General features: G+C 57.6%; 97 protein-coding genes, 1 tRNA gene and 1 pseudogene (1 of these 99 running past the window's edge). 49 read left to right on the plus strand and 50 right to left on the minus strand.

All coding sequences use genetic code 11. From position 1 onward, the window contains the following. Both RGAI101_RS08930 and RGAI101_RS08935 read right to left on the minus strand, forming a co-directional pair. Positions 1-563 carry the 5' end (the start) of a cytochrome ubiquinol oxidase subunit I gene (locus RGAI101_RS08930; protein WP_008227440.1) on the minus strand. The gene continues 847 nt to the left of window position 1, outside the view, so 563 of the gene's 1,410 nt are visible here — the first part of the coding sequence; its start codon is at positions 561-563; its stop codon lies beyond the left edge, outside the window. 62 nt (positions 564-625) lie between these two features. After that, the gene (locus tag RGAI101_RS08935; RefSeq protein ID WP_157044664.1) at positions 626-1,060 is read right to left on the minus strand and encodes an EF-hand domain-containing protein; all 435 of its coding nucleotides are present in this window, start codon (positions 1,058-1,060) and stop codon (positions 626-628) included. 189 nt (positions 1,061-1,249) lie between these two features. Here RGAI101_RS08935 and RGAI101_RS08940 point away from each other — a divergent pair, with 189 nt between their 5' ends. The 9 genes from RGAI101_RS08940 to RGAI101_RS08980 all read left to right on the plus strand — a co-directional run bounded on the left by RGAI101_RS08940 (position 1,250) and on the right by RGAI101_RS08980 (position 9,723). Then, a complete protein-coding gene (locus RGAI101_RS08940) occupies positions 1,250-1,708 on the plus strand; it encodes an RrF2 family transcriptional regulator (protein WP_008224896.1) in 459 nt (152 codons plus the stop codon). 194 nt (positions 1,709-1,902) lie between these two features. Continuing rightward, complete coding sequence (locus tag RGAI101_RS08945) at positions 1,903-2,118, plus strand: helix-turn-helix domain-containing protein (RefSeq protein ID WP_008226493.1); 216 nt, start codon at positions 1,903-1,905, stop codon at positions 2,116-2,118. A 391-nt stretch (positions 2,119-2,509) separates the two neighbouring features. Beyond that, positions 2,510-2,713, plus strand: a complete 204-nt coding sequence (locus RGAI101_RS08950) for a Flp family type IVb pilin (RefSeq protein ID WP_008229215.1) — start codon at positions 2,510-2,512, stop codon at positions 2,711-2,713. A gap of 78 nt (positions 2,714-2,791) precedes the next feature. Continuing rightward, positions 2,792-4,003, plus strand: a complete 1,212-nt coding sequence (locus tag RGAI101_RS08955; protein WP_037227821.1) for an AAA family ATPase — start codon at positions 2,792-2,794, stop codon at positions 4,001-4,003. Beyond that, positions 4,000-5,592, plus strand: coding sequence for a CpaF family protein (locus tag RGAI101_RS08960; protein WP_254655259.1), 1,593 nt, complete (start codon positions 4,000-4,002; stop codon positions 5,590-5,592). Before RGAI101_RS08955 ends, RGAI101_RS08960 begins: the two co-directional genes overlap by 4 nt. A gap of 2 nt (positions 5,593-5,594) precedes the next feature. Next, on the plus strand, positions 5,595-6,548 hold the full coding sequence (locus RGAI101_RS08965) for a type II secretion system F family protein (protein ID WP_008226352.1): 954 nt from the start codon (positions 5,595-5,597) through the stop codon (positions 6,546-6,548). Next, positions 6,541-7,503, plus strand: coding sequence for a type II secretion system F family protein (locus tag RGAI101_RS08970; RefSeq protein ID WP_008226121.1), 963 nt, complete (start codon positions 6,541-6,543; stop codon positions 7,501-7,503). Before RGAI101_RS08965 ends, RGAI101_RS08970 begins: the two co-directional genes overlap by 8 nt. 14 nt (positions 7,504-7,517) lie before the next feature. Next, the gene (locus RGAI101_RS08975; RefSeq protein ID WP_008225358.1) at positions 7,518-7,949 is read left to right on the plus strand and encodes a TadE/TadG family type IV pilus assembly protein; all 432 of its coding nucleotides are present in this window, start codon (positions 7,518-7,520) and stop codon (positions 7,947-7,949) included. Next, on the plus strand, positions 7,939-9,723 hold the full coding sequence (locus tag RGAI101_RS08980; protein WP_037227823.1) for a TadG family pilus assembly protein: 1,785 nt from the start codon (positions 7,939-7,941) through the stop codon (positions 9,721-9,723). The genes RGAI101_RS08975 and RGAI101_RS08980 overlap by 11 nt, the downstream gene beginning before the upstream one ends. Positions 9,724-9,804: 81 nt before the next feature. Here RGAI101_RS08980 and RGAI101_RS21255 read toward each other — a convergent pair whose 3' ends face one another. From RGAI101_RS21255 to RGAI101_RS09000, 4 genes are all read right to left on the minus strand, one after another. Then, positions 9,805-10,386, minus strand: a complete 582-nt coding sequence (locus RGAI101_RS21255; protein WP_050763194.1) for a helix-turn-helix transcriptional regulator — start codon at positions 10,384-10,386, stop codon at positions 9,805-9,807. A 280-nt stretch (positions 10,387-10,666) separates the two neighbouring features. After that, positions 10,667-12,127 (minus strand): peptidoglycan-binding domain-containing protein, encoded by a 1,461-nt coding sequence (locus RGAI101_RS08990; protein WP_008225376.1) that lies wholly within the window; start codon positions 12,125-12,127, stop codon positions 10,667-10,669. Positions 12,128-12,632: 505 nt separating this feature from the next. Then, positions 12,633-14,255, minus strand: coding sequence for a thiamine pyrophosphate-binding protein (locus tag RGAI101_RS08995; protein ID WP_037227825.1), 1,623 nt, complete (start codon positions 14,253-14,255; stop codon positions 12,633-12,635). A gap of 396 nt (positions 14,256-14,651) precedes the next feature. Then, positions 14,652-15,398: an acyl-homoserine-lactone synthase gene (locus RGAI101_RS09000; RefSeq protein ID WP_008226098.1), complete on the minus strand. Its 747-nt coding sequence runs from the start codon at positions 15,396-15,398 to the stop codon at positions 14,652-14,654. A 292-nt stretch (positions 15,399-15,690) separates the two neighbouring features. Between RGAI101_RS09000 and RGAI101_RS09005 the strand changes: the two genes are divergently transcribed. Next, positions 15,691-17,049 carry a sensor histidine kinase gene (locus RGAI101_RS09005; RefSeq protein ID WP_008228283.1) on the plus strand — a complete coding sequence of 453 codons (1,359 nt, stop codon included), beginning with the start codon at positions 15,691-15,693 and terminating at the stop codon, positions 17,047-17,049. Continuing rightward, the gene (locus RGAI101_RS09010; RefSeq protein WP_037227827.1) at positions 17,043-17,654 is read left to right on the plus strand and encodes a hypothetical protein; all 612 of its coding nucleotides are present in this window, start codon (positions 17,043-17,045) and stop codon (positions 17,652-17,654) included. Before RGAI101_RS09005 ends, RGAI101_RS09010 begins: the two co-directional genes overlap by 7 nt. Positions 17,655-18,155: 501 nt before the next feature. Here RGAI101_RS09010 and RGAI101_RS09015 read toward each other — a convergent pair. The 5 genes from RGAI101_RS09015 to RGAI101_RS09035 form a co-directional block, all read right to left on the minus strand. Then, positions 18,156-19,460 (minus strand): TRAP transporter large permease, encoded by a 1,305-nt coding sequence (locus tag RGAI101_RS09015; RefSeq protein WP_008227041.1) that lies wholly within the window; start codon positions 19,458-19,460, stop codon positions 18,156-18,158. Further along, on the minus strand, positions 19,457-20,005 hold the full coding sequence (locus RGAI101_RS09020; RefSeq protein ID WP_008227782.1) for a TRAP transporter small permease subunit: 549 nt from the start codon (positions 20,003-20,005) through the stop codon (positions 19,457-19,459). The genes RGAI101_RS09015 and RGAI101_RS09020 overlap by 4 nt, the downstream gene beginning before the upstream one ends. Before the next feature lie 90 nt (positions 20,006-20,095). Further along, positions 20,096-21,208 (minus strand): C4-dicarboxylate TRAP transporter substrate-binding protein, encoded by a 1,113-nt coding sequence (locus RGAI101_RS09025; RefSeq protein ID WP_008226730.1) that lies wholly within the window; start codon positions 21,206-21,208, stop codon positions 20,096-20,098. An 80-nt stretch (positions 21,209-21,288) separates the two neighbouring features. Then, positions 21,289-22,998: an AMP-binding protein gene (locus tag RGAI101_RS09030; protein WP_008229252.1), complete on the minus strand. Its 1,710-nt coding sequence runs from the start codon at positions 22,996-22,998 to the stop codon at positions 21,289-21,291. Between the two features lie 37 nt (positions 22,999-23,035). Then, on the minus strand, positions 23,036-26,263 hold the full coding sequence (locus RGAI101_RS09035; protein ID WP_008225653.1) for an acetyl-CoA carboxylase family protein: 3,228 nt from the start codon (positions 26,261-26,263) through the stop codon (positions 23,036-23,038). A 185-nt stretch (positions 26,264-26,448) separates the two neighbouring features. On the opposite strand from RGAI101_RS09035, the gene RGAI101_RS09040 reads away from it, so the two are divergent. Further along, complete coding sequence (locus RGAI101_RS09040) at positions 26,449-27,057, plus strand: TetR/AcrR family transcriptional regulator (RefSeq protein ID WP_008227006.1); 609 nt, start codon at positions 26,449-26,451, stop codon at positions 27,055-27,057. A 31-nt stretch (positions 27,058-27,088) separates the two neighbouring features. Here RGAI101_RS09040 and RGAI101_RS09045 read toward each other — a convergent pair whose 3' ends face one another. Next, a complete protein-coding gene (locus RGAI101_RS09045; RefSeq protein ID WP_008228327.1) occupies positions 27,089-27,769 on the minus strand; it encodes a MarC family protein in 681 nt (226 codons plus the stop codon). Positions 27,770-28,046: 277 nt separating this feature from the next. On the opposite strand from RGAI101_RS09045, the gene RGAI101_RS09050 reads away from it, so the two are divergent. Further along, a complete protein-coding gene (locus tag RGAI101_RS09050; RefSeq protein ID WP_037227830.1) occupies positions 28,047-28,442 on the plus strand; it encodes a RidA family protein in 396 nt (131 codons plus the stop codon). Positions 28,443-28,669: 227 nt separating this feature from the next. Here the strand turns inward: RGAI101_RS09050 and RGAI101_RS09055 are convergent, their stop codons facing one another. From RGAI101_RS09055 to RGAI101_RS09070, 4 genes are read right to left on the minus strand one after another with little or no spacing between them, the layout of a single operon-like run. Continuing rightward, positions 28,670-30,262, minus strand: a complete 1,593-nt coding sequence (locus RGAI101_RS09055; RefSeq protein ID WP_008227716.1) for a tripartite tricarboxylate transporter permease — start codon at positions 30,260-30,262, stop codon at positions 28,670-28,672. A 10-nt stretch (positions 30,263-30,272) separates the two neighbouring features. Next, a complete protein-coding gene (locus RGAI101_RS09060; RefSeq protein ID WP_008227373.1) occupies positions 30,273-30,893 on the minus strand; it encodes a hypothetical protein in 621 nt (206 codons plus the stop codon). Next, positions 30,890-31,828 (minus strand): tripartite tricarboxylate transporter substrate binding protein, encoded by a 939-nt coding sequence (locus RGAI101_RS09065; protein ID WP_050763196.1) that lies wholly within the window; start codon positions 31,826-31,828, stop codon positions 30,890-30,892. Before RGAI101_RS09065 ends, RGAI101_RS09060 begins: the two co-directional genes overlap by 4 nt. 34 nt (positions 31,829-31,862) lie before the next feature. Beyond that, positions 31,863-32,660 (minus strand): GntR family transcriptional regulator, encoded by a 798-nt coding sequence (locus RGAI101_RS09070; protein ID WP_008226107.1) that lies wholly within the window; start codon positions 32,658-32,660, stop codon positions 31,863-31,865. Positions 32,661-32,751: 91 nt separating this feature from the next. Here RGAI101_RS09070 and RGAI101_RS09075 point away from each other — a divergent pair, with 91 nt between their 5' ends. The 3 genes from RGAI101_RS09075 to RGAI101_RS09085 all read left to right on the plus strand — a co-directional run bounded on the left by RGAI101_RS09075 (position 32,752) and on the right by RGAI101_RS09085 (position 37,653). Continuing rightward, a complete protein-coding gene (locus RGAI101_RS09075; protein ID WP_157044665.1) occupies positions 32,752-34,428 on the plus strand; it encodes a gamma-glutamyltransferase family protein in 1,677 nt (558 codons plus the stop codon). Next, complete coding sequence (locus RGAI101_RS09080) at positions 34,425-34,877, plus strand: GAF domain-containing protein (RefSeq protein WP_008227642.1); 453 nt, start codon at positions 34,425-34,427, stop codon at positions 34,875-34,877. Before RGAI101_RS09075 ends, RGAI101_RS09080 begins: the two co-directional genes overlap by 4 nt. Before the next feature lie 469 nt (positions 34,878-35,346). After that, on the plus strand, positions 35,347-37,653 hold the full coding sequence (locus RGAI101_RS09085) for a mechanosensitive ion channel family protein (RefSeq protein ID WP_008225741.1): 2,307 nt from the start codon (positions 35,347-35,349) through the stop codon (positions 37,651-37,653). A 346-nt stretch (positions 37,654-37,999) separates the two neighbouring features. Here RGAI101_RS09085 and RGAI101_RS09090 read toward each other — a convergent pair whose 3' ends face one another. Continuing rightward, a complete protein-coding gene (locus RGAI101_RS09090) occupies positions 38,000-39,142 on the minus strand; it encodes a hypothetical protein (protein WP_008227668.1) in 1,143 nt (380 codons plus the stop codon). 398 nt (positions 39,143-39,540) lie between these two features. On the opposite strand from RGAI101_RS09090, the gene RGAI101_RS09095 reads away from it, so the two are divergent. Further along, the gene (locus RGAI101_RS09095) at positions 39,541-40,554 is read left to right on the plus strand and encodes an alpha/beta fold hydrolase (RefSeq protein ID WP_008226692.1); all 1,014 of its coding nucleotides are present in this window, start codon (positions 39,541-39,543) and stop codon (positions 40,552-40,554) included. A gap of 186 nt (positions 40,555-40,740) precedes the next feature. Here the strand turns inward: RGAI101_RS09095 and RGAI101_RS09100 are convergent, their stop codons facing one another. Beyond that, positions 40,741-41,673 carry a MurR/RpiR family transcriptional regulator gene (locus RGAI101_RS09100; protein WP_254655260.1) on the minus strand — a complete coding sequence of 311 codons (933 nt, stop codon included), beginning with the start codon at positions 41,671-41,673 and terminating at the stop codon, positions 40,741-40,743. Between the two features lie 191 nt (positions 41,674-41,864). Between RGAI101_RS09100 and RGAI101_RS09105 the strand changes: the two genes are divergently transcribed. The 7 genes from RGAI101_RS09105 to RGAI101_RS09135 all read left to right on the plus strand — a co-directional run bounded on the left by RGAI101_RS09105 (position 41,865) and on the right by RGAI101_RS09135 (position 48,689). Further along, complete coding sequence (locus RGAI101_RS09105; RefSeq protein ID WP_008228739.1) at positions 41,865-42,386, plus strand: TRAP transporter small permease; 522 nt, start codon at positions 41,865-41,867, stop codon at positions 42,384-42,386. After that, the gene (locus RGAI101_RS09110) at positions 42,383-43,666 is read left to right on the plus strand and encodes a TRAP transporter large permease (protein WP_008225830.1); all 1,284 of its coding nucleotides are present in this window, start codon (positions 42,383-42,385) and stop codon (positions 43,664-43,666) included. Before RGAI101_RS09105 ends, RGAI101_RS09110 begins: the two co-directional genes overlap by 4 nt. 53 nt (positions 43,667-43,719) lie before the next feature. Further along, entirely contained in the window at positions 43,720-44,760 is a 1,041-nt protein-coding gene (locus RGAI101_RS09115) for a TRAP transporter substrate-binding protein (protein WP_008226199.1), read from the plus strand. A 93-nt stretch (positions 44,761-44,853) separates the two neighbouring features. Next, positions 44,854-46,320, plus strand: coding sequence for a M81 family metallopeptidase (locus RGAI101_RS09120; RefSeq protein WP_008228867.1), 1,467 nt, complete (start codon positions 44,854-44,856; stop codon positions 46,318-46,320). Next, positions 46,317-47,372: a D-TA family PLP-dependent enzyme gene (locus RGAI101_RS09125; RefSeq protein ID WP_008228991.1), complete on the plus strand. Its 1,056-nt coding sequence runs from the start codon at positions 46,317-46,319 to the stop codon at positions 47,370-47,372. The genes RGAI101_RS09120 and RGAI101_RS09125 overlap by 4 nt, the downstream gene beginning before the upstream one ends. Positions 47,373-47,379: 7 nt before the next feature. Further along, positions 47,380-48,294, plus strand: a complete 915-nt coding sequence (locus RGAI101_RS09130) for a sugar kinase (RefSeq protein WP_008227759.1) — start codon at positions 47,380-47,382, stop codon at positions 48,292-48,294. Continuing rightward, entirely contained in the window at positions 48,291-48,689 is a 399-nt protein-coding gene (locus tag RGAI101_RS09135; RefSeq protein WP_008226102.1) for a RidA family protein, read from the plus strand. The genes RGAI101_RS09130 and RGAI101_RS09135 overlap by 4 nt, the downstream gene beginning before the upstream one ends. A gap of 409 nt (positions 48,690-49,098) precedes the next feature. Here the strand turns inward: RGAI101_RS09135 and RGAI101_RS09140 are convergent, their stop codons facing one another. Beyond that, on the minus strand, positions 49,099-49,314 hold the full coding sequence (locus RGAI101_RS09140) for a DUF2805 domain-containing protein (protein WP_037227834.1): 216 nt from the start codon (positions 49,312-49,314) through the stop codon (positions 49,099-49,101). A 266-nt stretch (positions 49,315-49,580) separates the two neighbouring features. Continuing rightward, a complete protein-coding gene (locus RGAI101_RS21545; protein WP_368072197.1) occupies positions 49,581-49,952 on the minus strand; it encodes a M20/M25/M40 family metallo-hydrolase in 372 nt (123 codons plus the stop codon). 651 nt (positions 49,953-50,603) lie between these two features. Between RGAI101_RS21545 and RGAI101_RS09155 the strand changes: the two genes are divergently transcribed. After that, the gene (locus RGAI101_RS09155; protein WP_083792038.1) at positions 50,604-51,431 is read left to right on the plus strand and encodes a DUF2971 domain-containing protein; all 828 of its coding nucleotides are present in this window, start codon (positions 50,604-50,606) and stop codon (positions 51,429-51,431) included. 165 nt (positions 51,432-51,596) lie between these two features. Further along, positions 51,597-51,782 (plus strand): annotated as a pseudogene (locus RGAI101_RS21900) (IS5/IS1182 family transposase); the annotation flags it as partial. 17 nt (positions 51,783-51,799) lie between these two features. On the opposite strand, the gene RGAI101_RS09160 reads toward RGAI101_RS21900, so the two are convergent. Continuing rightward, a protein-coding gene (locus tag RGAI101_RS09160) for an IS3 family transposase (protein WP_085980059.1) occupies positions 51,800-52,887 on the minus strand; the annotation gives its coding sequence in 2 pieces (ribosomal slippage) (positions 51,800-52,626 and positions 52,626-52,887; 1,089 coding nt in all). A gap of 293 nt (positions 52,888-53,180) precedes the next feature. Here RGAI101_RS09160 and RGAI101_RS21905 point away from each other — a divergent pair. From RGAI101_RS21905 to RGAI101_RS21810, 8 genes are all read left to right on the plus strand, one after another. Then, the gene (locus RGAI101_RS21905; protein ID WP_157044667.1) at positions 53,181-53,576 is read left to right on the plus strand and encodes a hypothetical protein; all 396 of its coding nucleotides are present in this window, start codon (positions 53,181-53,183) and stop codon (positions 53,574-53,576) included. A 249-nt stretch (positions 53,577-53,825) separates the two neighbouring features. Then, the gene (locus RGAI101_RS09170) at positions 53,826-54,074 is read left to right on the plus strand and encodes an FkbM family methyltransferase (RefSeq protein WP_037227840.1); all 249 of its coding nucleotides are present in this window, start codon (positions 53,826-53,828) and stop codon (positions 54,072-54,074) included. 270 nt (positions 54,075-54,344) lie between these two features. Next, the gene (locus RGAI101_RS09175) at positions 54,345-55,730 is read left to right on the plus strand and encodes an IS1182 family transposase (protein ID WP_008225512.1); all 1,386 of its coding nucleotides are present in this window, start codon (positions 54,345-54,347) and stop codon (positions 55,728-55,730) included. Positions 55,731-56,009: 279 nt separating this feature from the next. Beyond that, entirely contained in the window at positions 56,010-57,026 is a 1,017-nt protein-coding gene (locus tag RGAI101_RS09180) for an AAA family ATPase (RefSeq protein ID WP_037229334.1), read from the plus strand. A gap of 94 nt (positions 57,027-57,120) precedes the next feature. Continuing rightward, positions 57,121-59,451, plus strand: a complete 2,331-nt coding sequence (locus RGAI101_RS09185; protein ID WP_254655261.1) for a S8 family peptidase — start codon at positions 57,121-57,123, stop codon at positions 59,449-59,451. Between the two features lie 488 nt (positions 59,452-59,939). After that, entirely contained in the window at positions 59,940-60,404 is a 465-nt protein-coding gene (locus RGAI101_RS09190; protein ID WP_037227842.1) for a hypothetical protein, read from the plus strand. A 325-nt stretch (positions 60,405-60,729) separates the two neighbouring features. Continuing rightward, positions 60,730-63,633: a UvrD-helicase domain-containing protein gene (locus RGAI101_RS09195; RefSeq protein WP_254655262.1), complete on the plus strand. Its 2,904-nt coding sequence runs from the start codon at positions 60,730-60,732 to the stop codon at positions 63,631-63,633. Between the two features lie 16 nt (positions 63,634-63,649). Beyond that, positions 63,650-63,898 carry a hypothetical protein gene (locus RGAI101_RS21810; RefSeq protein ID WP_198133690.1) on the plus strand — a complete coding sequence of 83 codons (249 nt, stop codon included), beginning with the start codon at positions 63,650-63,652 and terminating at the stop codon, positions 63,896-63,898. A 264-nt stretch (positions 63,899-64,162) separates the two neighbouring features. On the opposite strand, the gene RGAI101_RS09200 is transcribed toward RGAI101_RS21810, so the two are convergent. The 7 genes from RGAI101_RS09200 to RGAI101_RS09230 all read right to left on the minus strand — a co-directional run bounded on the left by RGAI101_RS09200 (position 64,163) and on the right by RGAI101_RS09230 (position 68,659). Beyond that, positions 64,163-65,317 (minus strand): integrase, encoded by a 1,155-nt coding sequence (locus RGAI101_RS09200; RefSeq protein WP_254655263.1) that lies wholly within the window; start codon positions 65,315-65,317, stop codon positions 64,163-64,165. Between the two features lie 141 nt (positions 65,318-65,458). Beyond that, positions 65,459-65,533, minus strand: a tRNA-Phe gene (locus RGAI101_RS09205). Between the two features lie 113 nt (positions 65,534-65,646). After that, complete coding sequence (locus tag RGAI101_RS09210; RefSeq protein WP_008226021.1) at positions 65,647-65,838, minus strand: DNA gyrase inhibitor YacG; 192 nt, start codon at positions 65,836-65,838, stop codon at positions 65,647-65,649. Then, on the minus strand, positions 65,835-66,857 hold the full coding sequence (locus RGAI101_RS09215; RefSeq protein WP_008227505.1) for a ribonuclease E/G: 1,023 nt from the start codon (positions 66,855-66,857) through the stop codon (positions 65,835-65,837). Before RGAI101_RS09215 ends, RGAI101_RS09210 begins: the two co-directional genes overlap by 4 nt. Then, positions 66,854-67,432, minus strand: coding sequence for a Maf family protein (locus tag RGAI101_RS09220; protein WP_008227056.1), 579 nt, complete (start codon positions 67,430-67,432; stop codon positions 66,854-66,856). The genes RGAI101_RS09215 and RGAI101_RS09220 overlap by 4 nt, the downstream gene beginning before the upstream one ends. A gap of 51 nt (positions 67,433-67,483) precedes the next feature. Continuing rightward, positions 67,484-67,702 (minus strand): translation initiation factor IF-1, encoded by a 219-nt coding sequence (gene infA, locus RGAI101_RS09225; RefSeq protein ID WP_008228280.1) that lies wholly within the window; start codon positions 67,700-67,702, stop codon positions 67,484-67,486. Positions 67,703-67,783: 81 nt separating this feature from the next. Then, on the minus strand, positions 67,784-68,659 hold the full coding sequence (locus tag RGAI101_RS09230; RefSeq protein ID WP_008227646.1) for a carbon-nitrogen hydrolase family protein: 876 nt from the start codon (positions 68,657-68,659) through the stop codon (positions 67,784-67,786). A gap of 180 nt (positions 68,660-68,839) precedes the next feature. On the opposite strand from RGAI101_RS09230, the gene RGAI101_RS09235 reads away from it, so the two are divergent. Next, complete coding sequence (locus RGAI101_RS09235) at positions 68,840-69,805, plus strand: LysR family transcriptional regulator (protein WP_008229095.1); 966 nt, start codon at positions 68,840-68,842, stop codon at positions 69,803-69,805. Positions 69,806-69,863: 58 nt separating this feature from the next. Continuing rightward, positions 69,864-70,583: an NAD-dependent deacylase gene (locus RGAI101_RS09240; protein WP_008227333.1), complete on the plus strand. Its 720-nt coding sequence runs from the start codon at positions 69,864-69,866 to the stop codon at positions 70,581-70,583. A 27-nt stretch (positions 70,584-70,610) separates the two neighbouring features. Here the strand turns inward: RGAI101_RS09240 and RGAI101_RS09245 are convergent, their stop codons facing one another. The 3 genes from RGAI101_RS09245 to rpmB form a co-directional block, all read right to left on the minus strand. Continuing rightward, complete coding sequence (locus tag RGAI101_RS09245) at positions 70,611-71,126, minus strand: copper chaperone PCu(A)C (protein ID WP_008225481.1); 516 nt, start codon at positions 71,124-71,126, stop codon at positions 70,611-70,613. A 43-nt stretch (positions 71,127-71,169) separates the two neighbouring features. Continuing rightward, a complete protein-coding gene (locus RGAI101_RS09250) occupies positions 71,170-71,514 on the minus strand; it encodes a hypothetical protein (RefSeq protein ID WP_008225975.1) in 345 nt (114 codons plus the stop codon). 102 nt (positions 71,515-71,616) lie between these two features. Continuing rightward, the gene (gene rpmB, locus RGAI101_RS09255) at positions 71,617-71,919 is read right to left on the minus strand and encodes a 50S ribosomal protein L28 (protein WP_008226682.1); all 303 of its coding nucleotides are present in this window, start codon (positions 71,917-71,919) and stop codon (positions 71,617-71,619) included. Between the two features lie 187 nt (positions 71,920-72,106). On the opposite strand from rpmB, the gene RGAI101_RS09260 reads away from it, so the two are divergent. Then, positions 72,107-72,802 (plus strand): CDP-alcohol phosphatidyltransferase family protein, encoded by a 696-nt coding sequence (locus RGAI101_RS09260; protein ID WP_008227936.1) that lies wholly within the window; start codon positions 72,107-72,109, stop codon positions 72,800-72,802. Positions 72,803-72,847: 45 nt separating this feature from the next. On the opposite strand, the gene RGAI101_RS09265 is transcribed toward RGAI101_RS09260, so the two are convergent. The 5 genes from RGAI101_RS09265 to RGAI101_RS09285 form a co-directional block, all read right to left on the minus strand. Beyond that, positions 72,848-73,303 (minus strand): methylated-DNA--[protein]-cysteine S-methyltransferase, encoded by a 456-nt coding sequence (locus RGAI101_RS09265; protein ID WP_008225819.1) that lies wholly within the window; start codon positions 73,301-73,303, stop codon positions 72,848-72,850. A gap of 30 nt (positions 73,304-73,333) precedes the next feature. Beyond that, positions 73,334-76,249 carry an isoleucine--tRNA ligase gene (gene ileS / locus RGAI101_RS09270; RefSeq protein ID WP_008229208.1) on the minus strand — a complete coding sequence of 972 codons (2,916 nt, stop codon included), beginning with the start codon at positions 76,247-76,249 and terminating at the stop codon, positions 73,334-73,336. A 248-nt stretch (positions 76,250-76,497) separates the two neighbouring features. Further along, positions 76,498-77,511 (minus strand): YcjF family protein, encoded by a 1,014-nt coding sequence (locus RGAI101_RS09275; protein ID WP_037227847.1) that lies wholly within the window; start codon positions 77,509-77,511, stop codon positions 76,498-76,500. Further along, positions 77,511-77,966 (minus strand): GNAT family N-acetyltransferase, encoded by a 456-nt coding sequence (locus tag RGAI101_RS09280; RefSeq protein ID WP_037227850.1) that lies wholly within the window; start codon positions 77,964-77,966, stop codon positions 77,511-77,513. Before RGAI101_RS09280 ends, RGAI101_RS09275 begins: the two co-directional genes overlap by 1 nt. Then, positions 77,963-79,375: a YcjX family protein gene (locus RGAI101_RS09285; RefSeq protein WP_008225338.1), complete on the minus strand. Its 1,413-nt coding sequence runs from the start codon at positions 79,373-79,375 to the stop codon at positions 77,963-77,965. Before RGAI101_RS09285 ends, RGAI101_RS09280 begins: the two co-directional genes overlap by 4 nt. A gap of 109 nt (positions 79,376-79,484) precedes the next feature. Here RGAI101_RS09285 and truA point away from each other — a divergent pair, with 109 nt between their 5' ends. Then, complete coding sequence (gene truA / locus RGAI101_RS09290; protein ID WP_008228070.1) at positions 79,485-80,255, plus strand: tRNA pseudouridine(38-40) synthase TruA; 771 nt, start codon at positions 79,485-79,487, stop codon at positions 80,253-80,255. On the opposite strand, the gene gndA is transcribed toward truA, so the two are convergent. Then, positions 80,252-81,679: an NADP-dependent phosphogluconate dehydrogenase gene (gene gndA, locus RGAI101_RS09295; RefSeq protein WP_008228044.1), complete on the minus strand. Its 1,428-nt coding sequence runs from the start codon at positions 81,677-81,679 to the stop codon at positions 80,252-80,254. The genes truA and gndA overlap by 4 nt on opposite strands. A 149-nt stretch (positions 81,680-81,828) precedes the next feature. On the opposite strand from gndA, the gene RGAI101_RS09300 reads away from it, so the two are divergent. Together RGAI101_RS09300 and RGAI101_RS09305 are read left to right on the plus strand one after the other, a co-directional pair. Then, positions 81,829-82,287 carry an NUDIX hydrolase gene (locus tag RGAI101_RS09300; protein ID WP_008227127.1) on the plus strand — a complete coding sequence of 153 codons (459 nt, stop codon included), beginning with the start codon at positions 81,829-81,831 and terminating at the stop codon, positions 82,285-82,287. 77 nt (positions 82,288-82,364) lie between these two features. Further along, a complete protein-coding gene (locus RGAI101_RS09305) occupies positions 82,365-83,846 on the plus strand; it encodes an inorganic phosphate transporter (RefSeq protein WP_008228210.1) in 1,482 nt (493 codons plus the stop codon). On the opposite strand, the gene RGAI101_RS09310 is transcribed toward RGAI101_RS09305, so the two are convergent. The 3 genes from RGAI101_RS09310 to RGAI101_RS09320 form a co-directional block, all read right to left on the minus strand. Next, a complete protein-coding gene (locus RGAI101_RS09310; protein WP_008225457.1) occupies positions 83,839-84,837 on the minus strand; it encodes a 2-dehydropantoate 2-reductase in 999 nt (332 codons plus the stop codon). The two genes, RGAI101_RS09305 and RGAI101_RS09310, sit on opposite strands and share 8 nt — an antisense overlap. Beyond that, positions 84,834-85,739 carry an ornithine carbamoyltransferase gene (gene argF / locus RGAI101_RS09315; protein WP_008225433.1) on the minus strand — a complete coding sequence of 302 codons (906 nt, stop codon included), beginning with the start codon at positions 85,737-85,739 and terminating at the stop codon, positions 84,834-84,836. Before argF ends, RGAI101_RS09310 begins: the two co-directional genes overlap by 4 nt. A gap of 77 nt (positions 85,740-85,816) precedes the next feature. Continuing rightward, entirely contained in the window at positions 85,817-86,992 is a 1,176-nt protein-coding gene (locus RGAI101_RS09320) for an aspartate aminotransferase family protein (protein WP_037227852.1), read from the minus strand. Between the two features lie 424 nt (positions 86,993-87,416). On the opposite strand from RGAI101_RS09320, the gene RGAI101_RS09325 reads away from it, so the two are divergent. After that, the gene (locus RGAI101_RS09325) at positions 87,417-87,992 is read left to right on the plus strand and encodes a GcrA family cell cycle regulator (protein WP_008225698.1); all 576 of its coding nucleotides are present in this window, start codon (positions 87,417-87,419) and stop codon (positions 87,990-87,992) included. Between the two features lie 97 nt (positions 87,993-88,089). Here RGAI101_RS09325 and RGAI101_RS09330 read toward each other — a convergent pair whose 3' ends face one another. From RGAI101_RS09330 to coxB, 9 genes are all read right to left on the minus strand, one after another. Beyond that, positions 88,090-88,674, minus strand: coding sequence for a GNAT family N-acetyltransferase (locus tag RGAI101_RS09330; RefSeq protein WP_008228526.1), 585 nt, complete (start codon positions 88,672-88,674; stop codon positions 88,090-88,092). Further along, positions 88,674-89,936: a M16 family metallopeptidase gene (locus tag RGAI101_RS09335; protein ID WP_008229327.1), complete on the minus strand. Its 1,263-nt coding sequence runs from the start codon at positions 89,934-89,936 to the stop codon at positions 88,674-88,676. The genes RGAI101_RS09330 and RGAI101_RS09335 overlap by 1 nt, the downstream gene beginning before the upstream one ends. Beyond that, the gene (thrC, locus tag RGAI101_RS09340) at positions 89,933-91,321 is read right to left on the minus strand and encodes a threonine synthase (protein WP_008225651.1); all 1,389 of its coding nucleotides are present in this window, start codon (positions 91,319-91,321) and stop codon (positions 89,933-89,935) included. The genes RGAI101_RS09335 and thrC overlap by 4 nt, the downstream gene beginning before the upstream one ends. A gap of 8 nt (positions 91,322-91,329) precedes the next feature. After that, positions 91,330-92,007 carry an SURF1 family protein gene (locus RGAI101_RS09345; RefSeq protein WP_008228548.1) on the minus strand — a complete coding sequence of 226 codons (678 nt, stop codon included), beginning with the start codon at positions 92,005-92,007 and terminating at the stop codon, positions 91,330-91,332. Positions 92,008-92,126: 119 nt separating this feature from the next. Next, positions 92,127-92,930, minus strand: coding sequence for a cytochrome c oxidase subunit 3 (locus tag RGAI101_RS09350; RefSeq protein ID WP_008227607.1), 804 nt, complete (start codon positions 92,928-92,930; stop codon positions 92,127-92,129). Between the two features lie 22 nt (positions 92,931-92,952). Next, positions 92,953-93,528, minus strand: coding sequence for a cytochrome c oxidase assembly protein (locus RGAI101_RS09355; RefSeq protein ID WP_008225552.1), 576 nt, complete (start codon positions 93,526-93,528; stop codon positions 92,953-92,955). Further along, positions 93,528-93,704 (minus strand): hypothetical protein, encoded by a 177-nt coding sequence (locus RGAI101_RS09360; RefSeq protein WP_037227854.1) that lies wholly within the window; start codon positions 93,702-93,704, stop codon positions 93,528-93,530. The genes RGAI101_RS09355 and RGAI101_RS09360 overlap by 1 nt, the downstream gene beginning before the upstream one ends. Next, positions 93,701-94,639, minus strand: a complete 939-nt coding sequence (gene cyoE, locus RGAI101_RS09365) for a heme o synthase (protein WP_037229341.1) — start codon at positions 94,637-94,639, stop codon at positions 93,701-93,703. The genes RGAI101_RS09360 and cyoE overlap by 4 nt, the downstream gene beginning before the upstream one ends. Positions 94,640-94,702: 63 nt before the next feature. Further along, entirely contained in the window at positions 94,703-95,599 is an 897-nt protein-coding gene (gene coxB / locus RGAI101_RS09370) for a cytochrome c oxidase subunit II (RefSeq protein WP_037227856.1), read from the minus strand. Positions 95,600-95,774: 175 nt separating this feature from the next. Between coxB and tldD the strand changes: the two genes are divergently transcribed. From tldD to RGAI101_RS09400, 6 genes are all read left to right on the plus strand, one after another. Then, positions 95,775-97,196, plus strand: coding sequence for a metalloprotease TldD (gene tldD, locus RGAI101_RS09375; protein WP_037229343.1), 1,422 nt, complete (start codon positions 95,775-95,777; stop codon positions 97,194-97,196). A gap of 113 nt (positions 97,197-97,309) precedes the next feature. After that, positions 97,310-98,461, plus strand: coding sequence for a DNA-processing protein DprA (gene dprA, locus RGAI101_RS09380; RefSeq protein WP_037227858.1), 1,152 nt, complete (start codon positions 97,310-97,312; stop codon positions 98,459-98,461). 270 nt (positions 98,462-98,731) lie between these two features. After that, positions 98,732-101,377 carry a type I DNA topoisomerase gene (gene topA, locus RGAI101_RS09385; RefSeq protein WP_008226122.1) on the plus strand — a complete coding sequence of 882 codons (2,646 nt, stop codon included), beginning with the start codon at positions 98,732-98,734 and terminating at the stop codon, positions 101,375-101,377. A gap of 114 nt (positions 101,378-101,491) precedes the next feature. Next, complete coding sequence (locus RGAI101_RS09390) at positions 101,492-102,055, plus strand: L,D-transpeptidase (protein ID WP_008228588.1); 564 nt, start codon at positions 101,492-101,494, stop codon at positions 102,053-102,055. A 181-nt stretch (positions 102,056-102,236) separates the two neighbouring features. Then, positions 102,237-102,932 carry a CoA transferase subunit A gene (locus tag RGAI101_RS09395; protein WP_008225236.1) on the plus strand — a complete coding sequence of 232 codons (696 nt, stop codon included), beginning with the start codon at positions 102,237-102,239 and terminating at the stop codon, positions 102,930-102,932. Next, positions 102,932-103,558: a 3-oxoacid CoA-transferase subunit B gene (locus tag RGAI101_RS09400; protein WP_008225367.1), complete on the plus strand. Its 627-nt coding sequence runs from the start codon at positions 102,932-102,934 to the stop codon at positions 103,556-103,558. Before RGAI101_RS09395 ends, RGAI101_RS09400 begins: the two co-directional genes overlap by 1 nt. Before the next feature lie 62 nt (positions 103,559-103,620). Here the strand turns inward: RGAI101_RS09400 and RGAI101_RS09405 are convergent, their stop codons facing one another. Next, a complete protein-coding gene (locus RGAI101_RS09405) occupies positions 103,621-104,424 on the minus strand; it encodes a lytic transglycosylase domain-containing protein (protein ID WP_198133691.1) in 804 nt (267 codons plus the stop codon). Positions 104,425-104,790: 366 nt separating this feature from the next. Between RGAI101_RS09405 and RGAI101_RS09410 the strand changes: the two genes are divergently transcribed. Together RGAI101_RS09410 and RGAI101_RS22135 are read left to right on the plus strand one after the other, a co-directional pair. Then, entirely contained in the window at positions 104,791-104,970 is a 180-nt protein-coding gene (locus RGAI101_RS09410) for a hypothetical protein (RefSeq protein WP_008225423.1), read from the plus strand. A 101-nt stretch (positions 104,971-105,071) separates the two neighbouring features. Then, the gene (locus tag RGAI101_RS22135; protein ID WP_008226229.1) at positions 105,072-105,245 is read left to right on the plus strand and encodes a hypothetical protein; all 174 of its coding nucleotides are present in this window, start codon (positions 105,072-105,074) and stop codon (positions 105,243-105,245) included. The last annotated feature ends 71 nt before the right edge of the window (positions 105,246-105,316 follow it).

The raw sequence follows: 105,316 nt of genomic DNA on the forward strand, positions 1-105,316 counted from the left end.
TGGACCAGGCGGTACGGGAAGGACGGGTTAAAGACGATCTGCCACCAATCCTCGGGCACGAATTGCCCCAGTTCGTTGATGCTGAAGCCCGCAGGTGTCTGCATCCACGAATTGACCGACAAAATCCACGTGGCAGACATCAGTGTGCCAAAGGCCACCATCGCGGTGGCGAACATGTGCAATCCGTCGCCGACACGCTTCCGACCGAACAGCATGATACCCAGAAAACCCGCCTCAAGGAAGAAGGCCGACAAAACCTCGTAGGCCATCAAGGGCCCAAGGACCGGGCCGGTCTTGTCCGAAAAGACCGACCAGTTGGTCCCGAACTGGTAGGACATCACGATGCCCGACACAACGCCCATGCCGAATGCGACGGCAAAGATCTTTTTCCAATAGTTGAACAGGGTCAGGTACCTGTCGTCTTTCGTCCGCAGCCAAAGACCGTTCAGCACGGCAAGATAGCTGGCCAGACCGATGGAGAAGGCCGGAAAAATGATGTGAAACGACACCGTGAATGCGAATTGCATCCGGGCCAGCGTTTCTGCGGTCATACCGTCAAACATGATGTTTGCCTCTTTGGATTGGTTGCTACCCTTGCCAGATCACAGGGCACCGGTAAATTTTCTCAGTTACCCTGCGGGCCAAAATCCGCAGCAGTGATTGTTCCGTCGCCATCGTGATCGACCTGCGCAAGCCAAGCCCCGCTACTGGCACCAAACTCCGCTTTCGAGACCGCGCCATCCGCATCGGTGTCGTTAAAACCCAAGGTCAGCCCCTCTTGCATGTGGCCACCCTTGCCGTGGCCTGCGGCATTGTTTTCCATGTCAGCCGCGCGTGTTTCATCAAACAACGCGTACTCGATTACGCTTAGGAAACCGTTATCATTTTGGTCGAGCATAGCAAACACGTCCCCACGCCGATCTGTGAGCTTGGCAGGGGTGACGGCATCATTCCCCGCCAGATCCCGGTTTTCGATAACACCTGCCGCCGCAGCCATTTCAGCAAAAACGGCGCGTGACGTTGAAGCAACGGGCATTCCAGGAATGGCAAATCTGGTCATGATATTCTCCTGTATTTATAGATGCTTGCGCGAATTTTGGTCACGTGCAGCGGGTTGTTCATGTCACCAATTTCGAACGATCCAGCACATATCCTATATTCAAAATAGTTGTTTTATCTTGGGTAGCTTGCAAGCTTTACAAAAGCAATATTCTGAATATATCTTTTGGGTGCGACAAGAGGATGCACCATGAAACTGACCAGCTACACCAACTATGCGATGCGTTCGCTACAGCTTGCCGCGATCAAGGCCCCTGACCTTGTTCGCGTGGATGACGTGGCAAAGATCCACAATCTGTCGCGCCCGCACATCATGAAGATCGTGCATGAACTGGGCAAAGCGGGCTATCTGGAAACGGTGCGCGGACGTGGGGGCGGATTTCGTCTGGCCCGTGATCCGGCCGACATCATCGTGGGCGACGTGGTGCGGATTACCGAAGGTCCCTTGGATGTGGTCGAATGTTTCAACCCCGAAAAGAACACCTGCCCCCTGATCGGCATCTGCATCCTGTCGCGCAAGATGCAGGAAGCGACAGCCGCTTTCATGGCGGTTCTGGATGATTTGACCATCGCGGACATAACCGCAAACCGCGGCCAGTTGCTGGACCGTATCGCACCGCTTGAATTTCCGCCCATGGGCAAGGCGTGACAATAACCGACACAGCCGGATAGGTCGAACATTTCCCCGGAGTGGCGCGTCTTGCGCCATCGGCAAAGCAACGCATCATGGCGCGCAGCACCTCGGTCGAGTGCCCAAGGGAACGCCCATCTTGGGGTCGGGAAAATCGCCCATGAACCTGCTGTTCCTGATGATTGACGAAGTCGTATTCCAGAAAGCTGGATGTGCGCCTCGCGGACAAGCTGATTGCGTTTGCAAATGACGATTGCGTGGTCGCGACCACGCATCAGAAACTCTCTGCCGAACGGGGCACCGCCCGCGAGGTCGTCTTGCGGCAGCTTAAGGAATTTCAGCGTCGCGGCTGGGTGGAACTGGACCGTGGCAGCATCCGTCTGACGGATCGCGCGCGACTGGTCCGGTTGGCGCAACATAACGGTTAAGCACGTTTTGCGTTCGCGCACCTGCCAAGGACCGCCACCAACACCCCGAATCCCCGTCATATGACCAGAATCAGATAGCCCGGTTTCGCCTAAAACTCCTGTGCCGGGTGTGTCGAACAGCATGGTGAGCGCCGCATAATAAATGGACTTTTTCCACCAGTTTCGTCAGGTCGACACCCCATGCCGACCTGCCTTGTTTTTGCCACATCTGCGCCCAATGCAGAACACATGTCGGACCATCCCCCATCATCCTTTGGTATGAAAGACCTGCATCATGGGTAGGACCGCCCCCGGCTAAACCCAACGGCGGATAGAGATCCCCGGCGGGTGCTGCCATGTCCACCGTCATACCGGTTACTCCCAACCGCTTTAACCTAACGAAAGAAACGACATGACACTTACACGTAAAATCATCCGCACTTCCGTCCGTACCTTCTGCAAGGACGAAGACGGCGCGACCGCCATTGAATACGGTCTTTTCGCCGCCCTGGTAGGTGCCGTGATCGTCGGCAGTGTCGCTGGCTTGGGCAAGCAGACCGACAAAGGCTTTACGACAATGGCCAGCGCGCTCACTGCCGAAGGCATCACCGAGTAAATTGCAGATTGAGCGCATGCCGGTTCACGCCGCCATGCGCTCAATGCTCTCGTTCTCCCAAACTCAAGGCAGCTTTCCATGATACACCCCAGCGCGTCTACCGCGACCCCCGCCATCTTGGCGGCGTATGTCAGCACCGATCAAGGGGCTGAAGTCGCCCGCGCGGTTGCTGCCATGATCGGCGCGAACCCCGCCGTCCTGCACGGTGGCGGCTTGAGCGGTGCAGCGCGGGTCAGTACCGGAACCGCCATCGCAAATACCGTCCTGACCGAAATGGGCAATATGCCATTGGATGCCGCCTGTGAAAGCGTCTCTGAAATCTGCAAGTCCGGGGCCAATGTGGTCGTACTGGGCGGCAGGTCCGACCTGAGCATCTACCGCGCGCTGCGCAATGCGGGTGCGTCGGAATATTTCGCCTTTCCGGTCACGGCCGAAGAAATCATTGCCGCCAATATTCAGGCCGCCCCAAGCAGTCCTGCGTCGCAGCCGATCCCTTTGGCCCCCTCCAGCACGTGCATCGGCGTCATGGGCTGCACCGGTGGCGTTGGTGGCAGCCTTCTGGCGCAAAGCCTTGCCTTTCATGCCGCGTCGCCCAAAGGTCCGGCGCTTCAGACCGCCTTGATCGACGCTGATCTGCGCTTTGGCACTCAGGCGATTGATCTGGACCGCAACGACACCCCCGGCCTGCAAGAGGCGCTGTCCGCCCCCGACAGGGTCGACCCAACGTTTCTGGCCGCCACGATGGAGCCGTTGAACGACCGCCTTGCGCTTTATTCCCAACCGTCCCGCGGTTTCGAGAATGTTGACCAGCTCGAAGCATCCTTTGCCCCTCTGATCCAGTCAATGAAAGGCAAGTTCGGCGCACTCGTGGTCGATCTGCCGCGCACAACCCTTGTGGCGCAACCCGAATTGGCAAGAAAACTGGATACGCTGGTGCTGGTCATTCCCGCCGGCTACGCGGGTGTAAATGTCGCCAGCCGCCTGATGGCGTTGCTGAAGACCGAAGCCCCCGATCTGAAGATCCTGCCCGTGCTGTCAGAGTTTCGCCAAGACGCCAAGCTGACGGCAAAGGATCTGGCCAAGGCGATCCATCAGGATGTCGCAGCAATCCTGCCCGACAGCGGTGCGATCATCCACCGCGCCCACCGTGCCGCCAAGCCAGTGATCGAAAGCCAGCCACGCAGTGCCTACGCCAAAGCGACACGCCAACTGTGGGCACTGGCCGTGGCAGATCACCGAGCGCCCGCACAAAAGACGAAACGCCGGTTTTTCAAGAGGACCCCCTCATGACCTTGCATTTATCCCAACCCTCACTGCGCGACACCGTCGAACTGGTCGCGAGGATCGCGAAGCACATGGATGGCACAGGCTTTACCGACGAAGACCGCGCCAATGCGGCCCTGTCCTATGTCATAGAACAGGGCGATTTCCCGTGGCCCTTGGCCCTGCAACGGCGCGTATTGGCCGAAGCGACGCTTGCCCTGGCACCGACGCCCGCTGACAATGTGGTGCCAATGACCGTGAACCGGACACAGCAGACGCCCCCGGCGCAACCCGCCACACAACCGACACCGCAACCGGCCCCCGCCCCGGTCGCCCCTGCAACCGCGCCTGCATCGCCCAAAATGCTGGCCTTGGCGAATGACGTCGTGCGATCGCTGCTTGAATTCATGGATTTCTCGGAACTGGCCGCAAAACCCCGTGCAGAACAGGAAAAACTGATCCGCAGCGGGATCGAAATCGTGTCGACCGAGAAAAAGATGCACATGAACGGGCGCGAAATCCAGGAACTGGTCGAAACCGTTCTGGCCGACATGCTGGGCCTTGGCCCGCTCGAGCAGTTGCTGAACGACGAGCGCATCACCGACATCATGGTTAACGGCCCCGATCAGATCTACGTCGAACGCGGCGGCAAGCTGGAACTGACGCAAGTGCGGTTTCGCGATAACGCCCATGTATTTTCGGTCGCCAGCCGCATTGCGTCAGCTGTGGGGCGTCGTATCGACGAATCTCAGCCCATGGTCGACGCCCGGCTTGCCGATGGCAGCCGCGTCAACATCGCCGTGCCGCCGCTGGCCATTGACGGGCCAACCATTACAATCCGCAAATTCCCTTCGGCACCGGTTATGCTGCAAAGCCTTGTCGATGGCGGCAGCCTGTCGCTCCAGATGAGCCGGTTCCTGGGGCTGGCGGCCTATCTGCGCCTGAACATTCTGGTGTCGGGCGGCACCGGTTCGGGCAAGACCACCCTGATGAACGCGATGTCGGCCTTTATTCCGGAAGGCGAACGCATCGTGACGATCGAAGACGCCGCCGAATTGCGCTTTCAGCAAGGCCACGTCGTACGCTTTGAAACCCGACCGCCCAATGTCGAAGGCATGGGCGAAGTCACCATGCGCACACTGGTCCGTAACGCGCTGCGGATGCGCCCCGACCGTATCATCATCGGCGAAATCCGCGGCGACGAAGTGCTGGACCTGTTGCAAGCCATGAACACCGGCCACGATGGCTCAATGAGCACCCTGCACGCGAATTCCCCGACCGAGGCCCTGACCCGCGTGGAAAGCATGGCCGCGCTGGCCGGTTTTGCCCCCGGCGGCGGGGTTGTGCGCCGTCAACTGGTCGATGCAGTTCATCTGATCGTTCAGGTCTCGCGGATGCGCGACGGCAAGCGGCGCGTGACCTCGATCTCGGAAATCGCAGGGCTCGCCGGCGATGTCATCACCCTGCAAGAGTTGTTTTCCTTTCAACCGGACGAAAACAGCACCCGGGCGCAAGTGACGGGCAAACATGTCTATTCCGGCTACCGTCCCAAGTTTGCCAGCCGCGCGGCAGATTATGGCGTGGCCGATGAACTTGATGCCATTCTGGGAGGCTGACCGTGTCCACGATAACGCTTCTCTTGCTGGCCGGTTTCGGGCTGAATGCGGGCCTGATCCTGCTGGGGTTCGTTCTGGCGGACCGGCAGCGGCACCGCCATATATCCCGCCTGCTGCGCGCTGACACCACGGAACAGCCGCCCTTGGCCCAAAGCTTGAAACCCAGGAAACGGGCTGTCGCGCAACCCACCAATCCGCTTGAGCGTGTGATCGCATTCATTGAACGACAGTTGGATCAAACCAGCCTCGGTTTTGGCGTGGGCGAGGTGCTTGTGCAGGCCGGGATCACCCTTCTGGGCCTTTATGCTGTGGCCGTTCTTGCAGTGGGAATCCATCCCTTGGCAGCACTGCCCCTGGCCGCCATGCTGACTGTCGCCCTGTTGCTTAGCATCCTGTCCATCGCCCAGTCCCGTTACAAAGCGACGTTTGCGGCGGATCTGCCCGAAGCGCTTGATATCTTTGCGCGGGGATTGCGTGCAGGGCGTCCGGTCACGGATTCAATGGCCATCGTCGTCGACAATGCCAAAGGCCCGATCCTGCGTGAATTCACCCGTTGCCACGACGAAGTCCGCATGGGCAACACCTTGCCGGAAACCCTTGAGCGGCTGAGCGCGCGGCTGCCCCTGCCCGAGGTCACGTTTTTTGCCGTGGCCACCGCCTTGCAGGCCGAAACCGGCGGCAATCTGATCGAAACGATGGAAAATCTTGCCACCCAGCTGCGCGAACGCCGCAAACTGCGCAAGAAGGCTCGCGCCCTGTCATCCGAAGCACGGGCAAGTGCCGTTATCCTTGCGGCCCTGCCCTTTGCCGTTGCCGTGCTGATCGCGGTGCTGAACGGTGACTATCTGGAGCCGCTTTATTCCGATCCGCGCGGCCGCTTCATGTCGGTGACCGCGGCCAGCAGCATTGGCCTTGGTATTTTCGTGATGGTGCGCATGGGCAAGCTGAATGTCTGACGCAAGCCTGCATATCTTCTGGATGGCCTTTGCGGGTCTGAGCACCGCAATGCTGGCCCTGACCGTCCTGCTGTATTTGGAACGCCAGCGCAGCCTGCGCGACGCCCGCTTGCGCCGCGCCAACGGGACCAGTCAACCGCGCCCCACATTGGACAACGCCACGTCGCCGGGCATGGTCGGCAGCCTTGCGCGGCAGGTGCGGCATACCGTTGCGACCATCGGCCAACGGCTTTCGGTGGTCCTGGGCGGCGAGGCGCGCGAAACGGCGGCAGATCTGGCGTCTGCCGGTTACCGCAGCCGGGATGCCTTGCTGATCTATGCGTTTCTCAAAACGGTGGTGCCGATGGCTGCGCTGATGGCCGGGTTGGTCTGGCTCGGGCTGACCACGCCCGTCGGCATCGACATGCTGATCCCCGCCGCCATGGTCATCGGCACCGCGCTGGCCCTGTCCAAAGGCGTCGACATGTATGTGGACCTTCGACGCAAGAACCGCCTGGGCCGCATCCGCCACAGCTTTCCCGATATGCTTGAGCTGATCGTGATCACATCCGAAGCCGGGCTGGGCCCCCAACCCGCCTTGCACCGTGTCGCCCAGGAAATGTCCCTGAGCCATCCTGAACTGGCGCGGGAAATGCTGCAAATGGTGTCAGAAATGGCGATGACGAACGATTGCCGCGGCGCTTACGCCAAGATGAACCTACGCGTGCCGCTACCCGAAATCGGTATCTTTACGCAAACGCTGGATCAATCCGACCGCTACGGCACGCCCTTTTCGCGCGCCATGCGTACCCTGATCATTGAACAGCGTGGCAACCGGCTGATGGCCATCGAGGAGAAAGCGGCGCGGCTGCCGGTTCTGATGACCCTGCCGTTGATCTTTTGCATCATGCCTGCGGTTTTTGTCGTCCTTGTCGGCCCTGCTGTTCTAAGCGTTCTGGACAATATCTTCTCGTGAAGGTGAGAGAGGCCATGCGCCATAAAACCCTGCGGCACCTGAATAATTTCCGCCGTGATACGTCTGGTGCGGTTGCGATCGAATTCGTGCTGATCGCGCCGCTCTTGTTCGCGTTGCTTTTCGGAATCATGACGATCGGCTACTATGTCGGGGTAAGCCATTCGGTGTCGCAACTGGCGACCGGGGCCGCACGCGCGTCCGTTGCGGGTCTGGACATGCAAGAACGTGTTGAGCTGGCCGAAGCCTATCTGTCGCGGGCCAGCGTGAACTATCCGCTGCTAACCCAAAGTGCCGTGACACCTGACATCCGGACCGAAACCACCAACCCCCCTGGTATCACGATCCGCGTCACCTATGCGGTCGACGGGACTGTTCTGGATCTGGCCAACAGCCTGCTGAAGCTCAATATTTCCGACATCACAGGGAAATCATACCTTGCCTACTGACGCAAAAACCTTGGCGTCTTTCACCCGTGACGAGGGCGGTGCAGTGGCCGTGGTCGTGGCGTTGTTGCTCACGGTTCTTTTGGGCTTCGTCGCCCTTGGGGTTGATGTCGCGTCGCTTTACCGTGAAAGGGCAAGCCTTCAGGCCGACAGCGACATGGTCGCGATGAGCGCGATGACAGACACGGATGCGGCGACCGACCGCGCGCTCTACGCTTTGGGACAAAACGGCCGCCATAGCGAGGCGCTGGCGACCCTCACGGTGGGGCGTTTTCTGCGCAATCCGGAGGTGCCGCGCGGTGAACGTTTCACGCCGTTGGCACCCGGCACCCCCGGCATCAACGCGGTGGCCGTGACCCTGAAAGACGCAGCCCCCCTGCATTTCGCCAAGATTTTCACCCCGCAAAGCAAAGTTGCCCTAACCCGAAATGCCACCGCGATCCGCACCGGCGCGGCGAGTTTTTCGCTTGATAGCAACATCCTCCGGTTGGACCTGGCCGATCTGAACGCCGCCTTGTCCGACAGTTTCGGCACCTCTGTCACGCTCAGCGTACTGGATATGGACATACTGTCCCGGACATCGGTGAACATGGGTGATCTTCTGACCGAGGTGAGCAGCCTCATGGGCAGTACCGCGCGCAACCCCGCCGCCATTCTGGATGCCCGGACGGACGTCGGGACAGTCATCACGGCAATACGCAACATGCTGCCGCCCGCGGCGTCCGGCAGTCTGGACAGTATCGCGGCTGGGGCGGGGCTAAGGGAAATCCCCCTAGCAGCAGTGATCGGCGGGATCGACAGTGCCTTGGGCCTGACAGCAGTGGAATTTGCGTCGCATATCGACATCTCGGCGCTTGATGTGGTCGCTGCATTGGCCGTCTCGCATGACTATACGCATCCCGTGTCAGGCGCGGCTGATGTCGCCATTAGCGGCGTTCTTTCAACCACGACGCAACTTGCCGCGGGGGAGCCGCCTGCCCGATCGGGTTGGGTCGCTTTGGGGGAAAAGGGCGTGCAACTTCACCGCGCGGCACTGCGGCTGAAGACGGATGTCGCGTTCACGCCAGATCTGTTGGGCGGTCTTGGTGCCGGCGTGTCCGTGACCCGCCTTGATCTGCCGGTCTATGTCGAAGGCGCAGGTGCCACAGCCACGTTGGAGGAAATCAACTGCACCTATGGCGACGCGGACGCAACTGCAGCCAGATTTTCGACCGCGCCTACGCCGCTGAACCCTGAAAATGGCACGTCGGTTGCCGCACTGTACCTTGGCAAGCTGGATGATGCGGCTTTCAACAGCGGGCCGATCGCCCCTTCTGACTTGGACTTTGCAGATATTCTGGACCTGTCCTTGCGCATTGATTTGCCGTTGCTGCCCGATATCGTGATTGACGGCATCACCGTGCAGGCCCGGTCCCACGTCGCCTTGGGGGCGTCACAGGTGGAAACGATCAGCTTTTCGATGGACGATGTGCGCAGCAACCGAACGACGCGCGGCTTCAGTTCAGGCGACTTGCAGACGACGGGCATCGCCAGCCTTTTGTCCCCCGACAGAACCGAGATCCGCATAAAGCCCGGCCAGGAAGGTCTGATCACGGGGGCAGCAGCAATCCTGGTGGAAACGGCCCTGGCAGCCCTGCCCAACCGCTTGCTGACCGGCCTGACTGGCCCCTTGGATGCAGCAGTCGGCAGTGCATTGGACAGCGCAGGCCTGCACCTGGGAGAAGGCGCGCTGACGCTGACCGGTCATCACTGCGAATTGGTGAGGCTGGTGCAATGACGGGTAGCGGCGCACAAAAACGCGCGCCGTTGGGCGCGCGTCATCAGAATTGAACCGGGGTTTGAAGGTCGGGGCGCAGTATCAGGCGCGCAGCCGTTCCGGATCACTGAATTTCGACCGCCCGACGAGCGGCAGGACCCGACGTGTCGGAACCAAAGCTGCACGCGTCTTCTTTTCGGTGTCGGCAATACTTGCGCTGGCGCAGACTTCATCCGTGACAAAAGCGATTAGCTGATAGCGCGATCCCAGACCTGATTTCTGGTAAATGCTGCTTAATTGCGATTTCACAGTGGCGATGGCGCAGCCGCGCATTTCGGCGACCTCGCTGTTCGAGAACCCCTTGGCGACAAACATCGCAACATCTGCTTCGGCCTGCGACAGCCCCCAATCGGGGGCATAACGGGCGATGACGCTTTCCTTGGCCACAGGTTCACCACCCCCTGGTGCCAGACGCATTTTACGCTGTTCGCCCTGATATTTCTGAATTTGCAATATGCACAGATAGGCAACGGCGCTGGTCAACGCGAAAAAGAAGGCAAACAGGCCCGTTACAGTTGCCCAGTCTGCGCTTGCCGGCTCGAGCACGAAAGCCACGATCAGCCCTGTCTTAAGTGCAGCCACCCCAGAAACCAATGCGATTCCAGCAAACCAATAACGACCCATTTTAACATCCTACTTTTCAGCTGCGTACGTATGATGCCCGTTTTTTCGGATTAATATGTCAGAAAAGAGACGTTATTGGGCCTCAATTTGGATTAGAGTCGAATTCGACATATTCTTTAAACACCTGTCTCCCGCTTAACGCGAGATGCCGTTCAGCCAAGACTTGGCGGCCCCCGGAGCGGAGGACTGCGCTGTCCGGGGCATCGCACCAAAGTTCTGACCTGATCTTTGCCTTGCCGCGCGGGACTTCCGTAGGGACAGCTGGCGACGCATTTCCGGCCTACTTCTTTTTGGACTGCTTTTTTCTGGCATTTTTTTCTGCTTCGGCTTTGACCCGGGCGATCAATTTTGAATTGGTCGCGAAGGCCGAGAGTACCTTTTCCTCAACCACCTTGGGCGGTTCTGACCCGGTCAGGTTGCCAAGGACAGTATCATATACCTTGCCTGCGCTTTCCTTGTAACTTTCCTCAAAAGCCTTCCCAAAAATCGGCAATAGGTCTTTTTCTTTTGCGCCGTCACCAAGGGACTTGATAAGGTCTTTCTTTACAGACCCCGAAAGCCTTTTGAATACGGCGCTTGAAGAGCTGCCCCCGATCTTGGCGAATTTAGAAAATACGCCAGCAGTCAGAATTTCTTTGCTGACAATACTGATGAACTTGTCAAAAGTCAGGTTTTGAGGTCTGGACTTGTATGTTTTCAGACACTCTTTCATCGTGCCTTCCAGGATATCCGAACCATTCTTTTTGAAATAGATGATAATAAACTTTGTCACCAGCTTTTCGCTGGCTTTCTCGAAAAATTCCCCCGAAAGCTTTTTCGCGACCATAGGCCCCAGCTTGGCAAGAATTTTGTCCGCCCCCTTGCCTTTGACCAACGCGCCGATTGACCCGCCAATAAAAGAATCCTTAAGGACATTCCCGGCGGCATCGCCAAAGCCCTTTGATTGGCCGGAGATGCCTTTGCCGACCTCATGCGACAGCGTTTCCACCGCCGAGGTTCCGGCCCCGGCGACGACGCCAGCTGCAATCGCGCCGGCACCATAACCGGCGGCAACCGGAGCCGCGATAATTCCAACGATAACAAAGCTGGAGGTCGACACAAACTCAAGTCCGGTAACGATATTTTCACCGCCATCCACAATCTTGGCGGCGTATTCCTTCATCTTTTTACGGGCTTCGTTTGCCTGTTTCTGGGCCTTGGGAAAAACGGCTGCGAATGTTCTCAGATCACCCGAACTCAATGCTTTGTCGCAGGCCTGAACACCTTTTTCGGCAGATTTTATCAGCCCTTCGGAAGGCAACTTGGCCCCTGAATATGCCTCGAGGCACCAACAGACAATGTATTGGTCCTTTTTCAAAGCATTGTGATTGTCCCAATATATCCGCGCTTCGTTTACGGCCCCCCGAAGCCGAAACATCGGGGTTTTGAAATCACCGGCAATCCTTTTGACAAGCTGCTTGTATTCCGAATCTGTGAATAGGTATATTTTTCCACTTATGATGATCTGATATTTCGGGTTCGAAATCTTTGCACTTTTGCGTAGATTGTCCAGCAGTGTCTTATCAAGAATCCCTGTTGGTCGCAGCCCTGATTCCAACTGATACTGCTTGATCGAATTTAAAGTCGATTTATCGAATGCGCCATTTTCTGGCGCCCGTGATTGCAACGCAGATTGATTAAGGAGTTTCTGCGCCTCGAGTACAATAGTGCTGGAAGTATTCGGTTCTGCAAGTGCGGCCATATCATGCTCCTTAATATGATATAGAAGAGGTGCAGGAGAATTAGACAGTTATCGTTTGCACTCTTACTTTTCAAAATCCGGCTATAGTGCCGGTGTTTCGTCCGAAATCTGAAAAAATAAATACCATGAAAATTACGGTCGCGCGGGGCGCGACGTCGCATCAAAGAAGCCACAATTAAAACTGTGCGTCAACTTCCAAGGCTTTCTGACGGACGTCCCCCGCAGCCCATCCTCCTTGAATAAAAGGCGCGGCAGTTGGCCGTGCCAAAAAACGCGGATATTTGGAGAAATCGTAAATTCCTTTTTTTAACAAATGTTTGCACGAAGCGCCCCCTGTCTTATTCAGGGGGCCCTAGGCGCGCGCCGACCTCTGCGACTTTGTGCACAATGCGTCGCATTTTTCGAACATCAACGGCGGCAGGCGGGTCTTACAACGCGTGCTGGCGATTGTTTTTCACGTCAGAAGATTATGAAATCCACAATCACTGTAGAGAACGCTTAAACCTTAAATGCGCATGCGTGGCACATCGCGCGGATCCAGCCGAAGCTCGATCAGGAAAGGCCCCTTTCGGGCGTTGAGGTGCACGAGCGCGGCTTCGAGCTCTTCTTTGGAGTGGACTTCAACCCCTTCCCCGCCAAGAGACTTGGCAATCTCGGCAAAGGACGGCCAGTTGAACTCTGTCAGGCTGGGGTCCATCTTTCGGTCGATAAATTGGATATGCTCGGCCCCGTAGGCGGAATCGTTTGCAATGATCACGATCAGATCAAGCCCAAGGCGCACCGCTGTGTTGAATTCATTGATGCCGCCCATCATGAAACCACCATCGCCACTGAAAAGGACCACGGGGCGGTCCGGGGCGGCCAAACCGACCCCCACAGCTTCTTGCAGGCCCAGCCCGATGGCACCGAAGTTCACGGTCCCGACGAAACTTTGCGGATTGGGCACGGATATGCGGCACCAAACTTCGGTCATGAAGCGCCCGCCATCGGTCACAAGCACACGATCCTTCGGCAGCGCGTCTTCCAATCGTTCCAGCGCATAAACAAAGTTGATGAACCCGTCAGACTCCGTCTCCGCCCCGGCAGGGTGCATCGTGAGCGTCGCCACGTCCAGATCACGGGTGAAACCGCTTGGGGGCACCTCCGCCTCATCCAGCCAGTAGCGAATGGTTTCGGCGGTCAGGCCCGCATCGGCGACAAGCGCTGCATCGGGGTGCAAGCCCCCGCCGATTGCTGCGGGTTCGACATCGACCTGCACGATCCGCTTGTTTTTCATCAATTTGCCGCGGTCGGTGGTAAAGTCATGCAGGGCAGTCCCGAAACAGACGATGCAATCAGATTGTGCGATAAGGTCATAAGCCGCCGGCGTGGACAGCGTGCCGAAAATGCCGATGTCGTAGGGGTGATTGCTGAACAATCCTTTGGCCTTCAGGGTGGTCGCAAGAGGCGCTTCCAACCGGTCAGCCAGTTGGATCAACTGATCCCGCGCCGCAACTGCCCCGCCCCCGGCCAAGATCAAGGGACGGCGTGCCGAGGCGATCATACCGATGGCATTGTCAAGAATATCACCCTGCGCGACCCCGCCCGGTGCGGTAAAGACGTCAAGCACCTGAACGTCGTGGGTTACCTCTTCCCACATGAAATCGGCGGGCATATTCAGCACGATGGGGCGGCGTTCAACCTGAGCCCGGTAGAACGCGCGTGCGACATCCTTACCGACCGTTGCGGGCGTACGAAGCTGCTCAAAGCCCGCACCTGTCACTTTGACCAGCTCGCGTTGGTCAATGCTTTGCAGGTGGCGCGGGTTGTCGACCGGCGTATCACCGGCAAGAATGACCAGGGGCACATGGGCCCGCGCTGCTTCGGTCAGGGCTGTAATGCAGTTGGTCAGCGCCGGTCCATGGGTCACCGTCGCCACGCCGACATTGCCCGAGACATGGGCATAGGCCACTGCCATTAACACCGAACTTCCCTCATGGGCTGCCGGAACAAACCGCCCGCCGAAATCACGCACGAAGCTGTCCACCATGAAAAGATTGGCATCGCCCATCAGCCCGAACATCGTTTCTACACCGTGTTCGTGGGTCGCGCGCGCGATGGACTGATATGCGTAGAATGGACTGCTCATTGAAATGACCCCTGTTTGTTTCATCTCGGATAGCAGTTAAAGGATGCGCAAATTCCGCAATTCTTTCGCATTTTTGCATTAAATTTGCAGACTGCAGCGCGTAATAGCCCCAAACATGCGCGTTATCCGCATGAAGCCGTTAAATATGCCCGATCAGCTTCGCCAAGGGCTGAAAAATGGCTTAAGGCTGCCGGATACCGTTTGGAATTGGGGCCGGGTTCGCGGTTCTTCCGACGATTAACCACCTATCGAAATTCCGGCGCGCGTTGACAGACGACAAACGGTTTTGCTGGGTATGCTCAAATACACTCGAAATATATGCTCCCGAAGTAGCCGCACTGAGCGCTAGATCGAAATCATTTTGCAGATTATTACGTCACCTGGAAATATGAAAGGCTATCCATCGACCCTCATAAGCGCGGCCTGGGTTCGAGTGCCGTCTATGTTCATGACCGGGCCCACCTGAACAGCGCTCAAAAGTCCCAGTCTCGTCATCCACTTGCTGAAAACTGCCGGAACGATCCCGATGACATGTTCCGCGCCCATCTCGGCGGCAGTGTCAGCCATTTCCTCCAACAAAAGCCGCTGCAAATCTGCTCTCCGCGCAGCAGGAGTGTCGGATGAGATGAACAACCGCGTTGCTTCCCAGATGGACGGGGTCACTGGGGCCTGGAAGAACAGGACATCCGCCGGAATGGTATCAATCACACCAAGCTGTGCGTCGCGAATCATGTAACTGTAGTGGCCGCATTGAGAGGTCGTCGGCGTCAATCGGACCCCTCCCAGAACCTCGCCGAACTCGTGAAGCACAATCCACCTTGCTCTCGGCGTATCGTATTGGTCGAATTCCATGCCATCTACTTCTGACAAATCCCATCCGGCTTGGTTGATGAAAACTTTCTTTCTAGCACGCAGAAAGTTAACAAATAGTTCACCGTGGTTGTGCAGATTACTTATGGATAGCGTGCTGACGTGCAAGTTACGTCCGATGGACGCAGGTGTCTTTGGTTCAGCTTTTTTCGTTGGTTTTCTAAGCTTTAGGTGAGCTTCCAGCTTGACGGGGTCCAACTCTTCTTGGGGTACCAACTCGGGAAAGATGCTCATCCATCTTCGATTGGTTACAAAATTGCGCTGTATGTTCATTTGTTAAGTTACCCAATTGTTAACGTTTTTGTGTTACCATAACTCTGGGTTGCACACAAATGCCACACAAACTCCTCAATATCGTGAAAATTTTATTAGATGTGTGTTTTGGATCTGAGCTGCCAGTTAGCGAAGACTAGCGGGCGATCTCCAGATTGCTCATTTTAATACGATTAATTCTACGATTGGCAGGATCAAAGTGGTTCAGAGGCAAGATCTTTTCCCACCGACAAGCACTGAAGCACAAACCAGAGTGCGGCAAATTCGTGATTACTGTCGTGTAGGTGCCAGCATGTTCTGGCAACGACAGATCATATTTGCAGCAGCGCTTGGCCTTCAGGCGTATTACTACAACTTTTGGCTATCGGTCGTGATCCTTGTGGGGGTTATCTTGTCCGAAGTTCATGACTACATTCTGGTTAGACAGGTTTTGGTATGGCACGGCAGAGGTGAAGCCGTCATGCGCATGTTCATGCGTCGGATCTACATGGGAACGGTCTTGAGCGCTGGCGTTATCGCATTCTATGCGATTGCCATGGCGATCGAACAAGGTGCCACAACACACTTCATGTCGCTTTTCTTTTTGTTTGCCGCATCCCTGTTCGCAGCGATGAACAATCACCAACTGCTGCCGGTTCTTTTGTTGCGTCTGGCGATTTACGGCGGTACGTTTATCTTCATTCCACTATACGACATTATACGAACCTCGGCACCAATCGACTCTCAACTCTGGATGCAATTCTTCACCGTTTTGTTCGTCGTTTACTTTATTGTTGACTGCTCGCGGATCTATTTAAATTTTTATCGCTCACACCTTCGGCAGTTGGAGGCTTTGACCGCCGAACATGAGAAGACGAAAGTTGCGTTTATTGCAAAAACTGAGTTCATTTCTACTGTCAGCCACGAATTGCGGACCCCGTTGACGTCCATCAAGGCACCTCTGGATATGGCTTGCGCCGGTGCCTTGGGCGAATTGCCCGAGAAAGCCCAAAAGGCACTTCTTGTCGCTCAGCGAAATGCCAACCGGCTGTCGTCACTCGTTAACGAGATCCTGGATTTCCAGAAACTGGAAGCGGGCAAGGTCACAATGCAGGTTGAGCCACTTGAGCTCGACGACGTCATCGCCTCGGCGATCGAGATGAACCACGCATATGCCGCGTCTGTCGGTGTCACCATAGAAACGGGGCACATCGACAATCATCTTCTGGTCAATGCAGATCAACAAAGACTTCAGCAGGTTATGTCTAATCTTCTGTCAAATGCTGCCAAATTTTCACATGGCAAAGGAAGAATTACCGTCTCCACTGATCTATACAAAGACTTTGCCCGCGTTTTCGTTTCGGATGAGGGCATTGGATTGGACGAAAGAGATCGCGTAAAAGTATTTGAAGAATTTTCGCAATTGGACAGCACGGCCCAGAGACGTTTCGGCGGCTCCGGTCTTGGGATGAACATTTCAAAACGTATTATGGAAGCTCTTGGCGGAGATATCGACTACCGCAAGAATGAGGGCCCAGGCACCACCTTTCATATCGATATTCCCCTGACCCCGTTGGAGAACGCAACGGGTCACCCCTCCCCCACGCGGGAGCGTCATCACGAATCCATTTTATCTGCGAGAACACCAAAGAAAGCATCAAGCCCATGCTAAACTTTCATGCAATCCAGAACGCAAAACATTTCAGTGGACACCTTATATGTCCAGAGGATCTACCCGATAACCTGGAGGCGCTCCTTGCTGACCTTCACAGGATTGAGGACCAGTTTCCGACGGCTGCAAGAGATACCGGATTGCCAGCAAGCACCTTGGGCAGATCCCTGAACCTGGAAGCCCGGATTGAAAATCTCGCAAATGCAAGCATGCAAACCCTTTTTGACGATCGGCATTTATACTGCGGAACGTCTTGGCGTCTTCTTATTCTTCAATGTGTAGGGCACTGTTATATGTCCTTCGACCTTGATAAATTGGAACGTCTCGTACGCATTCGAAATCAGGTTCCCCCGCTCTTTGCCACGTTGTTTCCCGAGGACATGGAGGCGATACCGTCGCAGATGAATACCTTTGTTTTTGCGCTCGAAGAAGTTCTGGATGAAGGCGCTGCGCTAGGGGTTGTCAAAGAATTGGGTGAGCTGCATGGCTTGGCACGCTTTGGTGTTGTGATGAAAACCTGGCTCGATCATTTAGCAGATGTCGGACAGATCAAGAAAGCTGTGAGAAACGGCCAGATCACCTATTGGTCACACGATATATCCTGACCCGATCCGCTGAGAATCCGTTTCCATGGATGGGCGGGGTTCAGATTTCGGGTCTCTTTTGACCGGTTGAATTACTCCTTCGTGGGTAATCCCCCCTAAAATGGGTGGCGCTCAAAAACCGACCTTTCTCGACAGGATATCCGACAAGGTTTGCGATAAAGAATGGACGCTTCAGCGACGCGCCGATCATGGGTGTTCTAAAGCAGGCTGGGCCCAGAGGGTATTGACCAAAGCTTTTTCTCGATCACACCGGAATGGAGACGCGCGTTTACCTTTTTAAGCCATGTGGTTGCGATGGCGCAGCAATTGACGCAATGCACGCCATTTGGTTACAAAAGACAGACCTTTCGCCAACCCATTACCGCGCATCAATCCATATCGAACCGTCCCGCCGAAGTGTGGACCTGTCACGCTTTCGTGGGGCTCAAAGGGCTCGTCTAGGCCACCTGACTGTCGAAAGCGACCGGCTTATCACCAGACGTTCCGCTGCGAATTTTTACGTCACGACAAGCCAGGCAACCAAAGGATCACCTGCGGAAAGGCCACCATTATTGTCACGACCACAGCATCGGCCACCAGAAACCAGATCACTCCGCGAAAGATCACACCCAGCGATATCGAGCGGTCCACGACCCCCTTGATGACGAACACGTTCAGGCCGACAGGCGGAGTGATCATGCCGATCTCAAGAAACTTGGCGACGAAGACACCGAACCAGATCAGCGAAATCCCTGCCTCGTCCACCACAGGCAGCAACACCGGCAACGTCAGCAGCATGGCCCCAATCGGGTCAAGGAACATGCCCAGAATGATATAAACCAGCGCGATCCCCAGCACCAAAGCCAGTTCGGACGCGCCAAAGGTCAGGATCGTCTGGGTGATAAGCTCGCCGGAACCGGAGAGCGCCAGAAACCGCGTCAACAGATTGGCCCCGATGGCGATCAGGAACAGGGCGGCGGTGGTCACGATGGTTTCGTTCACAGACTGGCGCAGGGTGGCCAATGTCAGCCCGCCACCGGCCCATGCGATGACGCAAGCGGCGAGCGCGCCGACGGCTCCGGCCTCGGTTGCTGTGAACAGGCCCGCGAACATGCCGCCGATCACCACCACGAACAGCAAGATAACCGGCCAGATCCCCCGAAGGTGGGCAAAGCGTTCGCCCCAGCCAGCGGGATCTTGACGCACAGGTGCCAGCGCCGGATTGATCCAGACGCGGATATAGATCATCGCGGCATAAATCACCGCGGTCAGAACCCCCGCGCCGATACCGCCCAGAAACAATTGGCCAATCGGCACTTGGGCGAAAATGCCAAACAGGATCAACAGGATCGACGGCGGGATCAGCGCGCCCAGTGTACCGGCTGCAGCAATCGACCCCGTCGCCAGCCCCGGATCATAACCGGCACGCGTCATTTCAGGCACGGCGATGCGGCCCATGGCAGCGGCACACGCCACCGACGATCCGGTCACCGCCGCAAAGCCGCCCGCACCAAATACCGATGCAATGGCCAGGCCTCCGGGCAAGGCCCCCAGCCACGCCCGCGCGGCCGCAAACAGCGCCCGCGTCATGCCGCCGTGATAACAGACATATCCCATCAGCAGGAACATCGGCACCGACGACAACGTCCATTTCGCCGCGAACTGATAGGGCACACTGGTCAGAATTCCCCACGCAGGACGCGGGCCCAGAAGAATGTAGATACCGGTAAAACTGACCAGGATCAGCGACAGGCCCACAGGCATGCGCAGCAACAAAAGCAATGCGAGAACGGCCAGCCCGACCAATCCGATGATTTCAGGTGTCATTGGCCTGTCTCCCCTGCTGTTTCTGAAGCGTCAGGTACCAGCGGTTGGCGCGCTTCCTTGGCCCCCGCGATACCAAGGACGATGCGCAGCAAATAGGTCATCGCCAGCAGGGCAAAGCCTGCGGGCAACAGGAAATACCCCTGCCAGACAGCCATCGAAACCCCATCCTCGACTGCGACAGACCCGCTGGCATAACGGCGCATCGCCTCGTCCCACATGGTCGATGTCAGCCCGCAACATGTCGCGAACGCCAGCACATGCACCAGCAGGCCGACCAGCCGCTGCGCGACAGGCCCGAGGTTGCCATAGACCAGATCGACCGAAATATTGCGGTCTTGCGCCTCGGCCATGGCGAGCGGCAAAAAGGCGATGGCGACCATAAAATAATTGGCCACGATCACCGAAACAAAGGGGATACGCACGTTGAACACCTGCCGCACGAACGCGTCAGAGGCGACAGTCAGCATCATCGCAATCACCGCAACAGCGGCAATCATAGCGGCAATGCGGGTCAGCAAAAGGTCGAAACGGATCAGGTTTGCCATCGGCTTAGCTTTCGTTTGACGGAGGTCCGGTGGGTAAAGATCAAAAATGTCCCACCGCACCTGAACCGGTGCGGCGGGACAAACGCAGGTTTAACCCAGTGACGCAGGGTCGATTTTCGAGAACACCTCGCGCAGATAGAGATCACCCACGGCCTTGACGTCGCTGGTGTCGATATCCTTCACCAGCGCGTCCCATTTGGCGACCAGCTCCTGAAAACGTGCGACCTGCGCCTCGGCGTCGGATATGCCGTATTCATCGCGGTTAAGGGTCACGACAGTGTCCATGTCTGACGTGCGGAAGGCTTCGGATTTATCTTTCACGTCCGCTTCAGGTTCAAGCAGCTCGACGCCATGTGCCTGCGGTTCATTCAAAATCGCCTCGGCCTGATTGACGCTGTCGATGGTCGCAATCGCATGGCCAATGGCAGCACCGTCGATCATCGCGCGTTTGGTCTCAGCACTTAGCCCCGCCCATGTCATCGCGCTCACGTTGAACATGGTGTTGCCGATGAACACCGCAATCGGCTGGTTCAGGGCATAATCCGCCACTTCGCCGGTCGACAGTGTGTCGAGCGTTTCCAGCGTGTGCACGTTGCCGTCAATGTGGCCCTGGCTCATGCTCTCGTAAATGTCCGTCGCCCCCAGGCTGACGGTCGAAGCACCCATCGCATCCAGCCAGCGGGCGAAGGGGCCGAAACCGCGCACTTTGATGCCTTCAAAATCCGCCAGCGCCTTCACCGGCTTCTGGTTGTACATATAGTAGGGGCCAGTGACCGTGTTGCCGAGAAAGATCTGGCCCGCCGCATTGAACTCGGCCAGACAAGACGCGCACGTGAACATGAATTCGTTTGCCGCCCCTGCCATCGCAACAGGGTCAACACCGGCCGTACCCATATCGCTTAGCAGGTTGGCATAGGGCAGTTCGGCCCGGTGGTATGCAGGCACGACAAAGCCGCTGTCGGCAATGCCATCGCGCAGGCCGGTGAAGGTTTCGGTAAAGTTCAGCAGCGATCCGGCATAGATCTTGATCTCGGTCTCACCGTTTGTCTGTTCCTTGATGTAATCGGCCCAGGCCTCGGTGCCGTCGATCAGTCCGCTGACCCCGGCCGATCCGATCGCGTGGCGCAGGGTCTCGGCGTTTGCCATCGGCGTCAGTGCGATTGCCGCCGTGGCCGCCAGTGCCGTCATTTTAAGATGTTTCATGTTATCCTCCCGATTTACATGTGTTTTCTACAGCCGCAGCACACCTCCCTGTGCTATGGCTTCCCGTTTTTCGCAGCCTGCTAAAGCAGCTCGGCTAATTCCTCTTTCTTGACCTTGCCTGTGGCGGTCATCGGCAGCCCGTCGACCAACCGGATCTCCGGCACTTTGAACGACGCCATCTGTTCGCGGCACCATGCGCGCAGGTTGTCGGCGTCGATGCCCTTTGCCTGCTCGGGGTTGAGATGGACAAACGCCACCGGCACTTCGCCCTTGGCCTCGTCCTTGCGACCGATCACGCCCGATCCAAGGATCGCGGGGTGACGGCCCAGCAGCATTTCGATCTCGGCAGGAAACACCGGCATGCCGTTCACTTTCAGCATTTCCTTGCGCCGCCCCAAGTAGTGAACAAAGCCGCGGTCATTCACCATTCCGATGTCGCCCGTGTGCAGCCAGCCATCGCGCAGGGCGTGCGTCGTCTCGTCGGGCTTGTTCCAATACGACTTCAGGACCGAGGGGGAGCGGATGCAGATCTCGCCCGTCTCGCCGATGTCCTTCAGGGCACCCGTTTCAAAATCCCGAATGATGATGTCGGTTTCGGGCACCGGAAGGCCCACGAAGACCGGCTGTTGTTGCAGGTCATAGTCACCGTCTTGCAGACCCACGGTAAAGGTGTCGCAAGTGTTGGTTTCGGTCATGCCATAGGCCGCTTCTACCATTGTGCTATCGGTCAAGTCGCGCCATTCGCTGCGGAAGGCCGCACCCAGTTTCTTGACGAAGGAACAGACCGACGTGTTGCGCAGCGATGTCAGGTCATAGTCTTTGACCCGCGCATGACGCATCACCTCCACAGCGTTGTCCACCAGCAACGTGACGATGGTGGCACGGTGTTCGGCCACCGCCGCCATCCAGCCGACCGCATCCCAGCGGTGCAAAATGCAGACTGCCGCGCCGGTATAGACCGGGGCCAGCACACCCAAATCCTCGCCTGCGATCCAGAACATCGGGAAAAAATTGACCACAACATCGTTATGACCCGCGTCCCCCATCGCACAGCCGCAATAGGATGCAACGGTATAAAGCATATCACCGTGGGTGTGGACGCAGCCCTTGGGCATCCCCGTGGTGCCACCAGTATAGTTCAGCGCCGCGACCGCATCCAGATCGGTGCAATCGGGGCCGGTGAATGGCGTGGCTGCTGCAAGCGCGTCCAGCAGCCGTTCAATCCCTTCGGCCCTTGGCGCGTCGCCCATGCCAGCGGGGCGCGGTACGGCTCCGCCTACGCCCGCCATTTCCGCGGCCCCTGTGGCCAGCAACATCCGTAACGGGGTGTCAGCCGCCACCGATGCCACCAGCGGTGCCAGATCATCCTGAAATACCAGGGTCTCTGCGCCGCTGTCGTTCAACTGATAGGTCAGCTCGATTGCCTTGAACATCGGGTTCACCGGCACGAGAACCGCGCCCAGCTTCATGATTCCCCAAAAGCAGATCACGAATTGTGGGCAGTTTCCCATCATGACCGCGACACGGTCACCCGCAGTCACTCCGCGCGCCTGCAACACCCCTGCAAAGCGGTCCGAGGCATCATCGATCTCTGCCCAGCTCAGCGTGCGCCCATAGTAGTGAACCATCGCATCGTTCGGCCGCGCTTTGGCTTCGGCGCGGACGTACTGGCTCATCGGGACCTTGCCCAGACGGTAGTTAACCTCGCGCGATACGCCTTTGGGCCAGCTTTCGGCCTGCCGCTTGCGCAGGTCTACAAGTTGCTCTTCGATCTGTTGGTTGTGGGTCATCCCGTCATCCTTTTCGAAAATCTGTCACCGCAGCGCATCATTTACGCGCCGCCATGCGCATCCCTTTGGCGATCCAACCGCGCGTATCCGCCGGGTCAATCACCGCATCGATTTCATGGGTCGAAGCGACGTTCATCGCGCTACCCCGCTCGTAGAGGCCATTGACCAGCCGGTCGTACAGCGCTTCGCGTTTCGCGGGGTCGGTTTCGGCCTCAAGCTCTTTGCGGTAGCCAAGCTGCACGGCCCCTTCGAGCCCCATCGGCCCGAATTCGCCCGTGGGCCACGCCAGCGAGAACGCAGGCTCACCCAAACTCCCCGCGGCCATCGCCTGTGCGCCAATGCCATATCCCTTGCGCAAGCACACAAAGAACATCGGCGCATCAAGATTGGCCCCCGCCGAGATAAGTTCGCAGGCCGCAGCCACCGCGCCTTGAGTTTCGCTTTCGGGGCCAACCATGAAACCCGGCGTGTCGCACAGCGATAGCACCGGCAAATTGAAGCGCCCGCACAAGTTGATGAACCGTGCCCCCTTGGCCGAGGCCGCCGCATCCAGCGCACCGCCCAGATGTTGCGGATTGTTGGCGATCACGCCCATCGGCTGCCCTTCGATCCGCAGGAAACCGGTGACCATACCCTTGGCGTGCTCCGCCCCCAGCTCAAGGAAACTGCCGGTGTCCGCCAACCCTTCGATCACGGGGCGGATCAGGTACGACCGTTTGCGGTTCTCGGGGATCATGTGCCGCAGCAGGCGCTGGTCGGGGGCGTCCCAACCGGTCAGCGCCCCTTGGAAAAATGACAGCACTTCGCGGGTCGCGCGAATGGCAGCGTCGTCATCCTCGGCCAGAATATCCAGCAGGCCGTTTTCCGCGTGCATCGGCGCGGGGCCGATCTCTTTTGGGTGAAACGCCCCGATACCGCCCGCTTCGATCATCGCGGGGCCGGCCAGACCGATCCAGCTGTTGCGCGTGGCGATACGAATGTCGCCCGCGCCGAAAAGCGCCGCGTTGCCCGCAAAGCAAAAGCCGGAACTGACCGTGATCCTTGGCCCCCATCCGCGCAGTCGCGCGTATTCGGCAAAGGTTGTGACCTTGAGCCCCGATTGCACGGTTTCGGCAAAATCATCGTCATTGGGTCGTCCGCCGCCGCCTTCGGTAAAGAAGACCGAAGCCAAGCCCCGTTCGCGCGCCACTTCGATCATGCGGTCGGTTTTCAGATGGCCGAAATACCCCTGAGTGCCCGCCATGACGGTCGAGTCGTAGGCCAGCAGCGCCACCTGGCTGCGGTCCTCGGCAAAGCGGTCGGCGTTCATCGACCCCACGCCCGTGACGATTCCGTCGGCCGGCGAGATGTCAATCAGCGCGTCGATCCCCAGCTTGCGCCGCTGCCCAGCCAGAACGAGCTGGCCGTATTCATGAAAGTCGCCGCCCTCGCACAACCCCGAGACAATCTCGCGGGTGGTGCGCTGGTCGCGGCTGCGGCGGCGTTCCACCGCTTTGGGGCGATTTTCGTCAAGCGTGCGCGCCAGGCGATCGTTCAATGCCTGCAGATCGGGGCGGATATGATCGGGGTCCACAACCGTTTCGTCCGCGGCAATATCGTCCAGCGTATCGTCGGGGGTAAAGGCCAGAACCGGGGTCCCTGATGCAATCGTCCCGCCCGCTTCGACATAGGTCGCAACCACCACACCGCCTGCTTCGGCCAGCACCGTGTGCTGCATTTTCATTGCCTCGATCACGGCTACGACTTGTCCCTTGGCAATCTGGTCGCCGACGACAACCTGCACCTCTTGCACCATCGCCTGCATCGGCGCGCGCAGGACTTCGGCCCCCTCGGGGATGTCGTAGACGTCAGCGGCCTCGGTGGCATCAGTCTCGAAATACCGCGTCTGGCAGGTGTCCGCCGTGGACATACCCGGCGACTGCGTGTCCAGCGTGCGCACGTCCACGTCCCACGCAGCAATCGCGGGAAGTTTCAGCAGCGACCGCAGAAAGCCGATGTTGGTGCCGACGCCCTCAATCTGGAACTCGGACAATGCCCGCTCCGTCTTGGCAAAAAGCCGCCCCAGATCGCCCGATGTGTCATGCACGACCAGCTTGGCCAGCAGACTGTCGAAACTGGGATTCGTGCTGTAGCCTGCATAGGCATAGCCGTCGATCCGCACACCAGGCCCGGACGGTGCCGCATAGGTGCCCAGACGCCCGCCGGTCGGGGTAAATCCGCCCTGCCCGTCCGGCGTTTCCGCATTGATCCGCGCCTGCACGGCAAACCCTTTGGGCCGCGCGGGTGCATCACCCAGCCCCACGTCGGCCAGTGTTTTCCCCGAAGCCAGCCCCAGCTGGATTTCCACCAGATCAAAGCCGGTGATTTCTTCGGTGATTGTATGTTCGACCTGAATGCGCGGGTTTGTTTCTATGAAATAAAACGCACCGCTGTCTTCAACAAGAAACTCGACCGTTCCCAGCCCGCGATACCCGCAGGCCTCTCCGATGGCGACAGCCGCCTTCAGCAAGGCATCGCGGGTGGCATCGTCAAGATTTGGCGCGGGGGCCAGTTCGATCACCTTCTGATGGCGGCGTTGCACAGAACAGTCCCGCTCCCACAGATGGGTCACGTTCCGCCCGTCCCCGACGATCTGCACCTCGATATGGCGGACTGATTGCAAAAACCGCTCAGCGTAAAGCTGGTCATCGCCAAAGGCCGACAACGTCTCAGCCCGCGCCTGGGCAAAGGCGGCGTCGATTTCGCCTGCGTCCTGCACCATCCGCATCCCGCGCCCGCCGCCACCGTTCACCGCCTTGATCATCAAGGGCGCGCCGCCCTGAGCCTCGAAAAACGCATGCAGGTCCGCCGACGTCTCCAACAAATCGGACCCGCGCAGCACAGGAACGCCCGCATTTTCGGCAAGCGTACGGGCCGACACCTTGTCACCCTGAAGGCGCAAAGTCGCAGCATCGGGGCCGACAAAAACCAGACCGGCATCCGCACACGCATCGGCGAAATCCGCACGCTCACTTAGCAATCCATAGCCCGGATGCACGGCGTCACAGCCGGTGTCACGTGCAATGGCAATCAAAGCGGCGATGTCCAGATAGCCGGTAACGCCCGCCTGCGGCAGAACACGCACCCTGTCGGCATGTTTGATGTGCAAAGACGTTGCGTCGTCCTCCGTGTGGACCGCCACCGTTTCAACACCAAGGGCCGCCGCCGTGCGTGCCACGCGAATCGCAATCTCTCCGCGATTGGCAATCAACAGCCTTTTGATCATCGGTGGCCCTCCCCTGCTACCGTGTTCCCTGCCCTTTGGTTACAGGCGCAAAACCATAACCCTTCGGCACTTTGGTAACCGTTGGTTACCAAACTTTCCGGAGATTAGATTTGTATCTAACGTAAAGTCAACTTGATATTGTTCATTCTATTGACGCCGATACTTCGCCAGAGGATAACCGTAAGATGAAATCAATCAGCGCCTTCCCGACCAAACAAGAAATGCGCGATCATAAGCGCCGGGAAATTGTGCGCTGCGCGTCTGAAAAGTTTGGTACCGAGGGCTATGACAACGTCCCTCTGGAAGCCATCGCCGCCGAACTGGGCGTAACCAAAGCCGCACTTTACAACTATGTCAGCAGCAAGAACGACCTGCTGATGCAATGCTATGAGGTTGGGATGGACCGCCTGATCACCGCGGTCGAACAGGCGATGGACACCCCCGGCACGGCAGCCGAGCGTTTGCGGATCGGGCTTGAAACCTATGTCGTCACGATGACGCGTAAGGACATGCAGTATCTATGGAACTATATCCGCCCGCTGCTGTCCCCCGGTGAAACACACAGTGTGCAAACCAGCCGCGATCAGATCGACAGCATCTTCCGCGCCATGCTGAAAAACGGCATCGAAGACGGATCGCTGCGCGCAGACCTTGATCCCAAGCTGGCCAGTCTGGTAATTCTGGGCGCGATCAACTGGGTCGGCATCTGGTTCCGCCCCTCCGGCGCGCAGAAATCACAAGAGGTCGCCCGCGAAGTCGTGGGCGAAGCGCTGCGCGGTTATCTGACCAGTTGATCCCACTCAGACGATTAGAGGTCCCGACGGCTTAGTCTGTCCCTTCGACCTGTGCGCCTGGGTTCTCTGGGGGGGCCACGTCAAAAATGTCCAGCGCATCAAAACCACCAAGAATAGCGTCAACGGCGATGGTCGCGAGGATGATGCCCATGACGCGGGAAATCACCGACGCGCCAGTATCGCCAATCAGGCGGTGCACAAAAGTGGCGATCAGAAGCAAAGCGAGGGTGATAATGAGAACGAGGACCAGCAATGCAGCCGTTGTCGCCTGCTCGGCCAAGGTGTTGGAACTGTTTTCGGTAAGTATGACGATGGCCAACATTGCTCCGGGGGACGCAATAGAAGGCATCGCGAGTGGGAAGACTGCCCCTGACAGATGATCACGGCCGGCTTCGGCTATTTCGGTTTGAGGTTTTGACTCGCCAAAGATCATGGAGAGCGCAAACAGAAATAGAACAATCCCTCCTGCGATCTGGAATGAACCGAGACGCAGTCCGAGCGTTTCAAGAACCACCTGCCCCCCCACAAGGAAGGCAAGCAGAACCAATGTTGCGATGACAACTGCGCGAAATGCAAAGCGGCGATGCAGATGGGGAGGGATGCTCGCGACTGCAAAGAGATAGACCGGGATCGTCCCGATGGGATCAATTACAACCAAGAGCGTGATGAACTCACGCAGCAGGGGCAGCCAGTCAATCGCAAACAATGTCATTCCATACTTTCGTGGTGTTAAACGTAGCAAAAAATCGAACGCCACAGCGTCCGAACAAGACTTTTTGTATTTCGAAGAATTGTTTTTATTTTATCATATGCTGGCATTCTTTTGCAACGCAGCATCTGGCGGTTTGGGCTTCAAGAACACTTTCGCTGCGACCTGCACGGATAGCCGCCCTGCGGGACAAAGTTGCCGTCGACAGGTTTGCTTGGATGAATACTTGCAAGCAATAATATGATACTCTTCCTATGAAAGATTTACTGGAGGAAATTTTATGGGGCATAAACGAGAGCTGATATCCAACGGCAACCCCATGGAGATTATCGTCGGGTTCAGCCGCGCGGTCCGCGTGGGAAACTTCATTGCGGTCGGTGGCACTGCGCCGGTCGATACCAATGGTCAGACCGTGGGTGTCGGCGATGTTTTCAAGCAAACGAAACAGTGCTTTGAGATCATCAAGGCTGCGCTTGAACAAGCCGGTTCCGGTTTACAGAACATCGTCAGAACACGGGTCATCCTGACGGACATTGATAACTGGAAAGACGCTATAGAAGCGCGAAAACTCTACTGTCTCGATGCGCGCCCGGTTGACACGATCATGGCAATTAACCGTTTTGTGAATCCCGAATGGCTTGTCGAGATCGAAGTAGACGCCGTGGTCCCCGATTGACCCCTGCCGGTTTCTGAGGCCTCCTAGCTCCCCCGGATGCGGTGCCGCATTTCATGATATGATGCGGCGTCAATGTCGGGGTGTCGCGATAAGAGTGGGTTGGCGTATCTTAAACGTCCAGGCCACACCGAGCGGCTTTCCTCCCACCTGCCTGTCAACGTTCCTATCCTTCACCCAACCGGCGGTCGATCAAATGAGATAAGCGCATCTGGCGGCGCGGCTCAGTCCTACGCCTTCAGGCTCGCGCGGCTCTGCCGGAACATCCGCACCAACAGCCAGATCGAAAGCGCCAGCATCACGACGGCAATCGGAGACTTTAGCAGGAACAACGGGTCCCCGCCCGACGCGGTAAAGCTGCCACGGATTAACCCCTCCAAAGTCGGCGCGAGCAGGAAACCGATGACGAAGGGCAGGATCGAAACCCCCAAACGGCGCAAGAAATAGCCGATGACGGCAAAGGCACAAGCGCTGAGCAGGCCGACATAACCACCATCCTGCACATAGGCCGCCGTCAGGGAGACCGTCAGGATCACAGGCAACATAACGTCCTTTGGGATGTGGATGAGCCGCCCCAACTGTCCCATCAGGAAACTGCCGACGCTCCAGTTGCAGATATTGGCGATCACCATCATCGTGAACAGACCGAAGGCCATGACCAGATCCCTGTTCATGATCGTGTCAAAGCCTTCGATCTCCTTGATCGGAGTAAAGCGGAAGACCTGCGGGCCAAACGCAAAGTCGCCGATGGTCTCGACTGCCAGAATGATGAAGACGGCGGCGAAATTGCCCGGAATGCCAAGGCTCATCACCGGAATCAGGTTCGCGCCTGACACCGCCGAGTTTGCCGATTCCGTGGCCACCACCCCCTCGATCGCGCCGTTACCGAAGGCCTCGGGCGTTTTAGAGCGCCGTCTGGCCGTGTCATGCGAGAGGGTCGCCGCGGTGGTGGTACCGATCCCCGGAAGCGCACCGATCATCGTGCCGATGCTGGCACCGCGCAGGATTGCGGGCATCATGCGCCAGCGCTCAACCCAGCTCAGTTTCGGCCCCATCTCTGGTGTTTGAACTGGGCCGCTGGCGTGGATGCGGTCCTTACGCATGTCTTCGACGGCGATCAGCACTTCGGACAGCACCAAAACCCCCAGCACGCAAGAAGTCAGCGGCAGCCCGCCGCCCAGTTCCGGGATACCAAGGGTCATGCGCGGGCCATCCCACGACATCGTCGTACCAACCAAAGAGACAAACATGCCCAGCAACCCGCCGATCAACCCCTTCAGGGGGGCCTTGCCGACGACCGCAGCCATGAAGCACAGTGACAGAATGATCAGGGCGGATTTCTCTGGCAGGCCCAAGACCCGCTCGACCGCGACGGCAAGAACCGGCGCGGCAATGAAAAGAACCAGATCAGAGAAGTTATCCCCCACAACAGAGGCAAAATGCGCAGTCTGGATCGCCCGGCGTCCCTGCCCCTTTTGCGCCAACGGATAGCCGTCCACGGTAGTCAGGAAAGCATCCGGCGTGCCGGGCGTGTTAAAGAGGATTGCAGGTACGGCACCGCCGACCGTCGCTCCTTTCATAATCCCCAAGAGACACCCCAGCACCGGATAGAGCGCCTCGTTCCCGTAGCCGAAGATCGACACCAGAACCGGCAGCGCAATGGCCATGGCAAAGGGCCCCGAAAGACCGGGGGTTGCCCCGACAAGAATGCCGATCACGACACCGATCAGCACCATGGCAACCGGCATCAGCCAGAGGCTGCCATCTGCCGCCGTGAAGACAGAGCTAATGCCAAGCGCGAGATATTGCAGCAAAATGTCCAAGGGATATCCTTTAGAGGTCGGCGTTTGGAGGCAGTTGGATGTTGTCGAGCAAGCCAGCAAAGATCAGGATCAACAACGCCGTCGACAACGCGGACACCAAGAGGTCACGGCCCCGAAGTCTGCGGCGGGTGATGTAAATATAGCAGGCGCTCAACGCCGTCCCGCCCAGAAAGAACCCCGAGACATTGTAGGGAAATGTGCCGGAGGCTGCGCGGTAACTGGTAAAATCGGACAACCCCATACCGTTGCTGACCCAAACCACCAATGGCCCGCCCAAGGCCATCAGAACAAGCGCGCCGCCCGTGGCAAGGCTGGCATAGAGCAGGAACAATAGGTTTTGCAGACTGACGCGACCGACGGCTTCGCCCCCGCCTTGCCCGGCACGCAGCGCCCCGACAATCAGCAACAGGGCCAAGGGCACCATCAGCATGACCAGCAGCACGGGGAAAAAAGCATCGCCGGGAATTGTATTGCCCGTCAGGCTTTTCTTTAAAAAGCCGCTGCTGATGTCCCGCGGAAACCAGACAAAAAGGCAGAGCGCGACAAGCACAAGCGTGCCGCCTCCCAGCCAGAGGTTCCAGCGCCCCCCGGAGGGAACGCCTGCGTCAGTTTCCACGGGACGCGGTTTCATTCAGCCAAAGCTTTCATCATCGAAACGTTCGCTTCATAGGTCGACAAGATCTGCTCCCGCAGGTCGTCGCCCTGCGTGACGATTGGCGCAGGGGGATATTGTTTTTCGATGAACTGACGTGTTTCGCTTTCCGGATCGACGAGGATTTCGGCGATGACACTGCCAATCTCTTCGCGGATTTCATCCGGCATGCCTGCGGGGGCGGTGATGATGTATTGATAGCCAAGGTTCAGATCGATCCCCTGATCCATCAGCGTGGGCATATCGGGTGCCAAAGCCACCGGCCCGGTCTCTGCCGAAGACAGGATGACCAGTTCACCAGCTTCGACCAGCGGTTTTTGCACACCGCCGCCCCAAGCGACATTGGCGTCCATCGACACCAGCGCGTTCAGCGTGCCGCGGCCGCCTTTCATGCGCAGGTGGTTTACGTCGATACCCAAAGACCGCGCCACAATCTCGGCACCCGCTTCGACCTGCGTGCCCCAGTTGGCCCACACGATCTGCTCATTCGCGGCGGCGGCCTTGAGGTCGTCCAGCGTTTTCCAGCCGCTTTCGGCACGGGCCAGAACCGCCATCTGCGAACCGGCAGTCGTTGTGATATAGGTGAAATCCTCGGGCGACAGGTTGTCGCTGTTCATCGGGGCGAAATCATATGTTGTGGTGATCGCGAAGCCCAAGGTCTGGCCATCGGGTTCTTCGGTTTTCAACTGTGCCGACATGACGGTGCCATCGTCACCGGCCTTGTTTTCGGGAATGACCTGCCAGCCACGCTTGGCTTCGATTTCCTTGGCAAGGGTGCGGCCCTGCACGTCGGTGCCGCCGCCTGCGCCGTAGCCAATCCAAAGGCGGATCGGCCCATCGGGGTTCCACTCGGCCAAGGCAGGTCCTGCAGCCAGCATTACGGATGCGGCGGTCATCAAAAGAATACGTTTCATGTTGTCTCCACAGTTGGTTTGCGTGTTTCCGGGGTTAGAAGCCCGGTTTTGTTTCCACGATTTCCATCGGACGATGGCCGCGGGGTAGTTCAAAGCGTTGGATCAGCTGAAGCTTGTCTTGGCTGTCATGTTCATAGGCATCCCAGATCATGCCGACATGTGGCGCTGCGAGATCGAGATGCGCGCAGGCTTGACCCGACAGCAGCTCCGCCCTCGAGCTATGCCGTACTGTCGCCGTTCTGACACGGAAATCTTCCCAGAGCATGCGGTGGTAAGAGATGCCGTGCAGGTCGTCCAGCGGGCGCTCAAGCAGCGAATCTGCGTGTTCGCAACGCAGAAACATCGTGCCAAAGGCAGGCTGTGATCCCGTGACCCAGACCAGCCGGTCGATACGGATCGCATGCTCGGCCTCAAACCCGATCAGAAGCGGGCCAAACTCGGCCGTCGGTACCCGCTGGATATCAACCACGCGGGTATAAGGCATCTTCCATTGCCCGGTGTCGGCATCGCGAAACCGATAGACATGCACCTCGGGCACCTGATGGCGGGCGTCGGCAATGAAACTGCCAAGCTTGCGACGGCGGATGATCATCCCCTGCTCGACCAAAAGCGACAGCGCCTTTTGCACGGTCGAAAGACCGATAGGCAGCGCTGCCGCGATTTCGGTTTCGCCGGGCAGATGCCCACCCGGTCCATAGGTTGCCTGTTGAATGCAACTGGTGAAGGCCTGCGCCAACCGGAGGTATTTCGGACGCCCCCGAGCTTCGGGCCCCAAGGCCTCCCAAGCCGCCAGGAGCGGCACAAGCGAAAGTTTTTCAGACGCGGTATCCATGTTTACTATGGTAGAACAACTGGTATTACCCTTGTCAACTGCGTAGTTAATAAATATCCATGGGATGCAAGACACAACGGAGGGGCGCGTGATGAACGATAATTGGGCAGTGGCAACAGGGCACCCCATCGCCACAGGCGCGGCCACCCGCATCTTGAAATCCGGCGGCAACGCAGTGGATGCCGGGGTTGCGGCGGGTATCGCGCTGGGCGTGGTGCAGCCTGACCTTGTTTCTTTTGCGGGGGTTGCGCCGATTATCCTCTACCGCGCCGATGACGGGCGGGTGGTCAGCCTTGACGGGGTCGGCGTCTGGCCGCGCGCGGCAGATGTGGCCACCATGCAGCGCGATCACGGCGACCATGTCCCTGAAGGGCTGCTGCGCACCGTTGTCCCCGCCGCCCCAGCAAGCTGGATCAAAGCGCTGACAGACCACGGCACGCTTGGCTTTGCCGATGTGTCAGCAGAAGCATTAAAAGCCGCGCGTGACGGATTTGAGGTTTACCCGCTTTTCGCGGATTTCGTGGCATCCCGCGCTGAAAAATACGCCCGCTTCCCCTCGACAGCGGCAATCTTCCTGCCCGGTGGCCGCCCCCCACAGGTGGGAGAAACCTTCCGACAGACCGACCTTGCGGCAACCCTTCAATCCCTGATCGACGCCGAAGCCGAAGCGCGCGCAGCGGGTGGCGACCGGCTGGAGGGGCTCGTCGCTGCCCGCGCTGCGTTCTACACCGGGCCAATCGCCAATCGCATTCTGGCGTTCCACGCCGCCAATGGTGGCCTCTTGCGGGCCGATGATCTTGCCGATTACGAAGTGCGCGAAGAGCGGACATATGCGGTCCCTTTCCGCGGCACCGAGATCCACTGCTGTGGTGCATGGTGTCAGGGCATCTCAATGGCCGAAACCCTTGCAATGCTTGAGCTTGCCGGCCCGCAGGCGGTGCAACAGGATGGCCAGATCGACCTGCATTTTCTGCTCGAAGTCCTGAAACGCGCTTTTGCGGACCGTGAAGCCTATGTCACCGACCCCCGCTTCATGAAGATCGCCCCCGAGGACCTGCTTGCACCAGAATTCCTGGCGGCGCGCCTTGCCAGCATCGGCGAAACCTCTGACCCGCTGCCCGCCCCCGCCGTGCCTGATACGCCCCCCTCGGGCGAGGCCGCTGTTTTCGAGGTGGGCTGCGCTGATACTTCGCATGTCAGTGTGATCGACGCGGATGGCAATATTTTCTCCGCCACGCCAAGCGATCCCAGCTATGACACGGTGGTCATTCCAGGCACCGGGCTTTCGGTCTCATCGCGGGGGTCGCAAAGCAGGGCGATCCCGGGGCATCTGAACGCTTTGGCACCGGGCAAGCGGCCACGGCTGACACCGAACCCGATCTTGGGTCTGAAGAATGGCAAACCCTGGATGGCCATGGGCACCCCCGGCGGTGACGTCCAGGTTCAGGCCATGGCGCAGGTACTGATCAACCTGCTCGATTTGAACATGACCCCCGAGGAAGCAGTCAATGCGCCTCGGGTTTCGACCTACGCTTTTCCGGGCAGCTTCGCGCCCCATGATGTCCATCCCAACAAGGTTCTTTTCGAGGCAGACCTGCCGCCGCATCAAGTGGAGAGCCTGACCGCGCGGGGGCATGACCTTGCCTCTTGGCCCGCCCGAACGTGGATGGCGGGCGGCATCTGCGTGGCATTGAGAGAGACCTCGGGCGTCACCGCCATTGCTGATCCACGGCGGGCTGGTACCGCAGAAACCGGAGAGGCTTCATGATCGCTGACATCTGCAACCGTATCGCCGATCGGAACACACCCTTGCAACAGGCGCTTGGTCTTTGCGGCACTGCCATCGACAACGGGCTTTTCACCGCAATGCGTTTCCACGCTGACCTGATGGAGGTGGAGCGGATCTATTCCACCCTGCCCGATGTCTACCCGGTCAGCGGGCGCAAGCCAAAACGTGATACGGCTTGGGGGGAAAAGGTGCTGGTTCAACAACAGGTGAACAACGGTTTCGGCCCCGCAGATATTGAATGGGCCTTTTCAGATCACGAAACCATTCTGGGGCTCGGGCTAACGGCCGTTTTGAATATTCCGGTCGTAAGGGGCGGAAAGGTTTTGGGCACAATCAATTTTCTGCGCGGGGATCAGCCTTTCAGTTTGCAGGATATCAATTCCGGACAGCGGCTTGCGGCGGCACTCGTCGATCGGGCAGATCTTTAGGATTGAGCAGCACATCTTCCAATGCGCTTCGGGTATTCGGCGTCGTGGCGTCGCACAGAAACCATCAACGCGCTGCCGAATAACCGAACCTCTTGCGCGGGGCGGCCTCTCAGCGGATCGACCAATTCGATATCGTGCTTGGGATGGTCGTATCTCTGTGATGATACGGGCATCTGAAGTTGGCCGCGCTATTGAGAACACACTGACGTCAAATTGAATGCCACCAACGGCGAGGCGGTTGGATCTGCCATCCGCCTAACAAGCGACATCTGCCTCAAGGGGCATGGAGCTACTATTCTTGGCGCTGGACACGCCTGATAGCTCAGACGTGACATCAGCCCTTGGCCAGTCGGACTGCGGAGTTCTCGGACTGCGCCGGAAAGACCATTTCCGCGGATCGGGGCAAGAGTGGACATAATACCGAAACTGCTTATCGTTGTATCAAGATATCCTCTGGAGGCAGTGTCCCGTGGTCCGTACCAGCGTTCTTTGTGCTTTCATATTAGCGTTCTTTCACGGCCAATTATGGGCACAGGTCACGGACGGCTGGTCTGGCCGCTGGGATAGCTACTGGCGTGACGGCGAAGCGCGTATCCTGCTGCAACAGCAAGGCGAAAATGTCTCGGGCACCTACGATCCGGGCGAGGGCCGCATAGAGGGGCAGACCGAGGGGCGGATTTTGCGTGGGTCCTGGTTTCAGGACGGCACCTCCGGACCTATCCTGTTTGCCCTGTCCGGGGACGGGCAAAGCTTTACCGGCCGGTTCATGGACGGCGAATATTGGAACGGCAAAAAGGTCTCTGACACAGCCGGCTCCTATGCGGCCAAGGTGAACCAGGAGACCCCGCGCACGGCCTTCCGGTCGCTGATCTCTCTGGAGAACGCAACCTTCTACGAAGGCGACATTTCGGCGGTCAGCGCAGCTGAAACGCTCTTGCTATATGTCGGCGGGCCCTCTGACGAGCGTGACAAGCGGCGTCGCAGGCGTCTTTTTTGGACCTTGCTTGACCTGTCGACCTTCCGCATCTACGACGCGCCCAGCCGTGTTGACGGTGACACCGCACAATTTTCCATCGGCCCCGCTGCGGGAAATGTCGAAGTCAGCATACAGTTCCGGAAAGTTGACGATGCGTGGTTTGTACTCGTCCCGTCTGCGTCTGAACTGCGTCGGGACTTGGACGATATGGTCGCGACACTTGGTTATGATACGCTTGCCCAGCTGAAAGAGGCTTCCGCCAACAGCCCGCGCGGTGCGATGCGCGATTTTCTTCAGGGTATGCGAAGCTGGCGCTCCGGAGGGCGTGAACGGGCGCTGGCGACTCTCGATCTGTCGTTCTTGCCCCCGAGGCTCTATAGCTTCGAGGCCCCTCTGCTTGCAGAGTATCTCAAACAGATTATCGACCGGGCCGGCTATGTGACCTGGCAGGAAATTCCCGACAATCCCGACCGGGCTGGGTCCTACGTCTTTTACCGGCATCCCAAAGGTTCGGTCGTCATAGACCAGGTATCAGGACCTGACGGCGGGCCGGCCCGATGGAAGTTCTCGGTAGAGACCCTGCGCAACGCGCCGCAGCTTTTTGCCGAAATGCAAGATCTTCCGGTCGCTGGTGGGATTTCCGTGTCCGAGCCCATCACCCGCTTTTTCCAAATTCGCGAGCATATTCGCACACTGTTCCCCGCGCTTCTCACGCGGCCGGGCCCTCTGGAGCTCTGGCAATGGCTGGTCATCCCTCTGTCGGTCGTATTTGCCGTCGTCCTCGGCGGGCTGACCGGAAAGGGTGTGGCCCTGTTCCTAAGCCGGAGCTTGCGTCGGATTGAACGCGGTTTACGCGTCGGGGCGGCCAGACGCCTTGGCAAGCCGACAGCACTTTTGGTGAGCGCCGGCTTTGCCGTTCTGGTGTTCACCTGGGCTGGTTTGGCCGAAACCGTGCTTGGTGCGGTGACTGTTGCGCTTGCCGCGATCGCAGCGACTGCACTTGGCTGGTTTCTATATACCGCTATTGATCTGCTCGGCGGTTACTTTCAGCGGCGGTCTGGACGCACAAGCGGCTTTGTAGACGAAATTGCAGTTTCGCTGGTCACCGGTGTGCTCAAGATATGTGTTGTAGCGGCGGGGATCATCGCAATCGCAGACATCACAGGTATCCCCTACGAGGGGGTCGTTGCCGGCCTTGGGGTCGGCGGCATCGCGCTGGCCTTTGCCGCGCGCGATACCGTCAGCAACCTGATCGGCGGTGCGATCCTGATGAGCGACCGCCCGTTTCATCGCGGCGACCTGATCGAGACAGAAGGCCAGATGGCCGCAGTCGAGAATGTCGGCCTTCGGTCAACACGCATGCGAACCTTCGACGATTCACTTCTGGTGATCCCGAATTCCCAGCTGACCGACAAGGCTATCGTGAACTGGGGGCAACGGCGCAAGCGCAAGATACGCCTTGAAATCAGCTTGCACTACGACACGCCCCGTGACCGGCTTGATGCCTTCAAGACCCGACTGCGGGAGGTGTATCTTGCCCAGCCCACTGCAGATGACACGACGGGGTATGTTGGGCTGCGATCATTTGGAGAGTCGGCATTGAACGTAGAACTCTGGGGGTATTTCAACCTCGCGGACTATGAGGACTATATCGCGGCCAGGCATCTTCTGATCGGTGACATTGTCGATCTCGCACGCAGTCTGGACGTCGATTTTGCCTATCCGACACGCACGATCAGGCTCCTTTCCGAGGAAGACGGAAAGATTGCAAATGAGCAAATGACATCAAACCCCGTTTGAGGGCGAATGGCACGCTCAGCCGCAGAAATCAGACGCCATTAACCAGGGTCGTCGCCGAGCAACTAGCCAATGACTGGCTTTTGCGCGTGCCCGTGGTTTCCTGGGTGAGCGACATACGGCAACATGAATGACTGGCTCAAAGCGGACGATAACGCATCGCGCGGCGAATGGCATCTTCATTCGTTTGGCAGACGTTGTAATCAGCCGCAGCGAGGTTCCGGTTACCGCATAGAGCGGCAGATTTCATTCAGGTTTGCGGTTGCGGAAGAGATCAACACAAACGCCATTCAGACATCTACATGCGGAATCCATCGAACTTACTCAATGATCGTCTGTATCGTGATGGTTAGGATCCGAGGCGCCGGGAGATATCAAGCATCTCCTCAAACTCTTCGGGATCCAGCTGCTCCAATTCCGGCAAGTTGACCGACATCACATCGTCGTATTGGCTCGTGGCTTCGGAGATTACTGATGAAAGGCTGGCGGCGGTCTCAAGGGTGATCAGCGTGTTCACGGCAGCATCGCCTCTTTCCCTTGCAAGTTCCAGGGCGTCTGATGTGAGGCCGCGGCGTCGCTCGAGCATAGCCTCGTATCGATCTATGACGTCGAGAATTCGGGCTTGAATCACCATATTGTTCTCGTATGTTTGCCGGACATTGCCGTGGCTCGCCTTTTCCGCGTCTCTGCGGGTCCTGGAAAGAAGCGCTTCCGCTTCCGCGCGCATTTCCTCGAGCCGTGGTAGCCAATCTCCGTCATACGCTGCCAAGTGTCGCTGAAGGAGACGCGCGTGGATCAGACGCGTCGCAGAGGCCACACCGATATAAGTGCGGCGCGCATCCGATCCGATATCTTCCCTCATAACATCAGAAAGCTGACGTTCAACAACTCCGAGAGCACGGAGGACCACTGTCGACTCCACCATCAGGCCGCCATTCACCGAGTAGAGTATGGCCTTTGCCTGTGCACTCGTAAGGTCGACACTGTGTAAGTTGCGCATTTCCCGCGCAAACTCCATGGCGGCCAGTTCACGATCCTCGCCCAGCTGGGCCAGCGCAGCGTCGAGCTCGGCGAGCTTTTGATCGATGTCCTCAAGACTGCCACGTTGGTGTTCTCGTCCGAGAATCTTTCCAACCATGCTGACACCTTCCGACGTGCTGGCCCGCATCCGCTGCAGAAAAAGTTCCGCGCGCTCGGTTTCGGCTTCGGTCACTGCTGAGTCGATGTCGCGGATCTGTTCCGCCCAAGTATCAAACGTTTTTGGCACGACTAAGCGGAGGGCCTTATCAAGAACGGCGTCGATATCGGATTGGTAATCGGACCTGTCGTTCTTAAAATACCCGCCTTCGACCGGAGCAGCATCGCGCGCCTCCACGTGTTCACGGATATCGGACAGCTCCTCTTGTAGGTATTCGATGAGCTCTCCCTCGTCGGCGGAAGCGGTCACGGCTGTCAGGGCTAAGGTGAGGGTGAAGGCAATTTGCTTAAACATAGATGGACATGTCCGGAACTATAAATTGAAAAAATTTCTATCACAGTGATACGTCCGATTGAGCACCGAAAGCAAGCTTGTGCAAAATGGAGTGCTTGCAACCGATACTCTTTTGCATAGGCTCGATGATCGTTAACTGAGGTTGAACTGAAGCGCCAATTTAGGACGATCGGGGTGCCGGCCCCGCGTCGGCAGCGCATGACAGTTCACCGCTCTTGGTGTCTGCGCTGGCTTTTAGGCCAATCCAATTTCGCGGTTGCTGCGAAAGTCGGAAAAGTCCGCACTCCGTCCGTATCCCCACCGACACACCCTCCTTATCGGTCTGGCACAATGGGAAGTCTGGACAGGGATATTCCCGCTCTCTACCGTATCCATAGAGTTCATTGAGAGGCCCCGGGATGACCGATTATGAGACCTTCGATCTTGGTGCGACCAAGCTTTCCTGCGGTGTAATTGTTCCGTCTCTGCATCTCGCCTACAAGGTGTACGGCCAGTTGAATGCGGAGAAATCGAACCTGATCCTCTACCCGACATCTTACGGCGCGCAGCATTCCGATATCGACTGGCTGATCGGTTCGGACCGCATCCTCGATCCGGAACGCTACTGCATTGTGATCCCCAACCAACTCGGCAACGGGCTGTCGAGCAGTCCCAGCAACTTTGCCCTTCCTTTTACGCATGGTCGCGCACCCGCGTTTTCCCATCTCGACAATATCAGCGCGCAGGAACGGCTGCTCCGGGAAGTCCTCGGGGTCGAGCGCATCGCTCTCGTTTACGGCTGGTCGATGGGCGGTCAGCAGACGCTGCACTGGGGCGCTCTTCATCCGGAAAAGGTTGAGCGCATTTGCGCAACCTGCACATCTGCCCGCACCAGCCCGCATAACAAACTCTTCCTTGAAGGGCTTCGTGCAGCGCTTACGACGGATCCTGCCTGGAACGGAGAGTGGTTTACCCAACATCCGGTCCGGGGTCTGCGCGCCTTTGCACGGGTTTATGCGGGATGGGCGCTTAGTCAGGCGTTCTATCGCGAAGACATCTGGGCGGAAGCGGGCTTTGCGTCTCGCGAAGATTATGTGGTGCGGGCGTGGGAAGGGAATTTCCTGCGCCGCGATCCGATGGACCTTTTGTCCATGATCCAGACCTGGATAGATTCCGACATTTCCAGCAATGACGTCTTCCGCGGTGACCTCAACGCCGCCCTCGGTGCGATCAAAGCGCGTGCAATCATCATGCCATCGACAACCGACCTCTATTTCACGATCGACGACAGCGAAATCGAAACCTCAATGATGCCAAATGCAGAGCTTCGGCCCATAAGTTCAAACTGGGGACACCGTGCCGGAAACCCGCAGAATTCGCGTGAGGACGAGGCTGCAATCCAGCAGGCGGTGAAGTCGTTGCTTGCAGAATGAAAGGTGGGTTTTCGGGCTGATGGCCCTAACCTGCCTTTTGAAGGGAAAGATGAGGCTGCAGCGCATCTGCTACCAGGAAACCTCGCCGCTTATGCAGAACATTATTCCACCGGTGCTCTCACATCATGGGATCCAGTTTAACAGGCGATCCCAAAGCCCGCGGCTGCCAGCCGTGCCGGGGTTGGTCTAGTCACCCAAAGGTTGCGGGCCGGTTCGGCCGTGATAAGCGGTCAGGGACGCTCGGATGCGGCGCAAGTTTTCCGTTGTTTCGTGCGCCAGATCCTGAGCGACAGACATGGCCAGCGCATCGACAATGATCATGTGAATATAGCGTGAGGCGGTCGGTTTATGGATATCCCTGTCTTCCGGAAGGTCGATAAGAATGGGGATATTACATACATTGGCAAGGCGGGTACCGGATTTGGTGATACATATCGTGGTCGCCCCGTAACCACCGGCAATCTCGGCGGCACCGACTATTGCATCGGCTTCGCCGCTCGCAGAGATCAGAAACAACACGTCGCCAGCCTGAAGCGTCGCGGCGCGCATCTGCAAAATATAACTGTCGCTGGTCGAGAACGATGGAATACCCAAGCGAAAAAACCTGTTGGCTGCTTCTTGAGATACATTCGACGATCCGCCGCCAATTCCTGCAAACAGCAGGTGCCTCGTTTTCAACAGGGCCGACTTGGCACGATCCAGCACTTCGGGGTCGATCTGGCGACGCATCACATTTGCTGAGGCGTAGATCCCGCCAAGTATCTGATTGATTGCGGTATCACCGTCAGCCGGTTCCGGCTGAGGGTCCGCTGACAGGTATTGCATGCTGACCGCGAGGTTCTGTGCCAGCCTCAGCTTGAACTCACGAAAACCATCGCAGCCCAGCGTCCGGCAAAAGCGGATCACAGTCGGAGTGCTGACATCGCAATGGCCCGCAAGTTCAGCGATGGTCATCGCGCTGATGTCCTCCAAGTGGGCTTTGACATAGTTGGCCACTTTCTGTTCTTGCGTGGCAAGATGGCCGTCATGACGGCGCAGGGCCGAGATGACATCGGCGACGCCCGACCGGCCTTTTTGTGGCGGTAAACTCTCCGGCTTTGATTCGGTGGATTTGGGCACCACATCGTCCTCCTGCTTCAAGAAAATGAGTGTAGTTAAGTTACGCGCAACGGTCAATTGCGGAGAAAATACGCTTGAATCCTAAATATTTGGTAGAAAATATGTAACTCGGTGACATTATTTATTGATTCCTACCGAATTACACTTTCATATGTAATTAAATTACAGCGCCATTTCAGGGGAGCAAGCCGATGCGTAACTGGGCAGAAAATGCCAGTTCCAAGATCAACACCGTCGTAGAAGCCATTGTTGCCGCGCTGATGCTAGCCTTGGTGCTCGACGTGTGGCTGGGCGTCGCGGACCGCTACTATTTCCACTGGCAGTTGCCATGGCCTGAGGTGCTGGCCCGTTACCTGATGATCTGGGCCGCGATGCTTGCAGTTTCGTCAGGTATCGCCCGGCGTGATCACATCGGCCTGACGGCGTTCCTCTTGATGTTGCCCTATCAGGTTCGCCGAACAGTGCTGATCGCTATCGATATTATCTCCCTTGCGCTGTTCCTCTATGTTGCGTGGTTCGGCATCAGCTTCGCCCAAAGCGGTGCGCCGCGGCAGGCGATGATCTTTGGTGCCAGTCTTGCACCGTTCTATGCCGCCATACCTGTCGCAGCTGCGCTGTCCTCCCTTCAACTCGTGCTCGTCCTTTTACGGGACATGGGCGCACATATCGATGAACCTCCGTTCAACGATCACCTGGAAGAAGAAGCACCATGATCGTTGCAATCGCATTTATTGCCCTCATCCTTTTTGGCATGCCAATTGGCTTTGCGATTGGAACTGCCGGCGTCATCGGGCTGATCGACATGGGTGGTAGCCAGTTCCTGGCAATCGGGCCCAGCAAAATCTTCAACGGCCTCAACATCTTCCCGTTCCTTGCCATGCCATTTTTCATTCTGGCCGGCGAGATCATGAATGACATCGGCATCACGGCCCGATTGGTGAACTTGGCGCAGGTCCTGGTCGGCCGGTTTCGGGGCGGGCTGGCACACACGAATATGCTGGCCTCGGTGTTCTTTGCCGGATTGACCGGATCGGCCACTGCGGATGCCGCAGCGTTTGGCCGGACCCTTGTCCCTGCAATGGTCAAGGAAGGTTACAAGCGCGATTATGCCTGCGCTGTGACAGCAGCCGGGTCAATCATCGGACCAACTATTCCACCCTCGGGCCTGATGGTCGTTTATGGCTCTCTCATGGGCGTGTCGATTGCCGGATTGTTTGCTGCGGGCATTCTGCCCGGGCTGGTGATCTGCATTGTCTGCATGGGCATCATCGCCATCGGTGGCAAGCGCGAGAACCTGCCCAAGGCTGTGCGCGGGGCAACCCCGCGCGAGATCTGGGACACGTTCAAGTCGTCGCTGACTGCGCTGACGATGCCCGTCATCATACTTGGGGGAATCCTGGGCGGGATTGTCACCCCGACCGAAGCCGCATCAATCGCCGTCGCATATGCGTTGTTCATTGGCATCTTCGTCTATCGCACGCTGACCCTGAAAGGGTTCTACGGCATGCTGGTGCGCACGGCGCGGATCATGGGTGTCATCTTCGTGATCATCGCCTTTGCCGGCATCCTCGGCTGGTGGATGAGCTTTGAGCGTATTCCACAGATGATTGCTGAAGCCGTGTTGGGTCTGTCTGACAACCGGTATGCCGTCATCGCCATCATCATCGGTATTCTGTTGGTGGTCGGCATGGTCATGGACATAACCGCGATCCTGATCATCCTGGCCCCTGTTCTGGTCCCCCTGACCGAACAAGTCGGGCTGGAGCCGATCCACGCAGGCATCATCTTTGTACTTGCGCTTAACATTTCACTGATGACGCCACCGGTCGGGGCCTGCCTTTTCGTCCTGTCGTCAGTCACCGGAGAGAAACTTGAACGCATATCGATCAAGCTGTTTCCTTTCCTGATCGCCGAAATTGCCATCTTGTTCGCTTTTGCCTTCTGGGAAGACGCGGCGCTGTGGCTGCCCAGGATGCTCGGCTTTGCCCAGTAAGTCCTGACCAAACTGAACCCTTTAACCAAACCAAAACCAACTGGAGGATACCCATGAAAACCCTATTAAAAGGGCTGGCGATTGCCGCAACAATGACAGCCAACAACGCCTATGCTGAAGGCGGCGTGATCAAATTCGGACACGACAACAAAACGGATCCGTTCGAAAACCCGGCGCATGCCTGCACCGCTGTGTTCTCTAACATCGTTACAGCAGACACCAACGGATCTGTCACCGTAGAAGTCTTCGGCTCGAACCAGCTTGGATCGGCTGCGGAGCATGTTCAGCAGGTCCGCGATGGTATCATTCAGGCGACGCTGACATCGACCGGCGCGCTGGCCAGCTACTACCCGCGCATTGACGTGTTGAACCTGCCATTTGCCTTCACCGGTAACGCCTCGACTTACGCGGTGTTTGATGGCGCATTCGGCAAGGAACTGGCGGCTGACATCGAAGCCGAGCTTGGCGATGTTGTCGTGCTGGGCTTCCCGGATACCGGCGGGTTCTTTGCCGTGACCAACTCGAAGCACTCGATTGCAAACCTTGAAGACTTTGACGGCATCCGCATCCGCACGATGACGCTGCCGTCGCACCAGACCATCATGCAGTCGCTGGGTGCAGAAGCCTATCCGCTGGCCTGGGGCGAAGTATATTCCGGCCTGCAGACCGGGGTGATCGACGGTCAGATGAACCCTATTCCGACCATTTCCTTCGCCAACTTCGCCGAAGTCCAGAAGCACATGACGCTGACCAATCACCTGTTCTCGCCCTACACATTCATGATCAATCGCGCCTTCTATGAAGGTCTGAGCGACAGCGAGCGCGCCACGGTACACACGGCGGCCGAAAACTGTGTCACCGCCAGCCGCGGCCTGTCGCGGATCATCGAAGCGTCGGACCGCGGCCTTGCCGGATTGATGGACAAGATCGAAGTGACCGCCCTGACCGCGGACCAGCGTGCCGCGATGGCAGGTGCAGCACAACCCGCGTTCGAGGCCCACGTCGCTGAAAACATGGACGAGCGAGCCAATGAACTTCTGGCCAGCTTCAAGGCCGAAGTCGCCGCTGCCAACGCGGCCAGCTATCTCGACTAACTTCTTGTCCGGCCGTGTCCGCGCGGGTGGAAAAACCGGGCAAGCGCCCACCTCTGGACGCTTGCCCGCCCAATTATACCAAAGGACCGAAAAATGCGGGTCTTCTGTGCCTCGATTGCAACCGAAACCAACACGTTCTCACCTCTGCGCACCGATTTCTCGGATTTCGCGCAAAGCTTTTACGCGGCTCCGGGCGATCATCCGGAAACGCCCACCTTGTGCAGCGCCGTGTTCCCTGCCCTGCGCAAACGCGCGCAGCAAGGTGAAGTCACGCTGATCGAAGGCACCGCCACCTGGGCCGAGCCAGGCGGGCTGGTGAATGCGCGCACCTGGTCCCGGCTGCGTGACGAGGTACTTGCCCAGCTTCGGGCCGCCCTGCCGTTGGATGCCGTCGTGCTTGGCCTGCATGGCGCGATGATTGCCGATGGTTGTGTTGATTGCGAAGGTGCGCTGATCGAAGCAGTCCGCGAAATTGTCGGCCCGAATGTCCGTATCGGGGTGACCTTCGACCCGCACAGCCACCTGAGTGCGCGCCGGGTCGACAATGCCGATATCATCACCGTCTTCAAAGAATTTCCACACACGGATTTTGTCGAAACCGGAGAGGCCTGCGTCGACCTTACCCTGCGCGCGGCACGGGGAGAGATCGCGCCAGTCCTGTCTGTGTTCGATGTAAGAATGATTGATGTCTTGCCGACCAGTCGCGCCCCAATGCGAGGTTTCGTGGATAAGATGATGGCACTGGAGGAAGACGGCACCGCTCTGTCGGTCTCGGCCATCCACGGCTTTATGGCCGGAGATTCGCCCGATCTTGGGGCTAAGATCATCGTTGTGTCAGACGGTGACAAACCCGCAGGTGATGCCCTTGCCCGCGATCTGGGAATGGAACTGTTTTCATTCCGCGGAACCACCAAGCCGGAATTTCTGGCCGTTGAAGACGCGCTTGCGCAGGCCCGGGACGCCAAAACCGGACCGGTTGTCATCGCCGATGTCTGGGACAATCCCGGTGGTGGCGTCGCGGGGGATTCCACGATCCTTTTGCGAACGGCAATCGAGATGAATATGACGTCGATGGCGCTTGGCACCATCTGGGACCCGATGGCGGTGCGTCTGTGCCACGCCGCCGGTGAAGGAACGGTTCTGGATCTGCGCTTCGGCGGGAAGACCTCGGCCTTTGCCGGGGCACCGATTGATGCCACCGTGACCGTGGTCAAGACAGCCAGCAACGCTGTGCAAAGCTTTGGAGCCTCTGTCGTTCCTTTGGGCGATTGCGCGGTGATCCGCGTGGGCGACATCGAAGTGGTGCTAAACTCCAACCGCTCTCAGGCGTTTTCGCCGGACTTGTTCACCAATCTTGGGATCGACATCACGACACGCAAGGTGCTGGTGGTGAAATCGACCAACCATTTTCACGGTGCCTTTGCTTCGGTCGCAGCCGAAATCCTTTATGCGGCGGTCAGCGGCCCCTACCCCAATGATCCGACACGCACGGACTACACCCGGTTGACGCGCCCCCTGTGGCCGATCGTTGAAGCCCCCTTTGATCTGGAAACAGCATGATATTTCCCGAACTCGACACCCCCGCCGTTTTGATTGATCTGGATATAGCTGAGGCAAATATCGACCGTTTTCAGGCCCATTGCGATGCCCATGATCTGAATCTGCGCCCTCATATCAAGACCCACAAGCTGCCGATGCTCGCGAAGCGGCAGGTTCAGGCCGGTGCCATCGGGATCACCTGTCAGAAAGTCAGCGAAGCCGAGGCGATGATTTCCGAAGGCGGCATCGACGATGTGCTGATTACCTTCAACATCCTGGGCACCGGCAAGCTGTCGCGCCTGCGGGCCATTGCTGACAAAGTGCGCCTGAGTGTTGTCGCTGATAACACAACCACCATCGACGGGCTGGCTGGTGCATTTTCCGACGCAGACGCGCCTCTGAGCGTATTGGTCGAGTGTGACACGGGTGCCGCGCGCTGCGGTGTCGCGACGCCGCAGGCCGCTGGGGAACTTGCCACCTATATTGCCGGACAACCGGGGCTGACATTCGGCGGGTTGATGACCTACCCGCCGGCCGAGCAGGAACGATTTGTCCAGTCATGGTTGACCGAAGCCAAGGACCTTATTGAAGCGTCAGGCCTTGACGTTCCGGTCATCTCGAACGGCGGATCACCCGGCATGTGGCAGGCCCAGGATGTGCCCGTTGCCACCGAATACCGGATCGGTACCTATGTCTTCAACGACCGGTCGCTTCAGGATCGCGGCGTATGCACATGGGATGATTGCGCGCTCAACGTTCTGGTCACAGTGGTTTCGGTGCCCGCAAGGAACCGCGCTGTGATCGATGCCGGCACCAAGGTTCTGACGTCAGACCTGCTGGGTTTGGACGGGCATGGTCATGTGCTGGGCCGACCCGACATAGAGGTCGCAGGTCTGTCCGAAGAACATGGTGTGCTGATGGCAGATTCAATCAACCTCAAGGTCGGTGATCGTCTGCGCATCATCCCGAACCATGTCTGTATGGTCAGCAACATGCTGGATGAGGTGCAGCTCCATCGCGGTGACACGGTTGTGGGGCCCTGCCCTGTCGCCGCACGCGGCAAGGTAAGGTGACCTCGGGATGAGCGATATTCTATGCCTTGGTGAACCGCTTTATGAGCTGAACGCCCAAGCCGATGGTCTGTTCAAGGCGGGCTTTGGCGGGGATGTGTCGAACGTTGCAATTGCTGCCGCACGGCAGGGCATGGACGTTGGCCTGATCTCGCGGGTCGGGGACGATCCGTTCGGGGCCGATCTGTGCCAGCTCTGGCGGCGCGAAAATGTCTGCACGGATCACGTCACGATCATGCCGGGGCAGGAAACCGGGATGTATTTCGTGTTTCATGGAAAGGATGGCCACCGCTTTGTCTACCGGCGCAAAGGGTCTGCTGCCAGCAGGGTTGCCCCAGAAGACATCCCCGAAACGGCAGTTGCACAGGCACGGGTCTTCTATGCGTCCGGCATTGGCCTTGGGGTCAGCAAAAGCCTTCGTGCGGCAACCTTTCATGCCGCCAGGGTCGCAAAGCAAGCCGGTGTTACGGTAGCCTTTGACCCCAACCTGCGCACCGCGCTCTGGTCGCTGGAGGAGGCCCGCGTGGTCACCCATGATCTCATGCGGCACTGCGATATCGCGTTGCCCGGGCTTGATGACGCGCGTCAATTGACAGGGCTGCAGAGCCCCGAAGATATCATCCGGTTCTACCATGATCTTGGCGCAGGTGTCGTGGCGCTGACCCTGGGCGGTGACGGGGTGATTGTTTCGGATAACCAAGTTGCCCACACCATTCCCGGAACAAAAGTAGAGGCGAACGACGCAACCGGCGCAGGTGACTGTTTTAACGGCATTTTCCTTGCCAACTACCTCTGCGACGGCGACATTCTGAACGCCGCCAAAACCGCAAATCGCGGCGCAGCCTTATCAACCACAGGCTATGGCGCGGTTGACCCGATCCCATACAAATCAACTCTCGAAAAACTAAAGGAACCTCAGACATGAGTAGCAAGAATATCGAACGCCTTGGCGATGACCGCACCGGTGCGGGCGGGCAAGCCCTGCCATTTGCCCCCGCCGTGCGGGCTGGCGATTTCGTCTTTATTTCCGGCCAGGTCGCGATGAAGGAAAATGGTGAAATTGAGGCCGGTGGCATCGAGAGCCAAACCAGAAAGACGATGGAAAACCTGATTGCAGCACTTGCGCTGGCCGATTGCACGCTCGAGGATATCGCCAAATGCGGCGTTTGGCTGGACGATCCGCGCGATTTCTGGACGTTTAACAAGGTTTACGCCAGCTATTTCCCGAACGGTGGTCCGGCCCGATCCACCGTGCGCTCGCAGATCATGGTGGATGCCAAGGTCGAGATTGACGCAGTGGTCTATAAACCTCTGGGATAAGATAAAACTGCGCGAAAGCAGCAAATAAGATCTGGCCCATCAAATGGGCCAGATCCACCCACCTGCCCGTGAGCGGAAGCACCAGTCCCTAGCAGGTTGCCCGCAGCATTTTGAGTTTTGGACCAGTTGCCGCGACTGGCAAATGCCATGCATCGCCGTTTGCAGCTGAACCGTATAGGGCTATACTGTTGTTCCAACACAGTTTCTGAACTTGTATGTCCAAAGGTTTGCAGTTTCTTACTGTGTGTACATGACAGCTAAACGATATCTTGGATTAGGCTCTTCGAGAGCGTCACCAACCTTCACAAAAAGTTCTTCCCCAACGCGGTCAAAGCAATCGTGAACAACATGCCAATGACGATATGCCGCGAACGGCTGCTTCCAAAATTCAGGAACCAATCGGGAAACGCTATTTATACGTTTCTCTCCGATCGCCAAAGTCCAGCACGCGCTTACGCCAAGCCTTGTAGCTGCCGCTTTTAAGGGTATCCCGCATCAACGTTTTAACCTGCTTGTCGGTGACTCCATATTCCGCCTCAATGTTCGCAAAGCTGATGTGATCCGACAACGCCATTTGGATGATTTCACCCAAATGTTCTGGGGGTATATTTTTTACTTTTTTCATGACTGGCAGTTAGTTGGATATCAAACAATCGCAAGTGGACATCGCAAAACTGGAACACCTTAGTCCGTTGTCCACATCAAGACGGCAACCGGGCGACCACCAGCGGCCCCTCAGATGCGCCATTCCCGGATCGTGTAGCAATTTGTTTGATCCAACTGCAGTCCGCGGGACGAAGTTGCCGTCCCGCTTCACTCTCCGCCTTTCTTACGGGAAAGCCTGATCGGTCGCGGCAGCAGAGACAATTGCCCTGGAAACACGCGGTCAGGTTATGCGCTGCCCATCAGTCTCATCATGGCAAGGCTCAGTGCCCGGACCGCTGTGGGGATGCAGGCCTCGTCCAGATTGAAGTCGCTGCGGTGGAGCATGGTTTGGTGATGTTCCAGCTTCGAGCCAATGCGCAGATGTGCAGCTGGCTTGCGGGTCGAGAATTCTGCGAAATCCTCGCTGCCCATAGACCCTTGTGTGAGTTCGATCACCTTGTCCGCCCCGATGATCTGACGCGTGGCTTCGAGAACCGGATGGAGGATATTGCGATTGTTCACAACTGGCGGAACGCCGGTGTGGAAAACCGGTGTGATGTCGACACCGAACTGGGCGGCAACCCCGGCGCATTGCAGTTTGATCGCGTCTCGGATGATCGGGTCATGCCTTCGGGATGCAAACGCCGCAGGTAGTCCTCCGGTGAGGTGACGGCAGGGAACTGGTTAATTTGAGCGAAATAGTTAGAGGGGCTGTGTTTCATTCACAGCAGATATGGCCCGGCCAAGAAACACAGAAAAAACTACAGAAGATTCTTGCTGCCCGGAGGTAGATTGAAGAACTAAGAGCTCCAACCGGACATAGGGCTTTGCCAGCATACCCTGTTTAAGACCTTCTTCATTTTCATTCTTCGCGCCAAGTGTTGATGGCTTCATTGATCTGTTAGCTTGCCTAAAATGCGGTTCGCATGAATAGCTGATCTGGACCTTTCGCGTCGCCCATCAAAGGAGGGCGGAGAGTTGCCGTTCGCGGCGCTGGCCGCGAAAGGCAGCAGTGCGCAGGAAGCGGTGTTTGCAAAGTCGAGAGTTTCCTAGATGGTTCTTAAAGGACAAGCTTCCTTTGACAGGCTGAGCCATCGCTGCCAAGCGCCTTTTGGACCTCGACCACCCATTATGAAACTTCAGACACTTCGCATCAAGGATTGCACTTATTACTTGAACTCTGATTTACGACATTCGCAATCCGAACCGTGCAGTCAAAGGTCCAGGCTTGGCTTGCGTATGTGTCAATTGAACGAGGCATGAGATTGTATGACTGAAGAACTAACCTACTATTGCAGTGAAAATGTATTTTTGTCTTTCTTAGAGAGCAAGCAGCTTTGGCTGACGTCCCTTTCACAGTCAAATGACTCGGCTGAGGGACGCTGGATGCGGGACTACTGGCTTGAAAGCTTTGCGCGGAAACCGTCCCCGGCAAAAAGATTAGAGCGACAAGGCGCAGCGGTCTGTATGGACATTGCTAGCCACGACCGTTTGGCGTTGGGCGTCTGTTTCTCCGAGGAACGAGATCTTTTAAGCCAGTGGCGCGGATACGCTGCAGATGGCACCGGATTCTCCATTACTTTCTCTAAGAAAGCCTTGGAGGCCGTCGCTAAAGACCATCTTGCGAGCAAGTTGCAGTTGACCAAGATCGCTTACGGCCCCCAAGACACTGATGAAATCGGTGCCATTGTGGATTTGCTCAACAACGCCTTCGGCGAGGACGCCCGGCTCTATAATGAGTCCAATGGTACCGGCAGTATGGCACTAGACTATGGCACCAATGGCGAAAAGCAGGCGAATTATGAAAAAGCTGCCAGATTCCTCTTCACGGCCAAAAACGGCGCGTTCCGTGAGGAAAAAGAATGGCGGCTCTTCACCTATGGAAATCTCTTTTCAATTGACGGAGTGAAGCTTAGGGGGACGGGGAAGGCGATTTCTCCGTACATCCCCATAACCATCCCTGCAGAAGCCGTATTACAGGTGACCCTTGGCCCGACCAATCAGACCCCACAACACGTTTTGAAATTTGCCTTAAAGCACAATGGACTTTCCGAGGTTAATATTGGAGCGAGTAACGCGAGCTATCAGGCACGCTGACGCTCGGAAGTTTGGATTTTCAACGTGATCGCTGCGACTTTATTGAATGGCCGCGTTAGGCTGTTCACGGCACCTAACACCAAGGGCGTATTCTGTTGAAAAACTCTTGTTGATTTGAAGTGCTGTCGCTGATTCACTTTCCTTACGGATTGGGAGGGAATGGCGATGTTGGGACCGAAGCAAGAGGCGCAAGGCGCGTTGTTTTATGAGTTCTCGATTGAAGATCATGTGCCTCAAGATCACCTGCTACGTTCGATTGACCGGTTTGTGGATCTGAACAGTATCCGTCCGCATCTTGCAGAATTTTACAGCCACACTGGCCGTCCATCGGTAATCCCCCCATTTTTAATGGGGCCCAGCCGTAGAATTCAGGCGGCTGTTTTCAGTTTCATGGCGGGTGTCATGCCGCCGATACCCATATTGGGTCGCTCATTGTTGTAAGTCCAGAGCCATTCAGTCGCCTGGTCTTGTGCCTTCTCAATCGTTTCAAAGATATATTGCCCAAGCCACTCGCCGCGAACGGTGCGATTGTAGCGTTCAATATACGCGTTCTGCTGGGGTTTGCCCGGCTGGATGTATTCAAGCCGGATGTTGCGTTTCTCAGCCCATTCCATGAGCTTGCCACTGACATATTCCGGGCCGTTGTCGACACGAATTGTCTGCGGCTGACCTCGCCATTCAATGATCTGGTTCAGGCTGCGCACAACGCGCTCCGCTGGCAGCGAAAAGTCTACCTCGATGCACAGACCCTCGCGGTTGAAGTCATCCAGGACGTTCAGTGTTCGGATTGATCGACCATCCGCGAGCTGATCTGCCATGAAGTCCATCGACCACGTCTCATTTGGCCTGTCAGGCACGGCCAGTGGTTCGGGTTTGTCCCGCTTCAAGCGTTTCCTGGGCTTAATCCGTAGGTTCAGCTCCAACTCGCAGTAGATCCGGTAGACGCGTTTGTGGTTCCAGCCGTAACCCTGCACGTTGCGCAGGTATGAGAAGCATAGGCCAAAGCCCCAACTACGCTTGTTGGCTGTCAGGCGTTCCAACCAGTCAGCGATCTCTTCATTCTCATCGCTCAGAACAGGGCTATATCGAAAGCACGTCTCGCTGATCTGAAACGCGCGGCAAGCCAATGCGATACTGACCCCATGTTGTGCGACTGCGTTCATGGCCATCTCACTTCGCTGAGACGGCCTCAGCGCTTTTTTCCAAGAGCTTCCTTCAGCAGATCGTTCTGCATGCTCATCTCGGCATACATGCGCTTCAGGCGACGGTTCTCGTCGGCCATGTCCTTCATCTCTGACATCAATGACGCGTCCATCCCGCCAAACTTGGCCCGCCATTTGTAGAAGCTGGCGCTGCTCATGCCATGCTCACGGCACAGCTCAGAAAATGGCACGCCGCCCTCCGCCTGCTTCAGGATCGCCATGATCTGCGCGTCGCTATATCGTCCATTCTTCATCGTAAATCTCCTCAGTTATCTTGCCGAGAAAATTCTACTTTTGAACACCACTAATTTTAGGGAGGATTACCCTTGGTAATGTAGCGATGAAGATCGTCGGGTTTCATATCGTCGTCCGGTCTCGAAGATCTATCCAAAGACAGATTGCTGCGCGTCGCTGCAACATTGCCATTCCCGGGATGGGGATACTAGGGTTCGAGTTTTTTCATATATGAAAAATTGACCTAGGTGGTTGCCATCCTCTGTCCGGCATTCAGTCCTGATTGTGGTTATTCCCCGCATTAGGAGGTCGAATGGACGTTCAAGAAAAAATCCAGACACGTCTGGATGTATCAGATCTTTTTATAGAACCACCGTCCCAATGGGGCTTTCGTGGAGACCCTATCCTGTGGCAGCGACTAAGGGATCGTTTCGTCGACATAGAACAGCCCAAGTGTATCAACGACTTCGTCGCGTTGATTGACAATGCATTTACCGCTGAAATCGGTGTAGGCATGTTAGCGCTTGATGAAGCAACGCTGTCGGGCTTTCACTCGGACGGAATGTCGTCAGGCATGATCAGTGGTACTTTTTGGCGGAATACTGCTCTACCAATTTTGCTCCAACGCTTCATCTCGACACACGCTTTATCTCAAGTCGAAGATCAGCCGGGAAAATCGATACGATATCGACATCCCTCGAGACAGTAAATCTGTCGGAATAACATGGTACCCACATGGAAAGTACTAACCAGAAAATTTCAACTTCAAGCATCTAGATTTATATGCAGCTGAATTCTTTCAAGGTTGCCACCCTCTCTCCGTCGTTCAGTCCTGATTAAGGTTATTCCCCACATTAGGAGATCGAATGAACGTTCGAGAGATGTGATCGGCGGAGCAATACTCGACCACGGTAGCGGCGGCGTAGTGCGGTCGCGGGCGGCTTAAAAGTCGGCCACTTTGGCCCTTTCATTTGATGGCATTGTTTCAGAATTTGGTGAGGTGGCATTCCTGAAGATGGATATCGAAGGCGCAGAACTTGATATTCTAGAACAGATGCTGGTCCGAAAAACTTTCGAACGAGTGCGTTTGACAGTAGCCGAAACTCACGAAAATAAATTTAAGGAGTTGCGGCCTAGATTTCGTGCATTGCGGCTCGCTGTCGCCGAGGCGTATCCCACAACCCGTGTCAATCTGGACTGGATCTAGCTCAATCGTAATAGCTGCCATTCGCCGCGGAGCAGAATTTCGGTAACACTGGGCTCAAACCGGACTTGCGGCGGTGCGGCACGCAAATCTTGACCTTGCAGGTTTCAGCGCGACCAACCGGATGACCGGTTCCAGCCCTTCTTGCGGTTCGTCGCTGCGTCGTGGTCACCCAGAACTACCGACGGACAGGGCTAATTCTGTTGAAAAACTCTTCTTGATTTGAGGGTCTTCGGGTGATTCAATTTCCCCATAAAAGCGGGGGACTGGTCAATGATGGGACCGAAGCAGGAAGCACAGGCGGCGCTGTTTTATGAGTTTTCACTTGAGGATCATGTCCCGCAAGATCACCTATTGCGGTCGATTGATCGGTTTGTCGATTTGAGTGACATTAGGCAATATCTCGCAGAGTTTTACAGTCACACTGGCCGTCCATCGATTGACCCTGAGCTGTTAATCCGCATGCTACTGGTTGGTTATTGCTTTGGCATTCGGTCCGAGCGGCGGCTGTGCGAGGAGATTCATTTGAACTTGGCGTATCGCTGGTTCTGTCGCCTTGATCTGTCAGATCCGATACCAAGCCATTCGACTTTTTCAAAGAACAGACATGGGCGTTTTCGTGAGAGCGCTCTGCTGCGGCATCTGTTTGAGAAGACCGTTGCGCGCTGCATTGCAGACGGTTTGGTGAGTGGCCAGCGCCTCGCAGCGGACGCCAGTCTAATTGAGGCCGACGCCAACAAACAGAACTCCACACCAAAGGAGGACTGGGATCACAGGGCAATTGACCCGAGCGATGCGCCCCGCGCGGTCAAAGAGTATCTGGACGTCCTGGACGATGCGGCATTCGGTGCTGCATCTGAAGTTGAGCCAAAGTTCACGTCCCACTCCGACCCAAGCAGCCAGTGGACTGCAGCCCGAAAAGGCCCTGCGTTCTTTGCCTATTCCACCAATTATCTGATCGATACCGATCACAGTGTCATCGTGGACGTTGAAGCGACCAGATCGATCCGGCAGGCGGAAGTTCGATCTGTGCGCACCATGTTGGATAGGATCAAAGACCGGCATGATCTGGCACCCGAACGTCTCATCGCGGACAGCGCTTATGGATCAGGGCCCATGCTCGGCTGGCTTGTAGATCGCAAAATCAATCCCCATATTCCGGTCCTGGATAAAGCTGGTCGCACCGACGGCACCTGGTCTCGCGCAGATTTTGAATGGGACGCCGAGAACAACCAATACATCTGCCCAGAGGGTGAACCCCTGAAGCAGTTCCGCCGAAACTATTCTGACCCCAACCGTGGGCCCACCGGCAAAGGCGTCGCCAAGTATCAGGCTCTGAAGCATACCTGTCAGGCCTGCCAATCAAAGATGAAATGCTGCCCGAATGCTGATGCCCGCAAGATCACTCGCGAAGAACATGAAGATGCCCGCCAGGTTGCCCGCGACATTGCCAAGACCAAGCAATATGCGATCTCAATGAGGTTGCGAAAGAAGGTCGAGATGCTCTTCGCACACCTCAAACGCATTCTCGGCCTCGGAAGGCTCCGATTACGTGGACCATGCGGTGCAAATGACGAATTCCTACTCGCCGCAACCGCCCAAAACCTCCGCAAACTGGCCAAGATCTTTCCTGCACCGCAGCAAACGCGCAAAGCCTGATAAGAAAGGTGCTTGCTCCCAGTTTGGAGCACCACTTTCTGCACCGGCAACACGGTGTTTTTCCACAGAATCGGCGGAAAGCGGATGTTCGCTGCAACTGCATGATCACTCTGTCATTGGTACCGAAGCGGACATGCAATAGGCACCTTGGAATTATACTGGTAGGGTGATTTATGGGTCGACGGCAACAATCCCTAAATACTTGACCGATGGCGTCACGTCGCATTCGCAATTTGTGTTGAATGGTCTAAAGTGAATCTTAAAAGGAAGGCGAAATTGGTGGCCAACGCACAGCAACTCATTGGTCTCTTGAAGAGTCATGTTGAGGGGAACGAAGAGCGATTCTTCGATCTCGCGCTTCAGCTTGCGTCTTCGGAAGAGCAAAAGGGCCATACACGACTGGCAGAACAGCTTCGGCAGTGGGTCGAGGCAGGGCAAGCACCAAAGCCACCTACGCCATCCCCAACACTGATCGCAAAGCCACGTGGTGAGCTGGCTTCGATCATTGGTACAGCGTATCCAGAGACCAGACTGAATGATCTAATCCTTCCAGAGTCTGTGGCCTCTGAACTTGAGCAACTCGTTGTTGAGTTCCGCAAGCGCGACATTCTGGAAAAGCATGGCCTGACACCGAGGCAGCGTGTCCTGTTGGCAGGACCGCCGGGGACCGGAAAGACGATGACCGCATCAGCATTAGCGGGTGATTTGAAGCTGCCTCTCTACTCTGTACTGTTGCATGGGTTGATATCGAAGTTCATGGGTGAGACCGCCTCCAAACTGAATGCTGTCTTCGAGGCTGTTAGGACCCAAAGAGGGGTCTACTTGTTCGATGAGATCGATGCCCTTGCCGCGACCAGAGAGGGTGACAATGACGTTGGCGAAGCGCGACGAACCCTGAATTCCTTTCTGCAGTTTATGGAAGAAGACACAGGGCCTTCGTTGATAATTGCAACAACGAACCTTCCTCGGATTTTAGACAAGGCAATACTGCGCCGCTTTGATCTGGTCTTGATGTACGAATTGCCTACTGCTGAAGCCATGCAGAAAGCTATGTCGCGGCGGCTAATTGGGTTTGATTTATCAGGGGTTATCTGGGACGATGTGGTTGAGCAGGCCCATGGTCTTTCATCCTCTGATGTAATTCAGGCCGCGATGGATGCCGCTCGTCGGGCAGTATTGAATTCAAAAAAGACTATAACGTCGGCTGACTTGTTACGTTCAATTGGTCGCCGACGGGATTTGCAGGCGTTGGGTATAAACAGTGGCAGAACGGAATCTTCCTCACATAGTTCTTAATGGAGTTTCGAAGTCTGAGAGTTTTCGCGGTAAAGGCGGTGGCGGAACGCCGTCCCCGTCTTTCATTCAAAATCGACAGGCTCACGCACAACGATTGATAGCGTCCCTTGACGCGATTCAAGTCGAAGAGACCGCACGAGCAACCTACATCGCAGTGCAAGGTCGTCCCGGAGAGCCATTTCTGCCCGAAAAATTCAATGTCAGTGGCCTGTCACTACTTAGCATGAAAGAAGCCGATACCGATCAGCAAGTTCCTGGTCGTGCAATCGTAAAGGCCAGCCGTTCGGAAAGCGGTCTTTCCAACCTCAAAGGTAAATTGCGTCAGTTTGCAGGTGACCTACGACCGCCGAACAACAATGGAGTAAGGAACCCATATCATGCTGACATGGCAAATAGCGTTGATCTTTTCGCCGAAATCGAGCTCAGAGACCTATGGCGACATCCAACCAAGCCGTTCCCCGAGGCCATAGGTCCGATCCCTTGGGAAGTTTGGCTGGAACCAGGAGAAGTGGAGCAATTCGTTGCGAGGGCAGTGCTGGAAGGCTTAACAGTTTATCCTGATCGCTTGGAATTCCCTGAGGATATTGTTGTTCTCGTCGAAGGCGATGTTGGCCAGATGGCAAGGACAGCAATTGGCACGGGTTCGGTCCGCTCAATTTCTCCGCCTGGTGTTCCTATCGACTTCGTGGATGGCCTCGAAGCGGAGGAGCAGGCTGATTGGTTGCAAGATGTACTTGGCCGAACTCTGTTTGGCCCCCAAGATCAGCAGGCGGCGTCTTATGTCACGCTCTTAGATACGGGTATCACCTTGGCGCACCCACTAATCCAGCCTGCGTTTGATGCAGCCGATCGCCATGCGGCTGTGGATGGGTGGGACCTCGCAGACCTGCATGGTCATGGATCGAGGATGGCAGGGGCGGCGCTCTTTGGTGATCTGCGAACTCACTTGAACAGTACAGCAGCAATTTATGTCCCTCATAGGCTGGAGTCGGCAAAGGTGATCCCAGATGCAGGACATAACCCCTATCATCTGTTGGGGGACAGGACGCAGAAAGCCATCAACGCGGTAGAAGTTAAGCCTGATAGGTTGCGGACTTTCGCTTTGGCCACGACCACAGACCTTGATTCTCCCCACAGCGGTGCACCTACGTCTTGGTCCACTGAACTCGACCAGCTTGCGGCTGGTCGATCCGGCGAAGTGAAGCAGCGGCGACTTATCGTGACTTCGGTTGGTAACATTGATGCCCAGCATGATGGAAATACTGACTACCTAAGTAAATGCGATGACCTTGATGAGGGGGAGGTTCAGTCCCCTTCCCAAGCATGGAATTCAATCGCCGTTGGTGCGATGACCGAAATGAACGGTGTTGGTGGACCGACCCATGGTGCGACGTTGGCTGAAGTTGGGGACCTCGCTCCGATGTCCCGCACAGCGAGTTGGACCAAGACCTGGCCAATTAAACCGGATGTCGTACTTGAAGGCGGCAATTGGTACGACGACGGGTATTCAACAACGCCCAATCAACATTCTGATCTGATGTTGGTTGCAACGAGCAGGAACTTCCCTGAACGATCTTTTACGCACATCTCGGATACCAGTGCCGCGACGGCATTGGCGGCACGTGAAATTGCATTGCTTCGCGCCTCTTACCCCAACCTATGGCCAGAGACGATCCGTGCACTCTATGTCGCCTCGGCTCGGTGGACTGAACGGATGTGGTCACATATTGCGGCAGCGGATCGAAGTCGAAAGGGTGCCTTCGATGTTATGTTCACCCGGTACGGATATGGTCAGCCGAACCTTGAGCGTGCCCTTAAAAGTGCAAGCAGCGCTGTCACGCTGATCGCAGAGGATTCTATTCGCCCCTATGAAAACAAGGGATCAGGTAGGAAATTGAACGAAATGCGGTTGTTTGAACTGCCGTGGCCGACGAACGTTCTCCGTGGCTTGGTGGGGCAGGACGTTACTCTGCGCGTTGCTCTAAGCACCTTCATCGAACCGAACCCATCAGAGGTCGCTCGTGGCCGAAAGAACAGATACGCATCTCATGGCCTTCGGGTTGCGTTAAAGGGCGCAGATGAAGATGTTGATGATTTCACGCAACGTATTGGCCGCACCGCGGATGAAGACCAACCAGACCATAACGGCCCTGTTGGTGGCGAATGGGACTTCGGCTACAATCGCCGGAGTGTCGGGTCGCTGCACATCGATACAATGACAGTCGCCGCCAGCGATCTTGCCCGTCGCGGAGTCCTTGCGGTCTATCCGGTTGGGGGCTGGTGGAAAGAAAACCGCAGTGTAGATCCTGAACGATGCGTTGCGCGTTTCTCATTAGTCGTTGAAATCGATGCGACTGAGGCAGAAGTGGATCTTTATGCAGAAGTCCAACAGAGAGTGGCGCCACAAGCGGCGATCCAGGTCTGAGAAAGTCCCTTAGACTTAACAACTTTGCTTGTCCTCGCGGTTGAACCGGAACACTTCTTCGCTGCGTATCAAGGTCAGCTTCTGGGGAACCGCTCAGCTGGTTTATAGATGCAGCGAATGGAATGCTCTGGGCCGGACTTTCACTTTAAATATGATTTTGTAAGCAGTTTTAGCGAAGCTCGTACCGCTTGGAAGATAGAGAATTGCCTGAAAGGAATATTGACACGATGGACATACGCTGGTTCTTAAAACAACGCTTAGATTTCATCCGAAATCACTACGATTGTAGCGCATCGACTTTCTTAAATATAACACGTCAGATCGAGCGCGGAGAGGCACCTTTTGACAATCCGCCTTATAGCGAGGATGGGGAACCCCCTTTTCAAATTGAATGGGAAGACGCCAACACGTCAATCGATCTCATTGGAATCTCCTGCGTTTCACTTCTTAGTGATGCGTAGAAGATTTACCTTAACTCGATCAAAAAATTGGAGTTTCGTTTCGAATTTGGCGAGACGGAAAAGAAGGCCTTAAAGAAGGGATATGTAGGTGCCTTTAAGGCCGCATTGGGTGAAGTACTCCATACAGATTGGGTAGAGAGTGGTGTCGATTTTGAGATCTTAGAGCAGGTAGTGCTTGCTCGAAATCAAGGTCAACACGGAAACGACATCACCGGATTTCGAGTCAAGATTGATGGCAAGACTATACAGCAACACCCGCGCCCAATTTTCGGCCGAACTGAGGAAATCGAAGTTATGGACGGGGAAGGCTTAGTATTCAGGAATATCCATGGCATAACGATGAAAATCGACCGAGCGTCTTTATTCGGAGCGATTGATGAAATTGAGAAGTTGGGTGATTGGGTTGAATTAAATCGAGAACGAGCGCTGCCATGGTTTGAAAAACAGCGTTCCCTACGTCAAGCCATGGCAAAACCGGAATCGAACTCCTAACGCTGAAAGAAAAGCAATATTCTTTTAGGGGCGGCTCAAATGCTGCGTCCTGCATGAATGTCCGCAATGTGGTCTGCGGGCGCGGCATCAAGCGGGTGTGGTCAACGGCAGCTGGGCGCGAAGGCTGGGTAAACTACTCGAGGTGCCGACTACGGTCATTGAGGCTAACTTGCGTGTCGTTCACCCAGAGAGCGCTTAACGAGAGTGGCGCTGCAATCTGCCCACAGCTTATCAAACCGGCGGCAGGAAAATTTTGTTCATTTCCAGACTTATACAGGACATCAAAACAACTTACCCTCAGTGCTGAAACCAGAAGTGTGAGCCTATGTACCTGAAGTCGAACACCAGCCTATTTTATCTACTCGATAAATGGCGAGGGAACGCGGCGTCGCTCACGATGGCAGGCCCAAAGATCAGTGCCGCCGGTGGAAAGATTTCTTCAACCTCTCTGTCTGAAATCACCGAAATACCGAAGGTCGAACGCAAATGGTTTGGTTCGGAGCTTTCGATCAATATTGATGGTAGCGATCACATCCTTCGAGTTCGCGGCGCAAATAGGTCAGAACTCGATCTGTTTGCCCACCAACTTGAATCTGCTTGGCGCGACCACAGTTTGGCCCAGCTGGACGCCCAATCAGACGCGATCAGCTACGTTGTAAAAGCGATCACTAAACTTGAGGCCCCAACTGGCTATCCAGCGGCATGTTATGTGCAGCCCATTTTGGAGTCTGCTCGGGAACTCGAGACAAGCTTGTTTTCCAAGCTAAACGAAAACGCGATTGGGATTGCCCGATTCAAAAATGTTAAATTTATTACAGCGTTTCTGTCGTCGCCCGGTAAACAGCGATCCCGAGCCATCGAAAAATTTGAACAAACGCAATTGGCTAAATGGTCGGATTTCCTTGATAGTTTTGAGACTAACCCACTGACACCCGAGCAGCGCCTCGCCGTCATTGCAGATGAGGACGCAACCTTGGTGCTCGCAGGTGCCGGGTCCGGAAAAACAAGCGTGATCACTGCCAAGGCCGGATACTTGCTCAAGGCAGGCATCCGCAAACCCGAAGAAATCCTACTTCTGGCGTTCGCACGAGATGCCGCAGTAGAGATGAGTGAACGCATTGAGCAGAAATGCGGCGAACCCGTCGAGGCGCGGACTTTTCACGCGCTATCTTACGACATCATCGGGTTTGTCGAAGGCTGCAAACCGGCCCTTGCTGCACACGCAACAGACAACAAGGCATTTCTCGTTTTAATCAGGGACATCTTGATTACCATCGCGGCTGGCGCGGCAGAGGCATCTAAAGCCATAATAAACTGGTTCACATCAGGTCGGTTGGAAGCAAAGTCTGAATGGGATTTCAAACAGAAGCATGACTACTACAGCTATCTTGAAAAGGAAGAGCTCAGGACGCTTCAAGGCGACCAGGTCAAAAGCTACGAAGAGCTCCTTATATCCAACTGGCTCTACGAAAATGGCGTCGAGTATGAGTACGAGCCAGATTATGAATTTGACACGTCAGATCCTACCAAGCGCAATTACTGTCCCGATTTCCGTCTTTCCGAAAGCGGAGTATACCTCGAACATTTCGGCGTGAGAAAGGTTGTCAGCCGCGGTGAAGAGCGGCTTGAAACTGCCCCCTGGGTCGATCGCGACGACTACCTTGAGGGCATGGAATGGAAACGGCAGGTCCATAAAGACAACGAAACCATCCTGCTCCAAACGTTCAGTTATGAGCGTCAGGAAGGACGCTTACTCGACGCGTTGGCCGAAAAAGTAGCGCCACACGTCACGCTCAATCCTCGGCCGCCAGAAATGCTCTTTGATCGTGTGATGGAGATGAACGACATCGACGGTTTTGTGCAGCTGTTGGCAAACTTCCTGCGCAACTACAAGAGCGGCGGCTATACGCTTGAGCACTGTACCCAAAAAGCTGACACAGCCAAGCTTGGCAAACGGGCCCAGTTGTTCCTGACTATCTTTAGGCCCGTCTTTGAGGCGTATGAGGAGAGCCTCGAGGGCCGTATCGACTTTGAGGATATGGTCCTGCGGGCCGCTCAACATGTTGAATCCGGCCGATACAAAAGCCCATTCGGGCACATCCTCATTGATGAATTCCAGGATATCTCGCGAAGTCGTGCTCGACTGGTAAAAGCCCTTCTCGGCCAAAAGCATGATACACGATTATTTGCCGTGGGAGACGATTGGCAATCAATCTATCGGTTTGCAGGCTCTGACATTCATCTGATGCGCAACTTTGGTGCCGAGTTTGGTGGTAACTTCGACGGCCAATCAGGCGTTCATCGCACAGTCGACCTTGGCCGGACGTTCAGATCTGTCGATAAGATAGCCTTTGCGGCACGCAAGTTTATCCTGAAGAATCCGACCCAATTGACCAAGACGGTCATCCCTGCCGGGACAACTGAAACTCCCGCCATCAAGGTCATTCCGACATTCAAACATGACGGTGATCAGAAGCTCGAAAATGAACTTTTGACGTTGCAGACCGTGGCCCAAGAAAGCGGTCAGAGAGCATCCGTTTTGCTCTTAGGACGGTACAGGCATTCTGAGCCCGATGATTTCCGCAAGTTTCGAAGGACGTATAAAGACCTCGATATTACCTTCAAGACGATCCACTCTTCGAAAGGTCTGGAAGCGGATCACGTCATATTGCTGCAAGCATTCAAAGGACAAATCGGCTTCCCCTCTGAAATTGTGGACGATCCATTGTTGACGATGGTGTCCCCCGAAGCCGAGCCATTTGAACATGCGGAGGAACGGCGCGTCATGTACGTCGCAATGACGCGAGCACGCAAAACGCTGACAATAATGGGGTCAGCGGCAAAGCCGTCTGTGTTCGTTGAAGAACTGGTCGAGGACGCTGAATACGGTTTACTGCCCACGGCCATGGAGTCGGCGAAAGTGCAGACATGCGGAGAATGTCAGGGGCATCTCCAGCCAATCCCGAAGCGTGACGGCGGCACGTTCTATCGATGTGAACACGTCCAGCTCTGCGGGAATATTATGCCATCTTGTCCGAGCTGCGGCGTGGGTTTCCCCGCGCGGAAAAAGGGGCAAACTGAGGCAGTTTGTGACTGTAAGGAGAGCTTTCCAGCTTGTCCTTGTTGCGCTGACGGGTGGCTGGTCGAGCGTAAGGGGCGCTTTGGGAAGTTCCTGGGGTGCGTGAAGTTTCCGAGGTGTACGGGTAAGGCGAAAGTGCCAAAGAGGTGACGCATTGGTGCCGCATGTGACCTCACCAGAGGTAGGGCGTGAGATCGTGTCGCTGGCGCGTTATGATCCCGGGACGCGAGGCCTGTCACCCACCACCCGAGCAGGAAACTTCGGCAGCATCTCGATGGCCGAACACATTAAATCACAAGACGCGCGCTGTGCCGTCATCGCGATGATAGAGGACGCAGAGGCACTCGACCGAATTGACGAACAGCAGGACGACGCCACATTCATCGGTGGCATCAAGTCTTGGATGACAGAGTAAGTCTGCGACTGGTGCCGATCGGCAAAATGTCCGCTTCGGCGCGCTGCGCCGCAGCATCGCGACACTTCGGCCAAGGTCGGCTCTGGGCCGTTCACGTCCTGAAGGACGACCATGGTTCGCAACTTTGAGGGTCCGTTTCCTGCGCACAGCCGACTTTGGTGCGCAGCGCAGCATGGGGCTTCGGTCTGCTACGGCTTGAATGGCCGCTTTTGCAATTCTGGCAAAGAACCTTCGCCGACGCAGCTAAGGTCCGGTTTCCGCCCCTCAAGTCGACTGCAAATTCCTGATCTGCTCCGGACTCAAAGCCATGTTCTTCAAATAGAACCGCTCCAGCTGATCCACAGACGTGCCCGCGTTCTTTGCTAGCCAGTATATGTTAACCTTGCCCTTTGACCCTCTGAGGCGCGCCTGAAGCGCGTAGTGGCGCAATGAGTATGGTGTACGAGGGTTTCCACTCATGTCCTTCCTCAGATTGCTCTCCTCAAGGACATGATTGAACAAACGCCGCGCCGTGTTCACCGCTGTCGTTCGGTTTTGATATTCCGACATGAACACATAGTCAGTCGGTTCCGCGTTCGGGGATTTTGATCTCACGCTTTGATACAAACCCTGAGCGAAAGGCATCGTTGCAGAGATACGATGTCCCGTCTTGCCGAACAAAGTCAGTTCCAAATGCGTCGGATTACCTCCAACAACAATGTCGCAGTGCCTCAGCGCAAAGAGTTCAGTTTCAGTTGGTCGAACAAATGAATGAACGATGAACTGCCACATGTGAACGTGATCATGCGAGATCAATACACCCCGCACTTTGGTCTTACCCTCCGACGCGATCCGACGCGCGGTGGTCATCAAGTGCTTGTATTCTTTATCAGTGAACGTTGGACGTGGCGCATCTTTCGTCCGCTGTTTTGGCATTGGTGGGATGATGTCGATCACACCGTCTTCAAGCGCAACCATCAAAACCTTGCGGATCATTATGCACTGTTTGGCTTTTGTTGAAAACGCGAGTGGTTTGTCCCGTCGACTGTCTAAAAAAAACAGATAGTCGCGCACCATGCCCGACGTGATCTTTCCAACATCATATTTACCAAAGTATGAAATCACCCCATCCGTCTCACGCAAGAGGATCTTTGCTTCGTCCGAGAATGCGTACTTGTTTTTCACGCCACGCTTTTGCACGCGCGCCATATTCATATAGATCTGAGCGAAGTGTTCGAACGACTGATCTTTGGCGGTGGCATGATTATTCTTCTGTTTGGATTTTAAGTCCGCGAGAATTTCTTCCGCGACTTCTGCTGCATCAAGACGTGAAGTTTCTTTCGTCGATCTAACGACATACTTTTTCTGTGAAGAAATATAGACACGCGCATGCCAGTAAGGTGAGCGCTCCGTCTTGTAGATGCTCAAACCCTTACGCAAATGCTTAATCTGCTTCTTTGTGTTTACAGATTTTTCCGACAAACCAATGACTTATCCCGAGTGTCTAACTGTGTCTAAGTATATGACACAAAAATCACATCGGCAAATATGTTAAATTATCGTTTGTTATCAGATAATTAATGGTGCCCAGGGGCGGAATCGAACCACCGACACGAGGATTTTCAATCCACTGCTCTACCCCTGAGCTACCCGGGCACCGGAGACCTCCGTAGAGGTCGGGTGAGCGGTTTCTAAGAGGTTGCGGCTGGGGTGTCCATAGTCTTTTGCACTGTTTGGCAAAGGTTTTTTTCTTATGACCCAAACGGGGCCTAATGTGGCTTTGTTGGCGCGTTCAATGCGGCCTCGGCAGCTTCCAGTGCGGTCTCGATGTCATCGGGGTCATTGCTGGGGGCCGCATAGCTGCCGTTAAGCCATTTGGCCAGGTCGATGTCAGCGCAGCGGCGCGAGCAGAAGGGGCGGTATTTGGCGGAAACGTCGCCGCTGCAGATCGGACAGCTCACTTCAGCACCTCGGACATTGGCATTCGGGCGCGCTTGCGTTGCATCTCATAATGGCCCAAAGGCGTCCAGCCGATCAAAGTGGTCTCCACGTCGTCGGCGCGAAAGGCCTGGCGTAGGGCTGTCTCGAACGGGCGGCGGTCCTTCTTGGGCATGGGGGCAAGGTCAAGCGTGATTTGCCCGCCAAGGCCGCGCAGGCGCAGCGCGCGCGGCAAGGCACGGGCGCAGGACATGTTGGCCTTGATCCCGGCGGCAAGGGATACGTCAGCGCCTGTGTTCACGTCGACGGCCACCAAGGCGCGTGTGGGTTCGACGAACATCGATGCACCGCCATCCAGTTCGACACGCGGCTGGCGCAGGCCGTCGATGGCATCAAGCACCGCATGCGTTTCAAAACTGCCCGGTTCGGTCACGACTTCGGCCGGGTCGACCCAGTCGCGCCAGGCCAGAATATGCGGCCCATCGCCTTCGGACAGCACTTCCATCTCGGTCGCCGTGTCGCCCAGCACCTTGTCGGCGAGGGTCAGCATGGCATCGATGTCATCGGCGATATCGTCACCGTCGGCACCGGCACAAGATGACCGCAGGATCAGACCATGGCTGGCCCCCTGCGCGGCCTCGTGGGCGATCTCAAGCAGGCGATCGCGCTCTTCCTCGTCGCGGATGGAGCGCGAGATGTTGGTTCCCGGCGCACCGGGCGTCACGATGGCATAGCGGCTTTTGAACAGAATCTTTTGCGTGACGGGAACTGCCTTGCCGGGTTCCGCATAGCCCGACACTTGCACCAATATTGGCTGACCGGGGGCAAGCCCTTTGATCTGGCGCAAGAAAGCCGAACCATCGGGGGTTTTCAGGAACATGCCCCCCTGCCCTTTGACGGGCCGGTCCGCGATGGCGCGGTAGATGGTGCCCGGACGGGGTGAATCGCTGTCGATGAGCAGATCATCCAATTTGCCGTCAACCATCAAGGCGGCAGCCTCAACCCCTGCGAAATGGTCCAGAACGATTGTGCGGCCCTTCATGATGTCTCTCCATCGAAAATATAGCCTGCGGCACGCAGCAGGTTTGCGGTTTCGGCAAGGGGCAAGCCCACGATGCCGGTAAACGACCCGCTGATCCACGGGATCAACGCACCAGCCGGGCCCTGGATGCCATAGCCGCCAGCCTTGCCCCGCCAGTCGCCAGTGGCAAGGTATGCGTTCAGTTCCGCGTCAGACAGGCGTTTCATGCGCACGGTGCTGACCACGTCGCGTTCCCAAAGCTGGTCACCCCGTTTGACGGCAACAGCGGTGATCACCTTGTGGCGTCGCCCCGACATCAGCCGCAAAAAACTGGCAGCCTCATCGGCGTTTTCGGGTTTGCCCAGAATACGCCGCCCGACGGCAACGGTCGTATCGGCGCACAGCACGATATCGTCCGGCCCGGCCTGCAAGATGGCGGCCTTTTCGCGCGCCATCCGCGCGCAGTAGGGGCGCGGCAATTCTGCCTTTTGCGGCGTCTCGTTAATGTCAGGTGCGCGAATATCATCAGGCACAACGCCAATTTGCGCCAGCAATTCCTTGCGGCGCGGACTGCCTGATCCGAGAATAAAGGTCATATGCAACCTCGAAGCGCTGACCGAAAATTATGAAACTTCCGGTAAGCCGCGTTATTTAAAGCGATAATTGATCCGGCCCTTGGTCAGATCATAGGGGGTCATTTCCACCTGTACCTTATCGCCTGCCAGAACCCGAATGCGGTTTTTGCGCATTTTGCCTGCCGTATGTGCGATAATCTCATGGCCGTTTTCAAGCTCGACCCGGAATGTCGCATTCGGCAGGAGTTCCTTCACGATACCGGGGAATTCGAGCGTGTCTTCCTTGGCCATGTTGTCTCCTTGAATACTATGCCCCGCAATTCCGGGACGCAGGCTTAAATGGGCGCAATCTTCCCGTTTTTCAAGGCCTATTCACATTAAGGACACGTTTATCGCCGTTGCGTCGCGCCCGGCCTGATCTTGCCAATGCGCGCGGTTCAACACGACGCCATCAGCACGCACGCGGGCAATCTGCGCCAGATCAGCGTCGGCATAGGTCCATCCGGGCAGGTTGATCTCGGCTGCGGCCAGCACCCCGGTAGACGGGAAGCCCACATCCGGCGGGCAAAAGATGCCCCCTGCCCCGTAACACTGGCCCAAAGCGTCAGACCAATCGGCAGCCCCCACGCAAGAAGACATTGCCGTGATGCACTGATTCTCAAGGGCACGGGCCATGGATCCGATGCGCACGCGCCAATATCCGGCCAGTGCTTCGGTGACGCTGGGCACTGCAATCACATCACAGTCTGACAGCGCGCGGCCCAATAGCGGGAATTCGCTGTCGTAGCAGATCAGAATGCCGATCTTGCCGATTGATGTTTCGAACACCTGCAAGGCGTTGCCACCGATAACATGCCAGACCTCACGTTCGAACCGCGTCATGATCTGCTTGTCCTGCACGCCGATCTTGCCATCCGGGGTGATCAACCGCGCGCGGTTCACCGGTCGGGTGCCGGTCGCGGCAGGAGCCGACGCCGCGACGATATGCACGCGATATTCTGCGGCCAGTTTCTGATGCAGCACGTCCGCATCCGCCAACCGGTCCGACACCGCAAAAAGCGACGCCTCAAGATCAGCGGCCACATCAAGCCCCGCAAGCGTTGCCAGTTCCATCGCCCCGTATTCCGGAAACACCAGCAATTCCGCCTTGTTCGCAGCAGCCGAGGCGACCCAGCTTGCCAGCTTGTCTTCGTATTGGGCCCAGCTGGTCAGCACGTCCAGCGGGTAGGCGGCGGTTGCGATTTTCATCCTGGGTCTCCGGCTTTTTGTCCCGCCCATGGTGCGCTGGATCAGGGGGCAGCTTCAAGGGCAGGTCGCACCTGCCAACCCTATTTTATGTTCACGAAAGTGCGCTTGGCATCCTGACTTAAAACTTGCCTATGGCGGCAATTAGTTTCACAAAAATGAAAACCAACAGAGGGCGTGACAATGATCAAGAAGGGTGTGACCCTGCGCGGCATCGAAGTGTTCGAGGCGTTGGCAAGCTGTGGATCGGTCGCACAGGCGGCGGACATCACCGGGCTTAGCCAACCCGCCGTCAGCCAACAGATAAGCAACCTTGAAACCGCAATCGGCGTCGCGTTGCTGGATCACGGCCGCCGCCCGATGCGTTTGACGGCGGCTGGCGAAAGCTTTTTGCGGCGCACGGCTTCCGCACTCACGCAACTCAGGCTGGCGCAAAGCGAACTGACGGTGATGGATCTGGCCAATCTGACCGATCTAAGCCTTGGCGTGATTGACGATTTCGACAATGACCTCACCCCGCGCCTGGCCACGATGCTGGCAGACAGCATGGCGGGCTGCCGGTTTCGCATGGTCACCGACAGCAGCAAGGCGTTGATTCAGGCAGTGCAGGACAAGACCTTGCACATCGTGATTGCGGCCACCAGCGGCGACGCCAAGGACGGGCTGATCGAACTGCCCCTGGCGCGCGACCCTTTCATCATGGTGACCCCGTCCGGCTATCGCGGCAAGCCGGGCGATCTGCTGGCCGGCACCAGTGATCTGCCGTTTCTGCGCTACGAATCGCACCAGTTGATCGCAGACCAGATCGCAAACCACCTGACGCGCAGCAATATCACGATCGAATCACAATTCGAAATCGGCAGCCATCTGGCCCTGATGTCGATGGTTGCGCGCGGGATCGGCTGGGCGATCACCACGCCCTTCGGCTTTGCCCGCGCCGAAAGGTTCCACACCACGCTACAGGCGCACCCCCTGCCATCGCCCGGGGTGTCGCGGCAGATATCGCTGTTCGCGGGCGCGGATTGGACCGGGCCGGTGCCGCAAAACATCGCCACCGCCATGCGCCAGATGCTACACAGCCACATGATCGCCCCCCTGCATACGCAGCTTCCATGGCTTGCCGGCAGCTTTCACACACTAGAAGGGTGACAGGCTTGCACCCGCCAGTGCTTGCTGGTTCACTTGGCCAAACGAAAGGCAGCCCCCCATGAGCAAGATCGTCATTCTGACCGGTGCAGGCATATCCGCCGAAAGCGGTATCGAAACCTTCCGTGCCGAAGATGGTCTTTGGGCGCAGCACCGGGTCGAAGATGTGGCCACCCCTGAAGGTTTTGCCCGCAACCCCGAACTGGTGGTCAGCTTCTACAACGCCCGGCGCAAGCAAGCCGCGGAGGTGTCGCCCAATGCGGCCCACAAGGCACTCGCACGGCTTGAGCAGCTTTATGCAGGTCAGGTCATTGTGGTCACCCAGAATGTGGACGATCTGCATGAAAAAGGCGGGTCGCAAAACGTGATGCACATGCATGGCGCATTGAAATCAGCGCTATGTGCGGCCTGCGATCACCGCTGGCCCGCGCCGATGGTGATGGCACCGGGCGATATCTGCCCCAAATGCTCGGCCCCTGCCGCACGGCCGGATATCGTGTGGTTCGGCGAAATGCCCTATGAAATGGACGCGATCTTTGACCACTTGGCCGAGGCTGATATTTTCGCCGCCATCGGCACCTCTGGCAACGTTTATCCTGCGGCCGGTTTCGTCGCCGAAGCGCGTAGTAACGGGGCCCATACGATCGAACTTAACCTGGAGCGGTCAGCCGTCGGCAATCAGTTTGCAGAGCACCGTACCGGCCCTGCGACCCGCACCGTCACCGACTGGGTCGATGAACTGCTCGGGGCCAAAACGCCGACGCGGCCCGGCTTCAGGTAGTCCCGTCGCCGGACCGCCCAGCATCGCCTAGTTTGACATGTCGCCATGTTTGGCGTGGTTCTTCGGATCGTGACCGGAATGATCCATTGTGCCGTGGCCAGGCTTGCGGTCCTGATCGACGAGAACATCAATCTCAAACGGTCCGGCCTTTTCAAACTCCAGCGTCACTTTGATGATGTCACCTTGAACCAACGGCCTTTTCAACCCGAAGAGCATCAGGTGATCACCGCCCCGCTTGAATTCATGGGCCTCGTCTGACGCAATTGCCACGCCGCCTTCGATTTCGCCCATGCGCATCACGCCATTCGCATCCTCGGCATGTTGGTGAAGCTCGATTTTCTCAGCCACATCCGAAGAGGCACCGATCAGCCGGTCATCGTCCCCCGAGTGGTTCATGACCATCATGAAGGCCGCACCGGATGTCGATTCGGCAGTTGAACTGCGGGCGTAAGCGTCGTGCACCATCATGCCTTGCGCTGCCAAAGGTGCGGCAGACAGCAGAAAAATCGCGCAGATCGCGCGGGTCAGAGAGGTAAGGTTCATTGGAATTTCCTGTAAATTGATAAGTGTCTGATGATTTGGGTCGTCAGACAGTTACAGGCGGTGCCCTTGGGCCGGGGCGCTCCAGCCGTTGGGGAATTGCATGCAAGACCGGTTTGGGCAGGACTTTTTCAAAGGTAATCATCCGCTCTGGCGCATCGAGCGGGGGCATCATGTCGTCGAAAGCGACGTTCAATGCCGAATCGGGGCAAATATGCGGCGCGCTGGTCGGTTTGCCCTGAGCGTCGAAATATATCGCCACGGGGCCAGAGCCGGTGCACAGCACCATATGCCCCGTCGCAGCCGATGCCCCCCGCGCGACCGCCATGCTTTGCCCCGTCAGGGCCAGCATCAGGACAAGTGCAATCGCAATGAAGGAACGGAACGTCATGACAGGCTGCCTAAACCGTCCATCGCAAAGCTGCGAGAGGTTAAAACGCCGCAACCCCAGCCAAAGGGCCGGGGTTGCAAAATTCGCGTCAGAAAGGACAGCTTAGGAAAGTGCGTCAGCAGTCGTGGTTGCAGACTTTGCAATCGCTTTCTTAACCTTCAGGGCGTTACCGGACAGTTCAGTGTCCTTTGCTTTGGCCATGAATTTGTCCAGACCACCACGGTGGTCGACAGTGCGCAAAGCAGCCGCAGAAATGCGGAACTTGAAGCTGCGGCCCAGCGATTCAGACTGCAGGGTCACATCGTTCAAGTTAGGCAAAAACCGGCGACGGGTGCGGTTCTTGGCGTGGCTTACGTTGTTGCCCGTCATCGGGCCTTTTCCGGTCAATTCGCAAACACGCGACATGGGTTAATCCTTTTGCTGCGGGGCGGTGACGGCGATCCGACATAACACCCAAACGGGCTGCTTTTCGGCAACCCTGAAATTCGTCTGCTGGCTTTAGGCGGAATCACTGACGGGGTCAACCCAAGCCTGCGTGACAAAATGCGCTTTTCCTTTTGCATCCGCGCAAAAGATTTGCCATCTGTGATCCATGCATATTCAGACACGCGCCCTTCTTGTACATCTTTTTACTGCAACGGGCGCGATTTTCGCCATGCTTGCCATGCTCGCTGCGGTCGATGGCGAATGGGATCTGATGTTCCTGTGGCTGGTCGTCGCGTTCTTTGTCGATGGGATCGACGGCCCGCTGGCGCGTAAATACGACGTAAAGGTCAATGCGCCGCAGTTCGATGGCGTCCTTCTGGACCTGATCATCGATTACCTGACATATGTGTTCATCCCCGCCTTTGCGCTGTTCAAATCCGGCCTGATGGACGGGTGGAGCGGCTGGGTGATGATCATCATCATCACCTTCGCCAGCGCGATGTATTTTTGCGATACCCGCATGAAAACCAAAGACAATTCATTCTGGGGCTTTCCCGGATGCTGGAATATGCTGGTGTTGGTCCTGTTTGCGCTCAGCCCGCCTTGGTGGGTGTCGCTGATGCTTGTGACCTTCCTTGCCGGGACGATGTTTGCACCGCTGAAGTTCGTCCACCCCGTGCGAACGGAACGCTGGCGGTCCGTGACCTTGCCCATGGCCCTGGCCTGGACGTTTTTTGCGGGATGGGCCGCGTGGGTCGATTTTCACCCCGAAAGCTGGGCGCACTGGGGATTGATAATCACCAGCCTGTATCTGACTTTCGCAGGCGTCGCCCAGCAGTTCCTGTACGAGCGGAATTTGTAGGGCGGGTGGATAAACCACGCCCCTCTTGAGTTCACATCAGATCCGTCAAATCAAAAGCGCCGCAGCCCCTTCGTGGCGCAACAAGGCAATCTTTGTCTCGATTCCCCCTGCCCCCGAATAGCCTGTCAGCCCTTTGGCCCCCATCACGCGGTGGCACGGGATGATAACGGGAATCGGATTTTGACCGCAGGCCTGCCCCACCACCTGTGCGGGGATGCCAAGCTTTTTGGCAATATCCCCGTAAGTGCAGGTCTCGCCGAATGGAATTGCCGAGATCTCGGCGCACACGGCTCGCAGGACGTCACTGCCCGCAACATAAAGCGGCAGGTCGAACTGCGTCAGCTGGCTCGCATCAAAGGCGCGCAGCTGGTCGGCCGCACGATCCAGTAAATCACTCCGGCCTTCCGTGTCAGCAGATCCCCAGGACAGGCGCGTAATCGCGCCTGTCTGTTCCGTCAAACTCAGCGTGCCGAACTGCGTCACGACCGAGCAGTGCTTCATGCCTCAGCGCTGCGCGAAACGCGCCCCACCTTACGACACGGCCGCGTCACAGCGACCACATACGCCAGCGTGGCTGTGCGTGCCAACATCGGGCAATACCTTCCAACAGCGGGCACATTTCTCGCCTGCTGCCTTCTCGAACACCACGGCAACGCCTTCGGTCTCTGGCATGCGGAACGCTTCGGCTGGGGCCTCATCGTCTGAAATGGCGATCTGCGACGTGATGCACACATCCTCGAACACCACGCTCTCCAAGGCCGCGCGCTGCGCATCATCGGCGACATAAACGATCGGGGCCGCCTCAAGCGACGCACCGATCACCTTCTCGACGCGCTGCACCTCGAGGGCCGAGGTGACGACACGCCGCGCGGCACGGACCTTGGCCCATTTCGCGGCCAGACCAGAATCGAGCCAGTCTGCGGGAGTCGCCGGAATGTCGGTCAAGTGAACCGAGCTTTCCTCTCCCGGGAACCTCTCGAGCCAGACCTCTTCCATGGTGAACACCAGAACGGGTGCCAGCCAAGTGGTCAGGCGGTGGAACAGGATATCCAGCACGGTGCGCGCTGCACGACGGCGCAGCGTGTCGCCATCGCAATACAGCGCATCCTTGCGCACATCGAAATAGAACGCCGACAGATCGACCGTGGCAAAGGTAAAGACCGCCTGGAAAACGCCTTGGAAATCGAACTTGGCATACCCGTCGCGGACCTGCGCGTCCAACTCGGCCACCCGGTGCAGCACCCAGCGTTCAAGCTCGGGCATATCGGCAGGGGCTGTCCGGTCGCTTTCCTCGAAATCGCTCAGGGCACCCAGCATATAGCGCATGGTATTCCGCAACCGGCGATAGCTGTCGGCCACACCCTTCAGAATCTCGGGCCCGATGCGCTGGTCAGCGGTATAGTCGGTTTGTGCCACCCACAGCCGCAGAATATCAGCGCCATATTGCTGCACGATCTTTTCCGGCACGATGGTGTTACCGATGGATTTGGACATCTTCATGCCCTTTTCATCCAGCGTGAACCCGTGTGTGACCACATTGCGGTAAGGCGCATGGCCCGTGGTGCCGACCGATTGCAACAGCGACGAATGGAACCAGCCACGGTGCTGGTCCGTACCTTCCATATATACGTCGGCAATGCCGTCCTTGGTCCCGTCGGGCCGGTCGCGCAAAACAAAGGCATGGGTCGATCCGGAATCGAACCATACGTCCAGAATATCGAACACCTGATTGTAGTCATCCGGGTTCACGATCCCGCCAAGGAACCGTTCCTTTGCGCCATCCTCGTACCAGACATCCGCGCCATCCGCCTCGAAGGCGTCAACGATGCGCTGGTTTACATCCGGGTTGCGCAGCAGGAAATCAGCGTCGGTTGGCAAGGCCCCTTTCTTGGTGAAACAGGTCAGCGGCACACCCCAGGCGCGTTGACGCGACAACACCCAATCCGGCCGCGCCTCCATCATCGAATAAAGACGGTTGCGGCCCTTCTTGGGGACCCAGTTGACGTTATCGATTTCGGTCAGGGCGCGTTCGCGGATCGTCTTGCCGTGCATGTCCAGACCATCACCGACAGGCTTGTCGATGGCCGCAAACCATTGCGCCGTATTGCGGTAGATCACCGGCGCTTTCGAACGCCAGGAATGCGGGTAGCTGTGCTTGATCTTGCCGCGCGCCAGCAAACCGCCAACTTCGACCAGCTTGTTGATCACGGCGGTGTTCGCATCACCTTCCTTGCCATTTGGCTTCAGAATCGCCTTACCGCCAAAGAACGGCAGATCCGCGCGGAAAGAGCCGTCTTCGACCACGTTATAGGTGATCACCTGCTCCAGCATGCCCAGACTGCGGTACAGTTCGTATTCCTCAAGGCCGTGGGACGGCGCACAATGTACGAAACCAGTGCCTTCGGTATCGGTCACGAAATCAGCAGCGCGGAAATCGCGGATGTCGTCCCATTCGCCATTGCCCCCTTCGGCCCCGGCAAGCGGATGCTGAAGCGCAATACCCGCAAGTTCGTCATTCGTGACATCCCGCACCCGGCGGTACATGCCATCTTCCAGACGTGCGCGCGTCATGACGTCACCCGCCAGATTATCCGCAAGCAGATAACGATCACCTACGTTGACCCAAGATTCCTCCGGGGTCTCGACGACCTCATACAGACCATATGAAATCGCCTCGCCATAGACGACCGCCTTGTTGCTTGGCATGGTCCAGGGCGTCGTGGTCCAGATCACCACCTGCGCGCCATCCAACGCGGCATCGCCCGTGCCGACAACCTTGAACTTCACCCAGATGGTAAAGCTTTCCTTGTCGTGATACTCGACCTCGGCCTCGGCCAGCGCGGTCTTTTCAACCGGCGACCACATCACCGGCTTGGACCCCTGATAAAGCGTGCCGTTCATCAGGAACTTCATGAATTCTTCGGCGATCACACGCTCGGCGTGGAAATCCATCGTCAGATACGGATCAGCCCAATTTCCCGTGATGCCAAGACGCTTGAATTCCTCGCGCTGCACGTCGACCCAGCCTGCGGCGAACTTGCGGCACTCGGCACGGAAATCGTTGATCGGCACGTCGTCCTTGTTGCGGCCCTTGTTGCGGTACTGCTCTTCGATCTTCCATTCAATCGGCAGACCGTGGCAATCCCAGCCCGGGATATAGCGCGCATCAAAGCCCATCATCTGATGGCTCCGTACGATCATGTCCTTGATCGTCTTGTTCAACGCGTGGCCGATATGCAGATGCCCGTTGGCATAGGGGGGACCATCATGAAGCGTGAAAGGCGTCCGGCCTTCCTTTTCGCGCAACCGGTCATAGACCCCGATCTTCTCCCACCGCTCAAGCCACTCAGGCTCGCGCTTGGGCAGGCCTGCGCGCATCGGAAAATCGGTCTTGGGCAGATTCAGCGTGGATTTATAGTCGGGCATCTCGGGGGTGTCGGCGCACATGGCGGGCGTCCTTTGGCAAACGGATATGGGAAGGGATGGTCAACTGCGGTGCGAAAGTCTCGAACACCTGAGGCCCGGCGTCTCGTCAAATCAGAGCGCCGGGAAAATAATTCGAATAATGATCACGGATATCCGGTTCATGCGCGCCTTATAAGCCCCGCCACCGCAACCGACAAGCCCCATCGCCCGTCCCTTCTCTGGCTCTTAAATATCCCGGGGGTTTGGGGCAGCGCCCCAATCAGGCGGCCTTACTCCCCTGCCTGCGATCCCTTCCCGAACAATCCCGACAACGCCCGCTTGATGATGCTGCGCACCTTCGGCCTGCGGCCTTCGGAAAACGGCATCGGACGACAGACCTCCATGGCCGCCACACCGACCCGCGCCGTCAGGGCTCCGTTCACCAGCCCTTCGCCGAACCGCCGTGACAACCGCGCCAGAACGGTACCGCCCAGAATTGGCTCAAGCATATCATCGCCTACGGCCACCGCCCCCGTCGCCACCAGATGCGACAGCACCACTCGCGTCAGCCGCCATGACCCAAAGAACCCCGACCGACCTCCGTAGATCTCTGCCACTCTGCGGATCATCCGCAGATTGCTGGTCAAGGCCGCTGCAACATCCGCCAGCGCCAGTGGCACCAGCGCGGTCACCGTCGCCACCTGCCGCGCGGCAGCTTCGACCTCGCGGCTGGCGGCGATGTCCAGCGGCCCCAGCAACTCGGCCTCGGCCAGGGCCAAAAGCGCCCCGGCGTCCAACTGATCGCCGCGCAACTCGGCCAGACGGTCGCGCCCCCAGCGGGTGTCTTCGCGGCCCTTGTACAGACCGACAAGGCGATCGGTGACCGAACGCGCGGCCTCCAGATCATCCTGCGCCCGTGCTTCGGCCACATCGTGGTGCAGCCCGTCCAGCCGCGCCAGACGGCTGAAGGCCGCCAGTTCCCGCAGTGAAATCAACGCCAGCACCAACAACAAGGCACCGATCAGGATGCTCATGGCAAGGCCGATCAGCGGATAGCTGGCCATTAGCCCCGTGATAAAATTCCACGCCGCAATCGACACCAGCGCCCCGATCAACGCCGTCAGCAGCCACCAGAACAGCCAGACCAGCTTTGACGGCTTGCGTGCTGCCAGCCGGGCCGCAATCTGCATCGCCTGGCCTTGCGCGGCTGCCATGCCGACATCGGGCACGGGCGGCGCGTCCGATACGGAGGGGCGCGGCGTCGCGTCTTCTTCGAGATCAAATAATATCGGACCCTTGGCCATCACGTCGTCCCTTTTTTCCATTCGAACCGGATATCGGGCAGCCCGAAATCATTGCCCGTCCCGTCGCTGCGGGCGACCTCGACAAAGCCTGCCTTGCGATAAAACCGCGCGGCACGGACATTGGCCTGAAAGCTCCAGAGCCCCAGTTCATCGCGCCCCGCCTTCGCCCCGTCGACCAAGCGCCGTGCGACGCCTTTTCCCTGAACCGAAGGGCACAGGTAAAGCCCGTGAATCTCTCCGCCCCGCAGGGCAATAAAGCCCAGAACCTGCTGGTCCAAACGCGCCACCCGCACCCAGCCTGCGTCGATCATGTCGCCAAGCGTGCCGATTTCCTCAGCACCGCTATAGACCCGCGGCAACCAGTCCAGCTGCGCGTTCGCCTGCCCCATAACATCGGCCAATACACGTGCATCCAAAACGCGCGCGTCGCCGATCCTGACACCGCTCAAGGTCACAGACGATCCCCGATCAAAAACTCGGCCGCCTTGTCCAGACGGATATGCGGTGGCCCATCCCCGGGGCGCAGGTTCAGCCGCGCAGGTGCAAACCGCATGATCTTGTAGTCCTGATCCAGCCATTTCACGGCCCCCGCCCGTGCCGGGCTTAGCAGATGCGCAGGGTCCTTGGGCAGTTCACCGGGATAGAACGCCGCCTCCTTGCCAGTCTCAAGCAAGCTGCCGCGCACCACGTCCAGCGGTTCGCCGTTATGCGGCATGGTCGCCTCGGTCGTGGCGCGCAACGATGCCAGCGACATCGCAGAGGTGGCCGCACCCGCAAAGCGCGCGCGATCGCGGGCTTCACGGGTCAGGGCCTCCATGATGGCGGTCAGACTGGGGTGCTGGGAATGGTGCAGATGATCGGCCTTTGTCGCGGCGAACAGGATTTTCTCGACCCGCTTGCCACGCAGTATGTTCGTCAGAAACCCGTTGCGGCCGGGTTTGAAACTGCTCAGGATTTCGCTCATCGCGCCGCGCAGGTCTTCGACGGCACGGGGGCCCTGATTGATCGCGCCAAGGGCATCGACCAGCACCACCTGCCGGTCGATCTTGGCAAAATGGTCGCGGAAAAATGGCTGCACGACCTTGCGTTTATACGCTTCGAACCGCCGCGCCATTTCACGCAGCAGCGATCCGCGTGCCCCATCGCCACCGGGCAAGGGCGCAAACGTCAGCACAGGCGACCCCGCCAGATCACCGGGCAGCAAGAACCGCCCCGGCGTGCAATCGGAATAGCCATTCGCGCGCGCGGTCTGCAAGTAGCCGGCAAAGCTGGTGGCAAGGGTTTGCGCCGTGGGTTCATCCAGCGCGGCCGTGGGGTCCGTATCAGCGACCAGCGCCCGATAGCCTGCCGCCTCTTCGCGGTTCTCGATCCGCTTCAAGACTTGTGCAGACCATTCGGCATAATCGACATCCATCAACGCCAGATCCAGCAGCCATTCACCGGGGTAATCCACGATATCCAGATGAACGCTACGCGGCCCCTGAAACCCTGCCAGCAGCCCCTTGGGACGTACCCGCAGGGACAAGCGAAGCTCTGATATGGCGCGGGTGCTGTCGGGCCAGCGGGGCGTCGGCCCCGTCAATGCGGCAAGGTGGTTTTCGTACTCGAAGCGCGGGACAGTATCGTCGGGCTGGGGTTGCAGGAATGCGGCTTCGATCCGGCCCTCGGACGCGGCCAGCAGACCCGGCATGCGCCCCCGGTCCAGCAGGTTCGCCACAAGGGACGTGATAAACACCGTCTTGCCCGATCGCGCCAATCCGGTGACGCCCAAGCGGATCACGGGCTCAAAGAACACCTCCGACACGCCGTCCTGTACATTTTCCACCTGCCGCCAAATACCATCGGCAATTTTTGAAAGTACCAAAGCCCGCGCCCGCCCTAATCTTGTTGTTGTCTGTTCCTGCCGTCGAAAGTGAACATAAGCACGGGGTGCAGGGATTGCCAGAAGGCACGGCCCGCGCTAAGCCCGCGCCATGTACCGCTATGCCCTGAAAATTGAATATAACGGCGCGCCTTACGTGGGATGGCAACGCCAGATCGGCCTTGCGACCGTACAGGGCGTGATCGAAGACGCCTTGGCCAAGGTTGAACCCCGCGCCCACAAGATCGCCGCCGCCGGACGGACCGATGGCGGTGTGCATGCGTTGGGACAGGTTGCCCATTGCGACATGGAACGCGACTGGGACCCGTTCCGCCTGTCGGAAGCGTTGAACTTCCACATGAAGCCCAACCCTGTCGCGGTCGTGGATTGCGCCCCGGTCGGCCCGGAATTCCACGCGCGCTTTTCGGCACAGGAACGGCGGTACCAGTTTCGTATTCTGGTGCGCCGTGCACCTGCAACCCATCAGGCAGGGCTGGTCTGGCAGGTGAAAAAACCGCTTGATCTGGACGCGATGCGCGCGGGGGCCAGACATCTGATCGGGCAACATGATTTCACCACGTTCCGGTCGACGATCTGCCAGGCCGCGACGCCGGTCAAGACCGTTGACCGGATCGATATTTCCGCGGTCGAAACGCTTGGCGGGCTAGAGGTCCATCTGGACGTGCGCGCGCGGTCGTTCCTGCACAATCAGGTGCGCAGCTTTGTCGGCACCCTCGAAAGGGTCGGCGCGGGTTCTTTGACGCCCGATGACGTCAAGGTGATGCGCGATGCACGCGACCGTCAGGCCTGTGGCCCGGTATCCCCGCCGCATGGCCTGTATCTGGCGCATGTCGACTATCCGGTGGATCCTTTCGCGCGCTAGGTTTTCTGGACGCGGTTCCAATCGCCGTGATGGCGACCTTCTGCATCCACCCTCGCGAACCCATGTGCGCCAAAGAAATCACGCTGCGCCTGAATGAGGTCCGCCGTGCCGCGCCCCCGGCGGATCGTGTCATACCACGCCAGGGCCGCGCCAAGTGCCGGCACGGCGACACCTGCCATAACAGCTGCTGCTACGACGCGGCGCAGGGATGCGATTGAATCTTCCAGCATGTCCGAGATGGCAGGGGCAAGGACCAGTTCGTTCAGGGGAAGGTCACCCCGAAAGGCGGCCGCAAAATCGTCCAGCAAGGCAGAGCGGATGATGCAGCCAGCCCGCCAGATTTCCGAAATGCGCGCCATATCAAGCTGCCAGTCAAACTCTGCCGAGGCTGCGGAAAGGATACGAAAGCCCTGTGTGTGGCCAAGGATACGAGCGGCAAGCAGGGCGCGCTCAAGATCGGCCGGCTCCGGCAGATCGACATGCGCTGCCATTGCCGGCAATTGCGGCTCTGCGGCCACGCGTGTTCCCTTTTCGCTGGACCACCCGCGTGCGCCCACTGCGGCCTCGATCGTGCTGGCTGATTGTCCCAGCTTCAACGCCTCGATCAGCGTCCAGCGGCCGGTGCCCTTCTGCCCCGCCTGATCCAGGATCATATCCACCAGAGGCTGTCCCGTCTCGGGGTCTATCGTCTGAAGCGCGGCGGCCGAAACCTCGATCAGGTACGAGCTAAGGGGGCCATCTTGCCAACGCTCAAAAAGCGCACCGATGTCCGGGGCCGACTGCCCGCCTGCATCGCGCAGCAGGCCATAAACCTCTGCGATCATTTGCATATCGGCGTATTCGATCCCGTTGTGCACAGTCTTGACGAAATGCCCCGCGCCATCTGGCCCCAGATGCGCGACGCAGGGATCGCCATCGAACTTGGCAGCAATGGCCTGGACCATAGGGCGCAGTTGGTCCCAGCTGTGGGCCGTGCCGCCGACCATCATCGATGGACCATGGCGCGCCCCTTCGGCACCGCCGGAAACGCCCATGCCGACGAAATGCCGCCCCGTGCCCTTGAACGCGGCGGACCTGCGGCGGGTGTCGTTGAAATCCGCGTTGCCCCCGTCAATGATCGTGTCCCCGTCGTCCAACAGCGGCAGGATCGCGTCGATCATCGCATCCATCGGCGCGCCCGAGGGGATCATGAACAGGATGCTGCGCGGGCGGGCAATGGCCGCGACGAACTCCGTCAGGGTCTGCGCTCCGGTCAGATGCGGCGCAAGGGGGCCGGCCTCCTGAAGAAAGGGGGCGATCCAATCCGTTTCCTTGTTGCTGACCGCAACCTTGAAGCCGTGATCGGCAAGGTTCAGCGCCAGCGCGCTACCCATCGTGCCAAGGCCGTAAACTCCGATATCAGCGTCGCCGTATCGTTCTGCCATTCTGCCTGTCCCCTCATGGTTGGGAAAAGATTGGTGATCCAAACTGCCGCCCACAAGGGGGAAATTGGTAAGGAATTGATTTTAGTTATAAATTCGTTTACTAAGGAGGCATAAAAGCAAAAACAAGTATTCAGGCATTTGGTTTCAGAATGATGCACGCCTTCAAACGCGCCTGGTCGGATGTGATCCTTCCCCTTTGGCGACGCCCCAAAATGGTTCAGGTCGCAGCCCTGTGCTACCGTGAAACGGACTGCGGTAAAGAGGTCTTGTTGGTCACCAGCCGGGACACCGGTCGATGGATCGTGCCCAAAGGCTGGCCAATCGACGGGATGAACGGCGCGCAGGCCGCACTTCAGGAAGCGTGGGAAGAAGCTGGCGTTTCAAAGGCCGATATCGAAGCCGATCCCATCGGGTTTTATGACTATGACAAAGGGTTGAACGACGGGCTGTCCACGCCGGTGGTGGCACAGGTCTATCTGACCCGTGTGCGGCATATCAAGGATGCCTATCCAGAGGTTGGCCAGCGCAAGCGGCGTTGGTTCACCCCGCAAGAGGCCGCGCGGCTTGTTGCAGAGCCGGACCTTCGGGAAATATTGCTAGGCCTGTGATGGCGCGGCTTGTGGTCTGACTTGTCAAACCCAAACCGCTATGCCAACACCGCCGGATTCAACCGACCGGAGCCGCCATGACAGACGCACCCAAAGGCCAGCAGTGGAAAACGCTGGATACCGACCTGCACCGCATTTCACGCGTAGAACAAGCCGCCAGCTACGTCGGTCGGCCCATGGTTGGTCTGGGCATCGCATTGGCCTTTATCGTCATGGCCGCTTTGGCTGCTGCCGTTTTCCTGGGGCATGCCCCTTCGAATTTCGTGGTGATCGCTGCTGCCGCCTTCGGTGCCTATATGGCCGTCAATATCGGGGCGAATGACGTCGCCAACAACATGGGCCCCGCGGTCGGGGCCAAGGCGCTCAGCATGGGCTGGGCGATTGTGATTGCCGCCGTTTGCGAAAGTGCCGGCGCGTTGCTGGCGGGCGGGGACGTGGTATCGACCATCGCCAAGGGCATCATCGACCCCGCTTCGGTTGCCGATACCAGGATTTTCATCTGGGCCATGATGGCGGCGCTCATATCGTCGGCTCTTTGGGTGAACCTGGCCACGTGGGTGGGCGCGCCGGTCTCGACCACGCATTCGGTTGTCGGCGGCGTCATGGGGGCCGGTATCGCGGCGGCCGGCATGGCGGCGGTCAACTGGACATCGATGGGGATGATCGCCGCAAGCTGGATCATCTCGCCTGCCTTGGGCGGCTTGATCGCGGCGCTTTTCCTGGCCCTCATCAAAGCCAAAATTCTGTATCAAGATGACAAGATCGCGGCCGCGCGTCGCTGGGTGCCGATATTGATCGGCGTCATGGCGGGTGTCTTTGCGACCTATCTCGCGCTCAAGGGGCTGGGCAAGGTTATCGACATCGACATGGGCCGCGCCCTCTTGGTGGGCTTGGGGTCAGGCGCTTTGGCCTATGCCGCATCGCGCCCCTATGTCGTTCGCACATCCGAGGGGATGGAGAACCGCAACAAATCCGTCAAACTTCTATTCGCCCTGCCCCTGATCTTTTCCGCAGCACTGCTGAGCTTTGCCCATGGGGCCAACGATGTGGCCAATGCGGTCGGGCCTCTGGCCGCGATTGTGCACGCCACCGAATTTGGCGGGGTCGAGGCCAAGGTATCGATCCCCATGTGGGTGATGGTGATCGGGGCTTTTGGCATTTCGTTCGGGTTGTTCCTGTTTGGTCCCAAACTGATCCGGATGGTGGGCAGCCAGATCACCAAGCTGAACCCGATGCGCGCCTATTGCGTGGCACTGTCAGCTGCGATCACGGTCATCGTCGCGTCGTGGCTGGGCCTGCCTGTCAGTTCGACGCATATCGCCGTGGGTGGCGTGTTCGGCGTCGGGTTCTACCGCGAATGGCATATGGAACGTCGCCTGCGCCGCCCCGGTGCCATCGTGGGTCGTGTGAACAAGATTGCCGTCGAAGAACGGCGCAGACGCAAGCTGGTGCGCCGGTCGCATTTCATGACGATCCTGGCAGCATGGGTGATCACGGTTCCTGCTGCGGCAACCATGTCGGCAGTGATTTACTGGGTTCTGACCAGTCTGGTCAGCTAAGGTCTGATGGCATCAGGTCAGGCAAACCCTGCCCTGCATCTCGGGCCTGCTTGATCCGCCGGGACACGCGGGTGCAAATCGGGGTGGGCACCGCCTTTTGCGCGCCCATGTCGATGATCGCCCCCTGAAGCGCATCAATCTCGGTCGCCTTCCCGGCTTCCAGATCATAAGACATCGACGTGCGCGCCGTCGGGTCAATCGTCAGCATCTTTGCCGCGACACGTGAGAACAGCGGCGTGGGCAAACGCAACACCCACGGGATAAGATCAGCGGGCAGCGGCGTGGTGGATGCAGGCGAAATGCCGTGCGCCTTCAATACCCGCAAGGCCTCGGCCATCTGCGCCGCCATAATGCAGCGCCACGGACGGCAAAGCAGTTGGGCCTGCAAGGTCAACCCGGACAGGGCATTCAACGCATTGTTCAGATTGATCAAAAGCTTGCCCCATTGGACCGCTTCAATCTGGCATGTTTCGGCAAACGCCAAATCAGGAGAGCCGAGATGCTTCCCGATATCCTTCGGCCCTGCTTCGATTACGATGCCACCGCTCGTGGCGCGATGATAGCAGCCAAGCGCCTTTGGGACGACATTGAATGGCACCATCCCTGCGCGCAGATCGAATTGCGGCAGATACTGGCGCAGGACCTGCACGGCCTCCATACCGTTCTGCAAACTCAGGATCGTGGCCGTCGGCGCAGCGTGGCTGGCAATGGCCTGGGCGACCGTCGCGGTATCGCCGGTCTTTACGCAAACCAGGATGATCCTGGCATCGGCCAAGCAGGTCGGGTCTTCTGAAAGGGTCACATCGGCAGCGCGTACAACACGGTCCAGCCCGTCAAAATCGGTCAGGCTCAGCCCGTGTGATCTGATATGGTCAAGGATGCGCGGGCGGCCCAAGAGGGTCACGGGATGGCCCCGCGCCGCCAGAAGCCCGCCCACAAAACAGCCTATCGCCCCTGCACCAGCAACGACGATCGGCTGATCCGGGTTCACTTGCCCAAGCACCAACGCATGACGGATTTCTGCGCATGAAGACGGTTCTCGGCCTCGTCAAAGATCACCGAATGCGGACCGTCCATGACCGAGCTTGTCACCTCGTCATCGCGGTGTGCGGGCAGACAGTGCATGAAAAGGGCGTCAGGCTTGGCCTTGGCCATCAACGCGTCATTCACCTGATAGCCGCGTAGCTGGTTATGACGCCGTTCGCGTGCAGATTGCGGGTCATGCATGGACACCCAAGTGTCGGTCACGACCAGATCCGCGCCTTCGACGGCCTTGTTCGGGTCCCGTTCGACCGTGTAAAGACCATTCAGCGCGGGTTCGGGATCAAGGGTCGGCGGACCGGTAAAGACCAGCTCGAAGTCAAAGCTTTTGGCCGCGTGGGCAAAACTGGCAAAGACGTTGTTGCCATCTCCGGACCAGACGACCTTCTTGCCTTTGATCGGACCGCTGTGTTCCTCGAAGGTCATGATATCGGCCATGATCTGGCACGGGTGCGTCCGGTTGGTCAGCCCGTTGATCACAGGAACAGAGGCGTATTCCGCCATCTCGAGAAGGGTGGCTTCTTCGAAGGTGCGGATCATGATCAGATCGACGTAGCGCGACAGAACGCGGGCGGTGTCGGCGATGGTCTCACCGTGGCCCAGCTGCATGTCAGCCCCCGACAGCACCATCGTCTGGCCACCCATCTGCCGCACGCCGACGTCGAAACTGACGCGGGTCCGGGTTGAGGGTTTTTCGAAAATCAGTGCGACCATGTGGTCTTTGAGCGGCTGTTCATCGTCGGGAGCCCCGCGGGGACGGCCCTGCCGGCTACTTTTCATGGCGGCGGCGCGGTCAATGATGTGCCGCAGGTCGGCGGGATCGGTTTGGTGGATATCGAGAAAATGGTTCATGAGAGATTCTTTTATTTCGAAAGGACGGGGGGCCAGCCCCCCCGAAACCCCCCGGAGTTTATTTGGCAAAATGAAGATCAGGCGGTTTCAAGGCTGCCTGCGGCTTGATCAAGGCGCGAGATCGCTTCAGCGATTTCTTCATCGGTGATGTTGAGAGGCGGCAGCAGACGGATCACATTATCTGCTGCGGGAACTGTGATGACTTCGTGCGCGTAGCCGGCGGAGACCACATCGCTGTTGGTGGCCTTGCATTTGAGACCGAGCATGAGCCCGCTGCCACGCACGCTTTCGAAGATGTCAGGGTGACCGGCAACGAGGCCTTCGAGCTTTTGGAGAATCAGCCCTGCCTTGCGGTTCACCTCGGCAAGGAAATCAGGTGCGCTGATGATATCGATCACCGCGTTGCCGACGGCACAGCCCAGGGGGTTGCCGCCATAGGTGGAGCCGTGGGTGCCGGCGGTCATGCCCGATGCGGCATCTTCGGTCGCGAGAACGGCCCCCAAGGGAAAACCGCCGCCAATGCCTTTGGCAACCATCATGATGTCCGGCGCGATGCCGGACCATTCGTGGGCAAAGAGCTTGCCGGTGCGGCCAACGCCACATTGCACTTCGTCCATGATCAGCAGGATGCCATTTTCATCGCACAGGTCGCGCAGGCCCTTGAGGCATTGATCGGGGACCGGACGAATGCCGCCTTCGCCCTGAACCGGTTCGATCAGGATTGCAGCGGTGGTATCGGTGATTGCCGCCCTGAGCGCGTCATGATCGCCAAAGTCCAGGTGGACGAAACCCGGCAAAAGCGGTCCGAAGCCTTTGGTCATCTTCTCGGACCCTGCTGCTGCGATCCCCGCGGAGGAGCGGCCATGGAAGGACCCCGAGAAGGTGATGATCTCGACCCGGTCGGGCTGGCCCTTGTCATAGAAATACTTGCGGGCCATTTTCACGGCCAGTTCGCAGGATTCAGTCCCTGAGTTGGTGAAGAACACTGTGTCCGCAAAGGTCAGCGCCACCAGTTTATCGGCCAGCGCCTGTTGTTGCGGGATCTGGTAAAGGTTCGAGGTATGCCACAGCTTGCCCGCCTGTTCGGTCAGGGCCGCCACGAGTGCCGGATTGGCGTGGCCCAGGGCATTCACGGCAATGCCCGCCCCCAGATCAAGGAAGCGTCGGCCGTCCTGTTCGATCAGCCAAGCGCCTTCGCCTTCGACGAAGCTGAGGGGCGCACGGGAATAGGTCGGCAGAACAGATGGGATCATCGGGATCATCCTTGATGGGTTGGCCGTATCAAAGCCACAAAAGGCCATGGGTTCGGCAGAGGGTCAATGGGATTTACGAAAGAGCGACGGATTATTGTCGCAAAAGATCATGCCACCCCCTGTCGGGGCAGCCAGCTGGGTCAGCCTTGGCGTCGTCGCAAGATATGGGGTGCGCAGTTGATCATGGGGTTTGCTTAATACGCCAATCTGGCTTTGCAAAGCAAAAACGCGCTGGAGTGTCTGAATTCAGGGCCTGATCTGCGAAGAGGATCTAATATGATATGGTTTTGACCGCCTGAATAGGGTTACAAGCCGCGCAAATACAGGATCGCGCCTTGCACCCAAGCTGTCAGTGATTAGTATAGGGACTTGAGATTTTCCAAGGCGGTCCGAATTGGGGCCGCTTTTTAGCTAAGGACGCCAAATGTCTTGGACCGATGACCGCGTAGAGATTTTGAAAAAGATGTGGGGTGAGGGCCAATCCGCCAGCCAGATCGCGAAAGAATTGGGCGGCGTGACGCGCAACGCCGTGATTGGCAAAGTGCATCGCCTGGGCTTGTCGAACCGTACTGCAACCGGTGCAGCGGCGGCCCCGGTCGCGCCAGCACCCGTTGCCCCCAAAGCCGAGGCCAAGCCGAAACCGGCACCAAAGCCGGAGCCCAAGGAAGAAGTAGAAGAGGTCGTGGCCGCACCTGCGCCCAAGCCGAACCTGCCAGCACGCGCAAAGATCATTCCAGCGGGCCAGCCGCTGCCCCCGCAGCCTTCGGCGAACGAGATCAGCCCCGAGGCGCTGGCCAAGGTGAGTGAGGTCGAGAAGAAATCCAAGAAGATTGGCCTGATGGACCTGACGGAACGGACCTGCAAATGGCCTGTCGGCGATCCGGCGACGGATGATTTCTGGTTCTGCGGTCTGCCTGTGCAACAAGGCAAACCCTATTGCGAGGCCCATGTCGGCGTCGCCTTCCAGCCCATGAGCGCACGGCGCGACCGCCGTCGGTAAACGCTCTTTGATAACCTCTTTCACGTCAGGCAGTGCCGACGTGGAAGAGGCATACTGACCCCATAAAATTGTTATCGTCTTTGCCGTCGGACACGCCTTAGCCGACGGCTGTTTTTCCACGCCGGTCATTGCGCAGCTGGGCATAGAGCACGTGAGTGCGCCAGCGTCCGTCGATCTGTAGATAGCTTTGCGCGACGCCCTCGTACTTGAAACCGGTTTTTTCCAGCAACCCCCGCGAGGCCGCATTTTCGGGCAAGCACGCAGCCTCTACCCGGCTAAGATCCAGACGCGTGAAGGCATGGTGCACCGTCGCCTCGATCGCTTCGCGCATATAGCCACGGCGCGCAAACTGCTCTCCGGTCCAATAGCCAAGCGTACCGGCCTGCGAGGGCCCCCGGCGGATGTTATCGAGCGTGATCGCCCCGATCAGAACATTATCTTTGCGCCGGATCAGGAACAATGGCAGCGCCGTCCCGCCGGATACCGACCGGTTGGCCCAATAGACGCGGTTGGTGAACGCCTTGCGCGACAGGTGATCCTTTGCCCAAGACGGTTCCCACGGGGTAAGGTATTCAATGCTTTCCGAGCGCAACGTTGCCCAAGACCGAAAATCGGCGTGGATCGGCGGACGCAGGGTCAACCGTTCCGTTTCAATCGCCAATTTTCGTTTGACCAAAAGCATCAGGCAGCGCGGCGTTCTTGCAATTCTGCCAAAGTGGGTGCGTTTTCGACCGGACCATAGAGCGCCAATGCAGCTGGTGCGGTGGCCGCCATGGTCTGCGCGAAATCACGGACATCGCCCGTCGTCACGGCATCAATCTGCGCAATGGTTTCTTCCAGCGGCGGGACACGATCCCAGATCTGGATCAGTCGCGCCAGGCGTTCGGCACGGTTTGAAGGGCTTTCCAGCCCCATCAACAGGCCAGCTTTCATCTGGGCACGCGCACGGGCGACTTCGGCAGGCGACATGTCGGATGCAGCGCGCTTCATCTCGTCAATCGTGATCCCCGCGAGTTCGGGCAATTGTTCGCCGCTGGTGCCCGCGTAGATCGTCATCATGCCGGTGTCCGCATAAGCACCTGCCTGTGCGAAAATCGTGTAGCACAGTCCCCGGTTTTCACGGACTTCCTGGAACAGGCGGCTGGACATGCCGCCGCCAAGGGCGGAGGCATAGATTTGCGCCACATAGATATCGTCGGCACGGTAGCCCGGCGATTCAAATCCAAGGGCGAAATGCGCCTGCTCAAGTGTTTTCACCTGGCGAAGCTCTCCGCCTGTGAACTTTGCGGCATCTACGTCAAACATGGGTTTTTTCGGCATATCACCGAACAACTGCTCAGCCAGACGCACGATTTCATCATGATCCACAGCCCCTGCCGCAGCCAGAATCATCTGGTCGGGGCCGTAGTGCTGGTCGATGAACCCCGACAGATCTTCGCGCGAAAACCTTGAGACAGCCTCGGACGGGCCAAGGATCGTGCGGCCAAGAGGCTGGTTCGGATAGGCTTCCTCTTGAAGCCAGTCGAAAATCACATCGTCCGGGGTATCCAGTGCCTGACCGATTTCCTGCAGGATGACCCCGCGTTCGACTTCGATCTCGTTGTTGTCCAGAACCGGATTGCGCAGGATATCTGCGATCACATCAAGGCCAAGCGACACGTCGTTTTCCAATACGCGTACATAATAGGCCGTCACCTCGCGCGAGGTATAGGCGTTGATATAGCCGCCCACGTCTTCAATGGCTTCGGCGATCTGCAACGATGTACGTTTGGCCGTGCCCTTGAACGCCATATGCTCCAGAAAATGGGCGATACCGTTTTGCTGCGGCGTCTCGTGGCGCGCGCCTGCGGTGACCCAAACGCCGATCGACGCCGAGGCCAAGCCAGGCATGTGTTCGGTGACAATGCGAAAGCCGTTGGACAGGCGGTGTTGCTGTAGGCTCACTGGGCGATGCCCCCTTTGATAATGTCTTTGAGCGCCTCAAGATCGTTGGGCACCCGTGTCAGGCGTTCGTCGCGGTCAAACAGATCGGCCATATGGTCTGGCAGCGGCGGGCGCACACCTGTGGCAGCTTCGACCGCGTCGGGGAATTTGGCGGGATGCGCGGTGGCCAGCGTGATCATCGGCGTCGCCGGGTCGCGCATCTCTTGGGCCACACGCACACCGATGGCCGAATGCGGACACAGCAATTCGCCTGTGGTCGCGTAAAATTCCTTGATCGTGGCCGAAGTTTCCTCTTCCGAGACCCGCCCCGATTTGTAGGTGTTTTGCAGATCACGCAGGGCATTGTCGCCCACGTCAAAACCACCGTCCGCCAGATCGTTCATCAACCCGTTGATCGCATCGCTGTCCTGACCATAGGCGAAATACAACGCGCGCTCGAAATTCGAACTGACCTGAATGTCCATCGACGGGCTGATAGACGCGTGGACCGCACCCTTGTGATAGGCACCGGTCGTAAGGCAGCGATGCAAGATGTCGTTCTGGTTTGTGGCGACCACCAGATCGGCAATCGGCAGTCCCATTTCGCGTGCGATATAGCCCGCGAAAATATCACCGAAGTTGCCGGTGGGAACGGTAAAGCTGACCTTGCGGTCCAGCGCACCCAAAGACAGGCCGGCAGTGAAGTAATACACCACCTGCGCCAGCACGCGGCCCCAGTTGATGCTGTTCACCCCCGCCAGCTTTACCCCGTCGCGGAAGGCATGATCGTTAAACATGTCCTTCAGGCGGGCCTGACAATCATCGAAATCGCCATCCAGCGCCAAGGCGTGAACATTCTTTTCTGCTGGCGTTGTCATCTGGCGGCGCTGAACGTCGGACACGCGGCCGTGAGGGAACAAGATAAAGACGTCGACGTTATCCAGCCCCCGGAATGCCTCGATCGCGGCGGAGCCTGTGTCGCCGGACGTCGCACCAACGATGGTCACCCGTTCGCCCTTGCGCGACAAAACGGCCTGAAACATGTGGCCGATTAACTGCATGGCAAAGTCTTTGAAGGCCAGCGTGGGACCGTGAAACAGCTCAAGCAGGAAATGTCCTTGATCCAGCTGGACCAACGGCGCGCGGACCGTATGGTTGAACCCCGCATACGCCTTTGCGATCAGGGCTTTGAATTCCGCGTCCGTGAATGTGTCGCCGATAAAAGGCTTCATCACTTTGAAAGCAACGTCCTCGTAAGACATCGTCGCCATTTCGGTCAGATCACCGCGACTAAGGGTCGGAATCTTTTCTGGGACATAAAGGCCGCCGTCACGGGCAAGCCCGGTCAGCAGTGCGTCTTCGAAATTCAGGACAGGGGCGGAACCACGGGTGGAAACGTAACGCATAAGAAAGGTCAGCTTTCGACTTTGGGTGCGCGGCGGCGCAGGAAGAAAAGGCTCATGCCTAGCCAGATGGCGGCAAGAGAGAACCAGGTGATGGCGTATTGCAAGTGGTCATTGGGAATACGCGCCGTATCGATGGGCAATGGGCTGATGTCAGCCGCAGCGGGGGTACTGCTGCGCGCGACCAGCAAAATGGGGAGGGTCTGCAACGCGTCAGCCATCGCAGGCACATCGCGGGCAAACCAGATATTTGCGGCCAGATCAGGCGCAGGGGTGAAACCGTCAGTCTCCTGCGGCCATTGCAGGTTGCCAATGATGGTCATCCGCCCAACGGCCCGCGATGTCGTTTTGGCGGTGGTCAGCGCAAAACCCCGGTCGACCATGATCTTGCGGCCATCTTCCAGCGTGAAGGGCGCAATAATCCGGTATCCTGCACCCAGATCCTTTTGCGACACAAGAATATGCAGTTCGCCATCCCCGATCACGCCGGTGGCAGAGACCGGAAGATAGGCATCGGATTCAGGCGCAACTTCATCCGGCAATGCAACCGGCTCTGCCACGATACGGGCGTTGATGTCGCTGATGATCGCCTCTTTCCACGCAAGACGCTGAATCTGCCAGACGCCCAGCGAGATCAGGATAGCTGCCCCGCCAAGACCGACGATCAGCAAGAATAGCGTGCGACGCATAAGGCTCTCTTGAGGTTGGTCACCCGTTCGGGCGGCTTGAATGCAGAGGCGCGCAAGGTTCCCCTCGCGCGCCCGTAGCTTTTAGTCATTCCAAGGCGGTTTGCAAGCCGCCGGGGCGTTTAGATGCCCCACATGTAGACGGCGAAGAACAGGAAGAGCCATACCACATCGACGAAGTGCCAGTACCAAGCCGCGGCTTCGAAACCAACGTGCTGTTCGGGCGTGAAATGCCCCTTTAGCGCGCGGATCAGGCAGACGGTCAGAAAGATCGTACCAATGATCACGTGAAAGCCGTGAAAGCCGGTTGCCATAAAGAAGCTGGAGAAGAATAGGTCGCCACCGAACTGCCAGTCATAATGGGCAATCAATTCGTAATATTCAAACGCCTGGAATGCGGTGAACATGAGGCCAAGACCGATCGCAAGCGCCAGTCCGGTGATCAGGTCTTTGCGGTTGTTTTCATGTACCAACGCATGGTGTGCCCATGTCACGGCACAGCCCGACAGCAGCAAGATCAGCGTGTTTATCAGGGGAAGGTGGAATGCGTCGACGGGGATGATGTCAGGCTGAACATACTCGGAGCCCGGAAAATCGCTCATCGGGTAAAGCGCTTCTTTGAAGAAGGTCCAGAACCACGCGACAAAGAACATCACTTCGGACATGATGAACAGGATGAAGCCATAGCGCAGCCCGATACGCACGACCGGCGTGTGATCGCCAATCTTGCTTTCGGCGACCACTTCGGACCACCAGCCAAACATGCAGTACAGAACCGCGATGAAACCGCCGAAGAAGACGAACGGTGTTACATCGTGCATCCAGAAAACGATACCCGCCAGCATGATGCTGCCAGCCAGCGAGCTAAGCAGGGGCCATGTCGAGGGCGCTAGAATGTGATAGTCGTGGTTTTTTTCATGGGCCATGATGGCGTCCCTCACCTTTTTCTTAATTCAGGTTTGTCTGGCTGTCCTGATCAAGGGCTGCGTATCCCTCGGGCAGGTCAATTTCATAGAACGTATAAGACAGTGTGATCGTATGTACAAACTTGCCATCACGGTCTGCTACAATTTCAGGGTCAACAAAGAAGCTGACCGGCATTTCAACGCGCTCGCCGGGGGCCAGCACTTGTTCAGTAAAGCAAAAGCATTCGATCTTTTCAAAGAATGCCCCTGCGGCGTAAGGCGTCACGTTATAGGCCGCTTGACCAGCAATCGGGTGGTCGGTCGGATTATAAGCCTCGTAAAAGGCCAGACCTGTTTCACCGATCCGGATTTCCATTTCGTTGACGACCGGTTTGAATTCCCAGCTCATGCCATCATTCAGGCTGCCGTCAAAACGAACTGTGACCGTCTGATCCAGAATTCCTTCGGAGTTTGCGGAAACCTGGCCCGGCGTGCCGCCAAAGCCGGTAACCCGGCAAAACCAATCGTAAAACGGCACGGATGCCCATGCCAGCCCCCCCATCAACACAACGACAGAGACCGTTTGCAGTACCGTCTTTGCAGGACCAGAGATCGCCATCAGCTGCTCTCCTGAGTTTGGACGGCACCACCAGGCAGGTCATTGAAGTCGATGTTGGTGATTTTCACATAGGTCAGTACCATCACCAGCAAGACGAACCCGCCAAGCATCAGACCAATGCCCAAGTTGCGCCCGCGACGACGGGTGTGAATTTCATGCTCTGCGCGGATGGTCATGACCAACCTCCAAATCCGTAGGGCCGAAGGGTTGCTTCGGCCAGAATCGCACCGAAGTGCAGGAAAAGGTACCAAAGCGACAAGCGGAAGAATTTGCGTTCAATCAGGAAGTTATCCGCTTCGCTATCATCTTCGTCACGTTTCCAGATGCGTATGGCACCAATCAGGAACAATACGTTCAGGACCACAGCAGCCGTCAGATAGATCGGGCCGCCAATCGACGTAAACCCGGTCCCGATCGCCAAAATGACCAACAAGACAGTATAGGCAAGGATATGGCGGCGCGTAGACCGGCGACCGTGTGTGACGGTCAGCATCGGAACCTTGGCATCGTCGTAGTCATTGCGCATGAACAAGGCCAATGCCCAGAAGTGTGGCGGTGTCCACATGAAGATCAGGGCGAACATCAACCATGCCTCGACAGAGAAACTGCCCGTTGCGATGATCCAGCCGATCACAGGGGGAAATGCACCAGCCGCACCACCGATCACGATGTTCTGCGGCGTCAGACGCTTGAGCCACATGCTGTAGAACACGGCGTAAAACAGAATGGTAAAGAGCAACATGCCAGCCGCCAGCAGGTTTGCCGCCAGCCCGAGCATCATAACAGACAGCCCTGAAAGCGCGACACCGATGGCGAGCGCTTCACCCGGCTGAACACGGCCGGACGGGATCGGACGATTTGCGGTGCGGCGCATGATGGCGTCGATATCCGCATCCCACCACATGTTCAGCGCGCCCGAGGCACCCGCCCCGATCGCGACAAACAGGATGGAGGCGAAGGCGACCACAGGATGCACCGACGTCGGCGCGGCCAACATGCCGACAAGCGCGGTAAAGACCACCAATTGCATCACGCGCGGCTTCAGCAGGGCAAAGTAATCGCCCAGTTGCGCCTCGTATTCGCCAGAATGTGTTGTGCTTGTGTCAGTCATACTCATACCGCCAGAATTGTGGATCGGGGCACGGAAAACGCGCCCCGACACTAGACGTTGTGTTTAGTTCGATGCCACGGTCAAAGGCTGTGGAATGCCCGCATACTCGGCCTTCGCCCGGCTCAACCACTCGGCATAGATTTCTTCCGAAACCACTTTGACGGTGATCGGCATGTACGCATGCGCGTTGCCACACAGCTCGGAACACTGACCAAAGTAGGTGCCTTCCTTCTCTGCCTTGAACCATGTCTCGGCCAGACGACCGGGAACCGCGTCCTGCTTGACGCCGAATGCAGGCATCGCCCAGGAATGGATCACGTCAGACCCGGTTACCTGCACGACGATCGTCTTGCCCACTGGAATGACAACGGCAGTATCGGTCGCGAGCAAGAATTGCTGCTCCGTATAGCCTGCGGCTTCCAACTGGGCGATCACTTCGGGTGTCTTGCGGTTTTCGCCGCCGACCGCAGGTGCGCCGATCATGTAGCTGTCAAAGCCGAAACCCTCGTCGACATAGTTATAGGACCAGTACCACTGGTTGCCCGTCGCCTTGATCGTCAGATCGGCCTGCGGAATCTCCTGCTGCCGGAACAGGATCGGCAACGAGTAGGCACCAATCAGGACCAGGATGAGAATCGGCACGATTGTCCATGCGATTTCAACCGGGGTGTGGTGCGTGAACGACGATGCCGTCGGGTTACGCTTTTTGTTGTAGCGGAAGCCCACCCAGAGAATCAGCGCCGTCACGAACAGGGTGATCAGGGTGATGATGACGAGGATCAGGTGATCCAGATCGTGGATATCCTGCGCCACGCGTGTCACGGCAGGTTGAAAACCCATTTTTCCGTCAACGGGTTCACCGATGATCTCTAGACCATCAATTCGAAGATTTTCCTGTGCCCACACGGGTACTGCGGAAAAAGCGGCCATGAGACCTGAAAGGGATAGAAGATGTTTCATATGTCGTCCTGATCTTGTGACCATTGATAGCGAATCTGGGCCTGACCCATCTTGGGCAAGGCCGAACCGTTGTAATCTGCAGTCTTACAATCATATTCTAACTTCAAGATAAAGACTTGTGCTTGCGTCAAACGGACGCGAAGCGATTTTTATGACACGATTGGGGATCATTCGGATGAGCCAGACGCCTTTTAACCCTTTTGGGACAGATCTTGATCGCGATGCGGCGCTCAAGGTCCTGCGCGATGCGGTTGCGGGGGCCGATGACGGGGAATTGTTCCTTGAACGGCGTCGGTCCGAGGGGCTGATGTTCGATGATGGCCGGCTGAAAACCGCAAGCTATGATGCGTCCGAGGGGTTTGGCCTGCGCGCCGTGCGTGGTGAAGTGGCCGGATACGCCCATTCGTCGGAGATCAGCGAATCTGCTCTGCGCCGCGCCAGTGAAACGGCACGGTTGGCGGTGGGCGATGGCGGTGGCACCTGGGCGGATGCGCCGATTTCCACAAATCAACGGCTGTATACGGATGCTGATCCTATCGCAGGGGCCGCTTTTCCTGTAAAAGTCGAAACACTTCGTGAGATCGATGATTTCGCCCGCAGCCTCGATAGCCGGGTCGTGCAGGTATCCGCATCGATTTCCGCATCGATCCAGGAAATCGAGATTCTGCGGCCCGAAGGTACGTCCGTCCGGGATGTGCGACCGATGACGCGGGTCAATGTATCGATCATCGTCGAACAGAACGGGCGGCGCGAAAGCGGCACGGCGGGCGGCGGTGGTCGCGTAGGCCTTGATGGCTTACTTGAGCGTTCTGATTGGCAGGCCAAAGCCCGCGAGGCCCTGCGCATCGCTTGCGTTAACCTTGATGCCGTCCCCGCCCCCGCCGGCGTGATGGATGTCGTGCTTGGTCCCGGCTGGCCCGGCATCCTGCTGCACGAAGCGATCGGCCACGGTCTTGAGGGCGATTTCAACCGCAAGGGCTCCAGCGCCTTTTCCGGCCTTATGGGGCAGCAGATCGCAGCCAAAGGGGTGACTGTGCTGGACGACGGCACGATACCGGACCGGCGCGGGTCGATCAGCGTTGATGACGAAGGCACGCCGTCGGCCAAGAATGTCTTGATCGAGGACGGTGTTCTGGTTGGCTATATGCAAGACCGTCAGAACGCGCGGCTGATGGGCGTCCAGTCCACCGGTAACGGGCGGCGCGAGTCCTATGCGCATATTCCGATGCCACGGATGACCAATACTTACATGCTTGGCGGGAGTATGACCCCCGGCGACATCGTGGCCGACCTGAAAGATGGCATATATGCCGTGGGATTCGGCGGCGGGCAGGTCGATATCACCAATGGCAAGTTCGTGTTTTCCTGTACCGAAGCCTACCGCGTTCAAAACGGCGTGGTCGGCGCGCCGGTAAAGGGTGCGACGTTGATCGGTGACGGTGCCACTGCTTTGAAGCAGATCCGCGCCATCGGCAACGACCCCACGCTTGATCCCGGCATGGGCAATTGCGGCAAGGCCGGTCAATGGGTGCCAGTCGGCGTCGGTCAACCGACCCTGATGATCGGCGGGCTGACCGTTGGCGGGGCTGCAGCCTGACAGCTACTGCTGAACGTGTCCCCGCCCGTTTAACAAGAATGGGCGGGGACCGATTCATGCGTTGTTAACCAGGTCGACCTATACCTGATTCTAGCAACGGACGGAGACGCGGGATGACTGACAAGGACTACAATCCTTCTTCCACTCACCCCCCAATCCCACCCACCTCGGAAGATGAAAGCTTCGCGCGCCTTCGTCTGTTGCGCTCGCGCCGGGTCGGTGTGTCTACGTATAAACGTCTGCTGATCGAACACGGCACTGCGCAGAATGCGCTGGTCGCGCTGCCCGAGGTAGCGCGCGCCGCGGGAGTAACAAACTATGAGATCTGCCCCGAAGGGGTAGTCTTTGCAGAGTTGCGCGCCGCCAAAGCTGCTGGCGCGCAACTTATCATGCACGGCACTGATGCTTATCCCGAGACATTGTGCGATCTGAACGACGCCCCGCCGTTCCTGTGGGCGATCGGGAACCTGGATCTGTTGCACCGCCCCAAGATTTCTCTGGTCGGGGCGCGCAATGCATCCTCGTTGGGGACGCGAATGGCAAAAGCGTTGGCCCAAGGGCTTGGAGAGGCGGGATATGTCGTTGTGTCCGGTCTGGCACGCGGCGTTGATGCCGCAGCGCACCTTGCCGCGCTTGGCACGGGCACGATCGCGGTGCAGGCAGGGGGTGTAGACGTCATGTACCCGGCAGAAAACACGCAGCTTGCGGCCGACATTGCCGCATCGGGGCTGCGTCTGTCAGAACAGCCGATGGGCCTGCAGCCGATGGCGCGCCACTTCCCCAGCCGTAACCGGATCATCGCCGGATTGAGCCACGCCACCATTGTCGTGGAAGCGGCCGCGAAATCTGGCAGCCTGATCACGGCACGTGACGCCCTGGACCAGGGGCGCGAAGTTCTGGCAGTGCCCGGCCACCCCTTTGATGCGCGCGCGGCCGGATGCAACATGTTGCTGCGCGACGGGGCGACATTGGTGCGCAATGCTGCGGACGTGATCGAATTGTTGGGCCGGGCCGATGCCGTGCAGCCCCGCCAAGCGGAGTTGGGGCTGCCCGAAAGCGCCCCAGCCCCCACGCGGTCGCTGCGCGAAACGGCGGCTTTACATCTGCAAATCTTGTCACGCCTTGGCCCAAGCCCGATTGCAGAGGATCAACTGATCCGTGACCTGCAAGCATCTGCGGCCAAAGTGGCCCCGGTCTTGATTGACCTGGAATTGGAAGGCCAGATATTGCGCCAGCCTGGTGGATTGGTCTCGCGCACGGGATGATCTTTCCCGGAATGCGCTGAAATCGACGAATGGGGGCCAGCCCCCGCCCCGGATTTCATCCGGACCTCCCCCGGGATTTTTTACCATCTGGAAAAAGGAAAGCACCGATTTACGAGGCTTATGCAGTGAGGTTCCCAAATCGGCGTCCGAGCATAATTTCCACTTGGCATAGATCAGATCAGTCAGATCAGCGCATTGACAAAACACCCCCCACGCCACATGTGAAAGCACACGCTGAGCCAATTCATCTGATCCAAGGTACTTAATTTTATGCCCGTTGTTGTCGTCGAATCACCTGCCAAGGCCAAAACGATCAACTCTTATCTGGGCAGTAACTACACTGTTCTGGCGTCTTACGGTCATGTCCGTGACTTGCCGCCGAAGGACGGGTCGGTCGATACAGATAATGATTTCGACATGAAGTGGGAGATCGCTGCGGCCAGCAAGAAACACGTCAAGGCAATCGCCGACGCCTTGAAGGATGACAACGAACTGATTCTCGCGACTGACCCCGACCGCGAAGGCGAGGCGATCAGTTGGCACCTGCAAGAGGCGCTGACCCAACGCAAATCCATCAAGAAGGATACGCCGGTCAGCCGCGTCGTTTTTAACGCGATCACCAAGGCCGCCGTTACCGAGGCGATGAAAAATCCACGTCAGGTGGATATGCCGCTGGTCGAGGCCTATCTGGCGCGCCGCGCTTTGGATTATCTGGTCGGCTTCAATCTGTCGCCGGTTCTGTGGCGCAAGCTGCCGGGCGCGAAATCGGCGGGCCGTGTGCAATCGGTGACCTTGCGTCTGATCGTCGAGCGCGAGATGGAGATCGAGGCGTTCCGCAATCGCGAATACTGGACCGTCAAGGCATTGGTTGCGACCCCGCGCGGGCAGGAGTTCGAAGCGCGGCTTGTCACCCTTGCGGGCAAGAAGCTTGATCGGTTCGATCTGGCCAACGATACGCAGTCCGAGATGGCCGTGCAGGCGATCAACAGCCGCGACCTGACAGTCACAAGTGTTGAGGCAAAACCGGCCAGCCGCAACCCGTCAGCCCCGTTCATGACATCGACCTTGCAGCAAGAAGCCAGCCGCAAGTTCGGCATGGGTGCGCGCCAGACGATGAGCACGGCACAGCGGCTATATGAGGCCGGGCACATTACCTATATGCGGACCGACGGCATCGACATGGCCCCCGAAGCGATGAACATGGCCCGCGATGCGATCAAGGACCGGTTTGGAGCGGAGTACGTCCCCTCTTCCCCGCGTATCTATAAGAACAAGGCCAAGAATGCCCAAGAGGCGCATGAATGTATCCGGCCCACGGACATGTCCAAGGATGCCGCCGCGCTGAAACTGACCGAACCGGACCAGCGCAAGCTGTATGATCTGATCTGGAAGCGCACGCTGGCCTGCCAGATGGAGAGCGCGCGGCTGGAGCGCACCACGGTCGAGATCGGCAGCAAGGATGAGCAGGTCGGCCTGCGTGCCACAGGTCAGGTCGTGCAGTTTGACGGTTTCCTGCGCGTCTACGAAGAAGGCCGCGACGATGTGGTCGACGAGGATGACAAGCGCCTGCCGCAAATCAGCCAGGGCGACAAGATGGACAAGCGTGCCATTACACCCGAGCAGCATTTTACCCAGCCGCCGCCACGCTATACCGAAGCGACATTGGTCAAGCGAATGGAAGAGCTTGGCATCGGACGTCCGTCGACCTATGCGAGCGTCGTCACCACGATTCAGGACCGTGAATATGTGCGCAAGGAAGGCAACCGGCTGTTCCCAGAGGATAAAGGCCGGCTTGTTACCGCATTTCTCGAAAATTACTTCCGCAAATATGTAGGCTACGATTTCACCGCCGATCTGGAAGACCAGCTGGACAAAGTGAGTGCTGCCGATGCGGATTACAAAGACGTTCTGACCCGTTTTTGGAAAGATTTCTCGGCTGCGATCGCGGAAACCGCCGATCTGCGCATTACTGAAGTGCTCGAAAAAATCAACGAGGTGCTTGAGCCGCATCTTTTCCCCCCGACCGAAGACGGCAAGGACCCGCGTCTGTGCCCGAATTGCGAGATCGGACGCCTGTCGATGCGCACCGCGCGGTCCGGCGGGGCGTTCATCGGCTGTTCGAACTATCCCGAATGCCGTTATACGCGCCCGTTCGGCCCCCCCGACCCAGAGGCCGAAGCATCGGCCATCCCACCCGACGGCAAGCTGCTGGGGGAAGATCAGGGCGATGAAATCCGCGTTTTCAAAGGGCGGTTTGGCCCCTATGTGCAGCGCGGCCCGGTGACCGAAGAAAACAAGAAACCGCCGCGCCAGTCGGTCCCCAAGGACTGGCCCGCAGAAGAGCTTGATCTTGAACGTGCCCTGATGCTGCTGTCCCTGCCCCGCGAAATCGGGCCGCATCCAGAAGACGGCATCATGGTCTGGGCCAATATCGGGCGCTACGGGCCTTACATCAAACACGCCCCCAGCACGTCGGATCGTGGCGGAACCAATGCCAATCTCGAGGGGCTGGACGAGGTGTTTACCGTCGGCATGAACCGCGCTGTCCAACTGCTGGCCGAAAAGGTCGCCAGCCGTGGCGGTCGTGGCAAGGCAGCCAAACCGATCCGCGAGATGGGCGAACATCCAGATCTGGGCGGTGACGTGCACATTATGGAAGGCAAATACGGCCCCTACGTGAAGTGGGAAAAGGTCAATGCGACAATCCCCAAGGAGATCGAGCCTGCCGATCTGACGATGGAGCGCGCCGTTGAGCTGATCGAAGAGAAGCTGGCCAAGTCCCCGGCAAAACGCAAGGCTGCGACCAAGAAAGCGCCAGCAAAGAAGGCACCAGCCAAGAAAGCAGCGGCAAAGAAGCCTGCGGTCAAAAAGAAAGCGCCCGCCAAGAAAAAGGCCCCTGCAAAGAAAGCCGAGTGACGTTATCCGACTGACGAAATCGTGAACATATTGAAATTCATGAATATGTGAATTGCCGACCTGCCCTCTTTCTGCGACCCATGTGCGAAATGCCGCAGAAGAAGGAGCAGTTAGATGGCAGAGCAGAAGATTTCACGGCGCGGATTGATTGGGGCAGCAGGGGCTGCGGCGTTCATGCCGGCAATTCTACGGGCTGAAACGACAGATGTCGCAGCGGTGCGGCACAACACATCAAGCTTTACGCAGCAGCGGTGGGAAGACCACTTTGACACGCTTGGCAAGGCGGCGATCGTTGCAGACACAACATCGCGCGCGCTCCATTTCTGGAGCGGCGATGGCGAGACCTACAACATCTACCCGACGTCTGTTCCGCGCAGCGACGAACTGACCAAGCGCGGATATACGCGGATCGTGCGCAAGCGCGTCGGGCCGGACTGGACACCGACACCCAGCATGATCGAACGCAATCCTGATCTGAAGTACATGCCCCCCGGTCCGGACAACCCCCTGGGCACGCATGCCATGTATCTCGATTGGCCCGCCTATCTGATCCACGGCACCCATGACACGCGCAAGATCGGGCGGCAAAGTTCGGACGGGTGTATCGGACTTTACAACCACATGATCGAGGCGCTTTTCCAGATCGCCCCCGTCGGGACGCAGGTCCGGATCATCTAGCGCAGCCAGCCAAAGGCGCAGGATTGGGCATCCGGACTGTGGCCTTTCGGTTTTGACTGCATTTTCAGGCGCATCCCGACGGGTGCGCCTGAGCCACGTTTGACACATCCCTAACGTCGCGTCATAGAAGCATATGCATGTGAAGTAGCGGGGTCTAAACCCCCTATCGAAAGGAGCCCGAATGAAGAAAGTTTATGGAAGTGCCGCCGAGGCGCTGGAAGGCGTGCTGCACGACGGTATGTTGATCGCTGCGGGCGGGTTTGGCCTGTGTGGCATCCCCGAACTGCTGCTGAATGCCATTCGCGACGCGGGCACCAAGGATCTGACCTTTGCCTCGAACAACGCAGGCGTCGATGATTTCGGCATCGGGATCTTGTTGCAGACCAAGCAGGTCAAAAAAATGATCAGCTCTTATGTTGGCGAGAACAAGGAATTCATGCGCCAGTACCTGGGCGGCGAGCTCGAGCTTGAATTCAACCCGCAAGGCACTTTGGCCGAACGCATGCGCGCCGGCGGCGCGGGCATCCCCGGCTTCTATACCAAGACCGGCGTCGGTACCGTGATCGCCGAGGGCAAGGAGCACAAGGATTTCGACGGCGAGACCTATATTCTGGAACGCGGGATCGTCGCGGATCTGGCGATCGTAAAGGCATGGAAGGCCGACGACACCGGTAACCTTGTGTTCCGCAAGACGGCGCGCAACTTCAACCCACCTGCTGCGATGTGTGGCAAGATCTGCATCGCCGAGGTCGAAGAGATCGTCCCGCGCGGCAGCCTTGGCGGCGACGCCATCCACCTGCCGGGCATCTATGTGCACCGCATAATCCAGGGTGATCACGAAAAACGCATCGAACAGCGCACAGTGAGGACTGCATAATGGCTTGGGATCGCAATCAAATGGCGGCACGCGCCGCACTGGAACTGCAAGACGGCTGGTATGTGAACCTGGGCATCGGGATTCCGACGCTGGTGTCGAACTATATCCCCGAAGGCATGGATGTGACGCTGCAATCGGAAAACGGCATGCTGGGCATGGGCGCGTTCCCGATCGAAGGTGAAGAAGACGCTGACCTGATCAATGCGGGCAAGCAGACCATCACGGAACTGGATCGCACGTCCTATTTCGACAGCTCGACATCATTCGGCATGATCCGCGGTGGCAAAATCGCCATGGCGATCCTTGGCGCGATGGAGGTTGCCGAAAACGGTGACCTTGCCAACTGGATGATCCCCGGCAAGCTGGTCAAAGGTATGGGCGGCGCGATGGATCTGGTTGCGGGCGTCGGCCGCGTGGTGGTCGTGATGGATCACGCCAGCAAGCACGGCGACAGCAAAGTGCTGAAGGAATGCACATTGCCCCTGACCGGCAAAGCCGTGGTTGACCGTATCATCACCAACCTTGGTGTGCTGGATGTTGTCGAAGGAGGGCTGAAAATTGTGGAATGCGCCGAAGGCGTGACCGAAGAAGAGCTGCGCGCAGCGACCCTCGCCACCATCGTCTGATCTTTTCACGAAACGAAACTGAAAGGGCACCGCCGTTAGGGTTGGTGCCCTTTGTCGTACCGTTATTTCATCGCAGCAAAGACACAGCCATCCGTGATCAGCTCTGGCGGAGTCTGGCACAGGCCCTTGGCGACCTGAAACGCGGCAAGCACCTTGGGCACGTAATCGCGTGTCTCGGCAAAGGGTGGCACGCCTTCATGTTTGCGCACCGATCCTTCGCCAGCGTTGTATCCCGCTAAAACCAGAATGGGGTCGCGGTCGAATTCGCCCATCAGCCAATCAAGATATTTGACACCGCCCAGGATATTTTCAGTCGGCTTCATGCTGTCAGTCACACCGAACCGCGCCGCCGTGTCCGGCATCAACTGCATCAACCCTTCAGCCCCTGCCCCGCTTACCGCATCTGCCCGCCCTGCCGATTCCACCGTGATCACGGCCAGCACAAGCGCAGGAGAGACCGACGTGCCGATGGTCGATCGCAGGATGTCGATCCCATTGGTCTTTGCGATCTCTTGCATCTGCTGCATGCGGGGTGCCGGGACTTTGGTGCTCGCGGTGGCAAGCGTGATCATCGCATCCTCAAGCCGGCCAGGGCCCGAGGATGCCGCATCTGGCGATATCCGGGCCCAGAACCAGTCAAACTGCCCTGGTGCTGCGGGTGCAATCGCCCCCGACGGGGTCGCGACCGCCTCCGGCACGGCATCGACCTTTGGTTCGATAAAGACATTGATTCTGTTGGTACTGCCGGCTTTCGGCGGCTTCACCCGCTTGGCTTCGAAATTCGGGAAAGGTTTTGGCGAATCTGCCCATAGCGCCGGCGCAGCCAAGGCCCCCACAATGAGCGAGACGTTAATTAATCGAAACATTTATGCCTGCTTTTTTTATACTTTTAAGCCCGATGGCATAATATCTCATGAAAACCGCCTCCAAACTAGCAAATCATGGCGCAAATCATGGCGAGCTTGCCATAATTGCACGGCGACAGGATTGAAATATGTGGCTCCTTGAAAATTTTTACTTTTTTTATCTTTTAAAATCAGTGCGCTAATATGTTTTCTCAAAAAAAGAACTGCAAAACATCAAAAGCCATATTTGCCGCCAAATTCATGCCCCAATCAGACGGCTATATAAGGTCATACCAAGTCGGACAGGCGCTTACTGAGAGAGACGGCACCAGACACCAACGACAAGGTACAGATTAAAAAACCTAATGATCCTTGGAGGGACATACCATGATGAACTTTATCAAAAACTTCCGCAAAGACGACTCCGGTGCCGTGACTGTTGACTGGGTTGTTCTGACCGCAGCCGTAGTTGGCCTGGCTGTTGCCGCTTATTCCTCGATCGAAACAGGCGCATCCAACCTGACAAGCGACACCAACTCCTTCATGGCGACACAAAAGCCAACATAATAGCCTCTTCGGCTACACAGCTTAAAAGGTGGCCGCATTCTGCAAATCAGGATGCGGCCATTTTTGAAGATACCCCCGTCCTTCGTGGAGGTTGTCACCAAATGCTTTTTCACTTGAAGAAATTTCGCGCGACCGAAAGCGGGGCTGTAACTGTCGATTGGGTCGTGCTTTGCGCGGCCATCGTCTTGTTGGGCGTTACGATCATTACCAGCATCACGACGGGCACCGTCGATCTTGCCGATAGCTTGATGAAGGTCGAACCCGGCGGCATCTGATACCGCAGCGCTTGTTCAAGGCACTTCACCCGCTGCGGCCATGATTTCATGCCGACAGGTACGCGCCATCT

The sequence above is a fragment of the Roseobacter sp. GAI101 genome (genome assembly GCF_000156335.1).
Taxonomy (GTDB): domain Bacteria; phylum Pseudomonadota; class Alphaproteobacteria; order Rhodobacterales; family Rhodobacteraceae; genus Sulfitobacter.

Coding starts and splice junctions, on each gene's coding strand:
- RGAI101_RS09305 (WP_008228210.1), top strand. CDS start 82,365: ATGACAGACGCACCCAAAGGCCAGCAGTGGAAAACGCTGGATACCGAC.
- RGAI101_RS08975 (WP_008225358.1), top strand. CDS start 7,518: ATGCGCCATAAAACCCTGCGGCACCTGAATAATTTCCGCCGTGATACG.
- RGAI101_RS09400 (WP_008225367.1), top strand. CDS start 102,932: ATGGCTTGGGATCGCAATCAAATGGCGGCACGCGCCGCACTGGAACTG.
- dprA (WP_037227858.1), top strand. CDS start 97,310: ATGACTGACAAGGACTACAATCCTTCTTCCACTCACCCCCCAATCCCA.
- RGAI101_RS09245 (WP_008225481.1), bottom strand. CDS start 71,126: ATGAACCTTACCTCTCTGACCCGCGCGATCTGCGCGATTTTTCTGCTG.
- RGAI101_RS09235 (WP_008229095.1), top strand. CDS start 68,840: ATGATCAAGAAGGGTGTGACCCTGCGCGGCATCGAAGTGTTCGAGGCG.
- RGAI101_RS09120 (WP_008228867.1), top strand. CDS start 44,854: ATGCGGGTCTTCTGTGCCTCGATTGCAACCGAAACCAACACGTTCTCA.
- RGAI101_RS09410 (WP_008225423.1), top strand. CDS start 104,791: ATGATGAACTTTATCAAAAACTTCCGCAAAGACGACTCCGGTGCCGTG.
- RGAI101_RS09260 (WP_008227936.1), top strand. CDS start 72,107: ATGCATATTCAGACACGCGCCCTTCTTGTACATCTTTTTACTGCAACG.
- RGAI101_RS09010 (WP_037227827.1), top strand. CDS start 17,043: ATGCTAAACTTTCATGCAATCCAGAACGCAAAACATTTCAGTGGACAC.
- RGAI101_RS09065 (WP_050763196.1), bottom strand. CDS start 31,828: ATGAAACGTATTCTTTTGATGACCGCCGCATCCGTAATGCTGGCTGCA.
- RGAI101_RS09025 (WP_008226730.1), bottom strand. CDS start 21,208: ATGAAACATCTTAAAATGACGGCACTGGCGGCCACGGCGGCAATCGCA.
- RGAI101_RS09390 (WP_008228588.1), top strand. CDS start 101,492: ATGGCAGAGCAGAAGATTTCACGGCGCGGATTGATTGGGGCAGCAGGG.
- RGAI101_RS09250 (WP_008225975.1), bottom strand. CDS start 71,514: ATGACGTTCCGTTCCTTCATTGCGATTGCACTTGTCCTGATGCTGGCC.
- RGAI101_RS08970 (WP_008226121.1), top strand. CDS start 6,541: ATGTCTGACGCAAGCCTGCATATCTTCTGGATGGCCTTTGCGGGTCTG.
- cyoE (WP_037229341.1), bottom strand. CDS start 94,639: ATGACTGACACAAGCACAACACATTCTGGCGAATACGAGGCGCAACTG.
- RGAI101_RS09015 (WP_008227041.1), bottom strand. CDS start 19,460: ATGACACCTGAAATCATCGGATTGGTCGGGCTGGCCGTTCTCGCATTG.
- ileS (WP_008229208.1), bottom strand. CDS start 76,249: ATGTGCGCCGACACCCCCGAGATGCCCGACTATAAATCCACGCTGAAT.
- RGAI101_RS08995 (WP_037227825.1), bottom strand. CDS start 14,255: ATGAGCAGTCCATTCTACGCATATCAGTCCATCGCGCGCGCGACCCAC.
- RGAI101_RS08955 (WP_037227821.1), top strand. CDS start 2,792: ATGATACACCCCAGCGCGTCTACCGCGACCCCCGCCATCTTGGCGGCG.
- RGAI101_RS08940 (WP_008224896.1), top strand. CDS start 1,250: ATGAAACTGACCAGCTACACCAACTATGCGATGCGTTCGCTACAGCTT.
- RGAI101_RS21905 (WP_157044667.1), top strand. CDS start 53,181: ATGGACGTTCAAGAAAAAATCCAGACACGTCTGGATGTATCAGATCTT.
- RGAI101_RS09175 (WP_008225512.1), top strand. CDS start 54,345: ATGATGGGACCGAAGCAGGAAGCACAGGCGGCGCTGTTTTATGAGTTT.
- RGAI101_RS09275 (WP_037227847.1), bottom strand. CDS start 77,511: ATGGCCAAGGGTCCGATATTATTTGATCTCGAAGAAGACGCGACGCCG.
- RGAI101_RS09075 (WP_157044665.1), top strand. CDS start 32,752: ATGAACGATAATTGGGCAGTGGCAACAGGGCACCCCATCGCCACAGGC.
- RGAI101_RS09215 (WP_008227505.1), bottom strand. CDS start 66,857: ATGAAGGGCCGCACAATCGTTCTGGACCATTTCGCAGGGGTTGAGGCT.
- RGAI101_RS09050 (WP_037227830.1), top strand. CDS start 28,047: ATGGGGCATAAACGAGAGCTGATATCCAACGGCAACCCCATGGAGATT.
- RGAI101_RS08935 (WP_157044664.1), bottom strand. CDS start 1,060: ATGACCAGATTTGCCATTCCTGGAATGCCCGTTGCTTCAACGTCACGC.
- thrC (WP_008225651.1), bottom strand. CDS start 91,321: ATGCGTTACGTTTCCACCCGTGGTTCCGCCCCTGTCCTGAATTTCGAA.
- RGAI101_RS09070 (WP_008226107.1), bottom strand. CDS start 32,660: ATGGATACCGCGTCTGAAAAACTTTCGCTTGTGCCGCTCCTGGCGGCT.
- RGAI101_RS21255 (WP_050763194.1), bottom strand. CDS start 10,386: ATGGGTCGTTATTGGTTTGCTGGAATCGCATTGGTTTCTGGGGTGGCT.
- RGAI101_RS09300 (WP_008227127.1), top strand. CDS start 81,829: ATGATGCACGCCTTCAAACGCGCCTGGTCGGATGTGATCCTTCCCCTT.
- RGAI101_RS08950 (WP_008229215.1), top strand. CDS start 2,510: ATGACACTTACACGTAAAATCATCCGCACTTCCGTCCGTACCTTCTGC.
- infA (WP_008228280.1), bottom strand. CDS start 67,702: ATGGCCAAGGAAGACACGCTCGAATTCCCCGGTATCGTGAAGGAACTC.
- RGAI101_RS09035 (WP_008225653.1), bottom strand. CDS start 26,263: ATGATCAAAAGGCTGTTGATTGCCAATCGCGGAGAGATTGCGATTCGC.
- RGAI101_RS09345 (WP_008228548.1), bottom strand. CDS start 92,007: ATGCGTCGCACGCTATTCTTGCTGATCGTCGGTCTTGGCGGGGCAGCT.
- RGAI101_RS09005 (WP_008228283.1), top strand. CDS start 15,691: ATGTTCTGGCAACGACAGATCATATTTGCAGCAGCGCTTGGCCTTCAG.
- RGAI101_RS09230 (WP_008227646.1), bottom strand. CDS start 68,659: ATGAAAATCGCAACCGCCGCCTACCCGCTGGACGTGCTGACCAGCTGG.
- RGAI101_RS09195 (WP_254655262.1), top strand. CDS start 60,730: ATGTACCTGAAGTCGAACACCAGCCTATTTTATCTACTCGATAAATGG.
- RGAI101_RS09105 (WP_008228739.1), top strand. CDS start 41,865: ATGCGTAACTGGGCAGAAAATGCCAGTTCCAAGATCAACACCGTCGTA.
- RGAI101_RS09110 (WP_008225830.1), top strand. CDS start 42,383: ATGATCGTTGCAATCGCATTTATTGCCCTCATCCTTTTTGGCATGCCA.
- RGAI101_RS09350 (WP_008227607.1), bottom strand. CDS start 92,930: ATGGCCCATGAAAAAAACCACGACTATCACATTCTAGCGCCCTCGACA.
- RGAI101_RS09020 (WP_008227782.1), bottom strand. CDS start 20,005: ATGGCAAACCTGATCCGTTTCGACCTTTTGCTGACCCGCATTGCCGCT.
- RGAI101_RS09045 (WP_008228327.1), bottom strand. CDS start 27,769: ATGACATTGTTTGCGATTGACTGGCTGCCCCTGCTGCGTGAGTTCATC.
- RGAI101_RS09325 (WP_008225698.1), top strand. CDS start 87,417: ATGTCTTGGACCGATGACCGCGTAGAGATTTTGAAAAAGATGTGGGGT.
- RGAI101_RS09090 (WP_008227668.1), bottom strand. CDS start 39,142: ATGTTTAAGCAAATTGCCTTCACCCTCACCTTAGCCCTGACAGCCGTG.
- RGAI101_RS09220 (WP_008227056.1), bottom strand. CDS start 67,432: ATGACCTTTATTCTCGGATCAGGCAGTCCGCGCCGCAAGGAATTGCTG.
- RGAI101_RS09095 (WP_008226692.1), top strand. CDS start 39,541: ATGACCGATTATGAGACCTTCGATCTTGGTGCGACCAAGCTTTCCTGC.
- coxB (WP_037227856.1), bottom strand. CDS start 95,599: ATGAAACATCTTCTATCCCTTTCAGGTCTCATGGCCGCTTTTTCCGCA.
- RGAI101_RS09140 (WP_037227834.1), bottom strand. CDS start 49,314: ATGAAAAAAGTAAAAAATATACCCCCAGAACATTTGGGTGAAATCATC.
- gndA (WP_008228044.1), bottom strand. CDS start 81,679: ATGGCAGAACGATACGGCGACGCTGATATCGGAGTTTACGGCCTTGGC.
- RGAI101_RS09060 (WP_008227373.1), bottom strand. CDS start 30,893: ATGAAACCGCGTCCCGTGGAAACTGACGCAGGCGTTCCCTCCGGGGGG.
- tldD (WP_037229343.1), top strand. CDS start 95,775: ATGAGCCAGACGCCTTTTAACCCTTTTGGGACAGATCTTGATCGCGAT.
- RGAI101_RS09395 (WP_008225236.1), top strand. CDS start 102,237: ATGAAGAAAGTTTATGGAAGTGCCGCCGAGGCGCTGGAAGGCGTGCTG.
- RGAI101_RS09265 (WP_008225819.1), bottom strand. CDS start 73,303: ATGAAGCACTGCTCGGTCGTGACGCAGTTCGGCACGCTGAGTTTGACG.
- RGAI101_RS09080 (WP_008227642.1), top strand. CDS start 34,425: ATGATCGCTGACATCTGCAACCGTATCGCCGATCGGAACACACCCTTG.
- RGAI101_RS08990 (WP_008225376.1), bottom strand. CDS start 12,127: ATGGCCGCACTTGCAGAACCGAATACTTCCAGCACTATTGTACTCGAG.
- RGAI101_RS09130 (WP_008227759.1), top strand. CDS start 47,380: ATGAGCGATATTCTATGCCTTGGTGAACCGCTTTATGAGCTGAACGCC.
- RGAI101_RS09320 (WP_037227852.1), bottom strand. CDS start 86,992: ATGATCCCATCTGTTCTGCCGACCTATTCCCGTGCGCCCCTCAGCTTC.
- RGAI101_RS09330 (WP_008228526.1), bottom strand. CDS start 88,674: ATGCTTTTGGTCAAACGAAAATTGGCGATTGAAACGGAACGGTTGACC.
- RGAI101_RS09030 (WP_008229252.1), bottom strand. CDS start 22,998: ATGACCCACAACCAACAGATCGAAGAGCAACTTGTAGACCTGCGCAAG.
- RGAI101_RS08960 (WP_254655259.1), top strand. CDS start 4,000: ATGACCTTGCATTTATCCCAACCCTCACTGCGCGACACCGTCGAACTG.
- RGAI101_RS09135 (WP_008226102.1), top strand. CDS start 48,291: ATGAGTAGCAAGAATATCGAACGCCTTGGCGATGACCGCACCGGTGCG.
- RGAI101_RS09360 (WP_037227854.1), bottom strand. CDS start 93,704: ATGACCATCCGCGCAGAGCATGAAATTCACACCCGTCGTCGCGGGCGC.
- RGAI101_RS09405 (WP_198133691.1), bottom strand. CDS start 104,424: ATGTTTCGATTAATTAACGTCTCGCTCATTGTGGGGGCCTTGGCTGCG.
- argF (WP_008225433.1), bottom strand. CDS start 85,739: ATGAACCATTTTCTCGATATCCACCAAACCGATCCCGCCGACCTGCGG.
- RGAI101_RS09240 (WP_008227333.1), top strand. CDS start 69,864: ATGAGCAAGATCGTCATTCTGACCGGTGCAGGCATATCCGCCGAAAGC.
- RGAI101_RS22135 (WP_008226229.1), top strand. CDS start 105,072: ATGCTTTTTCACTTGAAGAAATTTCGCGCGACCGAAAGCGGGGCTGTA.
- RGAI101_RS09000 (WP_008226098.1), bottom strand. CDS start 15,398: ATGAACATACAGCGCAATTTTGTAACCAATCGAAGATGGATGAGCATC.
- RGAI101_RS09155 (WP_083792038.1), top strand. CDS start 50,604: ATGACTGAAGAACTAACCTACTATTGCAGTGAAAATGTATTTTTGTCT.
- RGAI101_RS09040 (WP_008227006.1), top strand. CDS start 26,449: ATGAAATCAATCAGCGCCTTCCCGACCAAACAAGAAATGCGCGATCAT.
- RGAI101_RS09125 (WP_008228991.1), top strand. CDS start 46,317: ATGATATTTCCCGAACTCGACACCCCCGCCGTTTTGATTGATCTGGAT.
- RGAI101_RS09355 (WP_008225552.1), bottom strand. CDS start 93,528: ATGGCGATCTCTGGTCCTGCAAAGACGGTACTGCAAACGGTCTCTGTC.
- rpmB (WP_008226682.1), bottom strand. CDS start 71,919: ATGTCGCGTGTTTGCGAATTGACCGGAAAAGGCCCGATGACGGGCAAC.
- topA (WP_008226122.1), top strand. CDS start 98,732: ATGCCCGTTGTTGTCGTCGAATCACCTGCCAAGGCCAAAACGATCAAC.
- RGAI101_RS09115 (WP_008226199.1), top strand. CDS start 43,720: ATGAAAACCCTATTAAAAGGGCTGGCGATTGCCGCAACAATGACAGCC.
- truA (WP_008228070.1), top strand. CDS start 79,485: ATGTACCGCTATGCCCTGAAAATTGAATATAACGGCGCGCCTTACGTG.